The organism is Nocardioides proteolyticus (genome assembly GCF_051280635.3).
Classification (GTDB): domain Bacteria; phylum Actinomycetota; class Actinomycetes; order Propionibacteriales; family Nocardioidaceae; genus Nocardioides.
In genome coordinates this window covers 1-112,248 of sequence record NZ_JBNBPO030000007.1, presented here as the reverse complement: position 1 = coordinate 112,248, position 112,248 = coordinate 1, and the positions used below count along the sequence as shown (strand labels likewise).

Annotated in this window: 105 protein-coding genes, 1 other RNA gene, 1 pseudogene and 1 riboswitch (1 of these 108 only partly in view); of the genes and pseudogenes, 47 read left to right on the top strand and 60 right to left on the bottom strand. The window is 72.9% G+C overall.

Annotated elements, in window-relative coordinates; genetic code table 11:
* Positions 1–23, bottom strand: partial view of a hypothetical protein gene (locus tag ACPOLA_RS06215; protein WP_435769535.1) — the 5' portion only. The gene continues 607 nt to the left of window position 1, outside the view; the window shows 23 of its 630 coding nt (coding positions 1–23); its start codon is at positions 21–23; its stop codon lies beyond the left edge, outside the window.
* A gap of 71 nt (positions 24–94) precedes the next feature.
* Here ACPOLA_RS06215 and lipB point away from each other — a divergent pair, with 71 nt between their 5' ends.
* The 3 genes from lipB to ACPOLA_RS06200 are packed head-to-tail and all read left to right on the top strand — an operon-like array spanning position 95 to position 2,645.
* The gene (gene lipB, locus ACPOLA_RS06210) at positions 95–886 is read left to right on the top strand and encodes a lipoyl(octanoyl) transferase LipB (RefSeq protein ID WP_435769534.1); all 792 of its coding nucleotides are present in this window, start codon (positions 95–97) and stop codon (positions 884–886) included.
* 49 nt (positions 887–935) lie between these two features.
* Complete coding sequence (lipA, locus tag ACPOLA_RS06205; protein WP_435769533.1) at positions 936–1,904, top strand: lipoyl synthase; 969 nt, start codon at positions 936–938, stop codon at positions 1,902–1,904.
* Between the two features lie 57 nt (positions 1,905–1,961).
* Positions 1,962–2,645: a DUF4191 domain-containing protein gene (locus ACPOLA_RS06200; protein WP_435769532.1), complete on the top strand. Its 684-nt coding sequence runs from the start codon at positions 1,962–1,964 to the stop codon at positions 2,643–2,645.
* 7 nt (positions 2,646–2,652) lie between these two features.
* On the opposite strand, the gene ACPOLA_RS06195 is transcribed toward ACPOLA_RS06200, so the two are convergent.
* Positions 2,653–3,078, bottom strand: a complete 426-nt coding sequence (locus tag ACPOLA_RS06195; RefSeq protein WP_435769531.1) for an RDD family protein — start codon at positions 3,076–3,078, stop codon at positions 2,653–2,655.
* A gap of 234 nt (positions 3,079–3,312) precedes the next feature.
* Between ACPOLA_RS06195 and glnA (ACPOLA_RS06190) the strand changes: the two genes are divergently transcribed.
* Positions 3,313–4,731 (top strand): type I glutamate--ammonia ligase, encoded by a 1,419-nt coding sequence (gene glnA / locus ACPOLA_RS06190; protein ID WP_435769530.1) that lies wholly within the window; start codon positions 3,313–3,315, stop codon positions 4,729–4,731.
* Positions 4,732–4,828: 97 nt separating this feature from the next.
* On the opposite strand, the gene ACPOLA_RS06185 is transcribed toward glnA (ACPOLA_RS06190), so the two are convergent.
* Complete coding sequence (locus ACPOLA_RS06185; protein WP_435769529.1) at positions 4,829–5,362, bottom strand: hypothetical protein; 534 nt, start codon at positions 5,360–5,362, stop codon at positions 4,829–4,831.
* Between the two features lie 160 nt (positions 5,363–5,522).
* On the opposite strand from ACPOLA_RS06185, the gene ACPOLA_RS06180 reads away from it, so the two are divergent.
* Both ACPOLA_RS06180 and ACPOLA_RS06175 read left to right on the top strand, forming a co-directional pair.
* Entirely contained in the window at positions 5,523–5,879 is a 357-nt protein-coding gene (locus tag ACPOLA_RS06180; protein WP_435769528.1) for a nuclear transport factor 2 family protein, read from the top strand.
* A gap of 160 nt (positions 5,880–6,039) precedes the next feature.
* The gene (locus ACPOLA_RS06175; RefSeq protein ID WP_435769527.1) at positions 6,040–8,616 is read left to right on the top strand and encodes a putative bifunctional diguanylate cyclase/phosphodiesterase; all 2,577 of its coding nucleotides are present in this window, start codon (positions 6,040–6,042) and stop codon (positions 8,614–8,616) included.
* On the opposite strand, the gene ACPOLA_RS06170 is transcribed toward ACPOLA_RS06175, so the two are convergent.
* The 4 genes from ACPOLA_RS06170 to ACPOLA_RS06155 form a co-directional block, all read right to left on the bottom strand.
* Positions 8,606–8,884, bottom strand: coding sequence for a hypothetical protein (locus tag ACPOLA_RS06170; RefSeq protein WP_435769526.1), 279 nt, complete (start codon positions 8,882–8,884; stop codon positions 8,606–8,608). The genes ACPOLA_RS06175 and ACPOLA_RS06170 overlap by 11 nt on opposite strands.
* 143 nt (positions 8,885–9,027) lie before the next feature.
* A complete protein-coding gene (locus ACPOLA_RS06165) occupies positions 9,028–10,104 on the bottom strand; it encodes a zinc metalloprotease (RefSeq protein WP_435769525.1) in 1,077 nt (358 codons plus the stop codon).
* 87 nt (positions 10,105–10,191) lie between these two features.
* A complete protein-coding gene (locus ACPOLA_RS06160) occupies positions 10,192–11,028 on the bottom strand; it encodes an SDR family oxidoreductase (RefSeq protein WP_435769524.1) in 837 nt (278 codons plus the stop codon).
* Positions 11,029–11,074: 46 nt separating this feature from the next.
* Complete coding sequence (locus ACPOLA_RS06155; RefSeq protein ID WP_435769523.1) at positions 11,075–11,428, bottom strand: VOC family protein; 354 nt, start codon at positions 11,426–11,428, stop codon at positions 11,075–11,077.
* 84 nt (positions 11,429–11,512) lie between these two features.
* Here ACPOLA_RS06155 and ACPOLA_RS06150 point away from each other — a divergent pair, with 84 nt between their 5' ends.
* Complete coding sequence (locus ACPOLA_RS06150; protein WP_435769522.1) at positions 11,513–11,965, top strand: MarR family winged helix-turn-helix transcriptional regulator; 453 nt, start codon at positions 11,513–11,515, stop codon at positions 11,963–11,965.
* A gap of 101 nt (positions 11,966–12,066) precedes the next feature.
* Here the strand turns inward: ACPOLA_RS06150 and ACPOLA_RS06145 are convergent, their stop codons facing one another.
* The 4 genes from ACPOLA_RS06145 to ACPOLA_RS06130 form a co-directional block, all read right to left on the bottom strand.
* Positions 12,067–13,326, bottom strand: coding sequence for an MFS transporter (locus ACPOLA_RS06145; protein WP_435769521.1), 1,260 nt, complete (start codon positions 13,324–13,326; stop codon positions 12,067–12,069).
* Positions 13,327–13,392: 66 nt separating this feature from the next.
* On the bottom strand, positions 13,393–14,310 hold the full coding sequence (locus ACPOLA_RS06140; RefSeq protein ID WP_435769520.1) for a mechanosensitive ion channel family protein: 918 nt from the start codon (positions 14,308–14,310) through the stop codon (positions 13,393–13,395).
* Positions 14,311–14,519: 209 nt separating this feature from the next.
* Positions 14,520–15,761, bottom strand: coding sequence for a DUF2254 domain-containing protein (locus tag ACPOLA_RS06135; RefSeq protein ID WP_435769519.1), 1,242 nt, complete (start codon positions 15,759–15,761; stop codon positions 14,520–14,522).
* A gap of 78 nt (positions 15,762–15,839) precedes the next feature.
* Positions 15,840–17,006, bottom strand: a complete 1,167-nt coding sequence (locus ACPOLA_RS06130) for an acyltransferase family protein (protein ID WP_435769518.1) — start codon at positions 17,004–17,006, stop codon at positions 15,840–15,842.
* 301 nt (positions 17,007–17,307) lie between these two features.
* Between ACPOLA_RS06130 and ACPOLA_RS06125 the strand changes: the two genes are divergently transcribed.
* Positions 17,308–17,883 (top strand): hypothetical protein, encoded by a 576-nt coding sequence (locus ACPOLA_RS06125; RefSeq protein ID WP_435769517.1) that lies wholly within the window; start codon positions 17,308–17,310, stop codon positions 17,881–17,883.
* Positions 17,884–17,964: 81 nt separating this feature from the next.
* Here ACPOLA_RS06125 and ACPOLA_RS06120 read toward each other — a convergent pair whose 3' ends face one another.
* Both ACPOLA_RS06120 and ACPOLA_RS06115 read right to left on the bottom strand, forming a co-directional pair.
* Positions 17,965–18,582, bottom strand: coding sequence for a GerMN domain-containing protein (locus ACPOLA_RS06120; protein WP_435769516.1), 618 nt, complete (start codon positions 18,580–18,582; stop codon positions 17,965–17,967).
* On the bottom strand, positions 18,576–19,970 hold the full coding sequence (locus tag ACPOLA_RS06115) for a HAMP domain-containing sensor histidine kinase (RefSeq protein WP_435769515.1): 1,395 nt from the start codon (positions 19,968–19,970) through the stop codon (positions 18,576–18,578). The genes ACPOLA_RS06120 and ACPOLA_RS06115 overlap by 7 nt, the downstream gene beginning before the upstream one ends.
* A gap of 145 nt (positions 19,971–20,115) precedes the next feature.
* Here ACPOLA_RS06115 and ACPOLA_RS06110 point away from each other — a divergent pair, with 145 nt between their 5' ends.
* Positions 20,116–20,841, top strand: a complete 726-nt coding sequence (locus ACPOLA_RS06110; protein ID WP_435769514.1) for a winged helix-turn-helix domain-containing protein — start codon at positions 20,116–20,118, stop codon at positions 20,839–20,841.
* Here the strand turns inward: ACPOLA_RS06110 and ACPOLA_RS06105 are convergent.
* Positions 20,775–21,419 carry a DUF2238 domain-containing protein gene (locus tag ACPOLA_RS06105; RefSeq protein ID WP_435769513.1) on the bottom strand — a complete coding sequence of 215 codons (645 nt, stop codon included), beginning with the start codon at positions 21,417–21,419 and terminating at the stop codon, positions 20,775–20,777. The genes ACPOLA_RS06110 and ACPOLA_RS06105 overlap by 67 nt on opposite strands.
* 225 nt (positions 21,420–21,644) lie before the next feature.
* Between ACPOLA_RS06105 and ACPOLA_RS06100 the strand changes: the two genes are divergently transcribed.
* Both ACPOLA_RS06100 and ACPOLA_RS06095 read left to right on the top strand, forming a co-directional pair.
* Positions 21,645–23,108, top strand: coding sequence for a phosphatase PAP2 family protein (locus ACPOLA_RS06100; RefSeq protein WP_435769512.1), 1,464 nt, complete (start codon positions 21,645–21,647; stop codon positions 23,106–23,108).
* On the top strand, positions 23,101–23,508 hold the full coding sequence (locus ACPOLA_RS06095; RefSeq protein WP_435769511.1) for a hypothetical protein: 408 nt from the start codon (positions 23,101–23,103) through the stop codon (positions 23,506–23,508). Before ACPOLA_RS06100 ends, ACPOLA_RS06095 begins: the two co-directional genes overlap by 8 nt.
* A 26-nt stretch (positions 23,509–23,534) precedes the next feature.
* Here the strand turns inward: ACPOLA_RS06095 and glgX are convergent, their stop codons facing one another.
* The 3 genes from glgX to ACPOLA_RS06080 form a co-directional block, all read right to left on the bottom strand.
* On the bottom strand, positions 23,535–25,706 hold the full coding sequence (glgX, locus tag ACPOLA_RS06090; RefSeq protein ID WP_435769565.1) for a glycogen debranching protein GlgX: 2,172 nt from the start codon (positions 25,704–25,706) through the stop codon (positions 23,535–23,537).
* An 81-nt stretch (positions 25,707–25,787) separates the two neighbouring features.
* Entirely contained in the window at positions 25,788–26,645 is an 858-nt protein-coding gene (locus tag ACPOLA_RS06085; RefSeq protein WP_435769510.1) for a glycosyltransferase family 2 protein, read from the bottom strand.
* Positions 26,642–27,421 carry a sulfotransferase family protein gene (locus ACPOLA_RS06080; protein ID WP_435769509.1) on the bottom strand — a complete coding sequence of 260 codons (780 nt, stop codon included), beginning with the start codon at positions 27,419–27,421 and terminating at the stop codon, positions 26,642–26,644. The genes ACPOLA_RS06085 and ACPOLA_RS06080 overlap by 4 nt, the downstream gene beginning before the upstream one ends.
* A gap of 121 nt (positions 27,422–27,542) precedes the next feature.
* Between ACPOLA_RS06080 and ACPOLA_RS06075 the strand changes: the two genes are divergently transcribed.
* Positions 27,543–28,697: an AI-2E family transporter gene (locus ACPOLA_RS06075; protein WP_435769508.1), complete on the top strand. Its 1,155-nt coding sequence runs from the start codon at positions 27,543–27,545 to the stop codon at positions 28,695–28,697.
* A 9-nt stretch (positions 28,698–28,706) separates the two neighbouring features.
* On the opposite strand, the gene ACPOLA_RS06070 is transcribed toward ACPOLA_RS06075, so the two are convergent.
* From ACPOLA_RS06070 to ACPOLA_RS06005, 14 genes are all read right to left on the bottom strand, one after another.
* A complete protein-coding gene (locus ACPOLA_RS06070; protein ID WP_435769507.1) occupies positions 28,707–29,213 on the bottom strand; it encodes a DUF421 domain-containing protein in 507 nt (168 codons plus the stop codon).
* A gap of 227 nt (positions 29,214–29,440) precedes the next feature.
* Positions 29,441–29,794 carry a PRC-barrel domain-containing protein gene (locus ACPOLA_RS06065; protein WP_435769506.1) on the bottom strand — a complete coding sequence of 118 codons (354 nt, stop codon included), beginning with the start codon at positions 29,792–29,794 and terminating at the stop codon, positions 29,441–29,443.
* Entirely contained in the window at positions 29,781–30,179 is a 399-nt protein-coding gene (locus ACPOLA_RS06060; protein WP_435769505.1) for a hypothetical protein, read from the bottom strand. Before ACPOLA_RS06060 ends, ACPOLA_RS06065 begins: the two co-directional genes overlap by 14 nt.
* Positions 30,180–30,208: 29 nt before the next feature.
* Complete coding sequence (locus ACPOLA_RS06055) at positions 30,209–31,444, bottom strand: NRAMP family divalent metal transporter (RefSeq protein WP_435769504.1); 1,236 nt, start codon at positions 31,442–31,444, stop codon at positions 30,209–30,211.
* Positions 31,441–31,938: a hypothetical protein gene (locus tag ACPOLA_RS06050; RefSeq protein WP_435769503.1), complete on the bottom strand. Its 498-nt coding sequence runs from the start codon at positions 31,936–31,938 to the stop codon at positions 31,441–31,443. Before ACPOLA_RS06050 ends, ACPOLA_RS06055 begins: the two co-directional genes overlap by 4 nt.
* On the bottom strand, positions 31,926–32,441 hold the full coding sequence (locus ACPOLA_RS06045) for a MarR family winged helix-turn-helix transcriptional regulator (RefSeq protein ID WP_435769502.1): 516 nt from the start codon (positions 32,439–32,441) through the stop codon (positions 31,926–31,928). The genes ACPOLA_RS06050 and ACPOLA_RS06045 overlap by 13 nt, the downstream gene beginning before the upstream one ends.
* 91 nt (positions 32,442–32,532) lie before the next feature.
* Complete coding sequence (locus ACPOLA_RS06040; protein WP_435769501.1) at positions 32,533–33,054, bottom strand: hypothetical protein; 522 nt, start codon at positions 33,052–33,054, stop codon at positions 32,533–32,535.
* The gene (locus tag ACPOLA_RS06035; RefSeq protein ID WP_435769500.1) at positions 33,051–35,513 is read right to left on the bottom strand and encodes a molybdopterin oxidoreductase family protein; all 2,463 of its coding nucleotides are present in this window, start codon (positions 35,511–35,513) and stop codon (positions 33,051–33,053) included. Before ACPOLA_RS06035 ends, ACPOLA_RS06040 begins: the two co-directional genes overlap by 4 nt.
* Positions 35,514–35,681: 168 nt before the next feature.
* A complete protein-coding gene (locus ACPOLA_RS06030; RefSeq protein WP_435769499.1) occupies positions 35,682–36,089 on the bottom strand; it encodes a four-helix bundle copper-binding protein in 408 nt (135 codons plus the stop codon).
* 78 nt (positions 36,090–36,167) lie between these two features.
* Positions 36,168–37,049: a GTP-binding protein LepA gene (locus tag ACPOLA_RS06025; RefSeq protein WP_435769498.1), complete on the bottom strand. Its 882-nt coding sequence runs from the start codon at positions 37,047–37,049 to the stop codon at positions 36,168–36,170.
* Between the two features lie 48 nt (positions 37,050–37,097).
* On the bottom strand, positions 37,098–37,589 hold the full coding sequence (locus ACPOLA_RS06020) for an arsenate-mycothiol transferase ArsC (protein ID WP_435769497.1): 492 nt from the start codon (positions 37,587–37,589) through the stop codon (positions 37,098–37,100).
* A complete protein-coding gene (gene arsB / locus ACPOLA_RS06015) occupies positions 37,586–38,701 on the bottom strand; it encodes an ACR3 family arsenite efflux transporter (RefSeq protein WP_435769496.1) in 1,116 nt (371 codons plus the stop codon). Before arsB ends, ACPOLA_RS06020 begins: the two co-directional genes overlap by 4 nt.
* Positions 38,698–39,084, bottom strand: coding sequence for a metalloregulator ArsR/SmtB family transcription factor (locus ACPOLA_RS06010; RefSeq protein ID WP_435769495.1), 387 nt, complete (start codon positions 39,082–39,084; stop codon positions 38,698–38,700). The genes arsB and ACPOLA_RS06010 overlap by 4 nt, the downstream gene beginning before the upstream one ends.
* 65 nt (positions 39,085–39,149) lie before the next feature.
* On the bottom strand, positions 39,150–40,034 hold the full coding sequence (locus ACPOLA_RS06005; protein ID WP_435769494.1) for a helix-turn-helix domain-containing GNAT family N-acetyltransferase: 885 nt from the start codon (positions 40,032–40,034) through the stop codon (positions 39,150–39,152).
* Between the two features lie 92 nt (positions 40,035–40,126).
* Between ACPOLA_RS06005 and ACPOLA_RS06000 the strand changes: the two genes are divergently transcribed.
* From ACPOLA_RS06000 to ACPOLA_RS05990, 3 genes are read left to right on the top strand one after another with little or no spacing between them, the layout of a single operon-like run.
* Positions 40,127–41,479 carry an NAD(P)-binding protein gene (locus ACPOLA_RS06000; RefSeq protein ID WP_435769493.1) on the top strand — a complete coding sequence of 451 codons (1,353 nt, stop codon included), beginning with the start codon at positions 40,127–40,129 and terminating at the stop codon, positions 41,477–41,479.
* Positions 41,476–42,543 (top strand): flavin-containing monooxygenase, encoded by a 1,068-nt coding sequence (locus ACPOLA_RS05995; protein ID WP_435769492.1) that lies wholly within the window; start codon positions 41,476–41,478, stop codon positions 42,541–42,543. Before ACPOLA_RS06000 ends, ACPOLA_RS05995 begins: the two co-directional genes overlap by 4 nt.
* Positions 42,544–42,598: 55 nt before the next feature.
* Positions 42,599–43,798, top strand: coding sequence for an MFS transporter (locus ACPOLA_RS05990; protein WP_435769491.1), 1,200 nt, complete (start codon positions 42,599–42,601; stop codon positions 43,796–43,798).
* Here the strand turns inward: ACPOLA_RS05990 and ACPOLA_RS05985 are convergent.
* A complete protein-coding gene (locus ACPOLA_RS05985; RefSeq protein WP_435769490.1) occupies positions 43,770–44,582 on the bottom strand; it encodes an isocitrate lyase/PEP mutase family protein in 813 nt (270 codons plus the stop codon). The genes ACPOLA_RS05990 and ACPOLA_RS05985 overlap by 29 nt on opposite strands.
* 96 nt (positions 44,583–44,678) lie before the next feature.
* Entirely contained in the window at positions 44,679–45,044 is a 366-nt protein-coding gene (locus ACPOLA_RS05980) for a DUF1330 domain-containing protein (protein ID WP_435769489.1), read from the bottom strand.
* Between the two features lie 87 nt (positions 45,045–45,131).
* On the opposite strand from ACPOLA_RS05980, the gene ACPOLA_RS05975 reads away from it, so the two are divergent.
* Positions 45,132–46,562, top strand: a complete 1,431-nt coding sequence (locus ACPOLA_RS05975; protein ID WP_435769488.1) for an HNH endonuclease signature motif containing protein — start codon at positions 45,132–45,134, stop codon at positions 46,560–46,562.
* 67 nt (positions 46,563–46,629) lie between these two features.
* Entirely contained in the window at positions 46,630–47,556 is a 927-nt protein-coding gene (locus tag ACPOLA_RS05970; protein WP_435769487.1) for a phosphodiesterase, read from the top strand.
* Between the two features lie 7 nt (positions 47,557–47,563).
* Here the strand turns inward: ACPOLA_RS05970 and ACPOLA_RS05965 are convergent, their stop codons facing one another.
* Positions 47,564–48,304 carry an endo alpha-1,4 polygalactosaminidase gene (locus ACPOLA_RS05965; protein ID WP_435769486.1) on the bottom strand — a complete coding sequence of 247 codons (741 nt, stop codon included), beginning with the start codon at positions 48,302–48,304 and terminating at the stop codon, positions 47,564–47,566.
* 54 nt (positions 48,305–48,358) lie between these two features.
* On the opposite strand from ACPOLA_RS05965, the gene ACPOLA_RS05960 reads away from it, so the two are divergent.
* From ACPOLA_RS05960 to ACPOLA_RS05945, 4 genes are all read left to right on the top strand, one after another.
* Entirely contained in the window at positions 48,359–49,366 is a 1,008-nt protein-coding gene (locus ACPOLA_RS05960) for a 5'-3' exonuclease (protein ID WP_435769485.1), read from the top strand.
* A gap of 7 nt (positions 49,367–49,373) precedes the next feature.
* On the top strand, positions 49,374–50,894 hold the full coding sequence (locus ACPOLA_RS05955) for an acyl-CoA carboxylase subunit beta (protein WP_435769484.1): 1,521 nt from the start codon (positions 49,374–49,376) through the stop codon (positions 50,892–50,894).
* Between the two features lie 77 nt (positions 50,895–50,971).
* Positions 50,972–51,319, top strand: a complete 348-nt coding sequence (locus ACPOLA_RS05950) for a DUF8129 domain-containing protein (RefSeq protein ID WP_435769483.1) — start codon at positions 50,972–50,974, stop codon at positions 51,317–51,319.
* Between the two features lie 33 nt (positions 51,320–51,352).
* Positions 51,353–52,543: a GNAT family N-acetyltransferase gene (locus ACPOLA_RS05945; RefSeq protein ID WP_435769482.1), complete on the top strand. Its 1,191-nt coding sequence runs from the start codon at positions 51,353–51,355 to the stop codon at positions 52,541–52,543.
* Between the two features lie 27 nt (positions 52,544–52,570).
* On the opposite strand, the gene ACPOLA_RS05940 is transcribed toward ACPOLA_RS05945, so the two are convergent.
* The gene (locus ACPOLA_RS05940) at positions 52,571–53,170 is read right to left on the bottom strand and encodes a TetR/AcrR family transcriptional regulator (RefSeq protein ID WP_435769481.1); all 600 of its coding nucleotides are present in this window, start codon (positions 53,168–53,170) and stop codon (positions 52,571–52,573) included.
* Between the two features lie 72 nt (positions 53,171–53,242).
* On the opposite strand from ACPOLA_RS05940, the gene ACPOLA_RS05935 reads away from it, so the two are divergent.
* The gene (locus ACPOLA_RS05935) at positions 53,243–54,109 is read left to right on the top strand and encodes an oxygenase MpaB family protein (protein WP_435769480.1); all 867 of its coding nucleotides are present in this window, start codon (positions 53,243–53,245) and stop codon (positions 54,107–54,109) included.
* A gap of 13 nt (positions 54,110–54,122) precedes the next feature.
* A complete protein-coding gene (locus tag ACPOLA_RS05930) occupies positions 54,123–55,334 on the top strand; it encodes an acyl-CoA dehydrogenase family protein (protein ID WP_435769479.1) in 1,212 nt (403 codons plus the stop codon).
* Positions 55,335–55,376: 42 nt separating this feature from the next.
* On the opposite strand, the gene ACPOLA_RS05925 is transcribed toward ACPOLA_RS05930, so the two are convergent.
* A complete protein-coding gene (locus ACPOLA_RS05925; RefSeq protein WP_435769478.1) occupies positions 55,377–56,891 on the bottom strand; it encodes an SDR family NAD(P)-dependent oxidoreductase in 1,515 nt (504 codons plus the stop codon).
* Between the two features lie 24 nt (positions 56,892–56,915).
* Between ACPOLA_RS05925 and ACPOLA_RS05920 the strand changes: the two genes are divergently transcribed.
* Positions 56,916–57,542 (top strand): DUF305 domain-containing protein, encoded by a 627-nt coding sequence (locus tag ACPOLA_RS05920; protein ID WP_435769477.1) that lies wholly within the window; start codon positions 56,916–56,918, stop codon positions 57,540–57,542.
* 16 nt (positions 57,543–57,558) lie between these two features.
* Here the strand turns inward: ACPOLA_RS05920 and ACPOLA_RS05915 are convergent, their stop codons facing one another.
* From ACPOLA_RS05915 to ACPOLA_RS05895, 5 genes are all read right to left on the bottom strand, one after another.
* Positions 57,559–59,604, bottom strand: coding sequence for a hypothetical protein (locus ACPOLA_RS05915; protein ID WP_435769476.1), 2,046 nt, complete (start codon positions 59,602–59,604; stop codon positions 57,559–57,561).
* A gap of 104 nt (positions 59,605–59,708) precedes the next feature.
* On the bottom strand, positions 59,709–60,257 hold the full coding sequence (locus ACPOLA_RS05910; protein ID WP_435769475.1) for a manganese efflux pump MntP: 549 nt from the start codon (positions 60,255–60,257) through the stop codon (positions 59,709–59,711).
* Positions 60,258–60,469: 212 nt separating this feature from the next.
* On the bottom strand, positions 60,470–63,460 hold the full coding sequence (locus tag ACPOLA_RS05905) for a bifunctional [glutamine synthetase] adenylyltransferase/[glutamine synthetase]-adenylyl-L-tyrosine phosphorylase (RefSeq protein ID WP_435769474.1): 2,991 nt from the start codon (positions 63,458–63,460) through the stop codon (positions 60,470–60,472).
* Positions 63,461–63,476: 16 nt separating this feature from the next.
* Entirely contained in the window at positions 63,477–64,817 is a 1,341-nt protein-coding gene (gene glnA / locus ACPOLA_RS05900) for a type I glutamate--ammonia ligase (RefSeq protein WP_435769473.1), read from the bottom strand.
* 35 nt (positions 64,818–64,852) lie between these two features.
* Positions 64,853–66,946 (bottom strand): NAD(+) synthase, encoded by a 2,094-nt coding sequence (locus ACPOLA_RS05895; RefSeq protein WP_435769472.1) that lies wholly within the window; start codon positions 66,944–66,946, stop codon positions 64,853–64,855.
* Between the two features lie 69 nt (positions 66,947–67,015).
* On the opposite strand from ACPOLA_RS05895, the gene ACPOLA_RS05890 reads away from it, so the two are divergent.
* The 3 genes from ACPOLA_RS05890 (at position 67,016) to ACPOLA_RS05880 (ending at position 69,730) form a co-directional block, all read left to right on the top strand.
* A complete protein-coding gene (locus ACPOLA_RS05890; protein ID WP_435769471.1) occupies positions 67,016–67,537 on the top strand; it encodes a VOC family protein in 522 nt (173 codons plus the stop codon).
* A 71-nt stretch (positions 67,538–67,608) separates the two neighbouring features.
* Positions 67,609–68,481 carry a 3-methyl-2-oxobutanoate hydroxymethyltransferase gene (gene panB / locus ACPOLA_RS05885; RefSeq protein ID WP_435769470.1) on the top strand — a complete coding sequence of 291 codons (873 nt, stop codon included), beginning with the start codon at positions 67,609–67,611 and terminating at the stop codon, positions 68,479–68,481.
* A gap of 76 nt (positions 68,482–68,557) precedes the next feature.
* Positions 68,558–69,730, top strand: coding sequence for a PQQ-dependent sugar dehydrogenase (locus tag ACPOLA_RS05880; RefSeq protein ID WP_435769469.1), 1,173 nt, complete (start codon positions 68,558–68,560; stop codon positions 69,728–69,730).
* A 13-nt stretch (positions 69,731–69,743) separates the two neighbouring features.
* Here the strand turns inward: ACPOLA_RS05880 and ACPOLA_RS05875 are convergent, their stop codons facing one another.
* Both ACPOLA_RS05875 and ACPOLA_RS05870 read right to left on the bottom strand, forming a co-directional pair.
* Complete coding sequence (locus ACPOLA_RS05875; protein ID WP_435769468.1) at positions 69,744–70,916, bottom strand: hydroxymethylglutaryl-CoA reductase; 1,173 nt, start codon at positions 70,914–70,916, stop codon at positions 69,744–69,746.
* Positions 70,917–70,932: 16 nt separating this feature from the next.
* Positions 70,933–72,291, bottom strand: a complete 1,359-nt coding sequence (locus ACPOLA_RS05870) for a lysozyme family protein (RefSeq protein ID WP_435769467.1) — start codon at positions 72,289–72,291, stop codon at positions 70,933–70,935.
* Positions 72,292–72,427: 136 nt separating this feature from the next.
* Here ACPOLA_RS05870 and ACPOLA_RS05865 point away from each other — a divergent pair, with 136 nt between their 5' ends.
* On the top strand, positions 72,428–73,132 hold the full coding sequence (locus tag ACPOLA_RS05865) for a thymidine kinase (protein ID WP_435769466.1): 705 nt from the start codon (positions 72,428–72,430) through the stop codon (positions 73,130–73,132).
* Positions 73,133–73,148: 16 nt separating this feature from the next.
* Here the strand turns inward: ACPOLA_RS05865 and ACPOLA_RS05860 are convergent, their stop codons facing one another.
* The 3 genes from ACPOLA_RS05860 to ACPOLA_RS05850 form a co-directional block, all read right to left on the bottom strand.
* Complete coding sequence (locus ACPOLA_RS05860) at positions 73,149–74,285, bottom strand: alkaline phosphatase family protein (RefSeq protein ID WP_435769465.1); 1,137 nt, start codon at positions 74,283–74,285, stop codon at positions 73,149–73,151.
* A gap of 3 nt (positions 74,286–74,288) precedes the next feature.
* The gene (locus ACPOLA_RS05855; protein WP_435769464.1) at positions 74,289–74,882 is read right to left on the bottom strand and encodes a DUF5998 family protein; all 594 of its coding nucleotides are present in this window, start codon (positions 74,880–74,882) and stop codon (positions 74,289–74,291) included.
* A gap of 63 nt (positions 74,883–74,945) precedes the next feature.
* Positions 74,946–77,669 (bottom strand): bifunctional acetate--CoA ligase family protein/GNAT family N-acetyltransferase, encoded by a 2,724-nt coding sequence (locus ACPOLA_RS05850; protein ID WP_435769463.1) that lies wholly within the window; start codon positions 77,667–77,669, stop codon positions 74,946–74,948.
* An 87-nt stretch (positions 77,670–77,756) separates the two neighbouring features.
* On the opposite strand from ACPOLA_RS05850, the gene ACPOLA_RS05845 reads away from it, so the two are divergent.
* Genes ACPOLA_RS05845 through ACPOLA_RS05825 form a run of 5 tightly spaced genes read left to right on the top strand, consistent with a single transcriptional unit; the run spans position 77,757 to position 83,794 of the window.
* Positions 77,757–80,231, top strand: a complete 2,475-nt coding sequence (locus tag ACPOLA_RS05845; RefSeq protein WP_435769462.1) for a DNA gyrase/topoisomerase IV subunit A — start codon at positions 77,757–77,759, stop codon at positions 80,229–80,231.
* 4 nt (positions 80,232–80,235) lie between these two features.
* Complete coding sequence (locus ACPOLA_RS05840; RefSeq protein WP_435769461.1) at positions 80,236–81,009, top strand: LppX_LprAFG lipoprotein; 774 nt, start codon at positions 80,236–80,238, stop codon at positions 81,007–81,009.
* 9 nt (positions 81,010–81,018) lie between these two features.
* Positions 81,019–82,728: an MFS transporter gene (locus tag ACPOLA_RS05835; protein WP_435769460.1), complete on the top strand. Its 1,710-nt coding sequence runs from the start codon at positions 81,019–81,021 to the stop codon at positions 82,726–82,728.
* An 11-nt stretch (positions 82,729–82,739) separates the two neighbouring features.
* Positions 82,740–83,243 (top strand): beta-class carbonic anhydrase, encoded by a 504-nt coding sequence (locus tag ACPOLA_RS05830; protein WP_435769459.1) that lies wholly within the window; start codon positions 82,740–82,742, stop codon positions 83,241–83,243.
* 50 nt (positions 83,244–83,293) lie between these two features.
* Positions 83,294–83,794, top strand: a complete 501-nt coding sequence (locus ACPOLA_RS05825) for a hypothetical protein (RefSeq protein ID WP_435769458.1) — start codon at positions 83,294–83,296, stop codon at positions 83,792–83,794.
* Positions 83,795–83,809: 15 nt separating this feature from the next.
* On the opposite strand, the gene ACPOLA_RS05820 is transcribed toward ACPOLA_RS05825, so the two are convergent.
* Both ACPOLA_RS05820 and ACPOLA_RS05815 read right to left on the bottom strand, forming a co-directional pair.
* Positions 83,810–84,181 carry a hypothetical protein gene (locus tag ACPOLA_RS05820; RefSeq protein WP_435769457.1) on the bottom strand — a complete coding sequence of 124 codons (372 nt, stop codon included), beginning with the start codon at positions 84,179–84,181 and terminating at the stop codon, positions 83,810–83,812.
* Between the two features lie 10 nt (positions 84,182–84,191).
* On the bottom strand, positions 84,192–86,258 hold the full coding sequence (locus tag ACPOLA_RS05815; protein ID WP_435769564.1) for a DNA gyrase/topoisomerase IV subunit B: 2,067 nt from the start codon (positions 86,256–86,258) through the stop codon (positions 84,192–84,194).
* Positions 86,259–86,594: 336 nt separating this feature from the next.
* Between ACPOLA_RS05815 and ACPOLA_RS05810 the strand changes: the two genes are divergently transcribed.
* Entirely contained in the window at positions 86,595–86,816 is a 222-nt protein-coding gene (locus tag ACPOLA_RS05810; RefSeq protein WP_435769456.1) for a DUF7455 domain-containing protein, read from the top strand.
* A gap of 286 nt (positions 86,817–87,102) precedes the next feature.
* Here the strand turns inward: ACPOLA_RS05810 and ACPOLA_RS05805 are convergent, their stop codons facing one another.
* The 5 genes from ACPOLA_RS05805 to ACPOLA_RS05785 all read right to left on the bottom strand — a co-directional run bounded on the left by ACPOLA_RS05805 (position 87,103) and on the right by ACPOLA_RS05785 (position 90,423).
* Complete coding sequence (locus ACPOLA_RS05805; RefSeq protein WP_435769563.1) at positions 87,103–88,641, bottom strand: RNA polymerase sigma factor; 1,539 nt, start codon at positions 88,639–88,641, stop codon at positions 87,103–87,105.
* Positions 88,642–88,847: 206 nt separating this feature from the next.
* On the bottom strand, positions 88,848–89,411 hold the full coding sequence (locus ACPOLA_RS05800) for an HhH-GPD-type base excision DNA repair protein (protein WP_435769455.1): 564 nt from the start codon (positions 89,409–89,411) through the stop codon (positions 88,848–88,850).
* A gap of 52 nt (positions 89,412–89,463) precedes the next feature.
* Entirely contained in the window at positions 89,464–89,772 is a 309-nt protein-coding gene (locus ACPOLA_RS05795; RefSeq protein WP_435769454.1) for a hypothetical protein, read from the bottom strand.
* Positions 89,773–89,775: 3 nt separating this feature from the next.
* Positions 89,776–89,961 carry a hypothetical protein gene (locus ACPOLA_RS05790; protein ID WP_435769453.1) on the bottom strand — a complete coding sequence of 62 codons (186 nt, stop codon included), beginning with the start codon at positions 89,959–89,961 and terminating at the stop codon, positions 89,776–89,778.
* A 21-nt stretch (positions 89,962–89,982) separates the two neighbouring features.
* Complete coding sequence (locus ACPOLA_RS05785; RefSeq protein WP_435769452.1) at positions 89,983–90,423, bottom strand: tetratricopeptide repeat protein; 441 nt, start codon at positions 90,421–90,423, stop codon at positions 89,983–89,985.
* A 51-nt stretch (positions 90,424–90,474) separates the two neighbouring features.
* On the opposite strand from ACPOLA_RS05785, the gene rnpB reads away from it, so the two are divergent.
* An RNA gene (rnpB, locus tag ACPOLA_RS05780) (RNase P RNA component class A) lies at positions 90,475–90,836 on the top strand.
* 14 nt (positions 90,837–90,850) lie between these two features.
* Here the strand turns inward: rnpB and ACPOLA_RS05775 are convergent.
* Positions 90,851–91,381 carry a 2'-5' RNA ligase family protein gene (locus tag ACPOLA_RS05775; protein ID WP_435769451.1) on the bottom strand — a complete coding sequence of 177 codons (531 nt, stop codon included), beginning with the start codon at positions 91,379–91,381 and terminating at the stop codon, positions 90,851–90,853.
* 298 nt (positions 91,382–91,679) lie between these two features.
* On the opposite strand from ACPOLA_RS05775, the gene cobT reads away from it, so the two are divergent.
* Both cobT and ACPOLA_RS05765 read left to right on the top strand, forming a co-directional pair.
* Positions 91,680–92,723: a nicotinate-nucleotide--dimethylbenzimidazole phosphoribosyltransferase gene (gene cobT, locus ACPOLA_RS05770; RefSeq protein ID WP_435769450.1), complete on the top strand. Its 1,044-nt coding sequence runs from the start codon at positions 91,680–91,682 to the stop codon at positions 92,721–92,723.
* Positions 92,720–93,496 carry an adenosylcobinamide-GDP ribazoletransferase gene (locus tag ACPOLA_RS05765; RefSeq protein WP_435769449.1) on the top strand — a complete coding sequence of 259 codons (777 nt, stop codon included), beginning with the start codon at positions 92,720–92,722 and terminating at the stop codon, positions 93,494–93,496. The genes cobT and ACPOLA_RS05765 overlap by 4 nt, the downstream gene beginning before the upstream one ends.
* Before the next feature lie 12 nt (positions 93,497–93,508).
* On the opposite strand, the gene ACPOLA_RS05760 is transcribed toward ACPOLA_RS05765, so the two are convergent.
* Both ACPOLA_RS05760 and ACPOLA_RS05755 read right to left on the bottom strand, forming a co-directional pair.
* On the bottom strand, positions 93,509–94,045 hold the full coding sequence (locus ACPOLA_RS05760; protein WP_435769448.1) for a bifunctional adenosylcobinamide kinase/adenosylcobinamide-phosphate guanylyltransferase: 537 nt from the start codon (positions 94,043–94,045) through the stop codon (positions 93,509–93,511).
* Complete coding sequence (locus ACPOLA_RS05755) at positions 94,045–95,475, bottom strand: RNB domain-containing ribonuclease (RefSeq protein WP_435769447.1); 1,431 nt, start codon at positions 95,473–95,475, stop codon at positions 94,045–94,047. The genes ACPOLA_RS05760 and ACPOLA_RS05755 overlap by 1 nt, the downstream gene beginning before the upstream one ends.
* Positions 95,476–95,498: 23 nt before the next feature.
* Between ACPOLA_RS05755 and yaaA the strand changes: the two genes are divergently transcribed.
* The gene (gene yaaA, locus ACPOLA_RS05750) at positions 95,499–96,278 is read left to right on the top strand and encodes a peroxide stress protein YaaA (RefSeq protein WP_435769446.1); all 780 of its coding nucleotides are present in this window, start codon (positions 95,499–95,501) and stop codon (positions 96,276–96,278) included.
* A gap of 21 nt (positions 96,279–96,299) precedes the next feature.
* On the opposite strand, the gene ACPOLA_RS05745 is transcribed toward yaaA, so the two are convergent.
* The 3 genes from ACPOLA_RS05745 to ACPOLA_RS05735 are packed head-to-tail and all read right to left on the bottom strand — an operon-like array spanning position 96,300 to position 99,365.
* A complete protein-coding gene (locus ACPOLA_RS05745) occupies positions 96,300–97,469 on the bottom strand; it encodes a bifunctional RNase H/acid phosphatase (RefSeq protein WP_435769445.1) in 1,170 nt (389 codons plus the stop codon).
* On the bottom strand, positions 97,469–98,212 hold the full coding sequence (locus ACPOLA_RS05740) for a zinc ribbon domain-containing protein (RefSeq protein ID WP_435769444.1): 744 nt from the start codon (positions 98,210–98,212) through the stop codon (positions 97,469–97,471). The genes ACPOLA_RS05745 and ACPOLA_RS05740 overlap by 1 nt, the downstream gene beginning before the upstream one ends.
* Before the next feature lie 31 nt (positions 98,213–98,243).
* Positions 98,244–99,365 (bottom strand): Nif3-like dinuclear metal center hexameric protein, encoded by a 1,122-nt coding sequence (locus tag ACPOLA_RS05735; protein WP_435769443.1) that lies wholly within the window; start codon positions 99,363–99,365, stop codon positions 98,244–98,246.
* 37 nt (positions 99,366–99,402) lie between these two features.
* A riboswitch (cobalamin riboswitch) is annotated at positions 99,403–99,605 on the top strand.
* Between the two features lie 112 nt (positions 99,606–99,717).
* On the opposite strand from ACPOLA_RS05735, the gene ACPOLA_RS05730 reads away from it, so the two are divergent.
* The 9 genes and pseudogenes from ACPOLA_RS05730 to cobBC all read left to right on the top strand — a co-directional run bounded on the left by ACPOLA_RS05730 (position 99,718) and on the right by cobBC (position 110,363).
* Complete coding sequence (locus tag ACPOLA_RS05730) at positions 99,718–100,530, top strand: ferredoxin-like domain-containing protein (RefSeq protein ID WP_435769442.1); 813 nt, start codon at positions 99,718–99,720, stop codon at positions 100,528–100,530.
* Positions 100,527–101,204: a precorrin-8X methylmutase gene (locus tag ACPOLA_RS05725; RefSeq protein WP_435769441.1), complete on the top strand. Its 678-nt coding sequence runs from the start codon at positions 100,527–100,529 to the stop codon at positions 101,202–101,204. The genes ACPOLA_RS05730 and ACPOLA_RS05725 overlap by 4 nt, the downstream gene beginning before the upstream one ends.
* Complete coding sequence (cobJ, locus tag ACPOLA_RS05720) at positions 101,201–102,763, top strand: precorrin-3B C(17)-methyltransferase (protein ID WP_435769440.1); 1,563 nt, start codon at positions 101,201–101,203, stop codon at positions 102,761–102,763. Before ACPOLA_RS05725 ends, cobJ begins: the two co-directional genes overlap by 4 nt.
* Positions 102,760–103,998: a precorrin-6y C5,15-methyltransferase (decarboxylating) subunit CbiE gene (gene cbiE, locus ACPOLA_RS05715; RefSeq protein WP_435769439.1), complete on the top strand. Its 1,239-nt coding sequence runs from the start codon at positions 102,760–102,762 to the stop codon at positions 103,996–103,998. Before cobJ ends, cbiE begins: the two co-directional genes overlap by 4 nt.
* Positions 103,995–104,762 (top strand): cobalt-precorrin-4/precorrin-4 C(11)-methyltransferase, encoded by a 768-nt coding sequence (locus tag ACPOLA_RS05710; protein ID WP_435769438.1) that lies wholly within the window; start codon positions 103,995–103,997, stop codon positions 104,760–104,762. The genes cbiE and ACPOLA_RS05710 overlap by 4 nt, the downstream gene beginning before the upstream one ends.
* Entirely contained in the window at positions 104,759–106,738 is a 1,980-nt protein-coding gene (locus ACPOLA_RS05705) for a VWA domain-containing protein (RefSeq protein ID WP_435769437.1), read from the top strand. Before ACPOLA_RS05710 ends, ACPOLA_RS05705 begins: the two co-directional genes overlap by 4 nt.
* On the top strand, positions 106,735–107,388 hold the full coding sequence (gene bluB, locus ACPOLA_RS05700; protein ID WP_435769436.1) for a 5,6-dimethylbenzimidazole synthase: 654 nt from the start codon (positions 106,735–106,737) through the stop codon (positions 107,386–107,388). Before ACPOLA_RS05705 ends, bluB begins: the two co-directional genes overlap by 4 nt.
* Positions 107,388–108,002, top strand: coding sequence for a cob(I)yrinic acid a,c-diamide adenosyltransferase (gene cobO, locus ACPOLA_RS05695; RefSeq protein ID WP_435769435.1), 615 nt, complete (start codon positions 107,388–107,390; stop codon positions 108,000–108,002). Before bluB ends, cobO begins: the two co-directional genes overlap by 1 nt.
* Positions 107,996–110,363, top strand: a pseudogene (gene cobBC, locus ACPOLA_RS05690) (bifunctional hydrogenobyrinic acid a,c-diamide synthase/histidinol phosphate aminotransferase CobBC). Before cobO ends, cobBC begins: the two are co-directional and overlap by 7 nt.
* A 49-nt stretch (positions 110,364–110,412) precedes the next feature.
* Here cobBC and ACPOLA_RS05685 read toward each other — a convergent pair.
* Positions 110,413–111,834 (bottom strand): HNH endonuclease signature motif containing protein, encoded by a 1,422-nt coding sequence (locus ACPOLA_RS05685; RefSeq protein WP_435769432.1) that lies wholly within the window; start codon positions 111,832–111,834, stop codon positions 110,413–110,415.
* Positions 111,835–112,248: the final 414 nt, after the last annotated feature.

Sequence of the window (112,248 nt, the reverse complement as noted above, 5' to 3'; positions counted from 1 at the left end):
CGGCGGCTGGACGAGGTCGGCATGCCTCGTTCCTACCCGCGTCGGGACGCCCGCGCATCCGCTCCTCCACAGGCCCCGGAGTACCCTCGACGTCGTGACCGCGCAGCCGTCCGCCCCCCACCGGCCCCCACGCCGGCTCGACTTCCGCGAGGCCGGGCTCGGCCGCGACGCGATCGACTACCTCGCCGCGTGGGAGCTGCAGCGACAGGTGCACGCGCAGGTCGCCACCGGCGACCTCCCGGACACGGTGCTGCTGCTCGAGCACCCCCCGGTGTTCACCGCCGGCAAGCGCACGCTCCCCCACGAGCGGCCCGTCGACACCGCCGGAGCCGCGGTGATCGATGTCGACCGCGGCGGCAAGATCACCTTCCACGGTCCCGGCCAGCTGGTCGGCTACCCGATCGTCCGGCTGCCCGACCACGTCAAGGTGGTCGACTACGTCCGGCGGGTGGAGGAGGCGCTGATCGGGGTCTGCGCCGACTTCGGCGTCACGACGGCGCGGGTCCCCGGCCGCAGCGGCGTCTGGCTGCGCGCCGACGCCCGCGGCCCCGAGCGCAAGATCGCAGCGCTCGGCATCCGGGTGAGCCAGGGCGTCACCATGCACGGCTTCGCTCTCAACTGCGACGTCGACCTCGGCTGGTACGACCGCTTCGTCCCCTGCGGCATCGCCGACGCCGGCGTGACCTCCCTCAGCCGGGAGCTCGGTCGCGACGTCGCGGTGACCGAGGTCCTCGACGCCGTACGACGCCACCTCGCCGACCTGCTCGCCTGGGCGCCGTACGAGGCGACGCCCGACTACGACCCGCGGCCGGACCCGGCGCGTGCGGGTGCCGCCGGTGCCTCCGTGCCCGTGCTCAGCTACGCCCCGCGCAGCCCTGCCGGCTGAGGGCGCCGGCGGACGAAGCCGCTGCAGGCCCCGGGAGTAGGCTGAACGGGTGAGCGCACCCGCCCCCGCCCCCAACCCGGACGGACGCAAGCTCCTCCGTCTGGAGGTCCGCAACTCGGAGACCCCGATCGAGCGGAAGCCGTCCTGGATCAAGACCCGGGCCAAGATGGGCCCGGAGTACACCGCCCTGCAGAAGCTGGTGAAGTCCGAGGGACTCCACACGGTCTGCCAGGAGGCCGGCTGTCCCAACATCTTCGAGTGCTGGGAGGACCGCGAGGCCACCTTCCTCATCGGCGGCGACCAGTGCACCCGCCGCTGCGACTTCTGCCAGATCGACACCGGCAAGCCGCAGCCGCTGGACCGTGACGAGCCGCGCCGGGTCGCGGAGTCGGTGCAGCAGATGGGGCTGCGCTACGCCACCATCACCGGCGTCGCGCGCGACGACCTCGCCGACGGCGGCGCCTGGCTGTACGCCGAGACGGTCCGCGCCATCCACGAGCTCAACCCCGACACGGGCGTGGAGAACCTGATCCCCGACTTCAACGGCCGGCCCGAGCTCCTGGCCGAGGTGTTCGAGTCGCGGCCCGAGGTGCTCGCCCACAACGTCGAGACCGTGCCGCGGATCTTCAAGCGGATCCGGCCGGCGTTCCGCTACGACCGCTCGCTCGACGTCCTCACCCAGGCCCGCGCGTTCGGCCTGGTCACCAAGTCCAACCTGATCCTCGGCATGGGCGAGACCCGCGAGGAGGTCAGCCAGGCGATGCGCGACCTCCACGACGCGGGCTGCGAGCTGCTGACCATCACGCAGTACCTGCGGCCCTCCGTGCGCCACCACCCGGTCGAGCGCTGGGTGAAGCCGGAGGAGTTCGTCGAGCTCGCTGCCGAGGCCGAGGAGATCGGGTTCGCGGGGGTCCTCTCAGGTCCGCTCGTCCGTTCGTCGTACCGCGCCGGTCGGCTGTACCGTCAGGCGATGTCCGCCCGCGAGGCAACCGCGGCGCGGGCCGAAGCAACCGCCTGAGACCGGCCGAGGAGACAGCAGCACCCCATGTCGAACACCCCTCTCGACCCTTCCAAGATGAGCCGGCGGAGGCAGGTCCTCGAGACCTACCGCATGTCCCGGGAGGTCGACCCGGCGATCCGCTGGTGGATGCTGGGCTCCTTCCTGCTCTTCGGCGGCCTCGGCTTCGCGCTCTTCTACTGGGTCCTCCCGGGCGACGGCACCTTCAGCCTGGTCATGGCGATCGTCGGCGCGCTGCTGATCGGCCTCCTCGCAGTGATGATCGTCTTCGGGCGGCGGGCGCAGAAGGCTGCGTTCAACCGGCTGGACGGCCAGGTCGGCGCCGCGGCCCGCGCGCTGACGATGCTGCGGCGCGGCTGGGTGCTGGAGGAGGTCGTCGGGTTCACCAAGCAGCAGGACATGGTGCACCGCCTCGTGGGACCTCCGGGCATCGTGCTCGTCGGCGAGGGCAACCCCGGTCGGCTGCGCCAACTGATGATCAGCGAGCGGCGCAAGCACGAGCGCGTCGCCGGCGACTACCCCGTCCACGAGGTCACCGTCGGCAAGGACGAGGGCCAGGTCCCGCTGCCCAAGCTGGTCAAGCACGTGCAGAAGCTGGGTCGCCAGGTGAAGCCGGCCGAGATCACCGAGATCCGGCAGCGCCTCAAGGCGCTCGACGCCCAGCGCGGCAAGATGCCGCTCCCCAAGGGCCCGATCCCCACCTCGATGAAGGGGATGCGCGGCAACCTGCGCGGCCGCTGAAGCCGGGCTACTTCGCCAGCGTCCGCAGCGTCGCGAAGGTCACCGTCGAGGTCCCCGCGAAGATGTCGTGCAGTCCGCGTCCGTCCGACCGGAACACCAGCGGCGGGATCACCAGCGCGACGAGCACCTGGCGTGCGAACGCCTTGACCGGGCTGAGCCGCCGGAGCCGTCCGTCGGCGGGTACGACGCACAGGCCGGTCAGCAGCTTGCCGACCGACCCGCCGGCGAGCCAGGTGAGCACCGCCGACTCGAGCACGAACACGCCGAGCACCGCCGCCGACGCGGTGGACCCCGGCTCGCCGTACTCCTCGACGCCGACGAACGCCAGCACCGCGAGCGTGCAGACCAGCCAGTCCACGAGGAGCGCGACGAACCGGCGGCCCCAGGATGCGGTCGGGATGGCTTCGCTGGTCACGTCGGCGGGTCCGGGCACCGCTCAAGGGTAGGTGCGCGCGGGGCTGAGACGGCCGCCACCCCTGACCGGCGACCTGTTTACATGGGCGAAACAATTCGGTGATGGGTGGGAAACTGCACCCCGGTTAAGTTGCTGGTGCGGTCGACGCATCGTGGCGTCCGGCGCCGCGACCGATCACCCGGCATCGATCGAAACCGATCGGCAACATCCTGACTGGTGGCTGAGCCGTGGGTCTCAGCCAAGGAGGAACGAATGTTCAACAACAGCGAAGAGCTGCTCAAGTTCATCAAGGACGAGGGTGTCGAGCAGGTCGACGTCCGCTTCTGCGACCTGCCCGGCATCATGCAGCACTTCACCGTGCCGGTGTCGTCGTTCGACCAGTCGGTGTTCGACGACGGCCTGGGCTTCGACGGCTCCTCGATCCGCGGCTTCCAGGCGATCAACGAGTCCGACATGGCGCTCTTCCCGGACCCGACGACCGCCTACGTCGACCCGTTCCGCGTGCAGAAGACGCTGGTCATCAACTTCTTCATCCACGACCCGATCACCGGCGAGCCCTACTCCCGCGACCCCCGCAACATCGCGAAGAAGGCGCTCGCCTACCTCGCCAGCACGGGCATCGCCGACACCGCGTTCTTCGCTCCCGAGGCGGAGTTCTACATCTTCGACTCCGTGCGCTACACGACGAGCGCCAACGAGGGCTTCTACCACATCGACTCCGTCGAGGGCTGGTGGAACTCCGGTGCCGAGGGCGACAACCGCGGCTACAAGACCCGCTTCAAGGGCGGCTACTTCCCCGTGGCGCCGTACGACCACTACGGCGACCTGCGCGACGAGATGGTGAAGAACCTCGAGGCCTGCGGCCTGCAGGTCGAGCGCGCCCACCACGAGGTCGGCACGGCCGGCCAGGCGGAGATCAACTACAAGTTCGACACGCTGCTCCGCGCCGCCGACGACGTGATGAAGTTCAAGTACATCATCAAGAACACGGCGTGGGAGAACAACAAGTCCGTCACCTTCATGCCGAAGCCGATCTTCGGCGACAACGGCTCGGGCATGCACGTGCACCAGTCGCTGTGGAAGGACGGGTCTCCCCTGTTCTACGACGAGACCGGCTACGGCGGGCTCTCCGACATGGCCCGCTGGTACATCGGCGGCATCCTCGAGCACGCTCCGGCCCTGCTGGCCTTCACCAACCCGACGGTGAACTCCTACCACCGCCTGGTGCCCGGCTACGAGGCCCCGATTTCGCTCGTCTACTCCTCGCGCAACCGCTCGGCGTCGGTCCGGATCCCGATCACCGGCACCAACCCGAAGGCCAAGCGCATCGAGACCCGGTTCCCCGACCCCTCGGCGAACCCCTACCTCGCGTTCTCGGCGCTCATGCTCGCCGGCCTCGACGGCATCCAGAACAAGATCGAGCCGGCCGCCCCGATCGACAAGGACATCTACGAGCTCCCGCCGGACGAGATGGCCGAGATCGCCCAGGTCCCCACGTCGCTCGGCGCCGTGCTCGACGCCCTCGAGGCCGACCACGAGTTCCTCACCGCCGGCGACGTCTTCACCCCGGACCTGATCGACACCTGGGTCTCCTACAAGCGGGAGCACGAGATCGCGCCGGTGCAGCTGCGGCCGCATCCGCACGAGTTCGAGCTGTACTACGACATCTGAGCCAGGTCGGACATCTGTCCGAGCTCCAGATCACGGAACAAGAGCGAAGGCCCCGGTCACCGAACCGGGGCCTTCGCCGTTGCCGATGCGACAGCTGCTACTCGCGGTCCTTCCGGTCGGCGACCCAGCTGCGAAAGCGGTCGACCTCGGTCTGGTAGGCGAGCGGCGGGTAGTCGCTCCAGCTCGGGTTGCCGGGCCACAGGAGCTCGACCTCGACCACGTTGTCGCGGACGGTGATCGAGTAGAGCTCCCTGGTGTCGCGGCGGGAGCCGACGACCATCCCGCTCAGGACGTGGTCACAGCTCACGCCGTCAATGCCCTCGGCGGTGGCCCCAGGCACGAGGAAGGTGGCCATCAGGAACTTGAGCCACGGCGCCATGTCGTTCGCCTTGTCACCGCCGTCGTAGCTCAGACAGCACCCTTGATCGCATGCGGTCCAGTTGGACCAGCCCCTTGGCGCGCCGCTCATGAGGTCGCGTACGACCTCGTCATCCTCGTCCGCCACGCGCAGTGAGCCGGCCGACTCCTGCAGGAAGAGCGAACCTGAGATCCGGTTGATGAACGACCGCTCACGAGGTCCGAGTGGAGGCTCGATCCGCAGGTAGCCGATGAAGTCTGTCTGATAGCCCACGGGAGCACAGCCTCCGCGTACTCGCGCGGGCTATCAACGCCTCGCAACTCGGCTGTGGATGAGCCCCCTCATCGCCGTGCTGCAGGGCCCGCCCCCACTGACGTACGTCGCCACGCCACCATCCCCGTTGGGCTCGGTGGAATCGGGCACCGCCACCGGTATGGGAACGCCACGCTCCACCGAAGAGGTCCTCGAGTCACACCTCCGCCGCCGACAGGCCGGAGACCTCGAGGGCGATCTGGCGACCAACTACGCCGACGACGTGATCCTGCTCTCCGCCGAGGGCGTTCACCGGGGGCACGACGGCGTGAGGGCGCTCGCCGACGTACTGCGCACCTACGTGGCCGACGGGACGTACCGCTACCTCCAGGTCCTCGTCGAGGGGGAGGTGGGGATGCTGCAGTGGACGGCCCGCGACCAGGACACCGTGATCCACGACGGGGCGGACAGCTACCTCGTCCGGGACGGGAGGATCCGAGTTCAGACCATCCACTACTCCGCGACGCGTCGCTCCTGACCGCCGTAGCACTCGGCTGCCGGCTCGAGCGCCGTCCACCGGCGAGGCGTCCCGGCCGGCCTGCGGTTGCTGCGGCCTCATCAAGGGCAGAATGATCGCCGCGCGAGGTCAGATGCAGACACCATGGCACCGCTGACCAGTCCTAGGGGGAAGTCTCGTCGTGTGGCCGGATCGGAACGCTGTCCAGACTCAGGTACGACGCCCGACCTGGCGGGACGCCGGGCCGTTCGTGTTCGTGGCGCTGCTGGGCGTCGGCACGTTGGCCGTTCCGCCGTACCGCGGGCCGAGCCTGAGCCTGTGGGTCCTGCTCGCGCTGGTGCCCGCCACGTTGCTGGTGCTCGGGTACGGACTGCGGCAGCCCGCCCGGACATGGCCCTCGATCACGGCGCCGATGCTGACCTTCGCCGCCATCGGCTTCGCGCGGGACGCCGGCGGCGGCTCCGCATCGAGCCTCGGCACGCTGGTGGTGCTCCCGCTCCTTTGGCAGGCCCTGACCGGCACCGCTCGGGACCTGGCGGTGGGTGCGGCCTGCACCGTGGGCGTGTTCGTGCTGCCGATGCTGCTGGTCGGCGCCCCGGAGTACCCGGTCGCGGACTGGCGCCGGGCGCTGCTGTGGGTCGCCTTCGCCCTGGTCATCGCCCCGCGGATCCAGGCGATGGTGCACGAGCTCGCCCGCGGCACGGCAGCGTTGGTCGCCGAGGAGGCGCGCTGGCGTGCGATCGTCGAGCACCTTCCGGACGTGTCCGTCACCGTCGTCGACCAGGACCTCAAGGTGCGGCAGGTTGCAGGGGCCGGCAGTGCCCCACACGGACTGATCGCCCACACCGAAGGACACCCGGCCGAGATCGCCGACCCTGCCGGCTCCGCGGTCGTCACCACGCTCCTCCAGGACGCCCTGGCGGGCGGCGGCGGTGACCGCGAGCTGACCGTGGGTCCCTCCGGCACCCAGTACGTCGTGACGGCGACCCCGCTGCCGGCCGAGGGGGACGGTCGACGTGCCCTCATGCTCACCCGCGACGTCAGCACGGAGCGGGAGCGCGAGCGCGCCCTGCTCGCCGCCACCCAGCGCACCGAGCGGCTGCTGGCCGACGCACCGCACGGTGTCATGGTGCTCGACCTCGAGGGCCGGATCAGCAGAGCAAACAACGGGCTCCGCCCCATCGTCGGGGCCGACCCCGAGGCCCTGGAGGGTCAGCACATCTCCGAGCTGGCACCGGCCGGCGACGACACTCTGCTCGCGTACTTCGATGAGGTGCTGCGCGTCGGCGGAGACCACACGACCACCGGGGACGCCGTGATCCGCAACGTCGCCGGGCAGACCGTCCAGGTCTCACTGAGCGGCCTGGTGCTCCACGACTACGACGGGACCGACGCGGTCGTCCTGCTCAACGTCGTCGACGTGTCCCAGCGGCGGAAGTACGAGCTGCGCCTCGCGCACCTCGCCGACCACGACGCACTCACCGGCCTGGTGAATCGCCGCCGGTTCGACATCGAGCTCCAGCGCCACCTCGACCGCTGCCGCCGGTACGGACCCACCGGCGCGCTGCTCCTGCTCGACCTCGACAACTTCAAGCAGGTCAACGACACCCTCGGCCACAACGTGGGCGACCAGCTGATCATCTCCACGGCAGAGCTGCTCTCCAGCGGGCTGCGCAGCACCGACACCGTGGCCCGTCTCGGTGGCGACGAGTTCGCGATCCTGCTCCCCCAGGCCGACCAGGCCGCGGCCGAGAAGGTCGCTGAGACCATCATCCGGCGGCTCCGCGACTACACCGCCACCCTCGACGGCACCCGCCGTCGCGTCACCGCCAGCCTGGGCGTCGTCACCTTCGCGGCCGCTCAGGCGTACCCGACCGACGTCCTCGCCCTCGCCGACATGACCATGTACGACGCCAAGGAGGCCGGCCGCAACCGGTACGCCGTCCTCGAGGAGGGCAGCGCCCATCCGTCCCGCACCGGCGCCCGCCTCCAGTGGCAGGAGAAGATCGAACGCGCGCTCGAGACGGACGGGTTCGCGCTCCTGTACCAGCCCATCCAGGACCTGCGGACCGGACACGTGACGGCCGCCGAGGTGCTGCTGCGGCTGGTCGACGGCGAGGAGCTGGTCTCCCCCTCGCGGTTCCTCTACATCGCCGAACGCGCAGGCCTGATGCCCCAGCTGGACTCCTGGGTGATGCAGCGCAGCATCGCCCGGCTCGCGGAGCTCAACGACCTCCGGCCCGGGTTCCAGCTGCACGCCAACCTCTCCGGCCACTCGCTCGGCAACCCCGAGGTGGAGGACGTCATCGCCCGCTCGCTCGCCCGCCATGCGATCGACCCCGGGACGCTGGTCCTGGAGGTCACCGAGACGGCCGCGATCGCCGACGTCGCCCTCGCCAAGGCCTTCGCGCAGCGCATCACCGAGCTGGGGTGCCTCTTCGCCCTCGACGACTTCGGGGCCGGGTTCGGCTCCTTCTACTACCTCAAGCACCTGCAGTTCGACTTCATCAAGATCGACGGCGAGTTCGTCTCGGCGGCGCCCCACTCCCCCATCGACCGCACCGTCATGCGGTCGATCGTCGGCATCGCCCACGAGCTCGGGAAGGAGACCATCGCCGAGTTCGTCTCGGACGAGGCGATACTCGCGGCGGCCTCAGAGGAGGGCGTCGACCACGCCCAGGGCTATCTCATCGGCGAGCCGGTGCCCTACGACCAGTTCGTCGACGTGCATCTCCGCCCTCGGCCGGTCAGCGGTTGACCAGCTTGAAGAACGTGCTGTCCTCGCCGCTGGCCTTCTCCTCCTGGTAGAGGAACGCCAGGCTCCGGCTCTCGAAGGTCTCGAACCAGTCGTCCCAGGAGATGTGCTCGAGCTGGTCCTCACCGGCTCCACCGGGGAAGTCGATCCGCAGCACTCCGGAGCCGTCGTCGCCCTCGGTGCCGGTCACCCGGGCCGGCACGCCGTCGTGCTCCTCGACCCAGTTGCGGATCTCGTCGTGGTCGGTCGTGGTGTGGCTCTTGGACGCCATCGCTCGCTCCTCACGGCGGCTTCGCTCCGCCTGTCGACAGATGCGCGACGGCGAGTCGCGCATCGACCCATCAACGTGGCGTTACCCGTGGTGCGATCGGCGCATACCGCGGCCTGCGGCCCCGCCTCGGTGCAGGGTGCCGGTCAGCGGGCGGGCGTGCCGTGCGGCGCGGCGGCGGGCATCGGACGCGCGCGGATCCCCGCGTCCTCGAAGCAGCCGGCCGACCGGCCCACGCGACGCAGACCGGTCAGGTCCCCCGCACCCCAGCGGTCCGACGCCTGGGTGGCGTAGTCCATCACTTGGCCGGTGCGGAACGCGTGCTCCAGACCGAGCGCGTGCCCGATCTCGTGCAGGAGCAGCTCACCGCGGGTGTAGCCCCGGCCGAAGCCGCCCTTGGCCCGCGCCGTGGAGTCCAGCACGACCATCGCGTCCAGCGTCCGCCGGAAGCCGTGATCGTCGGTGATGTCGCCCCACGACGGTCCCCCGAGGCCGACGACGTTGCCCTTCAGCCGCGGCACCTGACGGGGCGTCGCCCAGCCCAGCAGCAGGTCGGCGCCGCGGACCGTGTTGGTGCCCTTCGCCCACGGCACCTGGCTCGAGGTGCCGACGTACTTGAAGCGGATCCCCGTCGCCTGGCTCGCCATCGCGAGCGCCCGACGGAGGTCCTTGGCGGCACCCGAGGGCATCCGCCGGTCGTAGATCCGGTAGCTGACGACCTGGCACGGGTCGAAGCGCCACCTCATCAGGTTGTAGTGCTTGCGACTGCCCCGCGGCTTGTAGGAGGTGCTCACCGCCAGCGACTTGCTCGCGGCGCCGACGCCGGCGGCGTACCGGTCGGTCTCGGGCGCCCGGACGCGAAGGGCGTGCGCGGTGGTCCACGAGGTCGGGATGCGCACGGCGTAGGTCCCGTCGCTCCGGCTGTACCCGGAGCGGAGCTCCTGCCAGCCGGAGTTCGTCCGGTGCTCCAGTACGACGCGCCGCGCGCCGCCGTTCACGCGGCCGGTCACGGCCACCTTCTTCCCGCGGGTCACGGCACGGGCGCTGGGCCACGCCGCGGTGACGCTGGTGCTCATCGCGCGGGCCGAGGTGCGGGTCTCAGCGCCCTTCTCCGCCCCGGCCGGGGCCGTGAACGGCGCGCCGATGACTGCGCCGACCAGGACGGCGAGGACCGAGGTGACGAGGAGAAGGGTCCGCGGGAGCGGGACGGATGGGATCCACACGCAGACCGGATCGGCCGCTCTCGGCGAAGGTAAAGGAAATCAGACGTGAGCAACTCCATGCGCCGAACCGGTCAAGTGCGTTGCCGACTACGGAGCCGGGTAGTCCGCGGCCCACTCGTCGACGGACCGGGGCGCTCGCCCGGTGACGCGCTGCACGGTGTCGGTCACCGGCGCCGGCCGGTGCGTGTGCCGTTCCCAGGTCGCGAGGAGGAGGTCGATCGGCACGAACGGCCCCGCCATCGACCGCGCGGTCTCGGGGTCAACCTCCTGGAACGAGACGTCACGGCCGCGCGCAGACCCGATCAGCGCGACCTGCTCGCGGTGCGTGAGCGACCGAGGCCCGGTCACGTGGTGCACCGCCCCGGTGTGCCCAGCGTCGAGGAGGGCCGCCACCGCCACCGCGGCGAAGTCGGCGGGATGGATCGGCGAGCCGGCCGCGTCGCCGTACGGCGCCTTGACGACGTCGCCGGCCGACAGCTGGCCCGGCACGTCGAAGGCCCACTGCAGCGCGTCGGCGGAGGACACGTCGAGCCGCAGGAAGGTCCAGCCGAGGCCGGAGTCCCGGATCGCCTGCTCGACGTCGGCATGGAAGGCGGCGATGTCGTTGGGCTGCTCGGTGGCGCCGTCGACGACCTCGGCGGAGGACTGGAACACGATCCGCTCGACGCCGGCCTCGCGCGCCGCAGCGAGGAACGCGGACGCGAACCCGGGCACCACCGCGAGCAGGAAGACTGCGGTCACGTCGCGCATGGCGACCTCCAGGCTGTCGGGGTCGGTGAGGTCGCCCTCGACGAGCTCGGCCGCGGCCGGCAGGTCCGCCTCCTTCGCGTTGCGGGTGAGGGCACGGACCGGGTGACCGGCCGCGACCAGCTGCTCGACGATGGAGCGGCCGACGGGCGCGGTGGCGGCGGTGACGAGGATCATCAGGTTTCTTCCCTCCTGGGGGTGGCGGAGCGTCGGCGGGCCGCTGTCAGCCTGCGGCGATGCAGAAAGGGTGGCCGGCCGGGTCGAGGAGAACCGTCCACTCCGAGCCGCCGGGCTGGAACTCCGGCTTGGTGGCGCCGAGCTCGACCAGCCGGACCTCCGCCGCCGCGACGTCAGGCACGGAGAAGTCGAGGTGCGCCTGCTTGTCGCCGTCGGGCCAGCCCGCCGGCTGGAAGTCCTCGACCCTTTGGAGGGCGAGCTGGATCGGCCCGTCTCCCAGGTAGACGGCGTCGTCGGCCGCGCTGGTGATCGGCCATCCGGTGAGCTCTGCGTAGAACCGGCCGAGTGACGCCGGATCGGCGCAGTCCAGGCTGATGGCGGTGATGGCTGCGACGGACATGGGGCTCCTCCGTGGGTGAGACAACATTGTCAGGATGCTGACAATCTAGCAGCATGCAGCAGCCCTGTGGCAAGGTGTTTTCTCGTGGACGCTGCGACGGAGTACCGCCTGCTCATCGCCGACGTGTACGAGCTCGCCGCGGCGTCACGGCGCAGCGGCGAGGAGATCGCACGGCGGACGGGGCAGACGGCCGCGCGCTGGCACGTGCTGAGCGTGCTCTCCACGCAACCGCTCACGGTGTCGGCAGCCGCGCGTCGGCTGGGACTGGCGCGGCAGAGCGTGCACCGCGTGGTGCAGGAGCTGCTGGCCGAAGGCCTGCTCGCGGCCGAGCCGAACCCCGACCACAAGGGCGCACCCCTGATCTCGACCACGTCCACCGGGGACGAGGTCCTCGCCGAGCTGGTGCGCCTCGGTGACCTGGACCGTAGCGAGCGGCTGCGCCGCGTCGACCTCTCGGCCGACGAGCTCGCCCGGGCTCGCCGGGCGCTGCGGAGCATCCTGCGGGCCCTCGCCGAACCGCCCGGCGACCAGTCCTGACGGCATACGCGCCGCCCGGCCGAAGAGGTCGACGGAGCTGGCCGCCCGCCGGCCCGCGACCTGGCTGCTCCCCGTGCTGTGCTTCCTCGCGGCAGCCGCCTTCATCGCGTCGGGCGCGTTGACCGCCGGGGCGGTGTGCCTGGGACTGGGTGCGGTCGCGCTGGCCCTCCCGCACCGGTGACCCGCGGCCCCGCCCCGAGGGTCAGCGCCGTGGCGCCGAGGATCGCGGCGCACGCGGCGGTGGCGGCACCGGCCCAGCCGAGGTGCTCCGCAAGCGCCGCGCCGCATGCGGTGCCCAGGCTGCCACCGACGAAGTAGACGACCATGTAGGCGCTGTTGAACCGTGCCGGGCCGGTCGGGTCGATCGCCAGCACCACGCTCTGGTTCGCGACCTGAGCGGCGAACAGGCCGGCGTCGAAGAGGGCCAGGCACGCGAGCGTGACCGGCGTGCTGGGCAGCGCGAAGACCAGGACGGCACAGGACAGGGCTGCCCCGACCAGCCCGACGAGGACGACGGGACGTGGCCCCACCCGGTCGGTCCACACGCCGGCGACCCGCGTCGCTCCGATCCCGGCGACGCCGGCGAGCGCGTAGAGCCCGATCCGCTCCGCGGAGTAGGAGTACGGCGGCGCCGACAGCGCCACCGCGATGCCGGCCCACACGGCACAGAACGCGAAGAACCACAGCGAGCCGCGCAGGGAGGCCAGCCGCAGGGCCGGCGACGCACGGAACAGCGACGGAAGGGACACCAGGCTGGCGAGGTAGCCACGGTCCTGCGGCGCGCGGTCCACCGGAAGCAGCGCCAGGCCGGCGAGGGCGGTGAGCGCGCACGCCGCGGCGAACACGGCCGACGTCTCCCGCCAGCCGACCGCGTCCGACAGCCAGCCGCCGACGATCCGCCCGAGCAGGATGCCGGCCGAGATGCCGGCGGTCACCAGGCCCAGGTCGGTGGCGCGTCGGGACGCCGGGCTGAGCCGGCCCACCACGGAGCTGAGGCCGGCGCCCACGGAGGAGCCGGCGCCGACGACGACCATCACCAGCCCGAGGACCACCACGTCGTCGCTCAGGGCGCTCAGCGCCAGGGTCACGGCGAGCGCGGCGTACTGGCCGGACAGCACGACCCGGGGCGAGAACCGGTCGACCAGCGGGACCAGGAGCGCGAGGCCGATCAGGTACCCGAGAGGGCCGCCCGCCAGTGCGAGGCCCACCAGGCCGACCGAGGTGGACAAGGACTCCGACACCGTGGCGACGGCCGGTTGCAGCGGATAGATGGCCGCGGTGCCCAGGGCGGCGGCGAGGGACATGAACCAGACGATGCTCGCGCGCATCCGGTCTCGGTCGGGTCGGCGGATCGGGTCCATGCCCGGAACGTAGGAGCCCGACGACGCCAGGGCTGGCCGGAATCGGACGTGACCGTGACCGTCTGCTCAGTGCGAGGCGTCGTCCTCGTTGTCCTGGTCGTCGCTTCCTGCGACGGCTCGGAGGAGGCGCGGTCCGCCCTCGACCACCACGACGTCAGCACCCGTGGGCACGCCCTCGTCGTCGAGGGCCTTCAGCACCGCCCGGATCACCGCGTGCTGCGCGAGCCGGGTCTCCATCTGGCGGGCCCCGGACCAGAACCGGAGGTCCATGCGGACCGTCGCCGAGCCGACCTCCTGCAGCAGCGCCTGAGGCGCAGGCTCGGACAGCACCACCGGCACCGACGCCATCGCCCGCTCGGCGACAGCGACCGCGAGATCGAGGTCCGCGCTGTCGTCGAGATCGACGGACACCGTCGAGCGGACCTGCTCGAAGCCGGTCTGGATGGTGACGACCTCGGAGTGCACGACCGCGTTGGGGATGTGCACCAGCCTTCCGTCGAAGGTGCGCACGGTCGTGCTGGTCAGGGACACGCCGGTCACCGTGCCGGCGACGTCGCGTACGGCGATCTGGTCGTCGACCCGGTAAGTGTCCCGAGCGAGGATCACGATGCCCGCGAACATGTTCCCGAGCACGGTCTGGAACGCGATGCCCGCCGCGATGGAGAGGATCCCGATCCCGCCCAGCGCGTTCACGGGCCGGACGCTGGGGAACACGACCGTCGCGGCGGCGGCCAGGGCCAGCACGAGCACCAGCCATCGGACCAGCACGGAGAACATCGCGCTGGCACTGCGCGACCGCCCCCGCCACAGCAGCAGCCGCTCGAGGACCCAGCCGACCACACGACCGGTCAGGTAACCGCCCACGATCAGGCCGAGCCCGAGCGCCGTCGCCTCCCAGGTCACGTCGGGCAGGTCGAGGCCCTCGGCCGCGAGCACCGTGGGCACCGTGGGCTCCGTGAGCGCCGCGAGCACGGGTTGTCCCATCAGCCGCCTCCTCCTGTCACGGCACGGCCGGACCCGGCCCGCCGGGGCAGGTGCTGACGGCGCACCGGCTCAGCAGACGACCGGTCGCGAGTCGAGCACGAGCGCCCGGGCGCGCACCGCACGGAGAGTGAGCATTCCTTGTGGGTACCCGCGGCCGGCGCACGACATACGAGCCGCCGCCACGGCTCACCGTCCGACGGCGGCAGGGCTCACCGCAGCCCGGTGTCCGAGGCCGGCGGCGCGCCGGCCGGGCTCCCCGTCGAGGCCTCTCCACCCAGCGAGCCGAGGAGCGTGCTCACCGCCCCGCGGTGCTGGGGCGTCGCGGCCCGAAGGAGGTCGTCGAGCATGACGCGCAGGCGTCGCATCACCCGATCGGTGTCCGCCCCGAAGTGGGCGATCTCGTCCACCGCGAGACCGAGATAGTCCGCGAACGCCGGCTCGGGGACGTGCAGCAGCAGCCCGCCGTCGTCGGTCAGCTCCTGACGGGGCTGCAGCGACCGGGTGGCCAGGCGACGGAGGAGGTCGTGCAGCTGGTCGATCACCTGGACCGCCGTGGTCGGGTCGTTGATCCCCGGCGAGAGGGCCCGCTCCGCGATGTCGACGAGCTGGCGGATGCCGAAGCCGACGTCCTCGTCGAGGCTGCGCTCGTTGCCGAGGTGGATCGCGCCGCGCAGCTGGCTCGCGTCGGGCGGGTCGGCGCCGTGCGTCTCGAGCAGGTCACCACCCTCCGGCACGAACTCGCCCACCGAGCGCAGCAGCCGGATGGTGACCGAGTGCTCGGCGGCCAGCGCGGCGAGCCGCTCGTCGTCGACCCGCTGCACCACCCCGGGGCTCGCCGCGGCGACCCGTCGGCCGACCGAGTCGGGGACGGCGCGGAGGGCGCGGACGTCGTCGCCGGCCGGATGGCGTCGCTCGAGGAGCGCGCGAGTGTCGCTGCCGATCGAGGAGATGATCGTGGCGGCCCGGATCGACTGGGCGACGTGGTGGATGTAGGCGAGGAACACCAGCACGCTCGCGAGCACGAAGCCGAAGGCCACCGTGATGGAGAGCTGCGGCACGAACGGGTGGACCTGCGACGTGCCGCGGACCGCACGCAGCACGACCAGCGCGTAGACGAACGTCGCCACGAACACGCCGAGCGACAGCTGGTTGAACCAGTCGCGCAGGAACGTGCGCAGCACTCGCGGCGAGAACTGGCTGCTGGTCAGCTGCAGCACCACGATCGTGATCGAGAACACCAGGCCGGTGAACGAGATCATCGAGGTGATGATGGCCGAGAGGAGCGCCCGCGCGCTCTCCGGTCCCCCGGTGAACAGGAACGGCACCTTCAGCGACGTGTCGAGCCGGTCGTCGAGCGTAGTGAGCCCGAGGCCCAGGGCGACCGCCGACACCGTGCACACGAGGGGCAGCACCCAGAACCGCCCCCGCACCCGGTTCCACAGCCAGGTCATCGCACCACCCTCATCCGCTGCCCCCCTCGGACACGTGTTCGCGCCACTGCGTGGGCGCCACCCTATGCGGCACCGGCGTCATCCCTGGCCCATCCGGCTCCGGCGGGCCGGTGACCGGAGCCGCGCGGCGAGGCGGTGCGCGGCCGCCACCAGCGGCTCGACGGCGCGCGGCCGGAACACCCAGCCGAGCCCGCAGCGGTCCCCCACCCGCTGCACGGCGAGGCAGGCCAGGACCAGCACCACCGCCGCCGCGACGGGGTACGCCGCCAACGGGACGATCCACCAGCCATTCGACAGCGGCGGCAGCGGCCATCCGTCCACGACGCGGTGCAGCACGGCCAGCAGCGGCACGTGCAGCACGTAGATCGGCAGGCTGTGCCGCCCGACGTACGACGCCGCACGCCGCACCGGCCGCCAGCGGCTGATCGCGGCGGCACCGCGCAGTGCGCACGGCACCGCGAGGACGCTCACCAACACGTTGACCGACCGCAGCGGCATCGACGTGGACCACAAGCCGGCAGCCAGGGCGACCGTCGCGGCGGCGAGTGCTCCGGTCGTCCGCCAGGACAGGGCGGCCAGCCGCCCACCCACCGTGGGCAGGTAGGCACCCACCGCGAAGTACACGAAGTGCTGCACCACTGAGACACGGTTGGCGCCCTCGATGTCCAGCAGCGGGACGCCCACCGCGACGGCTCCGGCGAGCAGAAGCGTGGGCCACGGCCCCCACAAGCGATGGAGCCAGCGGGCGAGCACGCCGTACACCGCGAGCGCGTAGAGGTACCAGAGCCCGGTGGAGGCGAACACGAGATCGGCCAGGAGCTCCTCGCCGTTCCTGGTCCGGTTCATCGGCAGCTCCGTGGCCACCGAGAAGATCCCGGCGTGCAGCACCAGCCATCCGGCGTACAGCAGGTAGAGGCCGACCAGGCGCACCGTCTGCCTGCGGTCCCAGGGCCGACGGAGCGCCGAGGCCGCGAAGATGCCGGAGACCAGGAAGAACAGCGGCATCCGGATCGGTTTCAGCGCGTAGGTCAGGTGCCACCACGCGGCGGCCGCCCCGGGGAGGTCGTCGGGCACCACCTGGACGAAGTGCTTGCTGACGAGGTGGTGCAGCACCACCAGGAGGATGCACGCGCCCTTGGCGACGTCGGCCCAGACCAGACGCCCCGACGACGGACGCGTCGGGCGCTCCGTGGGACCTGCGGCCGCCCGCTCCAGCGCCGCTGCGTCCACCCGTGGCTGGGCCACTGTCGCTCACCTCCGTTCGGGTCGGGCCGATCCCCCGACGCGGGCAACCGGTGGATGCCCCGGTCCTGGAGTTCGGGTACCCGGACCCGAGGCGAGGTGGACCTGCCGTCACGAGATCGTCATGGGCCGGCGTCGACCGCTCGCCGTGCACCCCGTACGCGGTGGCGATTCCGACGGCCGCCCTGGGCGGCGCTGTTTACAGCCTGATGACGTTCGACCACCGCACCGCCTGCATGCGCCGACGGCGAGTACCGCCCAGGTGGTGACGGACTCGTCACCGACCAGACGAAGGGAGAACGACATGTCGCAGACCAAGACGAACAGCGCACGCCGGGGCATCCGGCTGGCCGGGGTATCGGCAGCTGCGGTGCTCTCGCTCGGCGGCCTTGCCGCCTGCGGTGACTCCGCCGGTCCGGAGTCGGGCGAAGTGACGACCGAGGACCTCCAGGAGGTCCAGGACGAGCTCTCCGCCCTGGAGGACCGGGTCGGCGGGCTCGAGGAGGACATGGGAGTCGACTCCGGGACCACCGACGGAGCGGGCGACGAGGCGATCATCGGCAAGGAGGTCACGGTCAGCGCCGAGATCTCGGAGCTGATCACGTCCAACGACTCCGGCACCGCCTTCCGCATCGGCGGTGAGAGTGGCGCCGAGGTGGCGGTGCTCGCGAGCACGCCTCCGGAGGGCCTGGACCAGGACGACGTCGTCCAGATCACCGGAACCGTCCACAAGGTCCAGCGCGACTCCTTCGAGGACGACTTCGGCGTGGCGGAGGACGACCTGTTCGACGACCCGGACGCGTTCTTCGAGGACGCCGAGGGCCAGCTGGCCATCGCCGCGACCAGCATCGAGGTGCTCGAGGAGCAGCCTGACGAATGACGACCTGGCGGACGAGGCAGCCGGGCGGTCCGGCGACGGTGCTCATCGGCGTTCGGACCGCCCGGCACCCGGTCCGGGGCCTCAGCCCGGCTCTGCGTCCTGATCGGCGTCCGGGTCCGCGGGCGCCACGCTTCGGTAGTCGGCTCGGGTCACGGACCTGCCGGTGAGGCCGCGGTCGGTGGGCAGCTCGATCGGCCGCCCGTCGGCCTCCATCCGCACCCGGGCCGACTCGCGCCAGGCGGTTACCGTCCAGACGACCTGGGCGGCGGCGAGCAGCTGCTCGTCGCCACCGGTCGCGAGGAACTGGGACGGCACGCTGACGACGACGACCACGGGTCCTCCGGGCCGTTGCGACCGCGCCAGACGGGCATCGAACCGCCCCGCGCCCAGGGCCGTGCTCAGGCCCTGCTCGCGCTCCTCGCGCGTCGGACCCGCCGCCAGGAGGTCCAGCACCGACCTGACCGAGCGGTCGTCGGTCTCCCGCACCACGGGGGCCAGCGCGTCGCCCGACACGAGGAAGACTCGCGCGGTGTAGGCGGCGCCCCCGGCATCCGTCTCCGGCTCGAGGTCGGCCGATCGCGTCGGCACCGGGTGCGGCTCGTCCTGCAGCGGCACCCCGCAGGCGCCGAGCAGCACGGTCGCCAGCACGGCGACCAGGACGCTGATCGGGACGGTGACCGGACCTCGGACGCTCAACACGGTGCCTCCTCGACGGCCCGCGACCCGCGCTCGACCGCGGGAAGCTCCACGACGAACTGCGCCCCGCCGCCGGCGCGGTTGCCGGCGGACACCCGGCCGCCCATGGTGGCGACGTGCCTGGCCACGATCGCCAGCCCGAGGCCGGCGCCCTCGGAGCGACCCCGCTCGCTGCCCTGTCCACGGGCGAACCGGTCGAACACGCGCTGCAGGTCGTCCGGCGCGAGGCCCGGCCCGCGGTCCTCGACGACCAGGCGCACGACCGGACCGTCCTCGCCGGTCGCACGGTGGACCAGCACCCCGGTCAGCCCGCCTCCGTGGCGCTGCGCGTTGTCGACGAGGTTCGAGAGCACGCGTTCGAGCCTCCGCTTGTCGCCGCGCACCACGGTGTCCTGCGCCTCGGGCGCGACCGTCACCGTTGCGCTGCGCTCGTCGCCGAGGACCTGCCGGACCAGCTCGGCCAGCGCGATCTCACCGGAGTCGGTGACCGCGCTCCCGGCGTCGGCCCTGGAGATCTCCAGCAGGTCCTCGACGAGGCGACCGAAGGCGTCGACCTCGCGCTGCAGGAGGCCGAGGGCCTTCCGCCCGTCTGACGGCAGGAGCGAGCGGTGCTCCTGCAGATGGGCGACCGTGGTCAGCATCGTGGTGAGCGGACTTCGCAGCTCGTGGCTCACGTCCGCAGCGAACTGTGCGTCCCGACGCACCCGCCGCTCGAGCGCTGCCGCGGTCGCGTTGAAGGACGAGGCGATCGACAACAGCGCGGGATCCGACCGGGGGTCCAACCGTGCCGAGAGGTCGCCGGCGGCCATCGCGGCGGCCGCCTCGGCGACCCGGTCCAGCGGGCGCAGGGCCGGTCTCATCGCCCACCAGCCGGCGGCGATGGTCAGCAGCGGCACCAGCACGCCACCCGCCAGGAGGACCAGTCCGAGGGCATGGAGGGTCTGGTCGAGCTCCTCGAGGCTGAACACCTCGAAGTAGGCGTTGTCACCGGGGAGCGGCTGGCCGACGATGAGCACCGGACGACCGTCGAGCTCGACGCGCTGCCCGACTGTCCGGCCTCGGCGGACCTGTTCGACGATGTCGGCGGGGATCGCGGACCGGGTGACTGCGAGATCGCTGGAGAACCACTCGCCGGCGTCGCTCCTCAGCAACGAGGTCGAGGCGAGCGTGCCGGGCAGCCGGGCGAGCAGCTCGCTCGAGGAGAGCCCGTCGGCGTCGACACGTGACTCGACCTGCGCCGCGTTCTCTCCGGCCTGGGTCACGGCCGCACGCTCGCGGTGGGTCAGCAGGTAGCCGCTGACCGAGAACCACACCGCGAAGCCGGAGACCATCGAGCCCACGAGGGCGACGGCGACCAGCACCATCGTGGTCCGGGCGCGCAGGCTTCGCATGCCGACCAGCCTGCCGACTGGGCCGTCCGGTTCGGTGCTCGACGTGGTCGCGGCCACCGTCCCAGTCTGCCCGCCACCGCGCACTCCCGTCCGCCGGCCCCGGCCTCGGCTACCCGGACGGCTGTGGCTACGGGACACTGTTCGCATGCCGCGCACCGTGCTGTTCATCGAGGACGACGAACGCATCCGCCAGGCCGTCGCACTGTCGTTGCGTGCCGAGGGCTTCGAGGTGGTGGAGGCGAGCACCGCGGCCGACGGTCTCTTCGCACTGGCCGAGGCAGCGGTCGACGTCGTCCTGCTCGACCTGATGCTTCCGGACCGCGACGGCTTCGACGTCTGCCGCGACATCAGGCAGCGGTCCCACGCGCCCGTGATCATCGTGACGGCGCGCTCCGACAGTCACGACGTGGTCGCCGGTCTCGAGGCGGGCGCGGACGACTACATCACAAAGCCGTTCGTCGGCAAGGAGCTCTCCGCCCGGATCCGTGCCCTCCTGCGGCGCACCTCCGGCTCGGGCGACACCGAGACCGTGGTGGTGGGACCGGTGGCGATCATGCCGCAGCGAGGCGTCGTCGAGCGTGACGGCCAACCGGTGCCGGTCACCCGCACGGAGTTCAAGCTGCTCTGCGAGCTCGCGGCCGATCCCGGTCGCGTCTTGACCCGGGAGGAGCTGCTGGAGCGGGTGTGGGGATACGACTACTTCGGCGACTCGCGGCTCGTCGACGTCCACGTGCGCCGGCTGCGCACCAAGATCGAGCCCGATCCGGCCCACCCCTCCGTGCTCGTGACGGTTCGTGGCCTCGGCTACCGGCTGCTGCCCGAGACCGACCCACGGGATGAGGCGTCCCCCGACGAGGTGACTCCCGCCTGATCGGACCGGCTCCACGCCAGCACCAGCACGCCGGCGACGACGGATCCCACGGTGCCGGCCGCCAGGTCGAGAACCGTGTCGGTGTATCCGACGATCATCCCCCGCGGACTGATCTGCTCCACGACCCACTCGTAGAACTCCCACAGCACCGCGGCCGTCACCCCCACGACGGCGACCCAGAGCACCGGGCTCCAGGACCGGAGGCGCCGCGTGCCGGTGCCCCACCCCGGCATCAGGTCGAAGTGGACGAGCACGAAGTACGCCGTCGCAGCGAGGCTTCCGGGCGTCAGCACGTGGACGACCTCGTCGGCCCAGGCGATGTCGCGGTACCAGTGGTGGACGGACGCCCAGGTGGCCAGCAGCATGAGCAGGACGAAGGCGGCGGTGAAGGTCGGCGGCACCTCGGCACGCCGGATCGCGAACAGCAGCACCGTCAGGAGCACGAACCGGACGCCCGGCTCCCCCTCTCCCATCACCAGGTGCCACACCGCGCTCGCGAGCGTCACGGCGGCCGCCACGGCCAGCATCCAGTGGCCGCTGGTGCTGCCCGCGGACCGAGCCTCTTGATCAGTCGTCATTCCCGTCGTCCTCCTCGGGGCCGTCCCGGTCGTGCCGGAGCTGTCACGACGGCTGTACCCCGGGGACGCCCGTCGAGGCTCGCCGCGGCGGATCGCAACAGGAATGTCATGTTCCGGCCCAGGGGCGCCCCTTCCGCGGCGGGCAACCAGGCCCGCCAGGTGACAGTCGCGTGGCGAACACCGCCGTCCACGCATCGGGCGGCCTGGCACGGGTAGCGCGACGGCATGGGCAAGCAGAGCTCGGCCATGGAACGGCGGCGGTCGCCGGACGGCGACGGCGTCGAGGACCAGCTGGCCACCGCTGGACGGTTCGGTGCCCGGTCGGTCGCCGGCTGGCTCGCCGTGGTGATGGCGGTGCTGCCGGTGCTGGTCCTGTGGCTGCTGATCCGTGACTCGGACTCGGGCGTGGTCCGGCTCGACCAGAGTGTCGTCGCGGACCTCAACGAGGCCGTGCACGACTCCGACCGCGCGATCCGGCTCCTGGAGACGGTGACCGATCTCGCCGGGACGTGGGTCTCGGTCCTCGTCTTCACCGCCACGACGCTGTTCCTGGCGCTCCGCCGACGACTTCGCCCAGCCCTCTTCGTCGCCGCCACCGCCATCGGGCTGGCCGTGCTGATCCCGGTGTCGAAGGCGATCGTCGGACGCGTCCGCCCCGTCGTCGAGAACCCGGTCACCGAGACCCCGGTCAACGACAGCTTCCCCAGCGGCCACGCGATGACGGCGGTGGTGCTGTGGGGCACGATCGCGGTGCTGACGGCGCCGGCACTGGGCCGCCGCGGCCGGGCGCTGCTGGGCCTCGGCTGGCTGGCCCTGGTCGGCCTGATCGGGTTCACGAGGCTGGCGCTCGGGGTGCACTTCCTCTCCGACGTGCTGGCCGGGTGGGCCCTCGGGCTGGCCTGGCTCGCCGCGATGGTCGTGGCCTTCGGCGCCTGGCCCGGCGCTCGTACCTCCCGGAACCGACCCGGAGGCACGGCGGGCGAGACGGTGGGCCGCCACCGGTCCGACGCCGGGCGCCGGGTCGCCGCGCTCGTCCTCGCAGCCGTGACGGTCGCCGGTGCACTGGTCGCGCTCGGCCAGCTGCTCGCCGGTCCCGGCGCGGACAGCGCGGTCGTCGGTTGGGACCGCGCAGTGGTCGACGCGCTCGTCGAGCGGCGCACGGACGCGCTGACCGCCGTCGCCGACGCGGCGCGCTCGGCGTCGTCGGCGGCCGCGGTGATCGCCGGGAGCATCACGGTGTGCTGCCTGGCCTTCGCGGCGACCCGGCGCTGGGACGCCGTGTGGTTCGTGCTCGCCGCCACGCTGGGTGAGACGGCGCTCTACTACGTCGTCTCCCGGACTGTCGGACGCGAGCGTCCCGAGGTGCCGGACCTGACCAGCGGCCTTCCCGACGCCGCCAGCTGGCCGTCGGGGCACGTCGCCGCCGCCGTCGCCCTGTACGGCGCCGCGGCGGTGCTCTGCGCGCGGCGCTGGTCGCCGACAGCCGGCCGCATCGGCTTCGTCCTCGCAGCCGTCATCGTGCTGGCTGTCGCGAGCAGCAGCATCTACGTCGGCGCGCACTACCCGACCGACGTCGTCGCCGGGCTCCTGCTCGGCTCGGCGTGGCTGCTCGCGTGCGAACGGCTCGCGCTCCAGTGCCCGCCCAGCTCTCGACCGTCAACGACCCCAAGGAGGAACGACCATGTCTGACCACGGGGCCCTGCATGGGCGCCGCACGCCCGAGACCGGCGACGCCACGGCGGCGACCCGCTCGACCGCCCGGAGGCCCGCCCTCGCCGTAGCCCTTCTCGCTCTCGCGGTATGGCTCATCGTCGGCCACATGATCATCGGATACCCGCCGCTGGAGAACGCCTATGACGCGGCCAACCGCGCGACCGGGGCCGGGATCGTGCTGTTCTGCACGGGTCTCTACCTGTTCCTCGTGAGGGTAGGCAGCGTGGCGCTCGGCATCAGCCTCGCCACCGGGCTCCTGCTCGGCATCTCGGCGGTGTTGCTGCCCACCGGCACCGAGGCGGCGCTGTGGCACCACCTGCTGTCGGCCGCCGCCGTGTGCGCGGTCGTGGTGACCATGATCCTCAGGAGGCGATGACCCGACCGCGAACCCTCACGCGGATCTCACTCGGCCGCCATCGCGGCAACGGACGCGGCCGGGGTGAGGTCGACCTCCGGCTCGGGGTCGTGCCACTGCTGGAGCACCACGACGCTGCGATGCGGCAGGGTGAACGTCGTGCCCGGCTCGAGCCGGCTCTCCGGGTCGCACTCCCCGGTGGTGTCGACCACGACCTGCCAGCCCGCGGCGAACTCCTCGTCCGGCACGGTGAACTCCGCACGGTCGCCACCGTTGAACAGGATCAGGAAGTGGTCGTCGCGGATCGGCTGCCCGTAGCGGTCCCGACCGGCGATCCCGTCGCCGTTGAGGTACATGCCGAGCGTCCGCAGGCCGCTGGTCCAGTCGCCGTCGTCCATCGGACGACCGTCGGGATGCAGCCAGACGATGTCGTTGAGCCGCTCGCCCTCCCCGACCCGCACCGTCGTGCCGGTGAAGAAGCGCTGCCGTCGCAGTGAGGGGTGCTCGCGGCGCAGCCGGCTGAGCTCGGTGGCGAACTCGAACAGCGGCCGGTCGACCCGGTCCCAGTCCACCCAGCTGATCGGTGAGTCCTGGGCGTAGGTGTTGTTGTTGCCCTCCTGGGTCCGGCCGACCTCGTCGCCGTGCAGGATCATCGGCACGCCCTGGCTCAGCAGCAGCGTCGCGAGCAGGTTGCGCTGGTCGCGCGCCCGCGCCTCGTTGACCTCCGCGCGGTCGGTCGGCCCCTCGACCCCGTGGTTCCAGGAGCGGTTGTCGTCGGCGCCGTCGCGTCCGTCCTCGCCGTTGGCCTCGTTGTGCTTCTGCTCGTAGGAGACCAGGTCGCGCAGCGTGAAGCCGTCGTGGGCGGTGACGAAGTTGATGCTCGCGACCGGTCGCCGGCCCGAGTGCTCGTAGAGGTCGGCCGAGCCCGCGAGCCGGCTGGCGAACTCGCCGAGGTTGGCCCCGCTCTGCCAGAAGTCGCGCACGGTGTCGCGGTAGGCGCCGTTCCACTCCGTCCACTGGGGCGGGAAGTTGCCGACCTGGTAGCCGCCCGGTCCGACGTCCCAGGGCTCGGCGATCAGCTTGACCTGGCTGACCACCGGGTCCTGCTGGACGAGCTCGAAGAAGGTGGCCAGGCGGTCGACGTCGTAGAACTCCCGCGCGAGCGCGGACGCGAGGTCGAACCGGAAGCCGTCGACGTGCATCTCGGTGACCCAGTAGCGCAGCGAGTCCATGATCAGCTGCAGCGAGTGGGGGTTGCCGGCGTTGAGGGAGTTGCCGGTGCCGGTGTAGTCCATGTAGTACTGCCGGTCGTCGTCGACCAGCCGGTAGTACGACGGGTTGTCGATCCCCTTGAAGCTGAGCGTGGGGCCGAGGTGGTTGCCCTCGGCGGTGTGGTTGTAGACCACGTCGAGGATGACCTCGATGCCGGCGTCGTGGAGCGACTTCACCATCGCCTTGAACTCCTGCACCTGGTGCCCCGCACCGGTCGCCGGGCCCGCGTAGTCGGCGTGCGGGGCGAAGAAGCCGATCGTGTTGTAGCCCCAGTAGTTGCGCAGCCCCCGCTGCAGCAGCACGTCGTCGTGCACGAACTGGTGGACGGGCATCAGCTCGATCGCCGTCACGCCCAGCCGCTGCAGGTGCTCGACCACCGACGGGTGTGCGAGCCCGGCGTACGTCCCACGAAGCGGCTCCGGGACGTCGGGGTGGGTCACGGTGAGGCCCTTGACGTGGGCCTCGTAGATCAGCGTCTCGGCGTACGGCGTCCGCGGCGGCCGGTCACCCTCCCAGTCGAAGTACGGCTGGATGACCACGCCCAGCATCATCCGGTCCAGGGAGTCCTCGTCGTTGCGGGTCTCCGGGTGGTCGAAGTCGTAGCCGAACAGCGACTGGTGCCAGTCGATGTCTCCGGTGGTCGCCTTGGCGTAGGGGTCGAGCAGGAGCTTGTTGGGGTTGCACCGAAGTCCCTGGGCGGGGTCCCACGGACCGTGGACCCGGTAGCCGTAGTGCTGTCCGGGCTGCACCTCGGGCAGGTAGGCGTGCCACACGTAGCCGTCCACCTCCGCGAGGTCGACGCGGGTCTCGGAGCGCCGCCCCGACTCGTCGACGTCGACGAGGCACAGCTCGACCCGCTCGGCGACCTCGCTGTAGATCGCGAAGTTGGTGCCGCTCCCGTCGAACGTCGCACCCAACGGGTAGGCCGCTCCCGGCCATGTCTCCACCACTCGAAGGCACCTCTCCAGATCGTTGCACTGACCGACCGCTCAGTACCCGAAGTCCGGCGGTTCACCGTGCGAGCGGGCTCACCCCGGCGCGTCGAGGAGACGACGTGAGGACTCGATGGCCGCGGGCAGGGGCCTGCGCGCCCGCAGCGCGCGGGGCACCGCCGGCAGGGCGCGGGCGATGCCCCTCTGCCCGCCGCGACCCTCGGTCGCCAGCGCGTACGCGGTCCGGGTGACGACCGGCCAGGGCCGGCGGAGCAGGGCGGTGAGCAGGCGATTGCGCGCGGCCCGTGCCCGCCGGTCCACCGAGTCGCGCACGGGAGACGGGTGGTGGTGCGCCACGACGTCCTCGGCGTAGGCCTGGCCCCAGCCGGCGGCCGCCAGGTCGAGGGCCAGCCGCTCCTCCTCGCCCATGAAGAACACCACGTCGTCGAAGCCGCCGGCTTCGAGGAACGCCTCGCGGCGCACGACGGCGCCACAGGCGAGGAAGCCCAGCACCGACGGCCCCGGCAGGTCCTCGTCCCGGCCCAGCGGCGACTCGGCCATCTCGGCGCAGATGCCGTCCTCGCGCTCCTCGGGTCCGATGAGCATCCGCCCGGCGACGACCCCGAGCCGGGGGTGCGTCTCGAAGAGCTCCGCCGCCTTCCGTAGCGAGCCGGGAGCCCACCAGGAGTCGTCGTCCGCGAACGCGACGTACGGCGTCCGGGCGCGCTGCACACCGATGTTGCGGGCGACCGCGCCCCGGTTGTCGCCGAGCTCCACCACGGTCACGTGCGGGAACCGTTCGCGGACGCGCTCCGGCGTGCCGTCCCGGGAGCCGTTGTCGACGAGGATCACCGGCGCCCGGTGCCGCGGCAGCGACTTCTCCAGGTCCGGCCACCGGTCGCGGGTCATCACCACGATCGTGACCTCGTCGGTCTCGACCCCTGCATCGCTCACTGGAGCCTCCACTCCTCGAGTCGGTCACCGAGCAGGTCGCGCAGCTCCTCGACGTCGTCTGCCACCTGCCTCGCGAACGCCGTGCGGACCTCCGCGCCGACCGGCGGCGCCGGGTCGCCGCGGTGGACGACCTTCCGGAACGCCTCGGCCCGCACGGCGCTCGGATCGACGCCGACATGCTCGAACACCCGCGCCATCTCCGGGCCGGGCCGCGTGAGCAGGCGCTCCTGGACCACGATGTGCACCTGCTCGGGACCGAAGACGTCGAGGAACGGACGGAGCCGTTCGACGTACCGGCTGCGGGCGACGTACTGGCTGGCCGGGTCGAGGAGTGCCTGGCCCGGCGGCCGCGGCTCGCTGCCGTCGCGCCGGTGATGTGCGTACTGGGAGAGCGCCCGAGCCAGCGGGTCGCGGACCAGGTAGACCAGGCGGACCCCCGGCAGCACGGCCGCCATCCGCTCGGCCACCTCCGGGTGGCTGGGCGAGGTGTAGCCGGGGGACGACTCGCCGCGCGCCGGCACCGTCGGGTCGAACTGCTCGGCGTACCAGCCCACGCCGCGGTGCCACTGCCCGTCCTGCCACCACCGGGCCGCGTCGTCGTGCGGCGGCCGCGTCGGGCCGTTGAAGAAGTTCAGCTCCTTGGGTCTCGACATCGCGACGTCGGGGTGCTCGTCGATGTGCTCGTGCAGCGCGCTGGTGCCGCCCTTCATGGCACCGACCACGACCACCGTCGGCAGGGCGCCGGCGACCTCGACTGCGCGTCCCCGAACTCCCATGTCCGTGCGGTACCACGACGACGGCGATGTATGCGGGAACGCAACTGATCGAGCCAGCCGCACCGACCCGGCACCGCGAGCCCTCCCTTGTGACGCGGTGGGAAGCGGGTACCTGACGACCATGCCTGACACCCCGAGTGCGCCGCCCCTCACGTCGTACGACGCCGGCCGCCCCGGGCGGGTCCGCGCCGAGCGCCTGTCCACCGGGCTGCGGTGGCTCGGCGCCTGGTCGTGGCGCTGGGTCGGGATCGCGTTGGCCGCCGCCCTGGTCGGCTGGTTGATCGGGGTCCTGTGGGTGGTGGTCCTTCCCGCGTTCCTGGCGGTCATCGTGGCCTCCGTCCTCCAGCCCGTGCACCAGCTCCTCGCCCGGCGCGCCAAGCTCCCGTCGGCGATCGCCGCCCTCCTCACCCTGCTCGGCGCGTGCGGACTCCTGGTGGGCGCCGTCGCGGCCCTCGCCCCCTCGGTGGCCGGACAGTGGGACGAGATCGTCTCCGACGCGGGTGAGGGGGTCCGGCAGCTCCAGACCTGGGCGGAGGAGCGTGGGCTGATCTCCCAGGAGCAGGTGGACGACGCCGTCGACCAGCTCCAGGACCGGCTGCGCGACAGCGCGGGCTCCATCGCCAGCGGCGTGCTGGTCGGGGTCAACGCCGTCTCGTCGGGGCTGCTGACCCTGGTGCTGACCCTCGTGCTCACCTTCCTCTACCTCAAGGACGGCGAGCGCTTCCGGCCCTGGGTGGCCAGGACCGTCGGCAGCAAGGCGGGCCCGCACGTGGATAAGGTGCTCGACCGGATCTGGCGCACGGTCGGCGGCTTCGTCCGAACCCAGGCCGTGGTGAGCCTCGTCGACGCCGTCCTGATCGGGATCGTGCTCGTCGTGGTGGGGGTCCCGCTGGCGATCCCGCTCGCCGTGCTCACGTTCATCGGCGGCTTCGTCCCGATCGCCGGCGCCTTCGTGGTGGGTGGCCTCGCCGTCCTCATCGCCCTGGTCTCCGTGGGCGTGCAGGGCGCGCTCATCGTGCTGGTCGCCATCATCGTGGTCCAGCAGGTGGAGGGGAACCTCCTGCAGCCGTGGCTGCAGTCCCGCGCCATGGACCTGCACGCAGGAGTGGTGGTGCTGGCGGTGACCGTCGGCTCGGTGCTCTTCGGCGTGGCCGGTGCGTTCCTCGCCGTGCCGGTCGCCGCGACGGGCGCCGTGGTCCTCCGGTACCTGTCGGCCCTGGCCGACCCCGCGTCGGTCGACGACCGCGACGACGGCGACGACGGCGACCCCGGCTGACCCCAACCCTCAGCGGGGCACGTCCTCCAGGGCGGACAGGTTGCCGCTGCGGGACCGGGGGATGACGCTCAGCGTCCCGTCGGTCTCGAGCACCACGGCGGCGACGTCGCCGAGGTCGCCGCTCCCGGTCGACCGCACCGCCTGGCGCAGCGCCTCCAGGCCGACCCTGTGCTTGGTGAGGGCGTCGGGCCGGGGGCGACCGTCCCACAGCAGCACGGACGGGCCGGCGGTCACAGCACGTCGGGCGGCACCCACGCGCGAGGTGACCAGGGCGACCACCAGCTGCAGGAGCACGAGGGTCGCCAGCGCCACCGCACCCTCCAGCCAGGCCACCCGGCTGTCGAGAAGGATCGAGGACAGCGTGGACCCGAGGGCGACGGTGACCACGAAGTCGAAGGCGTTGAGCTTCGCGAGCGTGCGCTTGCCGGTGATGCGCAGCAGCACCACCAACCAGGCGTAGGCGGCGCAGCCGACCACGAGGATGCGGAGGACATCGGACCAGGAGTCGAACCACATGCTCGTGGCAGTACCCCGAGAAGCCGCCTTCCCACGGTGCCGCTACGCGTCCGTCCCAGCGGAGGCCTCGCGCCGGTCTCCGTCGCCACCCTCGCGGCGGCCGGCCCCGTCCGTGCCTCCCGACCCGGCGTCACTCCCCCGGGCGCTGCTCCGCGCCGCCATGTGAAGCAGCACCAGACAGGCGACCGCGAGGATCGTCCACCCGAGCACCACGGCCTCGCCCGGCGTCATCGACCGCGCTCCCGCACCTGGATCCGCCCGCCGTCGTCCCACGCGACGACGTCGTCGACCGGCACCTCGCACGCCGCGCGCCACGCGCCACCCAGCACGGCGGCGAAGAGCAGCGGACCGCGCGTCCGATCCTGGCCGTACCCCCAGGCGAACGCCAGCCGGCACCGCCTCGTGCCGGGCCCCACCACCAGGCTGACCACGATCGGCACCTCGTGCGGTGGTGGGGGCGCATCGGGGTGGCGCGCCGGGAGGTCGCCGTCCGGCACTGCGACCCGCACGTCGTGCACGAGCCCGAGCTCCTCCCCACGGCCGTCGACGACCGCACGGCCCAGCAGCTCACTTGCCCTCATCGTCGGCTCCCGGCAGACGACGTACGACGTTCGCCCTCATCCACGTCTCGAGCCCGGCCGCGGGCAGCTCGTCCAGCTTCCGCCGCAGCCTCGGCATCTCGGTCCAGGTGCGGACCTCCGCGACGCCGAGGCGGCCTGCGTCGGAGTCGTGGGTCAACCGCTGCGTGAGAGCGGTGAGCAGGCGGCCGCTGACACCGCCCATCCTGGCGCCCAGGTGGCTCTGTCCGACCAGCAGCGCCGCGACCGCCAGCCCGGCGCCACCGTCCCCCGGCGCCAGCTCCAGGTCGTCGATCCTCCCCACGGGCTCGTCCTCGGCGTCGACGACCTGCTTGTCGAGCAGGTCCAGCCGCAGGCTCACCACCTTGCGGCCATTCTGGTCAGCCATGCCTGCCGTGCCTGCCATGCCCGTCATGATCACCCTCCTGCCCTGGTCCACACGAGGAGTGGGATCGCGATGACCGCGATCACCGAGCTGAACACCAGTGTGGCGGTGCCCAGCACGTTGGAGAGCCGTCCGTTCACCAGGTCGCCCATCAGCTCGCGGTCGTTGGCGACCAGGAGCACCGGCAGGAAGGCGAACGGCAGCAGGGCGGCGCTGCACACGACCGCGAAGATGGTCACCGTGATCGGGTTGACCGCGGTCAGCGCGAACGCGGTCGCGGCGAGCAGGATCAGCATCATCACGACCGTGAACCGGGCCGCCTTGACCGGCGGCTGGACCTCCCCGTAGGACCAGCCGAAGTACTGCGCGATGTCGTAGCCGGTGGCGAAGAGCGTCTCCAGCGTCGCGCCGAACGTCGCCGCGAAGACACCCACGATGGCGATCACCAGGCCGACCTTGCCGAGGGCGACGGCGACCGGGAGCACGGTCTGGCTCAGGTGCTCGACCTGGATGCCCGCCTCGTAGAAGACCAGGTAGGCGACAGCCTGGATGGCGATCGCGAGCAGGCCGCCGAGGGGGAATCCCACCAGCACGTTGACCCGCATCTCGGTCAGGTTCTTGCGCGTCCACCGGCTCTCGATGGCCCCGGAGGAGAAGAAGTACATCTCGTACGGCGTCATCTGGGCGCCGACGAGCGCGACGGCGTAGAAGGCGTAGACCGCCCACGTCTCCCCCGGCGTCGGCATCAGGGTGGTCGCCGACTGCGCGAGCTGGACCCAGTCGGGCCCGAGCTGCCACACCGCCACCACGTAGACGAGCATCGCCAGGCCGAGCAGGCCGTAGGCCTGCTCCATGTGCTCGAAGGAGATGGTCCACACCAGCACCGCGACCAGCACGGCGGCCACCGGCACCCACGCCAGGTAGTGCACGCTCGTGGCGATCTGGAGGGCGAGCCCGACGCCGGAGAGCTCCGCCATCACCAGCAGCACGGTGACCCCGAGCGAGCCGGCGAGACCGCCGAGGGCGTAGCGCGGCCCCAGGCGGGAGCGCATCGCGGAGAACGCCGGACTACGGGTGGCGATCGCGACCCGGCCGGCCATCTCCGAGAAGCACGCGATCCCGACCACCGCCACCCCGGTCACCCAGGCCAGCCGGAGGCCGAAGCGCGCGCCGACCTGGGCGTCGGTGACGAGGTCGCCGATGTCGATGAAGCCGCCGATCGCCGACAGCGTGCCGAGCGTGAAGCTGAGCAGCATCTTGGGGTTCACGGCGCCAGCTCCCGGTGCAGCGACCGGAGCTCCTTCAGGAGACTCCGCAGGGTCGTGCGGGCGGCCACGGCGTCCCGCCACCGACCGGCCTCGGCGGCGACGCGGATCGTGCCGAGCTCGGTGACGACGCGGTCAGCCAGGGCGGTGACCCGGACGCGGAGCTCGCGTGCCTGCGCACTCGGCGGCTGGTAGGAGGCGTAGGCGCTGGCCGCGTGGTCGGCGTCCGTCTCGGCCTCGCGCAGCGCCACCGACGCCGCCGGCGCGGTCACCCGGCCGTCGCCGAAGGAGCGCAGCCAGAGGTCCGCCGTACCGACGTGCGAGCGGAGCAGCTCCACCGTGCCGGCCGACTCCGATCGGTAGGCCTCCTCGGTGCGCGGCGGATGGATCCCCCACCACAGGCAGGCCGCAGCGACGAGCACCACGACCCAGGCCGCAGCGAGCCGCGTGCTGATCCAACGCGGCACACCGGTCCCCCGCGACCTCACAGCAGCCACGGGATGATCCGCTCGTCCGCGAGGCCCGTCGTGTCCTCCACCGGCGCGGCCGACACCGCCCGCGAGAAGGCGACGAGCCCCCGCTCCAGGAGGTCCTGTTCGTCGGCACTCATCCGCCGCACGAGGTCGTCGATGATCCGGCGCCGGGCGAGCATCAGGCCGTCGACCAGCCGCTCCCCCTCCGCGGTCAGGGAGAGCACCACGTTCCGGCGGTCGCCGGCGTCCTCCCCCCGCCGGATCCTGCCGCCCAGGACGAGGCGCTCGCAGGTCCGGCTCGCGTTCGACGGGTTGACGCCGAGCTGCTCCGCGACCGCGCTCAGGTTCAGCGGCCCGCGCGAGCTCAGCAGCACCAGCACCCGCAGCTGGGGGACGGTGATGTCGTCCTCCAGGTCGCTGAGGGTACGGGCGACGATCGCGGTCATGGTCCGCGAGACGGCCAGCACGGCATCGGTCGCCCGGTCCCGGCGCTCGGCGTCGGTCCGCTGGACCGCTTCCTCGTCCATCTCCGCTCCCCTCAGAGCTGGCGCCGGACGCCGGGGTGGGTGTGGTGGCCGCCGGAGGCCGCGGAGACGGAGCTGTTCATCCCGCCGCCCGTCAGCCGGTGACCATGACCTGGGCCGAGGCTTCCTTCACCTTGGCGTTGGCCCACCGCATCTGGCGCAGGGTCTCGGGGTGGCAGCTCTGCGTGACGGCCAGGAGCTCCCGGTCCTTCATCGCCTGGGCGGTCTGCGCCAGGACCTCCCAGTCCAGCGAGACGCCCGCCGCCATCCGGTGGATGTGGCGAAGGTCGGCGAGCAGCAGCAGCGTCGGCTCGTGGAACCGCCCGGCGAGCTCGGCTCCCTTCTGCTTGACGCGTGCCAACAGCGTGGCCTCGTCCTCCGGCTCGGGATCGAGCTGCAGCCCGTAGTCCGTGCCGATCTCGGCGAGCCGGCGCACGTGCTCCTGGGACCAGCGGGCGATGTCCCTGGCCACGTAGAAGACCTCGTGGTCGACCTTCTGCTGGTCGGAGAGGTTCAGCAGCGCGCCGGCGAGGTCGTTCTCCGACCGGTGCAGCTCCTCGATCGCCGCACCGACCTTGTTGCCGTGCAGCGAGCGCAGGGTGGCGGTGATGCTCATCGGCCCGCTCCCGTCGTCTCGAAGTCCTCGCTGGCCATGGCCGGTGGTCCACCGACCGTCGGGGGTACGGCGCCCGCCACCGGCCGGGAGGCGGTCGTGGTCGGCGCCGCCGACGGCGTACCGGACGACGTCTCGACGCGGCTGGCGGCCGCTGCCGCCGTCTTGTAGATCGGCTGCTTCGACGCCGGGTCCCAGTCGGTCAGGGTGAGCTCGTTGGCCGCTCGACGGTGTCCATCCGGCTCCGCCCCGTGGTCGGTGTCCCAGTAGCCGTAGTGGAAGGGCAGGAACAGGACGCCCTCCCGGATGCCGCTGACGCGAAGGCGCGCGGTGACCTCGCCGCGCGGGGTGGTCACCTGGATCAGGTCGCCCTCGGCCCATCCCTGCTCTGCGGCGTCGGCCGCCGACGCCTCGACCCAGACCTCGGGCGCCGCGCCCTGGAGCTGCGGCGCGCGGCCGGTCTTGGTGCGGGTGTGGAAGTGGTAGAGCGTCCGACCGGTGATCAGCTGGAAGGGATAGTCCTCCGACGGCATCTCGTGCGGCGGGAGGTACTCGGCGGCCTTGATCACCGCCTTGCCGTCGGGGTTGAGCGCCTTGTACTCGGTCGGCTCGACAGGCGCCCCGGTCACCAGGTCGCGTCCGTAGCTCTCGCAGTAGCCGGGGTCGGCCCAGAACTCGCCGTCGACGTAGATCCGCTCCGCGCCGTCGGGATGCTCGTCGTTGCAGGGCCACTGGATGCCGCTGCCGCCGCGGAGCTTGTCGTAGGTGATGCCGGTGTAGTCGCACGGCCGCCCGCGGGTGCACTCCTTCCAGCCCTCGAACGCCTCCTCGGGGGTGGACCACTTCACCAGCGGAGCGCCGTCCTTGTCGCGCAGGTCGAGGCGACGGGCGTAGTCCAGGAGGATGTCCAGGTCGCTCCGGGCCTCCCCCGGCGGATCCACCGCCTTCTCGGAGAGGTGCACCGTCCGGTCCACGTTGGTGAAGGTGCCCGTCTTCTCGCCCCACGTCGCCGCGGGCAGCACCACGTCGGCGAGCTGAGCGGTCTCGGAGAGGAAGATGTCCTGCACCACGAGGAACAGCCGCTCCTGGGACAGCAGGCTGCGGATCCGTTGCAGCTCGGGGAGCGACACCGCGGGGTTGGTGGCCGTCACGTAGAGGAACCGGATCGAGCCGTCCTCCACGTAGCGCATCATCTGCATCAGGTGCGTCGGCGAGGTGTAGTGCGGGATCTGCATCGGGTCGATATTCCAGACCCGGGCGAGGTCCTCGATGTGGGCGTCGTTGGACCAGTTGCGGAACGCGGGAAGGTCGCCGTCGGCTCCGCACTCGCGGGTGTTCTGCGCGGTCGGCTGGCCGTTCATCTGGAGGATGCCACAGCCCGGCTTGCCGAGCATGCCCCGGACGATGTGCACGTTGTTGACCTGTACGGCGGCCGCCGTCGCCTGGTGCGACTGGTAGAAGCCCTGCAGCACCGTCGACATCAGCCGCTCCGCGGTGCCGATGAGCCGCGCCGCCGTGCGCAGGTCCTCCGCCGGCACGCCGCAGACCTCCGCGGCCCGCTCGACGGAGTAGCCGTCGAGCATCTTCTGCAGCTCGTCGAAGCCGACGGCGTGCGCGTCGACGTACTCGTGATCGACCCAGTCGTTGCTCAGGATCTCGTGCAGCAGGGCGTTCATGAGCATCACGTTGGTGCCCGGCCGTGGTGCCAGGTGCACGGTGGCGGCGTCGGCGACCGGGGTCTGCCTCGGGTCGACACAGATCACCTTCGGAGGCTGGGGTCCGGCGAGCCGGTCGAGGATCCGCGACCACAGCACGGTCTGGGTCTCGGCCATGTTGTGGCCGTAGAGGCAGATGACGTCGGCGTGGTCGATGTCGGTGTAGGAGCCGGGCTGGCCGTCGCAGGCGAACGACTCCTTGAGCGCGGCGGCCGCCGTGGCCGTGCAGAGGCGGGTGTTGCCGTCGACGTGGTTGGTGCCGATGCCGCCGTGCGCGAGGAGGCCGAGCGTGTAGTACTCCTCGAGGAACAGCTGGCCCGTGGTGTAGAAGGCGATCGAGCTGGGTCCGCGCTCGGCGAGGAGCTCCGTCGTCCGGCCCGCGACGGCGTCCATCGCGGTGTCCCAGTCGGTCTCCACCAGCTCGCCGTCACGGCGGATCAGCGGCCTGGTGAGCCGGTCCGGCGAGCTGTTCGCCTGCCAGCCGTAGAGGTCCTTGGGGCCGAGCCGGCCGTGGTTGACCCGGTCCGCGGCCCTGCCCCGGACCCCCACGATCCGGTCGTCCTTCACCGCGATGTCGAGGCCGTCGCCGTTGGAGTGCAGGATCGAGGCGGACTGGACCCACCGGTCCACGTCCTCCACCGCGACGTCCTCATGCAGGTGGGTGTCGACGCGGACGGGCCACGGCTCGCCGGCGGTGTAGGGGGTGCGGGTGCCCCATGGCTCGGCCACCCGGTCGACGTCTCCCATGCCCACGCTCCTTCGTGCCGCTCCACGGAGGTGCCGCCGGTCGGATGGCACCGTCCCTTGGTCCGGCGGTACCACGTGCACCGATTTGTATGCGCCAGCGCAACGATTCCGGTGGCGCACGTTCTATTGCGCACCACCCGGAGCCGGTCGAGGCCGGCGCGCCGGTCCTCAGCCGAGCGCAGCGAGCACCCGGTTGCACGCCTCCTCGCACCGGCGGCAGGCCTCGGCGCAGATCCGGCAGTGCTCGTGCATGTCGGCGTGCTGCTCGCACTCGTCGGCGCACGACTTGCACGCCTGGGCGCAGGCCTCGAGGATCGCGCGGGTGATGTTGGCGTCGTAGCCGGTGTGCCGCGACAGGACCCGGCCGGTCGTCTCGCAGATGTCGGCGCAGTCGAGGTCGGTCCTGATGCACTTGCGCAGGTCGGCGACCATCTCCTCGCTCAAGCAGGCGTCGGCACAGGCGGTGCACGCCTGTGCGCACTCGACGCAGGCCGCCACACAGGCCGCGAGGAGCTCACGGTCGTTGTTGATCTCGGCAGGGTAGGTCTTCAGCATCTTCGTGATCGTGTCGGTCATCAGCAAGTTCCTTCCGTCAGCAGGCCCGTTCCCTGTCGCCGTACCCGCTGGCCCTGCCGGCACACGCCCCGCTGCTTGTCAGGCGGCGTCGCGCTGACCGGCCTCGGCGAGCGAGAGGCATCGTCGGAACGACTCCACGACGTACGACGGCGCACCGAGCCCCTCGTCCTGGGCGGCCAGCAGCTCCCGTTCCAGCCTGGTCACCGCGCCCGCGAACCGGACCACCTGCTGCGGTGTGCCGAGGTCGAAGGCCTGCATCATCTCCCCCACCTGCGCCAGCTGGGCGGTGGAGTCGGCGCCGACGGGTGCGAAGGAGACCGAGCGCAGCCGGCGGGTGAGCCACTGCTGCCAGGGCGACATCGTCCGCCACAGGTCGCGTGCCGACAGCTGGTAGTAGGCGTAGTGCCCGGGCTCCTGGCGGCGGATCGGCGCCACGGCCGTCTCCGCGACCGCCGTCTCGCCCATCTCGCGCAGCCCGTCGTGCAGGTGGTGGTAGGCCAGCAGCGCCGACCGCTCGGTCGTCGCGCCGGTCAGGTAGTAGAGCATCCGGACCACGTCCTGCACGGCCGGGAGGTGGGCGATGGCACCGAGGACCCGCAGCTTCACGGGGACGTCCGACATGTTGGGCTCCGACGGCTGCAGGCCGAGCTCGACCTGGAGGCGGTCCAGGATCAAGCCGTGCTGCAGCTCCTGCGGGCCCCACACGTCGCGGTAGAAGTGGCGGTCCAGCTCGGGCGGGTCGGGCAGCAGGACGTCGAGCTCGAGGACGTTGCGCTCGACCTCGAGCTCCGCCCGTGCCATGTAGTCGAGCACCCGCCCGTACCTCTCACGGACCGCCCGCGCGTCGCGGACGGTGAGGTCGACGCTGTTGCTGTCGAGCGGTGGGTGCTCCTGCTCGAGCCGGTCGACGTGGTCGCGCAGCCGCGCTGCGAAGCCGTGGTGGGTCGTCGCGGAGGTCACACCGGTGGTTCGGTGCGGCCGTCCCGCCGGATGGGCGCCGGTGCATTCTCAGGCGCGCTGCTCCAGCACCGACGGCGGCAGGTCGAGGTCAGGCACGAGGTCGGCGAGCATGCTCCGCACCCGGGCGTCGATGTCGGCGATGATGCCCCGCACCGTGGCCTCGTCCTGTCCGCCGGGATCCGCGACCGGCCAGTCGACGTACTTCACACCGGGCACGTAGGGGCACTCCTCGCCGCAGCCGAGTGTGATGGCGAGGTCGCTGGCCGCGACGGTCTCGTGGGTGAGCAGCTTCGGGTGCTCCGCCGAGGTGTCGAGGCCCAGCGCCGCCAGGGCCTGGGCGACCTCGGGGTGGATGTGCTCACCGGGCTGGGTGCCGGCGGACAGGGCGCGCACACGGTCGCCGGCGTAGTGCTCGGTCAGCACGCGGCCGATCACGGATCGGCCACCGTTGCGCACGCAGGCGAACACGACCTGCGGGACCTGGTCCGGGCTGCCGGGACCGGCGCCCTCGGGCTCGCTGTCGTGGGGCTTCGTGGTCATGGTCGTGCTCCTGTCGTCGAGGGTGACGTGCGAGTCTCCCGGAAGAAGCGGCGGGCCCAGAGGCTGACGTAGACCAGGCCCACCAGGACGGGCACCTCGATCAGCGGGCCCACGGCTCCGGCCAGCGCCTGGCCCGAGGCGACGCCGAAGACGCCGATGGCGACCGCGATCGCGAGCTCGAAGTTGTTGCCGGCGGCGGTGAACGAGACGGCGGTGGCGCGCTCGTAGTCCATGCCCATCGCCCGGGTGAGCAGCATCGAGCCGCCCCACATGAGCACGAAGTAGGCCAGCAGCGGCAGCGCGATCCGGGCGACGTCGAGCGGCCGGTCGGTGATCGTGTCGCCCTGCAGCGCGAACAGCAGGACGATCGTGAACAGAAGGCCGTACAGCGCGGCCGGCCCGATCCGCGGCAGGACGGTCGACTCGTACCATTCGCGCCCCCGGGCCCGCTCCCCCAGGGTGCGGGTCAGGTAGCCGGCGACCAGAGGGATGCCGAGGAAGATCAGGACGGATCTGGCGATCTCCCACATCGACACGTCCAGAGCCGCCTGGTCGAGGCCGAGCCAGCCGGGGAGGACCTCGAGGTAGAAGTAGCCGAGGACGGCGAAGGCGAGGATCTGGAACACCGCGTTGAGGGCGACCAGGATCGCCGCCGCCTCGCGGTCGCCGCACGCCAGGTCGTTCCAGATGAGCACCATCGCGATGCAGCGCGCCAGGCCGACGATGATCAGGCCGGTGCGGTACTCCGGGAGGTCCGGCAGCATGAGCCAGGCCAGGGCGAACATCAGCGCCGGGCCGAGGACCCAGTTGAGCGCGATCGACGCGCCGAGCATCCGCCGGTCGCCGGTGACGTGGCCCAGCTCGTCGTAGCGGACCTTGGCCAGCACCGGGTACATCATCACGAGGAGCCCGATCGCGATCGGCAGCGAGACCGACCCGAGCTCGACGGCCGCGAGGGCGTCGTCGAGGCCGTCGACACCACGGCCGAGGAGCAGGCCGACCAGCATGGCCACGCCGATCCAGACCGGCAGGAACCGGTCGAGGGTGGAGAGCCGCCGGAGGACCGGCTCCTCCGGTGGGGCGGTGGCGGCCTCGCGGACGAGATCGCTCATGCCCGCACTCCCTCGACGAGCTCGACGGTGAACAGGGAGGCGAGGGCCGCCATCGCCTCCGGCCGAGCCTTGTAGAACACCCAGCTCCCCCGCTTCTCGCGGTCCAGCAGTCCGCTCTCGTGGAGGATCTTCAGGTGGTGGCTGATGGTCGGCTGCGACAGGTCGAACGACGGCGACAGGTCGCACACACAGGCCTCACCCCCCTCGTGGGACAGCACGAGCGACAGCAGCCGGAGCCGCGCGGGGTCTGCGATCGCCTTGAGCAGGGGTACGACGCCCGCCGCCCGCTCGACGCTGAGCGGCTCCCTCGCCAGTGGCACGCAGCTCGCCAACGGGTCGTCCGCAAGGGGCAGCTGGCGGGTGGCGAGAGAAGACTTCGACATACGTCGATATTGACAGCCATCGAAGTCCGCGGTCAAGCCACGGCCGGGAGTGCCCCGCCGGCCGCTCAGCAGGCGGGGCTGCGGCGCTCGAGGAGGACGGTGTCGCGCCAGACCCCGTCGAGCTGGGCGATCCTGGTGCGCACCGCGAGCGTGCGGTAGCCGGCCGAGTGGTGCAGCGCGAGGCTCGCCCGGTTCTCCGGGAAGATCGACGTCTGCAGCGTCCACATCCCCGCCGCGTCGGCCTCGGTGACCTGGGTGAACAGCAGCGACTTGCCGACGCCGCGTCCCCGAGCGGCCTCGGCGACGTACACCGACGTCTCGCCGACGCCGCGGTAGCAGTCGCGGGTCGAGGTGGGCATCACCGCCGTCCACCCGGCGATCTCCCCGTCGACCTCGGCCACCCACGCGAGCCCGGGCAGCCACTTCGCCTGCATCTGCTCCGCCGTGGGCACCTCGGTCTCGAACGTGGCGTTGCGCGTCGCCAGGCCCTCCTCGTAGATGGCGAGCACCTGAGGCATGTCGTCGGGGACGACGGGCCGCGTGACCACATCGGCCGGCAGGTCCTCGGGACAGCACGGCGGCGAGGAGAGGGTGCCCATCACCACGTCGGCCGCGTGCGGCAGGCCGGTGCAGCAGGCCGCGTTGACCGAGACCATGCTCGAGGTGCCGACCTTGTCGACGACCACGAAGCCGACCTTCCGCAGCAGGTCGACGTGGTGGCTGCAGGTGCTCTGGCTGATCCCCAGGCTCCGGGCCAGGTCGCCGATGCGCAGGGCGCCGGAGCTCGACGTCGAGAGCTGGTGCAGCAGCCGCACCCGCGTGGGGTCCGCCAGCACCGCGAACCACTCGGCGTAGTGCTCGGCGTCGGCCTTGGAGAGCATCGTCGGCCGCCGCTCGTCCTCCAGGAGGGGCAGCTGCTGGCGCTGTTGACTCGTCGGCACGGGAGGCATGTCGGGCAGTCTATTGCATTCATCGACGTAGATCGATACTGTCCGCTTCATCGACGCCCGTCGATGAACATCCGGACCCTGAGGAGACCGCCGTGAACCACCCCCTCGCCATCATCGGAGCCGGCCCGGTCGGACTGGCCGCCGCTGCCAACGCCGCCGAGCGCGGCATCGACTTCGTCGTGCTCGAAGCCGGCCCGCACGCCGGTGCGGCCGTCGCGGAGTGGGCGCACGTGCGGCTCTTCTCCGCCTGGTCGGAGCTGGTCGACCCCGTCGCCCGCCGGCTGCTCGACGGCGCCGGCACCTGGACCGCACCGGACGAGACGGCGTACCCCACCGGAGCCGAGTGGCGCACGCAGTACCTCCAGCCGCTGGCCGACCTGCTCGACGCCACCGCCGGCGGATCCGTGCGCTACGGCTGCCGGGTCGTGGGCGTGGGCCGCGCCGGTCGCGACCTGATGGTCGACTCCGGTCGCGAGGACGACCCGTTCGCCCTCCACGTCGAGACACCGGCCGGCCGCGAGCGGCTGCTGGCCAGCGCCGTCATCGACGCCTCCGGCACCTGGACCAGCCCGAACCCGCTGGGCGCCGACGGCTACCCGGCCATCGGCGAGCGGGCGCACGCCGGCCGGATCAGCTACGGCATCCCCGACCTCACCGACGCCGCCACCGTCGAGCGCTACCGCGGCAAGCACGTGGTCGTGGCAGGCAGGGGTGCCTCGGCGCAGGGAGTGCTGGTCGGCCTGGGGCGGCTCGCCCAGCAGGAGCCGGAGACCCGCGTGTCGTGGCTGCTGCGACGACCGAGCGTCGGCGACGCCTTCGGCGGTGGCGACAACGACCAGCTCGTGGAGCGGGGCCGACTGGGCCAGGCGGCCCGCGCCGCGGCGTCCAGCGGCCGGGTCGCCGAGGTGACCCGGTTCCGGACCGCGTCGGTCCAGGCCCAGCCCGACGGCCGGCTGACGCTCACCTCGACCGACGGCCAGCGGGTGCAGGACGTCGACGAGGTCATCGTGGTCACCGGCTACCGTCCCGAGCTCGGCTTCCTCTCCGAGGTGCGCCTCGACCTCGACCCGGCCCTCGGCTCGGCGCGCTTCCTCGCGGCGCAGATCCACCCCGACCACCACTCCTGCGGCGACGTGGCCCCCCACGGTCACCGGGAGCTCGCCCAGCCGGAGCCGGGGCTGTTCCTGGTCGGCATGAAGTCCTACGGGCGGGCGCCGTCGTTCCTCGCGATGACCGGCTTCGAGCAGGTCCGTTCGGTGGTCGCCGCCCTCGACGGCGACCTCGAGGCGGCGGACCGCGTCGAGCTGGTGCTGCCCGAGACCGGCGTCTGCAACGGCGCCGGCGCCTTCGACGACCCGCACGCCACCGCCTCGGTGGGCGGCGGCTGCTGCGGCGCGCCGGCCGAGCCGCAGGTGGTCGAGCTCGGCGGCGTCGGCGTCCGATGACCGGCTCGCGACTGCTGGTCGTCGGCGGCGGCCAGTCCGGGCTCGCCGCCGCCCGGGTCGCCCGCGACGTGGGGATGGAGCCCGTCGTGCTCGAGGCTGGGCCGGAGCCGGTCGGATCCTGGCCCGGCTACTACGACAGCCTGCGACTGTTCTCACCCAGCGAGTACAGCGGTTTCCCCGACTACGGGTTCCCCGGCCACCACGGTCGCTACCCGACCCGGGACGAGGTGGTCGAGTTCCTCCGGGGCTACGCGAACTGGCTCGCTGTCGACGTACGGACGGACGCCCGGGTCGACGACGTCACCCGCGACGGCGCCGGCCTCGTCGCGCACCTGCACGACGGGTCCGCGGTGGAGGGCGACGCGGTGGTCGCGGCGTCGGGGTCGTTCGCCAACCCGTACCGGCCCGCCGTTCCCGGCCAGGGCTCCTATCGCGGCCGGCTCCTGCACGTCGCCGCCTACCGCTCGCCGGCGACGTTCGCCGGGCAGCGGGTCGTCGTGGTCGGGGCGGGCAACTCCGCGATCCAGGTCGGCTACGAGCTCGCCGAGGTCGCGGAGACCACCCTCGCCGTGCGGTCCCCCGTCCAGTTCACCGCCCAGGTGCGCGGCGGCCGCGACATCCACTACTGGCTGGACCGGCTGCAGCTGGACAGGCTGCCACCTGCGGTCCTCTCCCGGCTCCTGACCGGAACACTCGTCATCGACACCGGCCGCTACCAGGCCGCGGTGGCCTCGGGGCGGCTGCCGCAACGGCAGATGTTCACGTCCTTCACCGACGAGGGGGTCGTGTGGGCCGACGGGGACCACGAGCGGGTGGACGCCGTGATCCTGGCGACCGGCTACCGGCCACACCTGCCCTACCTGGCCGGCCTGGGGGCCCTCGGCCCCGACGGCGCGCCCCGCCACGTCCGGGGGCTCTCCACCACCGAGCCGCGACTGGCCTACCTCGGCCTGGAGTTCCAGCGCTCGTTCTCCTCCAACACCCTGCGCGGCGTCCACCGTGACGCGTCGTACGTCGTCACGGCCCTCGCCTCCCGTCGACGCCGGTCACTGGTCCGTGGATGACCGCGCCGCAGCGTCGACGCCGCCTGCGGACACCGCGCGGCCGGCCCTGCACGCGGTGCTCGCAGGCCTCTGCCTGACCGAGGTCGTCAGCTGGGGGGTCCTGTACTACGCGTTCCCGGTGCTCGCCCCTGGGATCGCCGCCGAGACGGGATGGTCCCTGTCGGCGACCAGCGCGGCGTTCTCCGCGGGGCTGGTGACGTCGGCGGTCGTCGGCATCCCGGTCGGGCGGGTCCTGGACCGCAACGGCCCCTGGGCGGTGATGACGGCCGGCTCGGTCCTCGCGGGGCTCGCCGTGGGGCTGATCGCGTGGTCGCCGAACCTGGCGGTCTTCGCGCTGGCGTGGGCGGTGGCGGGGGTGGCCATGGCGGGCGTGCTCTACCAGCCCGCCTTCGCCGCACTCACCCGGTGGTACGGCCCGCGCCACCTCCCGGCGCTCGCCACGCTGACCCTGGTGGCGGGCCTGGCCAGCACCGTGTTCGCGCCGGTGACGGCCGCGCTGGACGCCCGGCTCGGCTGGCGCGAGGTCTACCTCGTCCTCGGGCTCGCGCTCCTGGTGATCACGGTGCCCGCCCACGCCCTCGCCCTCCGCCGGCCGTGGCCCGCAGACCCGGTGCGGCACGACGACGCGCAGGACGCCGGCGAGTACGCCGCGACGGTGCGCTCGGACGCACGGTTCCGCCTGCTGGTCCTGGGCCTGACCACCGCCTCGCTGGCCATGTACGCGGCGCTGATCAGCCTGGTGCCGCTCCTGCTCGAGCGCGGCATCTCCGCGCCGGTCGCCGCATGGGCGTTGGGACTCGGCGGCGTGGGGCAGGTCGTCGGGCGGATCGGCTACACGGTCACCGCCCACCGGGTCGGCCTCCGCTTACGCACGGGGCTGGTCTTCACCCTGTCCGCGGCGAGCATCGCGGCCCTCGCCATCGCGCCGGGCGACCCCGCCGTGCTGATCGCGCTGGCCATGGTCGCCGGCGTGGCCCGGGGCATCGCCACGCTGCTGCACGCCACCGCGATCACGGACCGATGGGGACCGCGGGCCTACGCGCGACTGTCCGGCCTCCTCAGCGCCCCGGTCGTCCTCGCGTCCGCGCTGGCGCCGTGGGCGGGCGCCGCCGTCGCGGACCTCACCGGCAGCTACGCCACGACGTACGGGCTGCTGGCGGCGATCGCAACCGTCGGCGCGGCGCTGATGATCGCGAGCACCCGGGCACCCGCGTCCGCCGAGGCGGTCACGCCGGGCCGCCGAGCAGGGCGTTGACGTCGGGCAGGTCGACCAGCCGGGACACCGTGCCGTCCTCGGCGAGCTCCCGCGCCGCGGCGAGGAAGCCGCCCCAGGCAGCCCGGGCGAGCGCGCCGCCCACGCTGATCCGGCGTACGCCGAGGGCCGCAGCCTCCGCGACGGTGATGAACGGCGAGCTCACGAGCAGGTTGACCGGCTTCGGAGCCACCGCCTCGACGACCGCGGCGATCTGCTCGCGCGAGCGGATCCCCGGCGCGTAGAGGCAGTCGGCGCCGGCGTCCGCGTAGGCGCGCAGCCGCCGGATCGTCTCGTCGAGGTCCGGGCGGTCCCAGATGAAGCCCTCCGACCGGCCGGTCAGCAGCACACCGGTGCCGGCCGCGTCGATCGCCTCCCGCGCCGCGCGCACCCGCTCGACGGCGAGGTCGCGCGCGAAGAGCGGCGCCTCCGGGTCGCCGGTCGAGTCCTCGATCGACAGACCGGCGACGCCCGTGGCGGCCGCGCGCGCCACGTTGCCGGACACCCGCTCGGGGTCCGTCGCGAAGCCGCCCTCGAAGTCGGCGTTCACCGGCACCGCCACGGCGCCAGCGACGGCCGTGAGGTGCTGGAGGGCGGTCTCGAGGGTGATCGTGTTGTCCGGTCGCCCCGTCGACCACGCCGCGCCCGAGCTCGTGGTGGCCAGCGCCGGGAAGCCCAGCTGCTCCAGCGCGCGGGCGCTGCCGGCGTCCCAGGGGTTCGGCATCACGAAGCAGCCCTCCGCGTGCAGCGCGCGGAAGCGCGTCACCCGCTCGTCCGGCCCGTCCATCGTCCACCTACCTCCTGCGTGATCCGGTGGTCGACGCTAGCCGCGACCGCGGACAGCCGCCGTCACCGCCCTGCTCCCCGCCGGGTCACCACCGGGTCACCCCCAGGGGACGGTCGCCTGAAGGACCGCTTCGCTGAGCGCCTGCGTGCGAAGAGCGGTGACCTCCTGGTAGTCGGGGTCCGCCACCATCTGGCTGAACGCCGCACGCGAGGGATAGCGCACGATGATCACGGCGTCCCAGTCCTGCCCGTCCTCGGCCACCAGCGTCGTCGAGCCGTCGCCGGCGTAGAGCACCTCGCCGCCGTACTTCGGGAGGAAGGTGTCGGTGAGCGCCGCGGCGTACTTCGCGTACGACTCGCGGCCGCCCTCGACGAAGCGGAGGAGGTTGAGCATCACCACCGGCCCGCCGGGGTCCTCCTCGAGGTAGCGCTTGATGTCCCTGCCACGTGGATCGATCGCCATGGCCCGATCGTTCCATGAGCAGGAGCCGACGCACGTCCGGCCCTGTTCTGCGTTGTAATCGACTGTGTGTTCGATTACAATGGCGCCATGTCGTCGGTCCCCGTGCTCCACCCGCTCACCGCCGTGGTCGAGCGCGCGGCGGGGCTGGCAGATGTCGACTGGGACGGCGTGGAGCCGAGCGCTCTGCCCGAGTGCGCCGTCGCCCTGGCCCGCACGAAGGCGATGCTCGATGCAGCGCTCCTCGAGGTCGCCGACCGCCTCCAGTCGAGCGGCGCCGTGACCGAGCAGGGCTGGGCCTCGGCCAAGGACTTCCTCACCCACGTCACCGGAGGGCGCAAGGGGGCGGGCGGCAGCTTGGTGAGGGCCGCCGAGCAGACGCGCGAGCTGCCCGAGGTCAGGGACGCGGCGCGGTCAGGAGCGGTGTCCCAGGCACAGGCCCGGGTGATCGCCGGCCGGGTGGCGACCCTCCCCCGGGTGCCGGAGCTGCGCAGTGCCGCGGCCAGCCGCATGCTCGACCTGGTGGCGACCCATCGCTACGACGCCAGTGACCTCGAGCGGTCCTTCGGTGCGGTCGTGCGGGAGCTCGACCCCGACGGCACGCTGCTCGGCGACGACCGCGACCGGCCCCTCCGAGAGAGGGGTGCCCACGGCGCCAGGTTCCTCTCGTTCGCCGAGGACACCGTGGGAGGCGTCCGGGTCCGAGGCTATGCCTCCCTGGAGGAGGCGGAGTGGGTGAAGACCTGCCTGATGCCGCTCGCCGCGCCTCGGACCACCGCGCCAGGGGCGTGCGGGGGTGAGCCAGGGACCGTCGGTGAGCGCGACGACCAGGGTCGACGCGTCTCCCGCGGATGTCCCGACCCGGTGTGCGCTCACGACGGCAAGGACCCTCGTGACGCCGGCGCGCGGATGTGGGATGCGCTGGTCGACGCCTGCGACCGGCTCAGTGCCACCGACTCACTCCCCCACGTCCACGGCTCCCGTGCGCGCGTCATGGTCACCATGGACCTCGACCGCCTCCGGGCCCAGGTCGACGACGCCCAGCGGGCGGGGCTCGCCCGGCCCGCGGACGGACACCTCGGCTCGGGCGCACCACTGTCGGCCACCGCGGTCCGTCGGCTGGCCTGCGACGCGGAGGTGATCCCGGCGGTCCTCGGGACCGCGGGTCAGGTGCTCGACGTCGGGCGGAGCCGGCGACTGGTCACGTCCGCGATCTTCCTCGCCCTGGTGCTGCGCGACCGGCACTGCGCCTTCCCCGGCTGCGAACGCCTGCCGATCGCCTGCGACGCCCACCACGTCGTGCACTGGGCCGACGGTGGACCGACCGCGGTCGACAACCTGGTGCTCCTCTGCCGCCGGCACCACACCCTGGTCCACCAGTCACCGTGGACGGTCGCCATCGACCCCGACACGCGCCGCCCGGTCTGGCACCCACCGCCTCCCGTCGACGACCGTGACCGGTTCACCTTCCTGCCGCGCTCACGGCCCCCCGACCCACCGCGCCACCCGCTCGTGGCCTGACGCGCCGGCACCGGCGGGCTTCGGCGACCGCCAGCGCGCCGGGCACCCGACGACCTACCCTCTCGTCGTGGAGCCCCTCGGTCAGTACCCCGACCCCTCGCACGTCGTCGCCCACCTCAGCGACCCGCACCTGCTCGCCGACTCGCTGCAGTACGGCGCCGTGGACACCGCCGAGCGCCTCGAGCGGGCGCTGGCCCGGCTCGGGCGGCTCCCCACGCCGCCGCAGGCGCTGGTGTTCACCGGCGACCTGGCGGACCGGGCCGAGCCGGCCGCCTACGCGAGGCTGCGCGAGATCGTCGAGCCGGCGGCCGCCGCGCTCGGCGCCGAGGTGGTCTGGGTGATGGGCAACCACGACGAGCGTCGCGAGTTCTCCCGCGGCCTCTTCGGCGTGGAGAGCGAGGCGCCGCAGGACCGCGTCCACGACGTCGCCGGCCTGCGCATCGTCGCGCTGGACACGAGCGTGCCCGGCTGGCACCACGGCGAGCTCACCGACGACCAGCTCGACTGGCTCCGTGACGTGCTCGCCGAGCCGGCGCCGTACGGCACGCTGCTCGCTCTGCACCACCCGCCGATCCCGGTGCCGATGCTGCGCCTGGCCGAGCTGATCGAGCTCCACGACCAGCCGCGGCTGGCGGAGGTGGTGGCGGGGACGGACGTGCGGGGCATCCTCGGCGGCCACTTCCACTTCACGTCGTACTCGACCTTCGCCGGCGTGCCGGTCTCGGTCGCCTCGGCGACCTGCTACAGCTCCGAGCTGGCGCCCGACCAGCGGCTCCTCTCGGCGGTCGACGCCCACCAGAGCTTCACCATGCTGCACCTGTACGACGACCGGGTGGTCCACTCCGTCGTCCCGACCGCCGACGCGGCCGAGGTCGACGGCTACGGCCTGGAGATGCTCGAGCCGTTCCGGTCGCTCACGCCGCGGGAGCGCTTCGAGATGGTCGCGAGCAAGGACTCCCCGCTCAACCGGCCGCCCGACCCGATCGCTCTCTGAGCCGCGCTCAGCACCAGTCGCGCAGACCGTCGCGCCGCAGCGCCCGGTCGCGGAGCACGATGCCGAGCCGGTCGCCGTAGGCGTCGCACGCCTTGCGGAAGTCGGCGCGGCGGTACTCCACGACCAGGACCCGCGAGCCGTAGGTCGCGACGTACTCCCCGCACTCGGCGTAGCGGCCGCACTCCTCGGCGACGGCGAAGTCGAACCCCAGCCGCCGCCCGTCGAGCTCGGCCCAGTTCTTCTGGCCCACGGCGAGACCCGCGCGGTGGGCGCGCCGGACCAGGTGGCGGGCGAACGCCCGCGCCTCGGCCCGGGTGATCAGGCCCCGGCTCCGCGAGAAGGAGTCGAGGTTGTCGAGCTCGACCGCGTCGAACCCGTCGCGAGCACAGCCGTCGATCCACCGGCCGACGATCCGGGTCAGCGCGACCCGCTTACGAGGCGTGCGGATGTCGAGCAGCCACTCGCCCCACGCCTCGTCGACCACCGGCCGGCCGCCGCGCTTGAGCACGAGGTGCCACCGCTTGCGCCAGAACCGCCGCTCGTCCGGTTGGGTCTGGAAGCCGTTGACGTAGCAGACGTTGTAGCGGCCACCGGCCGGGGCGGCGCTGCGGTCACGCACCACCACCTCGACGTTGTCGGCGGGCCGGCTGGCGCCACCGAGCTGGTAGTCGAGGTCGGCTCCGCCGGGCGGCGGCGTGACCGCCGGGGCCAGTGCGAGGGCGACGGCGAGGGCGAGCGCGGCGATCACCGGGCCAGTGTGCCAGCGGCGGCCGGCCGCCGCCGAGGACCTACGATCACGGGCGTGGAAGCCACCGACCGCCGGCGCCGGCTGCTGCTGGCGGTCGACGCGCCGTCGCTCCTGCACCGGCACCACCACGCGAGGGCGCACACCCGGCTGCGGGACCGCACCGGGCGGCCGGCCTGGGCGCTGCACGGCATGCTCCGCCAGATCCTGGAGGCGATCGACGCCTTCGCGCCGGATGCGGTCGTCTTCGGCCTCGACGACCGGACCGCGTCGCACCGCCGCGACCTCTACCCCGACTACAAGGCCGGCCGGGCCCCGAAGGACGCCGACCTGGTCGACCAGCTCGACCGAGCCGGCGCCCTCCTCGACGCGCTCGGCCTCGCCACCGTGACGCCGCCCGGCCTCGAGGCCGACGACGTGAACGCCTCGGCGGCCACCTGGGCGGGTGCGCACGGGTGGGACTGCGTGGTGATCACCTCCGACCGCGACTCCTTCGCGCACATCAGCGAGCACACGCAGGTGCTGCGCCTGATCGACGGCGGGATCAACGGCTCGCCTCTGCTCAACCCGGCCCGCCTCGAGGCGATGTACGGCGTCCCGGCCGACCGCTACCTCGAGTTCGCCGCCGTGCGGGGCGACGCCAGCGACAACCTGCCGGGCATCCGGGGCATCGGGGAGAAGACCGCCGCGGTGCTGCTCCGCCGGCTGGGTTCCATGCGTGCGGTGTGGGCGGACATCGAGCACGACGCCGGCCGCTCCGTGGTCGCCGCACTCGACTCCTGGTGCGCGGAGACCGGCGCGCGACGCATCGGCGGCGGCGTGGTCAGGCGGCTCTCCGCCGCCGACGCCCGCGAGCGCTACGAGTTCAACCTGCGGCTGATGCGCGCCCGCACCGACCTCGACCTCGGCCTCACCCCGGACGTGCCCGGCACTCCCGGTCTGCTCCCGCTCGACCTCGACCGGGTGACCCGCGTGGTCGGCCACCTCGACGTCGAGGCCACCACCGCACTCGCGGTCCGGGTGCTCACCGGCACCCCGAGCTCGGCCCGGGTGCCTGCGCCATGATGAGCCGGTGACCGACGACGCACCGGCCCAGGGACTCACCGAGCTGCTCGCCCGGCGCTTCCTGACCACCGACGAGGCCCGTCCGGAGAAGGTCGAGCGCTGGCACGCCCGTGGGCGTCGTACCGCCCGGGAGAACATCGCCGACCTGGTCGACCCGGGCTCGTTCGTGGAGTACGGCCGGTTCGTGACCGCCGCCCAGGAGCAGCGCCGCGACCTCGCCGAGCTCGTCGTGGAGACTCCCGCCGACGGCATCGTCGGCGGCACCGCGACGGTCGGCGGCAGGCCGTGCGCGGTGCTCTCCTACGACTACCTGGTGCTCGCCGGCACGCAGGGCATGCGCGGCCACCGCAAGTCCGACCGCCTGATCGAGCTGGTCGCGCGGATGCGGCTGCCCGCCGTGTTCTTCACCGAGGGCGGCGGCGGCCGTCCGGGCGACACCGACTTCCCGATCGTCTCCGCCCTCGACGTCGGCTCCTTCGCGCTGTGGGGCGAGCTGGAGGGCGTGGTCCCGCGGATCGCCGTCGTGTCCGGGCGCTGCTTCGCGGGCAATGCCGTGCTGGCCGGCTGCGCCGACCTCCGTGTCGCCACCCCCGGCGCCAACCTCGGCATGGCCGGCCCGGCGATGATCGCCGGTGGCGGCCTCGGCCAGCACGCCCCGGAGGAGATCGGTCCGGTCTCCGAGCAGGCCGCCAACGGCGTGCTCGACGTGGTGGCGGAGGACGAGGCCGACGCCGTCGCCGTCGTACGACGCCTGCTCTCCTATCTCGACCCGGCGCCCCCGGCGGGCCCGCAGGCGGAAGCCGCCGACCAGGCCGCGCTGCGGTCGATGCTGCCCGAGAACGACCGTGAGGCCTTCGACGTCCGGCCGGTCGTCGAGGCGCTCGCCGACGTCGACAGCGTGACGTGGCTGCGGGAGGGATGGGCCGCGGAGCTGGTGACCGCGTTCGCCAGGATCGACGGCATCGCCGTCGGCGTCCTGGCCAACCAGTCGACGGCGCTGGCCGGGGCCCTGACCTCGGAGGCGTCGGCCAAGGCCGCCGACTTCCTCGACCTCTGCGAGCGGTGGCGGCTGCCCGTGGTCTCGCTCGTCGACACCCCCGGCTTCATGGTGGGTCCCGAGGCGGAGCGCACCGGGCTGGTGCGGCACGCGTCGCGGATGGTCACCGCCGGAGCGCGGCTCAACGTGCCCCTGGTCGGGGTGGTGCTGCGGCGCGGCTACGGCCTGGGCGCGCAGGCGATGCTCGGCGGGAGCACGCACCGGCCGCTGCTCACCGTGGCCTGGCCCGGCGCGCACCTGGGTCCGATGGGCCTGGAGGGCGCGGTGCGCCTGGCGCTGGCCAAGGAGCTGGCGGCGATGCCCGAGGCGGAGCGCGAGGCGGCGGTGGCACAGCACACCGCCGAGTACCGCAAGCACGCGAGCGCCCTCAACGCCGCCCGGGTCTTCGAGATCGACGACGTGATCGACCCCGCTGAGACCCGGTCCGTGGTCGCGGCGACGCTGCGGGCCGCCGCCGCCGAGCGCCGCTGATCGGGCGGACGGCCGCCCGTTTCCACCGGACTTCCCCGGGTAACGCCTCGCTTGAGACGAGAGCAGAGGAGAGACTGGTGAGCGACACCGAACGCGACGCACTGCCGATCCCCGACTACGACCACCTGCCCACCGGGTCGCTGGGGTCCCGGATCCGCAGCCTCGACAAGGCCGGCCTGGAGGCGCTGATCGGCTACGAGCAGTCCCACGGCGACCGCGCACCCGTCCTGCAGGTGCTCCGCCAACGGCTCGAGGAGCTGGAGTCCGGCGCCGAGCCGACCGGCGGCGACCCGGAGGGCGACACCCTCCACGACGTGCGCGACGACGCCAGCCCGGAGCCGAAGGCACGCCCGGAGACCACCGGTCCGCCGATCAACCCACCGTCGCAGGGCGTGCCGACGAACCCGGCCCAGCCGCGTCGCTGAGCGAAGCAGGTGACGGGCCGCCATAGTGTGGCCATGACCCTTACGACCCGGCAGCTCGGGGCCGACGACCTCGGCGCCATGATGACCCTCTCGGCGGAGGCCTTCGGGGCACAGCCGCCCGGCACGCCCCTTCCCACCTGGCCGCGGCCGGGGCGCTCGTGCTGGGGCACCTTCGACGGCGACCAGCTCGTGGCCCAGGTCGTCGGCCGGGCGTTCCACTCCTGGTGGCGCGGCCGCGAGGTGCCCACCAACGGGATCGCGGCGGTCGCCGTCCGCACCGAGCACCGGGGCGCCGGGCTGCTGGCCGACCTGTTCCGCGAGGTGCTGGCGCAGGGGCGGGCCGAGCGCGCCGAGGTGATCTCGACCCTGTTCCCCACCGCCCCCGGCATCTACCGTGGGCTCGGCTACGAGCTGGTGGGCGCGCTCGACACCGTGGAGGTGCCCACCGCGGCGCTGGCCGCCGTGCGACCGGCCGAGGGCCTCGCCGTACGACGCGCGCAGCCGTCCGACATGGCAGCGATCCGCGCGGTGTACGACGCGTGGGCCGCCGCCCAGGACGGTCCGCTGACCCGCCGCGGGCCGTCGTTCCCGGAGACCGACGAGGAGATCGTCGGCGAGTTCAGCGGGATCAGCCTCGCCGTGACGGACGAGGGGCGCGTGGTCGGCTACTGCTCGTGGGAGCGCGGCACCGGCTACGACGAGACGCGGTCCGCGATCGAGGTGACCGACCTGCTGGCCGTCGAGCCGGGGGCTGTGCCCACGCTGTGGCGGATGCTGGGCACGTTCTCGTCGGTGGCGGGCCGGGTGCGGCTGCAGACCAGCGGCGCCGACCTCGCCCGCACCTTCCTCCCGACGCTGGCCTGGAAGGTCGTCGACAGCCATCCCTACATGCTCCGCGTCGACGACGTCGCCGGTGCCGTCTCGGCCGTCACGCGCTCCGACGCACCCTGCGCCTTCTCCGTCGCCGGCGACCGGCTGGGCGTGATGGACGGCGACTACACCGTCGACGAGGCCGGGCGGTGCGCGGCCGTCGCACCCAGTGAGACCGGCTCCCCCGGCGAGCGCCCGACCTACCACCCCCGCGGCCTGGCGCTCGCGTGGTCGGGCACGCAGGGCTCCGCCGCGCTGCGGCTGGCGGGACTGCTGACCGGGCCCGCGACGTACGACGACGCCCTCGACGCGACCTTCGCCGGACGGCCGCTGCACATCCGCGACTACTTCTGAGCCACCCGGATCCGACCGGAGGAGGCCTCAGAGCCGGGGCAGCACGTCGTCCACGATCGCCAGCAGCGCCTCGCGCAGCAGGAGGTGGGCCTGGTCGCGGGTGAGCGTCCCGTCGCGCGACCACTCGCGGATCGCTCCGCGCGCCAGCTCGCCGAAGGCACGCACCACGGCGCGCGCCGCCTCGTCGTCCGGGTCACCGCCCACCATCTCCAGGACCCGGCGGGCGGCGAGGTCGTGCGCGCCGTCGAGGATGGCGCGCACCTCCGCGTCCTCGCCCACCCCCTCGGCGGCGCGGACGGTGAGGTAGGTCGCGCGCTGCGGGGTGATCGAGCCGAGGAACCAGGTCACCGCCTCCTCCACCCGCTCCGCCAGCGAGCCCGTCGGCAGCGGGACGTCCTCGAGGCCCTCCAGGAGCGCGGCCCGGCGCACGACCTCGAGGTAGAGCGCGCGCTTGTCGCCGAAGTAGTGGTTGAGCAGCCCGCGGGCCACGCCGGCCGCCCGGGCGAGCTCGGTCGTCGAGACGTCGGCGTAGGGCCGCTCGGCGAAGAGCCGCTCGGCCGCCGTCAGGATCTGCTCGCGCCGCTCGTCGGGCGGGAGCCGGCGCCGCTGCGCCACCACGGAGGACATGGCGCGATCCTACTATTGGCAGGCTGCCAACAACAGACTAGCCTGGGTGCAGACCTGCGAAAGGACCTCCCCATGACCGCCACCGCTGACGCCGCTCCCCGGTCCCGGCAGCGTGACCTTCCCGTGCCCGAGGGCTTCGACATGGGCCGCTACGTCTCCGGCATCGGCGCCCATCTCGCCGGCCCGGCCAACGTGATCATGCAGCTGAGCTGGCCGGGGGTCGGCTACGGCGTGATGAACAGCCGGGTCCAGTCCGGCTCCGCCATGCGGCACCCGTTCAAGCGGGCCCGGACCACGTTCACCTATCTGGCCGTCGCGCTGCTCGGCACCGACGACGACCGCACCGCCTTCCGCAGGGCGGTCAACGTGCAGCACGCGCAGGTCTACTCCCGACCCGGCGAGCAGGTGCAGTACCGCGCGATGGATCCCCGGCTGCAGACCTGGGTCGCGGCCTGCCTCTACTACGGCACCGTGGACATGATCGAGCGGATGCACGGGCCCCTGCCCGACGACGAGGCGGACGCCCTCTACGCCCACTGCGCGCGGTTCGGCACCACCCTGCAGATGCCCGCCGACGCCTGGCCGGCGGACCGCGCGGCGTTCGACCGCTACTGGGAGGACTCGATGGCCGAGGTCGACATCGACCCGCACGTCGCCGACTTCCTCATGCAGCTCACCACGCTGCAGAACTTCCCCCGGCTCCTCCAGCGCACCATGGCCGGCTTCGTGGTCTTCGTGACGACCGGGTTCCTGCCGCCGCCCTTCCGCGAGGCCATGAGCCTCCCGTGGAACGCCCGCAAGCAGCGTCGGTTCGACCGGCTGCTGCGGGTCCTCGGGGCCGTCGAGCGCCGGATGCCCCGGGTGCTGCGGACCTTCCCCTTCAACTTCTACCTGCGCGACATGCGCCTGCGGCGGCGGCTCGGCCGGCCGCTCGTCTGAGGAAGGGACACCGATGGACTTCGACCTGCCGGAGACCGCGCTCGCCGTCCGCGACGGCGTCGCGGCCGTGGCCGCGAAGTACGACCACGGCTACTGGTCGCGCTGCGAGGAGGAGCACCGCTTTCCGCAGGAGGTGTTCGACGACCTCGGCGCCGGCGGCTGGTTCGGCCTGTGCGTCCCCGAGGAGTACGGCGGCGGCGGGCAGGGCCTGCTCGAGCTGGCCGTCGCGAACATGACTTTGTGCGCCTCGGGCGGCGTGGCCGGCACGTTCTTCTACGTCACCACCCCCGGCTTCGGGGCGATGACCCTGACCCGGCACGGCACCGAGGAGCAGAAACAGCGGATCCTGCCGGGCCTCGCCGAGGGTCGTCTCCAGTTCTGCCTGGCCCTGACCGAGCCCGACGCCGGCAGCAACGCCATCGAGATCAAGACCGCCGCCCGCCGCGACCCCGCGGCAGGCGCCGACGAGTCGGCGGACTTCCTGATCAGGGGCCAGAAGGTCTGGATCTCCAACGTCGAGAACGCCGACTGGATGGTCGCCGTCACCCGCACCATCCCCGCCCACGAGACGAGGGAGCGGGGCCTCCCCCGCACGGCGGGCTTCACCCTGTTCCTGGTCGACGTCAAGCAGGCGCTCGCCGACGGGACGCTCTCCTACACGCCGATCCCGAAGATGGGCAGCAACATCCTCCACTCCAGCCAGGTCTACTTCGACGACGTGCGGGTGCCGGCCGGCAACGTGATCGGCCGGGTCGACGAGGGCTTCGGCGTGCTGTGGGACGTGCTCAACCCCGAGCGGATCCTCGCCGCGTCCGGCGGCGTCGGCACCGCCGACGCCGCGCTGAAGGTCGCCTGCGACTACGCCCGCGAGCGGGAGGTGTTCGGCCGCCCGATCGGTGCCAACCAGGGCCTGCAGTTCCCGCTCGCCCAGCTCAAGGCGAAGACCGAGCTCGGCCGGCTGATGACCTACAAGGCCGCCTGGCTCTTCGACCGGGGCAGGCCCTGCGGCAACGAGGCCAACGTCGCCAAGCTCACCGGGGCGCAGGTCGGGTGGGAGGCCGCCAACCAGGCGTTCCAGACCCTCGGCGGGATGGCCTACTCCAAGGAGTACCCGATCGAGCGGATCTTCCGGGACGCCCGGATCGCCAAGAACATCCCGGTGGCCGAGGAGCTGGTGCTCGCCCACATCGGCACGCAGATGCTGGGCCTGCCGAAGAGCTACTGAGTGCGGGGCCCTGCCAGCGCACTGCCAGGGCACACCAAGGCGCTACCAGGGGGACGGCTCGTAGTCCTTCACGAAGCACCCGTAGAGGTCCTCACCGGCCTCGCCGCGCACGATCGGGTCGTAGACCCGGGCGGCGCCGTCGACGAGGTCCAGCGGCGCGTGCCAGCCCTCGGCCGCGATCCGCAGCTTCTCGTGGTGCGGGCGCTCGTCGGTGATCCAGCCGGTGTCGACGGCGGTCATCAGGATCCGGTCGGTCTCGAACAGCTCCCCCGCGCTGGTCCGGGTCATCATGTTGAGCGCCGCCTTGGCCATGTTGGTGTGGGGGTGGCCGGGGCCCTTGTAGCGCCGGGAGAACTGTCCCTCCATCGCGCTGACGTTGACCACGTAGGCCCGGCGCGCTCCTGCCTGCACGGCGGCGCGCATCGCCGGCCGCAGCCGCGACACCAGCAGGAACGGGGCGATCGAGTTGCAGAACTGCACCTCGAGCAGCTCCAGCGGGTCCACCTCGTCCACGACCTGCGTCCACGAGTTGTTGGTCTGTACGTCGGGCAGCAGCCCGCCCGCGTCGACGGCGGTGCCGGCGAGGTGAGCCTCCAGCGAGGCGTTCCCTGCCCGGAGCGCCAGAGCGGTCAGCGAGGCCGCGTTGTGGGCGGCCCGCGCCAGCTCCGGGGACTCGCCCTCGTGGTGGGCGACGGCGTTGGCCTCCAGCGCGCCGGCGATCGCAGCCGGGTGCGCCTCGGAGATCCGGTCGAAGGTGACCATCTCCGGCAGCTCGAGCTCGGCCGGGTGCGGCTCCAGCGGCGCGGACTCCATCTCGATCAGCTGGGCGTAGGCGCCCGGCGAGCGTCGTACGGTCTGGCAGGCGTTGTTGACCAGGATGTCGAGCGGGCCGTCCGCGGCCACGTCGTCGGCGAGGGAGATCACCTGGGTGGGGTCGCGCAGGTCGATGCCGACGATCCTGAGCCGGTGGAGCCAGTCGGCCGCGTCCTCCATCGCGGAGAACCGGCGGACCGCGTCCTTGGGGAACCGGGTGGTGATGGTGGTGTGCGCGCCGTCGCGGAGCAGGCGCAGCGCGATGTACATCCCGATCTTGGCGCGGCCGCCGGTGAGCAGCGCCCGCTTGCCGGTGAGGTCGGTGCGCTGGTCGCGCTTGGCGTGGCTTCTCGCCGCGCAGCGCGGGCAGAGCCAGTGGTAGAACGCGTCGACGAGGGTGAAGTCCTCCTTGCAGATGTAGCAGCCGCGAGGGGTGATCAGCTCCCCGGCGAAGGCACCCTGCGCGGTGGAGACGAGCGGGATGCCCGCGGTCTCGTCGTCGATCCGCAGCGGCGACCCAGTCGCCGTGGCCTCGATGATCTGCTGGTCGTGGCGCTGACGCGCCTCGCGGATCTCGGCGCGGCGCTGCTTCTTGATCAGCTTGTACATGTACGACGCCGCGCGCTTCATGGTGCGGACGTCGTCGTGCTCGGGGTGGAGGCGCGGGATCTCGCGCAGCACCTCGAGGGCGATGGCGAGCTTCTCCGGGTCGATCCGCTCGAGCCGGTCGTCGGGGCTGTGCACCGGCCGATCCTAGGCGCAGGGATCATGGGAAGCATGTTCCGCGCGACCGTGACCCTGGTGACCCTGCTCCTCGCGGTGACCGCCTGCGGCGGCGGGGACGGCGACGGTGGCGAGGGGGCGGTGGCGGTCGAGACGGCTCGCAACGGCGACGTCTTCAGCTCGGCGGACGTGGACTTCGCCACGACGATGATCCCGCTGCACGCCGAGGCGCTGGCGATGGTCGACGTCGCGACCGGCAAGCAGCTCTCCCCCGAGGCGCGTGCCCTCGCCGAGGAGATCCAGCTCTCGTCGACGCCCGAGGTGCAGGACATGACGACGTGGCTCACCAGCTGGGACCGCCCGATCCCGGAGACCGTCCGCGACCACGCCAACGCCGGTCACGGTGGCGAGGACGGTGACGAGCAGACCGACGAGCACGGCGACGAGCACGAGGCAGCCAGCGAGGAGCTGGCTGCACTGGAGGCGGCGGAGGGCGGCGCGTTCGAGCCGCTCTGGGTCGACCTCATGACCGACAACCACGAGGAGGCGCTCGCCGCAGCCGAGGCCGAGCGAGAGGAGGGCACCTTCGGCCCCGCCGTCGAGCTGGCCGAGTCGATCGCGACCGGCCACGCCGAGCGGCTGGAGACGCTCGCCGCGCTCGGCGACGGGTGACGCGAAGCCGGGCCGGCTACCCGGCCGGCGTCGACGTGGCCGCCCGGCTCGACGAGCCGGCGCCGCGCGCCGCTGCCGAGAACAGCCAGCCGTAGAAGGCCAGCAGCGCGAGCCAGGAGGCGATGACCAGCGCGTAGGCCACCGACCACAGCCACGCCGGCACGTCCGGCTTGCGCTCGCGCTGGAGCAGGAACGGCTCGTGCACGAAGGCGACGTCCGCACCGTCCTCGACCTGCACCAGGCCCGAGCTCGGCCCGTCGATCGCGGGGTCCTCCGGCATGTGCAGCGGGATCGACACCATCGTGGTCGGCGCCGTGTGCAGCCGCAGCAGCACCTTCCACTCGCCGTACAGCGGCAGCGGGTCGGCGCTGCGGAACTCGCCGGGACGCCCGGTCGGCTCCATCGCCGTGGTCAGGATGCCGGTCGGCAGCCGCTCGTCGTCGGTGTGCGCGCCCTGGTAGGCGATCGCCGAGATCCACACGGCGTCGTCGGCGGCGTCGACGGGGTCGAGCGTCACCGTCGGCGTCGCGTGGCAGTCCTCGGTGCCGATGCAGGCGCTGTCGTAGTCGACGCTGCCCATGATCACGTCGGTCCCCGGCTTCGGGACGTACGACGTCCGGCAGCCGTCGTCGTCGCACTCCTTGACCACCTCGACCTCGCCGGCCGAGGCGGGCGGCGCGAAGACCCCCATCAGCACGACGAAGAGGGAGACGCCGACGGTGCCGAGCCAGCGACCGCGGCCGGAGCCCTCCGGGCGCAGCGGCGCGGAGGCGGCGGGCAGGTCGGCGATCCGCTCGAGATGACGGCTCGTCGACCAGCCGAGGAGCCCGCCGCCCACGCCGGCGACGCCGCCGACGGCGAGCATCAGCGGGATCTGCTCCGCCTGGGGCGGGAGCGGGTAGGGCAGGAACAGGTCCATCCACCACCACTCGGTGGCGAGCCCGACCGTCCCGGCGAGCAGCCCGGCGACCGCGGCGAACACCGGCCCGCGGTTGCGGACGAGGAGCGCGAGCAGCTCGATGGACAGGGCCGCGCCGAGGAAGAGCAGCCACCGGGCCCGCTCGATGTCCGGGACGGGCAGCGTCATCGCGAAGATCAGCACCCGGATGACGACGTAGGTGATCCAGGCGACCAGCGCGCCACCGGGACCGAAGAAGAGGCGCCCGGCCACGAAGATCCACCCGGTGAGGAACCCGGAGATGATGAACATCGTCGCGGCCGGGAACTGCGGCACGCCGAGGTCGAACTCCATCAGGAAGGCCATCGGGACGATGCACATGCCGATCGCGATGGTCAGCAGCAGCCGGGTGGCCCAGGCGCTGCGGTCGGCCGTCACGGAGGCGGGCGCCTCACGTCGTACGGGCGGCAGGATCCGGCCGAAGGCCCGCAGGCCGCCGGTGGCGAGCCCGCCGAAGCGCTCGAGGGTGCGGGCGGGCGCACGACCCACCTGCGCGGACTCCGCGAGCAGGAGCGGGAGGGCCAGCATCACGGTGACGGCGCCGCCGATCATCATCACGTGCGTGGGGCCCCACTCGGTGACGTCCTGGCCGAAGAGGCGGTGCCAGACGTCGTCGGCCGGGAACCCGGTCGCCGCGATCGCACCGGCGCCCAGCATCACCAGCGTCCCCATCGGGACGTGCCATCCCTGCGAGAACCGGACGGTCCGCCGCGGCAACGGGTCGCGCGCCAGCCCGGCCGAGATCACGCCGGCCGCCAGGAACCCGAAGATGCCGAACATGATCGGGAAGTGGGACGGGTTGGCCAGCGGCCCCTCGTCGCGGCCGTTCTGCATGTGGATCGGCACGTCCCAGTAGACGCCGAACGCACACGCGAGGAGCGAGATCACCATCAGGTAGAGCGGGAGGCCGGCCCACCGCGGCAGACCGTCCTTGGTGGAGACCCAGTCGGCGAGCCGCCCGATGAGGGTCACCTTGCCGTCCCGCTCCCTCAGCAGGAAGATCCCGAGCGGGACGTAGATCGCGGCGAAGGCGGCCGCGGCGAGCATCACCTGGTCGAGTGCGGCGCCACCGGCCGGCGGGGACTGTTCTGCTGCGAGCAACACTGAAGGACCTCCGTCTCTCGGATGCCAAGGTACCCGTGACACGAGGTAACAGCGACAGTGTGTATCAGGTTTTTCGCGGGATCTGCGCCACACCCCGACTGCAGTCAGCCGAGCAGGATGCGCACGCCGATGCCGATCAGGATGAGACCGCCGGCGAGGGTCGCCCACCGGCCCAGCCGCTCGCCCACGCGGCTGCCGGCGAAGACCGCGACGATCGAGAGCGCGAAGGTGACCACGCCGATGAGCGCCACCGCGGGCGCGACGTCGACCTCCAGGACCCCGAAGGTCACGCCGACCGCCGCCGCGTCGATGGATGTGGCGATCGCCAGCGGCGTCACCGACCGGACGGTCACCACCGGGGCGGCGTGGTCCTCCGGCTCGCCCTCGAACGACTCCCACAGCATCTTCGCGCCGATCAGGGTGAGCAGGCCGAAGGCGATCCACGGCGTCGCGGCGCTGACCTCGTCGGCGAACCAGAACGCCAGCACCCAGCCGAGCACCGGCATCAGCGCCTGGAACAGTCCGAACATCGCCGCGACCAGGAGGGCGTCGCGCCACGACGGCCGCCGCAGCCGCAGACCTTGGGCCAGCGACACGGCCACCGCGTCCATCGCCAGGGCGAAGGCCAGCACCAGGAGGTCGAGAGGCGTCACGGACGACGATCCTCCCGTACGGCGACGCGCGAGCCGCCGCGGGGCGGGGGATCTGCCGGCATCGCCAGATCGACCGGGGAACCGACGAACCGGGAAAACGGGTGTCGGGCCGCGGCCTCTGGGGGGGTCGGCCGCGGCCCGACGTACCACATCATGACATACCGATGCCGGGTTGGGACCAATCGGGTCAGGTCTGGCTCACCTAAAACGGGTCACTCCCAGAAAACCCGGTCGACCACCGCCCGGGCTCGCCGCGTCGCGCGCAGGTAGTCGTCGAGGAGGCGGTCGGTCTCGACCAGCTGGTAGCCCATGATCCCGGCCACCGAGCGGCGCTCGAGGGTGGCCCGCGGGAACTGATCCCCCGGCCGGCCGCGCGCGAGCAGGAGCGCGTTGCGCACCCGCGTCGCCATCCGCCAGGCCGTGCCCAGCGTCTCCGCATCGTCGGCCGTCATCAGGCCGGCCTCCGCCGCGGCGGTGAGCGCGGCCAGCGTCTGCGCGGTCCGCAGCCCGGGCACCCGAGCCCCGTGCCGCAGCTGCAGCAGCTGGATCGTCCACTCGATGTCGGTGAGCCCACCGCGCCCGAGCTTGAGGTGCAGAGTGGGGTCGGCACCCCGCGGCAGTCGCTCGCGGTCCACCCGCGCCTTGATCCGCCGCACCTCCAGGATGTCGTCGTCGCTGAGCCCCTGCTCGGGGTAGCGCAGCGGGTCGATCAGCTCGGTGAACCGTCGCCGCAGCTCGGGATCGCCGACGACCGCGTCGGCACGGAGCAGGGCCTGCGCCTCCCACATCTTCGACCACTTGGCGTAGTAGGCGGCGTAGGCGTCGAGGGTCCGCACCAGCGGTCCCTGGCGCCCCTCCGGCCGCAGGTCGGCGTCCACCACGAGCGCGGGGTCCGGCCCCGGGGCGCCGAGCGCGCGTCGTACCTCCTCGGCGACGGCGCGCGCGAACGACGCCGCCTCCTGCGGGTCCGCGCCGTCGACCGGGTCGTGCACGAACAGCACGTCGGCGTCGCTGCCGTAGGAAAGCTCGAAGCCGCCGTACCGCCCCATCGCCACGATCGCGAACCGGGTCGGCGGCTCCGCCAGGCCGCGCTCGGCGCAGACCGCGTCGCAGGTGGCTCCCAGCGTCGCCTCCAGCGTCGCGTCCGTGAGCCGAGTGAGGGCGAAGCCGACGTCTGCCACGTCGATGAGCCCGAGCAGGTCGCCGGCGGCGATCCGCAGCAGCTCGCGCCGCCGTACGGCGCGGATGGCGCGGATCGCCTTGGGGTGGCTCTCCTGGCGGCGGGCGGTCGCCACCATCTCCTCGGTGAGCGCGTCGACGCCGAGCGGCTGGAGGTCGCCGGCCAGCAGCCGGACGCCGGCCGGCTCACCCTCGAGTAGGCCGGTGCAGTAGCGAGAGGTCGCCAGCAGGTGCGCGAGCCGCTCCGCGACCTGCCCCTCGTCGCGGAGCATCGAGAGGTACCAGGGCGTGCGGCCCAGGGCCTCGCTGATCCGCCGGAAGCCGAACAGACCCCCGTCGGGGTCCGGGCACTCGGCGAACCACTGCAGCATCGCGGGGAGCAGCGTGCGCTGGATCGCGGCGGTCCGGGTGACGCCGGCCGTCAGCGCCTCGAGGTTGCGCAGCGCCGCCTTCGGGTCGGCGTACCCCAGGGCGGACAGCCGGGCGCGGGCCGCCTCCGAGGACAGCCGCACCTCGTCGGCGCCGATGCGCGCCACCGCCGTGAGCAACGGACGGTAGAACAGCTTCTGGTGGAGCCTGCTGACCTCGCGCCGGTGGTGCTCCCACGTCTCGTCGAGCCGCTTCACCGGCTCCTTGAGGAAGCCCAGGCTGCGGCCCAGCCGCCGCAGCGACGGCTCGTCGGACGGCACGACATGGGTGCGCTGGAGCCGGTGGAGCTGGATCCGGTGCTCCAGCTGGCGCAGGAAGGAGTAGGCGCGGTGCAGCGCCTCCCCGTCCTCGCGACCGACGTAGCCCCGGCGGGTCAGCTCGGCGAGCGCGCTCAGCGTCGTGGGCAATCGGATGCGCTCGTCCGCCCGCCCGTGCACCAGCTGCAGGAGCTGCACCGCGAACTCGACGTCCCGAAGCCCGCCGGTGCCGAGCTTGAGCTGGCGATCGGCCTCCTTGACGGGGATGTGCTCGAGCACCCTGCGCCGCATCGCCCGCGCGGAGTCGACGAAGCCCTCCCGGTCCGCGGCCGTCCAGACCATCGGCGAGACGACCTCGACGAACTCCCGGCCGAGCCGGAGGTCGCCCGCGACCGCGCGAGCCTTGAGCAGCGCCTGGAACTCCCAGGGCTCCGCCCAGCGCTCGTAGTAGCTCTGGTGGCTGGCCACGGTCCGGCTCAGCGGCCCCGCCTTGCCCTCGGGACGGAGCGCCGCGTCGACCGGCCAGATGGTCCCCTCCGCGGTGTGGGCCGAGCAGACCAGCATCATCTGCGACGCCAGCTTGCCGGCGACCCGGCCGGCCGCTGCGGCGGCGGCCGGGTCGTCGAGGTCGTCGGGGCCGGCGGCCTCGTGGACGAACAGCACGTCGACGTCGGAGACGTAGTTGAGCTCGTGGCCGCCGCACTTGCCCATCGCGATCACGGCCAGCCGCACGCCCGCGGCCTCCTCGCCCACCCGCTGCCGGGCGACGGCGAGGGCCGCGTCGAGGGTGCCGGCCGCAAGGTCGGCGAGCTCGGCGGCAGCGTCGTCGACACCGACGTGGTGGGCCAGGTCGCGGGCCGCCAGGCGCAGCAGCAGCCGGCGGTACTCGACCCGCAGCGCGTCGACCGCGCGGAGGTCGTCGACGGTCGCGACCGGCTCGTCAGCCGCCGGGTCGGCGCCGACGGCCGCCATCAGCTCCGCCCGCAGCGCCCACGCCGGCGGGCGGGTCGACCCGAGGGTGGGGTCGGTCAGCTCCCGCCACTGCTCCGGGTGCGCGACCAGGTGGTCGGCGAGGGCGGAGCTGGCGCCGAGCACCGAGAGCAGCCGCATCGCCGTGCCCTCGTCGCTGCACAGCGCCTCCATCAGCTCGTCGCGGTCGGCGACCGCCTCGGCCAGCCGGCAGAGTCCGTGCAGCGCCCCGTCGGGGTCGGCGGTCCCGCCGAGCATGCCGATCAGCTCGACGGCGGGAGGGCCGAGCTCCTCGAGCCAGGCTTGCACCCGCTCGCTGTCGACGAAGCCCAGCCGCAGCAGCTCGGTGCGCTGGGAGGAGCGCGTCATCGCGGCCGCCGGGACGTCACAGCACCGGGAGCATCCGGTCCCGCTCGAACGCCGAGACCTGCCCGCGGTACTCGTCCCACTCGGCGCGCTTGTTGCGGAGGAAGAAGTCGAAGACCTGCTCGCCCAGCGTCTCCGCGAGGAGCTCGGACCGCTCCGCGATCTCGATGGCCTCGTTGAGGTTCTTGGGCAGCGGCTGGATGCCGAGGCTCTGCCGCTCACGCTCGCTGAGGGCCCACACGTCGTCCTCGGCCTCGCGCGGGAGCTCGTAGTCCTGCTCGATGCCCTTCAGCCCCGCGGCGAGGACGGCGGCGAACGCCAGGTAGGGGTTGCACGCCGAGTCGATGGTGCGCAGCTCGACCCGGGTGGACTGGCCCTTGAGCGGCTTGTACATCGGCACCCGGACCATCGCCGAGCGGTTGTTGTGGCCCCAGCAGATGTAGGACGGCGCCTCGCCGCCGAACATCATCCGCTTGTAGGAGTTGACCCACTGGTTGGTCACCACGCTGATCTCGCTGGCGTGCCGCAGCACGCCGGCGATGAACTGGCGCCCGGTCCGGGAGAGCTGGTACTCCGCCCCCGCCTCGTAGAAGGCGTTCTGGTCGCCCTCGAACAGCGAGACGTGGGTGTGCATGCCGGAGCCGGGGTGCTCCGTGAAGGGCTTGGGCATGAACGTCGCCCAGACCCCCTGGCTCAGCGCGACCTCGCGGATGACGGTGCGGAACGTCATGATGTTGTCGGCCGTGGTGAGTGCGTCGGCGTAGCGCAGGTCGATCTCCTGCTGCCCCGGCCCGCCCTCGTGGTGGCTGAACTCGACCGAGATGCCCATCGCCTCGAGCATCGTGATCGCCTCGCGACGGAAGTCCGAGCCGAACGAGTGGGCGGTGTGGTCGAAGTAGCCGCTGCGGTCGACGGGGACCGGCTCGACACCGGGCTCGGGGTCGTTCTTGAAGAGGTAGAACTCGATCTCGGGGTGCGTGTAGAAGGTGAAGCCCTGCTCGGCGGCCTTGCCCAGGGTCCGCTTGAGCACGTTGCGCGGATCGGCGTACGACGCCGAGCCGTCCGGCATCACGATGTCGCAGAACATCCGCGCGGTCGACGGGCCGTCGGTGTTGCGCCACGGCAGGATCTGGAACGTGGTCGGGTCGGGCATGGCGAGCATGTCGGCCTCGTAGACCCGCGCGAACCCCTCGATGGCGGAGCCGTCGAAGCCGATCCCCTCCGAGAACGCGCCCTCGAGCTCCGCCGGAGCCACGGCCACCGACTTCAAGAACCCCAGCACGTCGGTGAACCACAGCCGGACGAACCGGACGTCACGCTCCTCGAGAGCGCGGAGAACGAAGTCTTCCTGCTTGCCCATGGCGTCAGCCTAGGGGTACCGCCACCGTGTGGCCCTCAGCCCCGGGGCACCCGCTCCAGCTCCGCCAGCCACGCCGCCGCGCTGGCGTCGGACGGCATCCGCCAGTCACCGCGCGGCGACATCGTCCCGCCAGGGCTGACCTTGGGCCCGTTCGGCAGCGCGGACCGCTTGAACTGGTTGGCGAAGAACCGCCGGATGAAGACCTCCAGCCACGCCCGGATCGTCGCCAGGTCGTAGGCGTTGCGGCTCTCCTCAGGGAAGCCCGGCGGCCAGTCGCCGACGGCCTCGTCGCGCCAGGCGTGCCAGGACAGGAAAGCGATCTTGCTGGGCCGGAAGCCGCGCCGGATCACGTGGTAGAGGGTGAAGTCCTGCAGCGCGTACGGGCCGACCGACTCCTCGGTGGCCTGCGGCTTCTCGTCCGACTCCGCGGGGATCAGCTCCGGCGTGATCTCCTGCTCGAGGATCTCGCGGAGCACGGCGTAGGACTCTTCGGTCGCGCCCTCGGGGGAGCCGCCGCGGAGCTGCTCGCTGTCGATGACCCAGCGGATGAGGTGCTGGATGAGGGTCTTCGGCACGCCGGCGTTGACGTTGTAGTGCGACATCTGGTCGCCGACGCCGTAGGTGCACCAGCCGAGGGCGAGCTCCGAGAGGTCCCCGGTGCCGAGCACGATGCCGCCGCGGTGGTTGGCGATCCGGAAGAGGTAGTCGGTGCGCAGCCCGGCCTGCACGTTCTCGAAGGTGACGTCGTAGACCGGCTCGCCCTTCGCGAAGGGATGCCCGAGGCCCTCCAGCATGGTGCGGGCCGTGTCGGTGATGTCCAGCTCCTCGAAGGTGCACCCCAGGGCCTGCGAGAGCCGCGTCGCGTAGGACTTGGTGCGCTCCCCCGTCGCGAACCCCGGCATCGTGAACGCGTGGATGTCGCTGCGCGGGCGGCCGAGCCGGTCCATCGCCTTCGCGGCGACGATGAGGGCGTGGGTCGAGTCGAGGCCGCCGCTGACCCCGATGATCACCTTGGGCTGCCCGATCGCGTTGAGCCGCTGCTCGAGCCCGGAGACCTGGATGTTGTACGCCTCGTAGCAGTCCAGTGCCAGCCGCGCCGGGTCGTCGGGCACGAACGGGTAGCGGTCCACCTTGCGCCGCAGGCCGATGTCGCCGGTGGGCGGGTCCAGCTGGAAGCCGATCCACCGGAAGTCGGGGCTCGACCATCCGGTGCGCCCCTCCCGACCGGTCCGGCCGGCGAACGAGCGCCGGTTGTCGTCGACGGTCCCCTGCCGCAGCCGCTCCTGCCGGATCCGGTCGAGGTCGACGTCGACGACCGTGCGCCGCGGCCCCTCGGGGAACCGCTCGCTCTCGCCGAGCAGCTCGCCGCACTCGTAGACCATGGTCTGCCCGTCCCAGGACAGGTCGGTCGTCGACTCGCCCTGCCCGGCCGCGGCGTACAGGTAGGCGGCGCTGCAGCGGGCGCTGGCGCTCCGGGCCAGCAGGTGGCGGTCCTCCGCGCGGGCCACCGTGATCGGGCTGCCCGACAGGTTGGCCAGCACCGTGGCTCCGGCGAGGGACGCCTCCGCGCTCGGCGGGATCGGCACCCACATGTCCTCGCAGATCTCGACGTGCAGGTGCAGGCCCGGCACGTCGGTCGCGGTGAAGATGAGGTCCGGGCCGAGCGGCACGGTGGCCCCGGCGACCGTGATCTGCTCGCCCCACAGCTCGTCGCCCGGGGCGAACCAACGGCGCTCGTAGAACTCACGGTAGGTCGGCAGGTAGGACTTCGGCGCGACGCCGAGGATCCGGCCACCGTGGATCACGACGGCGCAGTTGAGCACCCGGTTGCCCCGGGGCAGCGGCGCCCCCACCACGAGCACGGGCCGCAGGTCGGTCGAGGCCGCGACGATCTCGGCGACGGCCGCCTGGACCGCCTCCAGCAGCGTGTCCTGCAGGAACAGGTCGTCGACCGAGTAGCCGGTGAGCCCGAGCTCCGGGAAGATCGCCACGGCGACCCCCTCGTCGTGGCAGGCCCTCGCCTGCTCGAGCGTCGCGGCTGCGTTGGCGGCCGGGTCGGCGACGGTGACCGGCAGCGTCACCGCGGCGACGCGGGCGAACCCATGGGCGTAGGCGGAGTAGAAGTCCACGGGGCCGAGTGTAGGGAGGCGCGGGTCAGCCGCCGATGAGTCCGGCAGCGGCGGCCGGTCGACTCCTCCATGAGCATCCAGACCTGTCGGATCCAGCCTTGCCTGTGGTTCGACGACAACCTGGAGGAGGCCGCGCACTTCTACACCGGCATCTTCCCGAACTCCTCGATCGGCCACCTGAGCCGCTACACCGAGGCCGGCCCCGGCGATCCGGGAGCCGTGATGGCCGGTGAGTTCACCCTCGACGGGATGAGCTTCCGCGGGATCAACGGCGGTCCGGCCTTCCCGTTCACGGAGGCGATCTCGCTGTCGGTCACCTGCCGCGACCAGTCGGAGGTCGACTACTACTGGGACTCGCTCGTCGATGGCGGGGAGGAGTCGGTGTGCGGGTGGCTCAAGGACCGGTTCGGGCTGTCCTGGCAGATCGTCCCCGAACGGCTCTACGAGCTGGTGTCCGACCCGGACCCGCTGCGGGCGCAGGCGGCGGCCGAGGCGATGCTCGGCATGCGCCGGATCGTGGTCGCCGAGCTGGAGGCCGCGGTCGCGGCCGTGACCCAACACACAGCGCGGCCGGGCGGTGCCCGGGACTAGCCTCGTCGTTGTTCCTGACGATCCGTGGACTCCACCAGGGAGCCGCGAGATGAGAAGAACGGAGCTCGACGATGAGCAACGCCCCCGAGGAGACCGCTCCCTACGGCGGAGGCCCCGCCGGTCCGCCGGCCGACCCGGCGCCGGCCCCGCCCAAGCGGATCCGCACCCACCACCTGCGCCAGATGAAGGAGCGCGGCGAGCGCTTCTCGATGCTCACCAGCTATGACCAGCTGACCGCGCAGGTCTTCGACGAGGCCGGGATCGAGGTGCTGCTCGTCGGCGACAGCGCGTCGAACAACGTGCTCGGCAACACCACGTCGCTGCCCATCACGGTCGACGAGCTGATCCCGATGACGCGGGCGGTCAGCCGCTCGGTGTCGCGGGCGCTCGTCGTCGGCGACCTGCCGTTCGGGTCCTACCAGGCCTCGCCCGAGCAGGGCTACCTGACCGCGGCCCGCTTCATGAAGGAGGGCGGCGCCCACTGCGTGAAGCTCGAGGGCGGCGTCGAGATGGCGCCCCAGATCGAGCGGATGACCCGCGGGGGGATCCCGGTGATGGCGCACATCGGCTTCACGCCGCAGTCCGAGCACGCGCTCGGCGGCTACCGCGTGCAGGGCCGCGGCGCCACGGCCGACCGGGTGCTGCGCGACGCCGAGGCGGTCCAGGAGGCGGGCGCCTTCGCGGTGGTGATGGAGATGGTGCCGGGCGACGTGGCCGCCGACGTGACCGCCAAGCTCGAGATCCCCACGATCGGCATCGGCGCGGGCAACCGGTGCGACGGTCAGGTGCTGGTGTGGCAGGACGCCTTCGGTCTCCGCACCGGCCGGCTCCCCCGCTTCGTCAAGCAGTACGCCGACCTCCGGTCGGTGCTGCTCGACGCGGCGCGCGCCTACGACGCCGAGGTCAAGGACGGCAGCTTCCCGTCGGCGGAGCACACCTTCTGACCCATCCGTGACCGGACGGAGACGGATGCCGATGCACCGCACCGTTGAGACGGCCCGCGGTGGGTACCGCGCGCGCATGCGCCCGCGCGTCGCCGTACTCACCGCCGTCGTCGTCCTCCTCGCCGCCCTGCTCGCGATCGCCCCGCCCGGCGGGACGGCGGCCGCTCCCGTCGCTGCCTCGTCGGCCCCGGTGACCGGCTTCCGGGTCGACGTCATCGCCACGGGCCTCGACCACCCGTGGGAGGTCCAGCAGCTCCCGAGCAACCACCTCCTGGTCACCCAGCGGAACCGTCGCGAGCTGACCCTCATCGACGTCCGCACGGGCAGCAAGCGCAACCTCGAGTTCCCCAGCAGCCGGATCTGGTCGGTGGGCGAGACCGGGCTGCTCGGTCTCGAGGTCGACCCGGGGTTCCGCCAGAACCGGCGGATCTACACCTGCTCGGGCTGGCGCAAGGCCGACGGCTCCAGCGACATCCGGGTGGTCGCGTGGCGGATCGACCCGGGCCTCACCCGGGCGGTGCTGGACGAGGTGCTGCTCGCGGGGCTCCCTACCAGCTCGACCGGTCGGCACGGCGGCTGCCGGCTGCTGATCGCCGCCAACGGCTCGCTGATGATCGGCACCGGCGACGCCTCCGCGGGCCGCAAGCCGCAGAGCCTGGGGTCCTTCGGCGGCAAGGTGCTGCGGATCAACCGCTTCACGGGCAGGCCGGCGTCGTACAACCGCTGGTACGACCGGAAGGGCGCGCGGCGCTACATCGTGACCTACGGCCACCGGAACATCCAGGGCCTCGCGCAGCGCCGCGACGGCACCGTGTGGTCGGTGGAGCACGGCTCCTACCGCGACGACGAGATCAACATCGTGGTGAGCGGCCGGAACTTCGGCTGGCACCCGGTGCCCGGCTACAACGAGAGCCGCCCGATGACCGACCACGGCCTTCCCGGCAAGCAGTACGGCGCCCGCTGGCGCTCGGGCAACCCGACGATCGCGCCGTCGGGTGCCGACTTCGTCAAGGGGACCGCGTGGGGGCAGTACCGCGACAGCCTCGCCGTCGCGGTGCTGAAGGAGCAGCGGCTGATGTTCGTGAAGCTGAACTGGGACAACCGGCTGGTGTGGACCGACGCCCCCGCGGAGCTGCGTCGCTACGGGCGGCTCCGCGACGTGACCACCACCGCGGCGGGGTCGCTGCTCGTCACCACCGACAACGGCGGCGGCAACGACCGCGTGCTCCGGGTGCGTCCGCGGTCCTGAGGCGTCCGGCGGCTCAGGGCCGGTTGCGGCCGAGGTCGTCGTGGGCCTGCACCCACTCCTCGGCCACGACGGCCGAGCCCAGTGACAGCTCGCCCGCGAGGACGGTCGCCGCGATGATCTCGGCCAGCCGCCCGACCCCGCCCGAGCCGTAGCACCCCAGCAGCTCCAGGCACTCCCGCTGCGTCGCGAGCCCGGTGCCGCCGCCGTACGTCGCGACGATCAGCGACGGCAGGGTCACCGAGGCGTAGAAGTCGCCGTTGGGCAGCAGCTCGGAGAAGCCGTAGAGGGCGGAGCTCTCCGCGACGTTGGCGACGTCCTGGCCGGTGGCGATGAACAGCGCGGTGATGCCGTTGGCGGAGTGGTTGCCGTTGTTGTTGGTCACCGACATGAAGGCACCGAGCTGGCCCTTCATCCGGGCGCTGAAGAGCTTGTCGGTGCTGACGTGCATCTGCTCCTCCACCAGCGCGGCGGGCAGCGTGATCTCGGCGACGACCCGCTTGCCGCGGGTGTGCAGCATGTTGACGACCGAGGTCTTCTTGTCCGTCGCGAACTGGCCCTCGAGCAGGAAGTGCAGCTCGCCCGGATAGTTCTGCTTGATCCACGAGCACGCAGCGAAGGTCGCCTTGCCGGTCATGTTCTGACCGGCAGCGTCACCGGTGGTGTAGTTGAACCGGGTGTAGAGCAGCTTGGACACCGGGAACTTCTGGATCCCGATCAGCCTGCCCGACGTCGTGGTGGCCTCCGCGGCGGCCGCGATCTCGGGGAGGTGCTCGTCCAGCCAGGCGCTGAAGTCGCGCGCCTCCCGCGCGCTCGGGAAGGTGAACACCGGCGCGCGCTGCATCTTGTCGTCGACGACCGTGGTGGTGATGCCGCCCGCCTCGCGACACAGCTTCATCCCGCGGTTGTACGACGCCACCAGGGTGCCCTCGGTCGTGGCCAGCGGCACGAAGAACTCGCCCTGCGCGTGCTCGCCGTTGACCAGCAGCGGGCCCGCGAGCCCGATGGGGACCTGCGCGACGCCGATGAAGGACTCGATGTTGCCGGGCAGCGTGCCGGGGTCGAGGGAGTAGCTGCCGACGTGCTCCAGCGGGCTGGCGGTGTGCTCGCGCACGAACTCCTGGCGCCGCTTGATGACGTCGTGGCCGTAGTCGTTCTCGCGGTCGCGGGGGATCCTCCGGTCGGTCATGGGCCTGAGTGTGGCATCACTCCGGTGGCGTCGCGGGCAGCACCTCGTCGGCCGGATCGATCTCCTCGCAGGTCGGGTCCGGGTCCTCCTCGAGCGGCGTCGCGGGCTGCTCCTCGGCGACGGGCACGTCGACCTGCTCCTCGCCGGACGGCGTGCCGGTCGCGGGGTCGCAGCTGGGCGGCCCGTCCTCGTCCTGCCTGCCGTCCGGGGGCTGAGGTCCGCCGGGCACGGGCGGCTCGCCTCCCTCGCCGCCCGCACCGTCCGGCGCGGGCGTCGGTCCGGCCGGCTTGCCGGTCGGCGGGGAGTCCGAGCCGGTCGGCTCCTGCTCACCGTTCGGCTGCTGGGCGACCGGCGGCCGCTGCAGCCTCTTGTCCCCCTTCTTGTTCCCAGCCGCGGCCCGGACCGGGACCAGCCGGCGGTCGTCCGGCGCGCCCGCCGCCGCCACGACGAGGGTCTTGGCCCGGCGGCCGTCGCACGCGCAGACGTCGGGCATGTCGGGCAGCTCGACGGTGCGAGGCGGTGCGTGGTCGGGGACCTCCGCGAGCTGTCCCTGGTAGCGCTCGACCAGGGCGAGCACGGCCGCCACGAACCCGGGCGCCTGGTGGTACTCCGCCAGCGCGCGACGAAGGGCGGCGGTGCGGGACATGTCGCCCTTCCCGGCGCAGAGCACCACCGCCGCGCCGAGCGCGGCATCGTCGACGTCGTGGGGATCGCGGCGGTCGTCCCCGTCCGCGTCGACGGCGACCTGTGCCCACGTCGCGGGCAGCAGCCCGAACGCACCGACCGGTGCGTCCCAGCGCGCGTCGGCGTCGAGGTCGCCGCCGTCGGTGTCGTGGACCCGACCGGTGTCCTGCCTGCCGTCGAGCGGCTCGCCGACGAGGGCCGGCTTCACCCTGCCCTGGCGGCCGACCCGGTGGCCGCCCTCGAGGCCGCGGCCGTGGTCGGACTCGACGCGGGCGATCGCGGCCAGCACCACCCAGTCGAGGCCGCACTCCACCGTGGCGTTGATGATCGAGGCGGCGCGCTGGTAGGCCGCGACCGCCGGAGCGGGCGCCGCCGTGATCGGGCCGGCGTGGCTGCCGGCGACGGCCGCTCGTCGTACCGACAGCGCCGGCACCGCGGCCGGCGGCGCCACCGGCTGGGCCAGCGCGCCAGAGGCGGCCGGGCCGGCGTACCCGACCGGCACCCGCTGCTCGACCTGGGAGATGACCGGCGCCGCGGCGTCCGGGGCTGACTGGGGGCCCAGCCCGGTGACGAGGAGCGCACCCGCGCTCATCGTCACACAGAGCGCGACCGCGCGCCGCAGGCGCTGCTGGAGAACGTCGGGCACCCCCATGCCGACCTCCCGCTTCTCGTTCGACAGGCCCTCAGTCAACGCCCGATCGAGCGATTTCGGGAGTGGAATCCCGAGATCTGCCCCAAAGTGCCGAAATCGTCGTCCCTTCGTCATCCGGGTGACACCGTCCGTTCCGGAGGCGGTCCGGGCAGCCGGGCGGTGAGCGGGTGAGAGGATGCCGCCCGTGGCCGAGCTGACCTTCCGCACCGGGACGATGGACGCCGGCAAGTCGACCCTGGCGCTGCAGACCAACCACAACCATGCCGCCCGGGGACGGATCGGCCGGCTCTTCACCTCGCACGACCGGGCGGGTGCCGCGAAGGTCTCGTCCCGGCTCGGCCTCACCGCCGACGCGATCGAGGTGACGGTCGAGTTCGACTTCTGGCGCTACACCGTCGACGCGCTCACCCGGGGCGCGCGGATCGACTATCTGATCTGCGACGAGGCGCAGTTCTACACCGCCGCGCAGGTCGACCAGCTCGCCAAGGTCGTCGACGAGCTGCAGATCGACGTCTTCTGCTTCGGCATCCTCACCGACTTCCGGACCCGGCTGTTCCCGGGCTCCGCCCGGCTGGTCGAGCTCGCCGACCGCACCGAAGTCCTCCAGGTCGAGGCGCTGTGCTGGTGCGGCAAGCGGGCGACCCACAACGCGCGCACCGAGGACGGCGTGATGGTCACCGAGGGCGAGGTGATCGTGGTGGGCGACGTCGACCCGGACGCCGAGGAGGGGACCGACGCTCCCGGTGCCGCGGCCTCCCGCGACCGGTGGGTGCCCGAGGTCGCCTACGAGGTGCTGTGCCGCCAGCACCACCGGCGTGGCCTCACCGCCGCGCGGGCGCGCGCGGTCAGCCTCTCCCCCGAGCCGCTGCCGTTCGACTGACCGACCCCCGGCGGCGTCAGTCCAGCAGCACCGGGATCAGGATCTCTTCGGCGGTCAACGAGCCGTGCATGCCGATCAGGTGTGCCTCGTAGGGGAACCCGTCGGTCGACAGCACCGCGAAGTCGTCCCGACACGCGACCACGACGTCGCCGATCCGGGGCAGCACCGTCGGGTCCACCGCGCCGAACCAGCCCCGACCGATGGCCTCGCTGCGGGTCAGCACGTCGGCGCAGTCGCCGAGGACCGCCGCCCAGGTCGCCGCCACGTCGGCCACCGCCCCGCCGCGGCAGTAGAGGTGCCGGAAGCGCGCCTCACCACCGACCAGAGCGACGCCCGCCTGGAGCTCGTCGTGGGCCGCGACGTCGATGCGGGAGCCCTCCGGCACGTCGACCATCCCGTGGTCCGCGACGACCACGAGCCGGCGGTCGGCGGGCAGCGCCTCGCGCAGCTGCTCGGCCTCGTGGTCGATCATCGCGAGCTGCTGGAGCCAGTGACTCGACGCCACGCCCCAGCGGTGGCCCGTCCAGTCCAGGTCGCCGTCGTAGACGTAGGTCAGCGCCGGCTGCCGCGTTGCGGGCGTCGAGGCGGCGACCACCGCGGCGATCCGCTCCCCCACGCGGTCCACACCGACGTAGTCGGCGCCCCGGTGGGCGGCGACGGTGAGCCCGCTGCCGTTGAACTCGCGCTTGTTCACCACCGTCACCCGCACCCCGGCCGCCTGCAGGGAGGAGAACGCCGTCTGGTGCGGCTGCCACTGGGTGGGGTCGACGTCGCCGTCCCACAGCAGCGCGTTGAGCAGCTCCTCCGTGCCGGGGATCCGGGTGGTGAACCCCACCAGCCCGTGCGCGCCCGGGGCGAGCCCGGTGCCGAGCGAGGTGAGCGAGGTGGACGTCGTCGACGGCACGCCCGCGGTGGCGGGCTCGGACCCGACCAGCAGCGACGACAGGTACGGCGCCGCGTCGGCGTACCTCTCCAGCAGCCGGGCGCCGAGACCGTCGATCAGGAAGACGACGTAGGACGCCGCGTCGGGGAGGGTCAGCCCTGCCGGAGCCGGGCCCAGCGGGCTGCCGAGCCCGTGCGCGACCGCGGGGACGACGTCGCCGAGCGAGCGGACGCCGTAGGCCGGCTCGCAGAACGGCTCGAGGTCGACCACCGATCAGCCCCGGGTCAGCGCGGACAGCGAGGCCGCGAAGGACAGCAGCCCGGTCACGGCGTCCGCGCCGTCGGCGGCCGCGGAGACCCGCAGCGAGAAGTCGTCGGAGGAGAGGGTGCCGGTGTAGCCGTGGTCGGCCTCGCACTGCGGGTCGTTGCAGCCGGCGGGCTCGAGGTCCATCCGGCTGACGGCGCCCCAGCCGATGGTCAGCACGGCCTCCGCCGGGGGCCGCGGGCCGGCGGTCGGGTTGGTCGTCATCCGGGTGACCACGACCGAGGCGACCGCGCGGAGGCTGACCGCCTCCGTCGAGGTGGAGGTGTACGGCTCGGGGAGCAGGTCGTCGCCCGCGTGCTCGTCGGTGTGGGCCAGGATCAGCCGGGTCGGCGTGAGCACCACCACCGTCTGGTGCCGCCGGACCTCGTCCCGCTCGAAGGTCGGCTCGTGGTGCACGTAGAAGGACACGACCGGCTCGCCGCCCAATGCGCCGGAGACCGCGTCGGCGACCACCTCGGGGTAGTAGCCCGTCCGGTCGATCGCGGCGTGCAGCTCGGCGATCCGGTCCCGGTCGTCGGCGGCGCGGGCACGTGCGTTCGGCATGCCCGCATACTCTCACCCTCCAGCCGTTCGCCGTGGCGGAGGTGCGCGCGGGACGCGGCTGCGCTAATCCGGGATGGTGGTCACCAGGTCGGGCATCCGGCGGACGTAGGAGTCGGGCCGCGGATCCTTCACCGCCGCCACCCGCGCCGACGCGGTGAGCACGTGGGCCCCGTCGACGCCGGCGAGGACCAGGGCGAGCTCCAGCGAGCTCACCTGCGGGAGCTCGTTCTGCAGCTCGGCGACCCGGGTGATCAGGTCCTCGATGGCCTCGACGTTCACGGCCTCGGCGCCGCGGTAGCCGAACAGGAGCGGTGAGCTCTTCACCTCCCGCACCATCGAGGCCACGTCGTGCTCGCCGAGCGGCGGGATCCGGTAGGACCAGTCACCGAGCAGCTCGATCACCGGTCCGGAGATGCCGAAGGACACCACCGGGCCGAACAGCGGGTCCTCGAACGACCGGACGGCGATCGGCACGCCCGGCGGTGCGTTGCGCTGCACCACGAACCTGCCGCCGGCCGGGTCGATCGTGCGGGTCAGCGTCTCCCACGCCTCCGCCATGTCCAGCGGCCCGGAGATGTTGCGCCAGACGTGGGCCTGGTCGGGGCGCTCCCGCATCGACTCCAGCGTCGACTTCAGCACCACGTCGCCCTCGAGCCGCTCCGCGGCCGCCTGGGCCTCCGCCAGGGTGGAGACCGGGACCGTCGGCCACAGCTCGATCCCGTAGCAGGCCAGCAGCGCGGTGAGCTGGTCCTGGGTGAGATCCACCTCACGGTCGTGCTCGGCCACGTCCGGATCGGCGAGGATCCGCTCGACCAGGCTCCTCGCCGCGAGGGTGTCGACCTCCCCCGGGTCGGCCGGCACGCCGTCGGGCGAGTGCAGCCACACGGCGTACTCGACCACGCGCGCGAGCGAGCGGACTGCCGCCTCCACCGCGGGGTACGACGGCACGGAGCCGCGTCCGGCCGAGGAGCCCGCCACGTCGGGCACCCGGAGCAGCTCCGGGATTCCCTCGGCGCCGAGGAAGGAGGAGACGAGCGGCTTGTCGCTCTGCTCCCCCACGGCGGCCAGGACGTTGGCGACCTCGTCGCCGGAGACGTCGAGCGGGGGGATGTAGACGGCGATCACCGAGTCGACGTCGGGGTCGTCGATGGCGTCGTCGAGCGCGTCCTCGAAGTCGTCGGCCGCCGCGTCCGCGCCCAGGGCGACGGACTTGTTCACGACGAGGCCGACGGCCGACGCCGCGTCGGCGGCGAGCAGCCCGAGGGCGTCGGAGTTGCCGACGATCGCCACCCGGCGCCCGCGGGGCAGCGGCTGGTGCGCGAGCAGCTGGGCGACGTCGAACATGTCGTCGAGGGTGTCGACCTGGATCACGCCGGCCTGGCGGAACATCGCGTCGACCGCGGCCGGGGGCGCGCTGATCCGTCGGACCGTGTGGCCCATCGGCACACCCTGGGTGGTGCGGCCCGAGCGGACGGCGACGATCGGCTTGCGCTGGGAGACCCGGCGCGCGATCCGGGAGAACTTGCGCGGGTTTCCGATCGACTCCAGGTACATCATCACGACCTCGGTCGAGTCGTCCTCCTCCCAGTACTGCAGGAGGTCGTTGCCCGAGACGTCCGCGCGGTTGCCGGCGCTCACGAACGTCGAGATGCCGAGGCCGCGGTTCTTCACCTTCTCCAGGATCGCCGACCCCAGCGCACCGGACTGGCAGAAGAACCCGGCCCGGCCGCGTGCCGGCATCACCGACGACAGGGACGCGTTGATCTGCACGCTCGGCTGGGTGTTGATGATGCCGAGGCAGTTGGGACCGATCAGGCGGAGGCCGTAGGAGCGGCACAGACCCGCGAGGTGCCGCTGGCGCCGGCGGCCCTCCTCGCCGGTCTCGGCGAAGCCCGACGAGATCACGATCAGCCCGTGGACGCCCTTGTTGGCGCAGTCGAGCACCACGTCGGTGACCGCGTCGGCCGGGACCGCGACGATCGCCACGTCGACCTCGTCGGGGATGTCGCTGACGCTCTTGTAGGCCGGCATGCCGGAGACCGCGCCGGCGCTGGGGTTGACGACGTAGACCCGGCCGGCGAAGTCGCCGGTGACCAGGTTGCGCACCAGCACCTGGCCGATCGTGTCCTGCCGCCGGCTGGCGCCGATGATCGCGACCGACCTGGGGTGGAAGAACCGTTGGATCGACGCCGCCTCGGCGGCGTGCTCGCGGTCGCGCATCACGCCGATCGCGGTGTCGGTGGGGTCGATCGGGAACTCCAGGGTGATCACGCCGTCGTGGTAGCCGCTGGCGACGCGGTAGCCGGCGTCCCGGAAGGTCTGGATCATCCGGTGGTTGTCCGGCAGCACCTCCGCCGTGAACCGCTCGACGCCCCGCTCGCGGGCCGCCTGGGCGAGGTGCTCGAGGAGCAGCTGCGCGATGCCGCGACCCTGGTGCTCGTCCTCCACGAGGAAGGCGACCTCCGCCTCGCGGGCCTCGACGACGTCGTACCTCCCGACGGCGATCATCCGCTCCTGGAGGATCAGCACCAGCGCCACCCGGTCGCGGTGGTCGACGTGGGTGAACCGCCGGACGTCCCGCTCGGAGAGGGTCGGCATCGGCGAGAAGAAGCGGTAGTACTTCGACTCGTCGGAGACCCGGGCGTAGAACTCGACCAGGAGCTGGTCGTCCTCGGCACGGATCGGGCGGATGTGCGCTGTCCGCCCGTCGCGGAGGAGGACGTCGCCCTCCCAGTGCGCGGGCGGAGCCTCGATCTCGTCCGTGGGGGTCGGGTCGGCGGGGCTCACACGAGAAATCTATCCGCCCGCACCCCATCCCGGTCGCCACCTGCGGGTCGGCGCCGATCCGCCGGGGCCGCCGGGGAGAATGGGCGCATGGCACGCCGCACCAAGCAGGACCCCCTCCCGGAGGACTTCGAGGAGCACATCCTCGACACCGACATCCGTGACGAGATGCAGTCGTCGTTCCTGGAGTACGCCTACTCGGTCATCTACTCCCGGGCGCTGCCGGACGCCCGCGACGGCCTGAAGCCGGTCCAGCGTCGGATCCTCTACACGATGAACGAGATGGGCCTGCGCCCCGACCGCGGCCACGTGAAGTCGGCTCGCGTCGTCGGCGAGGTGATGGGTCGCCTGCACCCCCACGGCGACGGAGCGATCTACGACGCCATGGTCCGGATGGCGCAGCCCTGGTCCATGCGGCTGCCCTTCATCGACGGCCACGGCAACTTCGGCTCGCCCGACGACCCGCCCGCCGCCATGCGCTACACCGAGGCCCGGATGGCGCCGCCGGCGACCGCGATGACCGACTCCATCGACGAGGACACCGTCGACTTCAAGCCCAACTACGACAGCCGGGAGTACGAGCCGACGGTCCTGCCGTCCGCGATCCCCAACCTCGTCGTGAACGGCACCACCGGCATCGCGGTCGGCATGGCGACCAACATGGCGCCCCACAACCTGGTCGAGGTGGTGCAGGCGCTGCGCCACCTGATCAACCACCCGAAGACCGACGTCGACGGGCTGATGCGGTTCATCCCCGGTCCCGACCTGCCCGGCGGCGGCAAGATCGTGGGGCTCGAGGGCATCCGCGACGCCTACGAGACGGGCCGCGGCTCCTTCAAGATGCGCGCGACCGCGCGGATCGAGACGATCGGGCGCCGGAAGGGCGTCGTGGTCACCGAGCTGCCCTACGGCGTCGGGACCGAGAAGGTCGTCGAGCGGATCAAGACGCTGGTGCAGGGCAAGAAGCTCCAGGGCATCGCCGACATCAAGGACCTTACCGACCGCGACAACGGGCTGCGGCTCGTCATCGAGGTGAAGAACGGCTTCGTGCCCGAGGCGATCCTCGAGCAGCTCTACAAGCTGACGCCGATGGAGGACTCCTTCGGCATCAACAACGTCGCGCTGGTCGACGGGCAGCCCCGGACCCTCGGCCTCAAGCAGATGCTGGAGGTCTTCCTGGGCCACCGCTACGACGTCGTACGCCGGCGGTCGCAGTTCCGCCGCTCGAAGAAGGCCGACCGCCTCCACCTCGTCGACGGGCTGCTGATCGCGCTCCTCGACATCGACGAGGTGATCCAGGTGATCCGCACCAGCGACGACTCCGCGACCGCGAAGGAGCGGCTGATCAGCGTCTTCGACCTGTCCACCACGCAGGCGGAGTACATCCTGGAGATGCAGCTGCGCCGGCTGACCCGCTTCTCGCGGATCGAGCTGGAGAAGGAGCAGGAGACGCTCCGGCGAGAGATCGAGGAGCTGGACGCCATCCTCGCCGACGAGGGACTGCTGCGGAAGGTCGTCTCCGGCGAGCTCGCCGACGTCGCCAAGACCTACGGCACCCCGCGGCGCACCGTGCTGCTGGAGTCCGCGGGCACCACCGCGGTCGCCGCCGCCGCGGCTCCGATCGAGGTGCCCGACGACCCGTGCTTCGCACTCCTCTCCTCCTCCGGGCTCCTGGCCCGCACCACCAACGCCGAGGAGATCGGGACCGGTGGCGGCCGCGCCAACCACGACGTGGTGGTGTCCGCGGTGCGCACCACGGCCCGGGCCGACATCGGCGTGCTGACCTCGGCCGGGCGGGTGCTGCGGCTCAACGTCCTCGACCTCCCGGCCATCCCTCCCTCGGCCAACGAGCCGAACCTCCAGGGCGGCCTGCCGCTGACCGAGGTGCTCAGCCTGGCGGCCGGTGAGCGGGCGCTCGCGCTCTCCACGCTGCCGACCGACGGTCCGGGCCTCGCCCTCGGCACCCGCCAGGGGGTGGTGAAGCGGGTCAACCCCGAGGTGATCGGCAAGGACGAGTGGGAGGTGATCCGGCTCAACGACGGCGACGAGGTCGTCGGTGCGGTCGAGCTCCGCACGGGCCGGGAGGAGCTCTGCTTCGTCACCTCCGACGCCCAGCTGCTCCACTACTCCGCGGAGGGGGTCCGACCGCAGGGCCGCTCCGGCGGCGGCATCGCCGGCGTGCGCGTCGCGCCCGGAGAGCGGGTCGTCTGGTTCGGTGTCCTCGACCTCGCCGTTCCGTCGGTCCTCGTCACGTCGTCCGGTGCGTCGAGCGCGCTGCCCGGCACCGAGGCCGGCTCCGTCAAGGTGACCGACTTCGCCGAGTACCCCGCCAAGGGCCGGGCCACCGGCGGGGTGCGCTGCCACCGCTTCCTCAAGGGCGAGGACACCCTGGTGTTCGCGTGGGCCGGCCCCGCCCCTGCTCGCGCCGCAGCGCCGAGCGGCGCGCCGGTGGATCTCCCCGACGCCACCGGCCGCCGCGACGGATCCGGTGTCCCCGGCAGCCAGCCGATCGCCGCGGCCGCGGGTCCGCTCGCCGCAGCGCTGACCTCCGATGTGTCAGGGTGAGGCCATGACGACCACGACGGGACTTCCTCGCCGCCGTACCGCCCGGCTGGCCGCCGGCGTCCTCACCGGGATGCTCGCCGTCACCGGCCTGGCCGCCTGCTCCGGAGGATCCGACGACACCGTCACGAACAACCAGGAGCTCGACGCCGACGACGACGGAGAGGTCACGCCGGCCGAGGTCATGGCCGGCGCCAAGGAGCACCTCGACGAGACCAGCGGCGTCGAGGTCGAGCTGAGCACCGGCGACGACCCGGGCGTCGACTACCTCTCGGCCGCCAGCGGGACCATCGTCGCCGAGCCGCCCGCCTTCGAGGGCACCGTCGACGGCCGCGTGAGCGGGTTCGACGCCAGCAGCATCAACGTGATCTCCGTCGACGGCACCCTGTGGGTGGAGGCCCCCGTGATCGGGTGGACCGACCAGTACCAGCCGGCCGAGCTGTGCGCCCCCGACCCGGCACTGCTGCTCGACCCGGAGACGGGCGTCGGCAACGTGCTCACCAGCAGCGAGGACCTCGAGGAGGGCGACACCGAGCGCGGCGGCCAGGACAACAAGGAGGTGCTGACCACCTTCTCGGGCACCGCGCCGGGCGACGCGGTCCGCGAGGTGCTCCCCTGCGCCGAGGACGACTCCTACGACGTCACCTACCGGGTCGACGGCGACGGCAGGCTGCAGTCGATGGACATGACCGGCACCTTCTTCCCCGACTCCGAGCCGGTCACCTACGTCATCGAGGTGACGGCGTACGACGTCGACAAGGACATCAGCGCGCCCCGCTGACCTCCTGCGATGACGCGTGACCGGCTGCTGCTGACCTTCTGCGCGGTCGCGGTCGCCTTCGCCGCGATCGACACCTATGTCGTCGTGCTGGCACTGCCGGACATGATGGCGGGCGTCGGGATCCCCGTGGACCAGCTCCAGCGCGCGGCGCCCATCGTCTCGGGGTTCCTGCTCGGCTACGTCGCGATGCTGCCCCTCATCGGCCGGATCGCCGACCTGCGCGGGCAAGTGCCGGTGCTCGGGATGTCGCTGGTGCTGTTCGCGCTCGGCTCCCTGGTCACCGCCGTCTCCTACGACCTCCCCACCATGGTCGCCGGACGGTTCCTCCAGGGCGTCGGCGGCGGCGGCCTGGTGCCGGCCACGATGTCGCTCGTGGCGCTGCTCTACCCCGTCGAGCGTCGCGGCCTCCCGCTCGGGGTGGTCTCGGCGGTCCAGGAGTTCGGAAGCGTCCTGGGGCCTTTGTTCGGCGCGCTCGTCCTCTCCTTCACCACCTGGCGCGGGATCTTCGCGATCAACCTCGCCGGCGGCGTGCTGCTCGCCGTCGCCGTCGCCGCCCTGGGCCGCCGCGGCCCAGGCACCACCGCAGCTGCCGGCGCGCCGCGGCGCCCCGACCTGATCGGCCTCCTCGCCCTCCTCGTCACCCTCGCCGGCGGCCTGGTCACCTTCGTCCAGCCCGGCAGCGTGCAGCGTGACCTGACCTGGGGTCGGCTGTTCATCCCCTACGTCGAGGGAGGCAGCCGGTGGGTCACCCCGATCGGACTGGTGACGATCGCGGCGTTCGCCGTCCTCGTCCTGCGCTGCTGGCACGCCCGCAGGCCCCTGGTCGACCTTCGCGGGTGGCTGCGCCACCTCCTGGCGGCGGACCTCTTGGGGGCGCTGTTCCTGGCCGTCGCGCTGGGCGGCGTGGTGCTCGCCTTCGCCACCGCCGACCCCGAGGTCGCGGTCTTCTCGCCGCAAGGCCCGTGGTTCCTGCTCGGCTCGGCGGTGGCCCTGGTGCTGCTGCTGGTGCACCTCCGGCGTGCCGACGCGCCCATCGTCCCGCGCAGGGCGTTGCGGCCCACCCCAGCGTGGGGAGCGCTCCTCGTCAGCTTCCTGGCGGGCTGGGCGCTGATCGCGGCCCTGGTCGACATCCCGCTCTTCGCACGCACGACGACCGAGCGGGAGTCCCAGCTGGGCGCGGCGCTGGTCCTGCTCCGGTTCCTCGCGGCCCTGCCGGTGGGTGCGGTGGTGGGCGGGTGGCTGTTGCGGCGGGTCAATGCGGGCGTCCTGACGGCGGCCGGGATGGTCGCGGCCGGCGTGGCCTTCCTCGCCATGGGCCAGTGGGATGCCGACAGCCTCTCCTCGGCCTGGTCCAACGTCCCGCTCGTGCTCGGCGGGCTCGGCTTCGGCCTGGCCCTCGCTCCGGTCAACGCGGCGATCCTCGCCACCACCGACGACGACACGCACGGCATCGCCAGCGCCCTCGTCGTGGTCGCCCGGATGGTCGGCATGCTCGTCGGCATCTCGGCGTTGACGACGATCGGCCTGCGCCGGCTCTACGCCGCGCAGGAGGAGGATCCCAGCCTCAGCATCACCGAGCTCGGCATCCTGCAGGAGCAGGCCGTGTTCGACGGCGCCGCGGCGGCGGCGTTCGTCGCGGCAGCGCTCGCGGCCGCCCTGCTCTCGCGCGCCCGCACCCGCGAGGTGGACACGGCCGACGCCCTCCGCGCCGTCGGATAATCTCAGCGCCCATGGGTGCATCCACGGACTTCGACGACCTGCTCAAGGCGAACCGCGCGTTCGCCGACGACTTCGACCTCGGCGGGTTCGACGGCAAGGCGCACGCCGGCGTCGCCATCGTGACCTGCATGGACTCCCGCATCGACCCGCTGCGGATGCTCGGCCTGAAGCACGGCGACGCGAAGATCTTCCGCAACCCCGGCGGCCGCGTCACGACCGCCGCGCTGGAGGCGCTGGTGCTCGGCGTCCACCTGCTCAACGTGGACCGCGTCCTGGTGATCCCCCACACGCGCTGCGCGATGACCGCCAACACCGAGGACGAGCTGCGCGAGAAGGTCGGCCAGTCGGCCGGTGCCGACGCCACCTGGCAGCCCTTCCACGTCATCCCGGACCAGCAGGCCGCGCTCCGCGAGGACGTGCAGAAGGTCCGCTCGCACCCGCTGATCCCCGAGTCCGTCAAGGTGGGCGGCTTCGTGTACGACGTGGACACCGGGCTGCTCACCCAGCACGCCTGACCCTCGACCCGGCCGCCCGCCGGGAGGCGCACCCGACCTATGGTGTCGGTGTGAAGCGTCTTCGTGCAGCCGTGGTGACCGCCGTCGTCCTGCTCGCCGCCGGTTGCGGCGACGACGGCTCCGGCGACTCCGGGCCGGAGGCGACACCCAGCAGCACCGGCTCGACGGCCTCCCCGAGCCCCGGCGACGAGACGGGAGTGGTCACCTCCACCGCCACCAGCGAGACGCCCGAGGTTCCGGAGGACGCCACGACCGCGCTGACCGACGAGGGCACGCCCGACCCCACGCGGGTCGAGCAGGTGGCGGCGATCCTCGAGTGCGAGCTGAGCGACGGCAAGCAGGCCGTCGACGGCGAGACGGAGTACCGCTGCGGCGAGTTCCTCATCGTCGACTGGGGCACCGCCGGCGTGACCGAGGAGGAGATGTGGGCGCACGTCGACGCCTGGGTCGACGAGCAGCGGCCGACCTACGTGCCGGCCGACCAGTTCATCCTGGTCTACGGCACCGACGAGGCGCTGGCGCCCTACAGCGAGGAGCTGCTCGAGGGCTGACGGCGGCCCGCCGGCTCAGAGCAGGTCGCGCAGCGCCCGGTCGACCAGTGCGCCCGGCAACTCGTCCAGGCGTCTCCCGAGGGTCCGCAGGTCCCCGATCCCGGTGACGAGGTCGAGCGCACGCTCGGTCTCCGCGACCGGGTCGGCGCCGAGCGGCACCTCGACGAGCAGCGGGCAGTCGACCGCACCGCCCTCGGGCTCCGGCAGCGGCGGGGTCCAGCAGCCGACCTCCAGCCGGAGCGCCGCCCGCGGACCGACGCCGTCGGCACGCACGTCGACGTACCAGTAGAGGTCGCCGACCGCCAGCCGCAGGTGGCCCCGCCGAGGCCGCGCACCCCGCGCCTTGAGCGCCTTGACCACCGCCGCTCGGTCGGAGCTCACCGTCATCGGCCGATCGTCACGCGTCGAGGGTCTCCATGTCGACCTCGTAGGCGCCCTGGACGATGAAGTCCTTGCGCGGCGCGACCTCCGATCCCATCAACAGCTCGAAGACGTGCATCGCCTCCTCGGCGTCGTCGACCGTCAGCCGCCGGAGCGTGCGCCGCCGCGGATCCATGGTCGTCTCCGCGAGCTGGTCGGCGTCCATCTCGCCGAGCCCCTTGTAGCGCTGGACGGGGTCCTTCCACCGCACGTTCTTCTTCTTCAGCTCGGCGAGCTTCCGCTGGAGCTCGTCGTCGGAGTAGGTGTAGACGTACTTGTCCTGCCCCTTGCGCGGGTTGGAGATCTCGATCCGGTGCAGCGGTGGCACGGCGGAGTAGACGCGGCCGTCCGCGATGAGGTCGGGCATGTACTTGAAGAACAGCGTGGCGAGCAGGCACCGGATGTGGGCGCCGTCGGAGTCGGCGTCGGCCATGAAGATGATCCGCCCGTAGCGCCGCGCGTCGAGCTCGAAGGTGCGGCCGGACCCGGCGCCGACGACCTGGATGATCGACGCGCACTCGGCGTTCTTGAGCATGTCGCCCACGGACGCCTTCTGGACGTTGAGGATCTTGCCGCGGATCGGCAGCAGCGCCTGGAACTCGGCGTTGCGGGCGAGCTTCGCGGTGCCGAGCGCCGAGTCGCCCTCGACGATGAAGAGCTCGGTGCGCTCGTTGTCGGTCGCCCGGCAGTCGGCGAGCTTGGCGGGCAGGGTCGAGGACTCCAGTGCGTTCTTCCGGCGCTGGGTCTCCTTGTGCTGGCGGGCCGCGATCCGCGTCTTGGAGGCCGCGACCACCTTCTCCATCAGGAGCTTGGCCTGCGCCTTCTCGGCCCGCTTGGTCGAGGTCAGGAACTCCTTGAGCTGCTGGGCCACGACCTTGCGGACCACGCCGCGCGCGGCCGGCGTGCCGAGGATCTCCTTGGTCTGTCCCTCGAACTGCGGCTCCGCGAGGCGGACCGTCACCACCGCGGTGAGGCCCTCCAGGATGTCGTCCTTGATCACGTCGTCGTCGTTGACCTTCAGCGCCTTGGTGGCCCGCATCGCGTCGTTGAAGGTCTTGGTCAGCGCCGCCTCGAAGCCGGCCACGTGGGTGCCGCCCTTGGGCGTGGCGATCACGTTGACGAAGGAGCGGAGCTCGGTGTCGTAGCCCGTGCCCCAGCGCACCGCCACGTCGACGGTGAGCTCGCGCTCGACGTCCTGGGGCGTCATGTGGCCCTGCTCGTCGAGCAGCGGCACGGTCTCGGTGAAGGTGTCGCTGCCCTGCAGGCGCAGGACGTCGGTCAGCGGCTCGTCGTGCGCGAGGAAGTCGCAGAACTCGGTGATGCCGCCGTCGTGGCGGAACTTCTCCTCCGTCGGCTCCGGGCCACGAAGGTCGCGGATCACCAGCTCCAGGCCCGGCACGATGAACGACGTCTGCCGAGCCCGGCCGATGAGCCCCTCGAGGACGAAGTCGGCGTCCTTGGTGAAGATCTGGCGGTCCGGCCAGAACCGGATCCGGGTGCCGCTGCGGCCCTTCGCGACCCGGCCGCCCTTCCGCGTGAGCCCGGAGGCCGGCCGGAACGGTGCATCCGGGCCGTCGCCGTCGAAGACGCCCGGCAGGCCCCGCTGGAAGCTGAGCCCCTGCACCGCCGGGGAGCGCTCGACGTCGATGTCCATCCGGCTGGAGAGCGCGTTGACCACGGACAGCCCGACGCCGTGGAGCCCGCCCGTGGCGACGTACGAGCCGCCGCCGAACTTGCCGCCGGCGTGGAGCTTGGTCGCCACGACCTCGACGCCGGGCAGCCCGGTCTTCGGCTCCTTGTCCGTCGGGATGCCGCGGCCGTCGTCGTGGACCTCGACGGAGTCGTCGGGGTGGAGGGTCACCTCCACCCGCCGCGCGTGCCCGCCGAGCGCCTCGTCCACACCGTTGTCGATGATCTCCCAGAGGCAGTGCATCAGGCCCCGGGTGTCGGTGGAGCCGATGTACATCCCCGGACGCTTCCGCACCGCCTCGAGGCCCTCCAGGACCAGGAGGTGGGCTGCGTTGTAGGTGTTGTCGGCGATGATCGGCTCCTCGGAGGATCGGGTTCGTCACCGGACGGCGACTCGGTCGTTGGCAGGGTCTGAATCTACCTGCGACACGCCGGGCATCAGTGCAGGCGCACGGGGTACCTACAGGTACACGATGGCTCAGCCGGGCTCGGGACCGGTCGGACCGGAGACGCCGATGGCTCGGATGGTCACAGGGAGGTTTCAGGCCTTGGAAAATCGGACATCCCCAGTTCCTCAGGTGGTTGGATGAACGTGCCGTTGACCACACGGGGACGGGAATCTTTGACCCAGTCGCTACGTTGATCCCGGCATCACCCGATATGGGTGTTGACGACGAAAGAGAGGCCGCAAGTGACAACTACTGTTGCTCCCAGCGCTCCGCTGACCGCCGAGGACCGTTGCGACCGTTGCGGTGCCCAGGCCTACCTCCGCGTCGAGCTCGCCTCCGGTGGCGAGCTTCTCTTCTGCGCCCACCACGCCCGCGAGCACGGTGACCGGCTCAAGGAGATCGCGGTGACGGTGCAGGACGAGACCCACAAGCTGACCGAGAAGCCGAGCCCGGCCGCCGACTGAGTCGGACACCCGGCCCGACGCGGCCGGACCCGGCGACGCGACGTCGAGGAGCCCCGAGGCACTGCCTCGGGGCTCCTCGCATTCTCCGCGCCGGCGCCAGTCGGCGACGCGAGGGCCGGACGGGGACGGACGGGCTGCTCAGAGGATCAGCATCAGGAGGGCGATCAGCACCAGGCTCCCGATCAGGGAGACGGCGATCGATCCGGCGCAGCCGAGCTTGTTGCTGAAGAAGAAGAACATGGTGTCCCGGCGGTGCCCCGCCGGGACCGACCCATACCCCGGCCGCTCAGTCCAGGTAGTCGCGCAGCACCTGCGACCGCGAGGGGTGGCGCAGCTTCGACATGGTCTTCGACTCGATCTGCCGGATCCGCTCGCGCGTGACGCCGTAGACCTTGCCGATCTCGTCGAGCGTCTTGGGCTGACCGTCGGTGAGGCCGAACCGCATCGACACGACCCCCGCCTCACGCTCGGAGAGGGTGTCGAGGACGGCGTGCAGCTGCTCCTGCAGCAGCGTGAAGCTCACCGCGTCGGCCGGGACGATCGCCTCGGAGTCCTCGATCAGGTCACCGAACTCGGAGTCGCCGTCCTCGCCGAGCGGGGTGTGCAGCGAGATCGGCTCGCGGCCGTACTTCTGGACCTCGACGACCTTTTCCGGAGTCATGTCGAGCTCCTTCGCGAGCTCCTCCGGCGTGGGCTCCCGACCGAGGTCCTGGAGCATCTGGCGCTGCACGCGGGCCAGCTTGTTGATGACCTCGACCATGTGCACCGGGATCCGGATGGTGCGGGCCTGGTCGGCCATCGCGCGGGTGATCGCCTGGCGGATCCACCACGTCGCGTACGTGGAGAACTTGTAGCCCTTGGTGTAGTCGAACTTCTCGACCGCACGGATCAGGCCGAGGTTGCCCTCCTGGATCAGGTCGAGGAAGAGCATGCCGCGGCCGGTGTAGCGCTTGGCCAGCGAGACCACGAGGCGCAGGTTGGCCTCGAGGAGGTGGTTCTTGGCGCGGCGGCCGTCCTCGGCGATCCACTCGAGCTCCTCCTCGAGCTTGGCCGAGATCTTGCCGCCCTTGGCCAGCTTCTCCTCCGCGAAGAGGCCGGCCTCGATCCGCTTGGCGAGCTCGACCTCCATCTCGGCGTTGAGCAGCGGGACCTTGCCGATCTGCTTGAGGTAGTCCTTGACCGGGTCGGCGGTCGCGCCCGCGACCATGACCTGCTGCTCGGGCTCGTCGGTGTCGTCGGCGGTGGAGACGACGAAGGAGGCCTCCTTCTCGTCCTCCTTGATCGTCGGGTCGGTCGCGACGTCCTTCTCGAACTGCTCGTCCGGCAGGTCGGGAAGGACCTTCTTGCCGTCGGGGCCGACGACCGGCGCCTCCACCTCGAGCTCGACCTCCACCTCGAGGTCGGCGAGGTCGACGGTCTCGAGCTCGGCCTCGTCGGGAGCCACCTCGTCGGCCGGCGCGTCGCCCTTGGCCGGCGCCGCCTTCTTCGCCGGCGCCGCGGCCTTCTTGGCGGGGGCCTTCTTGGCCGGAGCGGCCGCCTTCTTCGCCGTCGACTTCTTGGCGGTGGTGGCGGTGGTCGTCTTGCGCGCCGAGGACGCGGCCACGGCGCGCTGCTCCTGGGGGCTGCCGAGCTCCACCGAGATACCGAGGCCGGTCAGGTGGGCCATCAGCGGCTTCAGGTGCGCCGGGGCGACCTCGGCCGCGGCGAAGGCCTGCCGGAGGTCCTCCGCAGCGACGCTGCCGGCCGGAGCGGCCCGGTCGATCAGCGCGACGATGGAGGGGTGCGTGAGCACGGCGGGCGGGACCGGACGATGGTTCGAGGACACGAACACCTCTCGATACTGGCGACATCCAGCGGGGCGCTGGACCGGTCAGGCTGGTACGGCTTTGTGGTCTTGGGCGCGGCGAAGCCCGGAGGCGTCAAGACCGCCCAGCCATTCTGCCACGCTGCCCGAAGGAGGCCGACATTCGGCCCGCCGCCGGCCCGCCCCCCGGCCCGCCGCCGGCTCTGTCGCGGGCGAGATCCGCAGGGTCACTCCGCCTTGGCGGCGGCCTTCTTGGCCTTCTTGTAGTCCCGGACCTTCTGGAGCGACGCCGGGTCCACCACGTCGGCGACCGACCGGTGGCCGTCCAGCGCGTAGTCACCGGCCACCTTCTCCCAGCCCTCCGGTCGTACGTCGAGCTGCTTGGCCAGGAGCGCGACGAAGATCCGCACCTTCTGCGCGCCGAAGCCCGGCAGGGACTGCAGCCGCCGCGCGAGCTCCTTGGCATCCGCGGCACCGGTCCAGATCCGCGCCGCGTCGCCGTCGTACTCCTCGGTGACGATCCGGGCCAGCTCCTGGAGCCGGGCGGCCATCGAGCCCGGGAACCGGTGGATCGCCGGCGTGGTCGAGCACAGCGCGACGAACTCCTCCGGATCCGCGGCGGCGATCTTCTCCGGGTCGAAGCTGCCGAAGCGGGAGACCACCTTCTGCGGGCCGAGGAAGGCGTGCTCCATGGGGTACTGCTGGTCCAGCATCATCCCGACCAGGAGCGCGAACGGGTTCGTGGAGAGCAGCTCGTCGGCCGCGGGGTCGTCGGTGATGTGGATGGCCATGGCCCAAGGATGCCGCAGCGCGGGCGCCGTGCCGAGCGTGGGCCGAGGGTGGTCAGGCGGTCCAGTCGAGGAGCACCCCGCCGGCGGTGATCGCCGCGAACCACCACACGAAGGACAGCACGCCCAGCGCCATCACCCGCCGCGGTCGCGACCACCACACGAAGCAGAGCGCGAACATCACGACCCAGGTGAGCAGCAGCACCACCACCGCCCACGTCGGGGCGAGCAGCCCTGCGGCGGCGTACAGAAAGAACGACGAGACGACCAGCACGAGCCCGACGAACGGCCACGGCGAGATGGTCCGTCCCGTGGCGGGGTCGACGGCCACCGGGCGCACCCGGCGGCGACGCGACAGCGGCACCGGCTACCGGTCCTCGACGGGGTCGTCGTTCCAGACCGGGTCCTCGTCCCAGGCCTCGGTGCGCTCGGCGGCCTTCTCGAGGGCGCGAGCCGCCTCGGCCTCGGTCTCGTAGGGACCGAGCCGGTCCTTGCTCGGGCAACCTGCGTCGCCCTCGACCGCGTGGTGCTTGAGGCAGAACCAGAACGCCATGCCCCTCAACCTACTCGCTGGCTACTCGCCCGCGGGCTGGATCTTCCCGGCCAGCCGCTCGACGCGCAGCACGTCGACCTCGTGCTCGGGGTCGCCGGTCATCGCAGCCGCGAGCCGGAGGTGCGGCAGCGCCTCGTCCAGTCGCGACTGTCGCTCCAGCGCACGGCCCAGCGCGTGCCGGGCCCAGGAGTCCGACGGGTCGTCGGCGACGAGCTCGGTCAGCTCGTCGGTCGCCCGCTGCAGCTGGGCGCGCATCAGGTAGGCCCACGCGCGCAGGGTGCGCAGGCCACGGTTATGTGGCTCCTCCTCGAGCGCGGGCTCGATCACCTCCAGCGCCTCGCGCGGCGCGCGGCGGCTCAGCAGGTCGTGGGCGGTGCGGAAGGCGGTCTCGTGGCGGGTCGTCGCGCCGGGGAAGACGATCGCCGGGGCCTGGATGCTCAGCTCGGGTTCGGGCTCGGTCATGGTCCCTCCACTATCCCCCGGAGGCGGTTGTTCCTCTACCCTTGAGGCGGACGGGCTGGCCGGGCGACCGCGTGACCACCGCCGCGAGGCGAGGTCCCGAGGAAAGTCCGGGCTCCGCAGAGCAGGGTGGTGGGTAACGCCCACCCGGGGTGACCCGCGGGACAGTGCCACAGAGAACAGACCGCCTCCGCTCTCCGGAGCGGCGGCAAGGGTGAAACGGTGGGGCAAGAGCCCACCAGTGCACCGGGCGACCGGTGCAGCTAGGCAAACCCCACCCGGAGCAAGGCCAGACAGCACGCGCCCGAGGGCTGCTCGCCCGAGCGTGCGGGTAGGCCGCTGGAGGCTGTCGGCAACGGCAGCCCTAGATGGATGGTCGCCCTCGACAGAACCCGGCTTACAGGCCAGCCCGTCCACCAGCCCAGCCGGTTCAGCCCCGCAAGGGCCAGCTCTCCATCACGTGGCAGTCGCCGGCGGCGTACCAGTGGAGCTCGAGGCGCTCGGCGCGGGTGGTCAGCGGCAGCAGGTCGGCCAGCTCGCGTCGTACCGACTCCGGGGTCACGCCGGGTCCGACGCGGTCCACGGTGAGGTGCGGTACGACGTCGGCGAACTCCCCCGCGTACGGCGGGCAGGCCGGGAACTCCGCCCAGAGCCGGGCGGTGAGCGTCGCGAACGGCGCCGCGGGGTCGGGCAGCAGGTGGAGGGTCCCGTCGGCGAAGCGGCCGAGTCGCTCGAGGGTGAACCCGAAGGCGGGCGTCGTCGCCGCGACGGCCGCGACCCGGGCCAGGTCCGCGACGGACGGACGGGACAGGAACGGGGCGAGGGCGGTGACGTGCGCGTGGGTGAACGCCGGGTCCGATGAGACCCACGTCGCGTCGTAGTGCTGCCAGCGGCCCCGGATGCAGGCCTCCAGGGCGGGTACCGGAACAACCAGCACGGAGTGGCCGGCCGCCTCGGACATGGCGGCAGCCTGGCACAGCCGGACGGTCACCGCGTGACGGGAGTCGGGGCGATGGGGCCCCGCCCCGACGGGATCGACACAACCGAGAGCGGACCGGCACCTGGGGAAGAGGGGCCGTCGCTGGTCATCGGAGATGGGGGAATCACATGACGACGAACATTCCTGAGGTGGAGGACCATACCGAGGTGTCCGAGCTCTCGGGCATCCTGCTCGTGCTCGGGCTGCTGCTGGTCTTCGCAGTGCTGGTGGCGCTGACCGTCTGACGCTCGGGGCGGCCTGCTGGCGATAGGTTCCCCCCATGGACCACCCTCTCGCCTGCACTCCCCCGGACCCCGAGGTCACCGCGGCGGCCACCGAGCGCCTGGGCGGGCTCGCGACGCCGGCCGGTGCGCTGGGCCGCCTCGGCGAGCTCGCCGTGTGGCTGTGCGCGACCCAGGGACGCGTCCCGCCGGACCAGCTGCGCAACGTGCGGCTGGTGATCTTCGCCGGCGACCACGGTGTGGCGGCCCACGGCGTCTCGGCCTACCCCCCGGCCATCACGCCCGCGATGGTCCGCACCTTCGTCGCCGGGCGTGCCGGCGTCTCCGCCCTGGCCGCCGCCCACGGCGTACAGGTGCGGGTGCTCGACCTCGGCGTGGACGACGAGCTCGACGGGGTGCCGCCCGACGTCCAGGCGTGGAAGGTGCGGCGCGGGAGTGGCGCCATCCACCTGGAGGACGCCCTCACGGCCGAGGAGACGACGCGGGCGCTGGATGCCGGACGTGCCGTGGCCCGCGAGGAGATCGACGCCGGTGCGCAGCTCCTGCTCTCCGGTGACATGGGCATCGGCAACACCACGCCGGCGGCCGCGCTGGTCGCCGCCGCGCTGGGCCTGCCCGCCGTCGAGGTGACCGGCCGCGGCACCGGCGTCGACGACGCCGTGCTGGCCCACAAGCAGGACGTCGTCCAGCAGGCGCTGGACCGCGCGGGCTCCCGCCTCGGCGATCCCGTGGAGACGCTGACGGCCGTGGGCAGCGCCGACCTCGCCGCCACCGTCGGCTACCTGGTGGAGGCGGCCCAGCGCGGCGTGCCGGTCCTCCTGGACGGGCTGATGTCCGTGGCCTGTGCCCTCACCGCGGAACGGTTGGCGCCCGGCGCCCGGGCCTGGTTCGCCGCCGGTCACCGCTCGACCGAGCCCGCCCAGTCCCTGGCCCTGGACAAGCTCGGCATCGAGCCGGTCCTCGACCTGGGGCTGCGCCTGGGCGAGGGCTCCGGCGCGGTGGCCGCCGTGCCCGTGCTGCGCTCGGCGGTCGCCCTGCTCCGCGACGTCGCGCTGCTCTCCGAGCTGATGCCGCCGTCGTGACGCTCGCACACGTCGGGCGGAGCCTGCGCCTCGCGGTGGGCATGCTCACCGCGGTCCGCGTGCCCCCGGTCCTGACGGTGACACCCGGTACGGCGACCGGCGCGCTGCTGCTCGCTCCCCTGGCCGTGCTGCCGCTGGGCGTCGTCGTCGCGGTGATCTGCTGGCTCGGCGGCCGGCTGGACGTCCCCTCGCTCGCCGTCGCCTTCGTCGCGCTCGGGGCGCTCGCCGTCGGCAGCCGGGCGCTCCACCTCGACGGCCTCTCCGACACCGCCGACGGCCTGACGTCGTCCTACGACCGGGAGCGTTCGCTGGCGGTGATGAGGAGCGGCACCGCCGGACCGGCCGGCGTCGTGGCGCTCGTCGTGGTGCTCGGCGCCCAGGCGGCCGGGCTGATGTGGTTCGCCGGCTGGACCGACGGCGTGCGCGGCCCGGTCGTGGCCGGCGCCCTGGTGTGCGGGTCCAGGGCCGCCCTCTGGATCACGTGCAGCTCGGTGGTGCCGCCGGCGCGGGCCGGCGGCCTAGGGGTGACCTTCGCCCGCCGGGTGCCCGTCGCCGCCGCGGCAGCCGGCTGGGCGGCGCTGGCCGGGCTGGCGGCGCTCGTCGACCCGGTGCGCGGGCCGGTGACCGTCGCCGTCGCGGCCCTGGCCGTCGTCGCGCTGACCGTGCACGCCGTCCGCCGCTTCGGGGGTGTGACCGGCGACGTCTTCGGCGCCGCGATCGAGGTCACCCTGGCCGTCCTGCTCCTCGGCCTCGCCGCGTCGACCTGGTCCTGAGGGCCGGTACGCCTAGAGCCGGAGCACCCGGCCGGCGACCACGAGGTGCACCTCGTCGCAGGCCGCGGCCACACGCTGGTTGACGCCGCCGAGCAGGTCGCGGAAGAGCCGACCGCTGCGGTGCTCGGGCACCACGCCCAGGCCGACCTCGTTGGTGACCACCACCACCGGTGCCGTGGCCGCCTCGAGCGCGACGACCGCGTCGGCGGCCAGGCCGAGCACGTGGGCCTCCGCCTCCTCGACCGGGGCCTCCCACAGGCCTGCCTCGTCGATCGCGGCCGTCAGCCAGGTGCCGAGGCAGTCGACGAGGACCGGACCGCGAACCCGGCGGAGGGCGTCGGCGAGGTCGTGCGTCTCCAGCGTCGACCAGGTGTCCGGTCGGCGGGCACGGTGAGCGGCCACCCGCACGGCCCAGTCGGCGTCGTCGTACTGAGGTCCTGCGGCGACGTAGGTGACCGGTCCGACGTCGGCGAGGAGCGCCTCGGCGTGGCGCGACTTGCCGGACCGCACGCCGCCGGTGACCAGGACCCTGCCGATCGCGCCGCCCATCAGACCGAGAACGCGACCTTGCGGGCGGCGACGTCGGCCGTGACCAGCCGGGCACGGACCGGCTCCCCCAGCGGCAGCGGGCGCTCCGAGGTCACCGGCGCCTCGACGCCGACCTCGGCGAGCAGCACCACGCCCGCCTGCGGGTCGCGCTCGCGGACGCTGGTGACGACGCCGTCGAACTCCTCGCCGACGCGGCCGGCCAGCACCGCCGCCTCAAGCAGGTCGAGCACGGCGCGCTCGTAGGAGCCGGCGCGCCGAGCGGACTCCTGCAGCTCACCGGGGAGGTTGGGCAGCACGGTCCGGACCCACTCAGGCACCGGCTCGCCGGCGCACACCGCGAGGCAGACCTCGCCCGCGTAGCGGTCGCCCAGCCGGCGCAGCGGCGCCGTGACGTGGCCGTACTCGGCGGCGATCGCGGCGTGCCGGGTCTGCTCCGGCAGGCCGCCGTCGAAGGCGGCGTAGCCGCTGCCGCGGAGCAGGCGGGTGCACGCGACGACCATGGCCTGGTGGGCCGGGTCGGCCGGGTCCAGCGAGCGCACCAGCTCCGGGTAGTCGAGGCGCTCCGGCCACGCGATGCCCAGCGCTCGCGCGACACGGCGCAGCTGGGTCACGTCGCGCGGGTCGGCCGGGGGAAGGGTGCGGAGGATGCCGATCCGCGCCCGCACCATCAGCGACGCCGCCGCCATGCCGGTCATCAGCGAGACCTGCGCGTTCCACTGCTCGACCGGGAGCTGCTCACGGAAGGTCAGGGTGAAGCCGCCGCCGCTCTCCTCGACCTCCTGCTCGGGCAGCGGCAGGGAGACGCCTCCTCGCGCGCGCTCCTGGGCCAGGCGCAGCGGGCCCAGCTCGGCGAGCAGCCCGACCACGTCACCGGCGGTGGCGCCGTCCACCTGGCGCTGCGCGTCGACGTACGACAGCCGCTCGACGGAGCGCACCATCGCCCGCTCCACGTGCACCCCGGTGCAGTCGCCGTCCGCGGCGACGGTGAGGGTCCACAGCAGCGCCGGCCGCACCTGGTCGGGCAGCAGCGACGCGGCGCCCTCGGAGAGGACCGGCGGATGCAGCGGCACCCGCTCGCCCGCGCCGTACAGGGTCTCCCCACGCCGGTGCGCCTCGCGGTCCACGGGGTCGCCGGGGCGCACGAACGCGGCGACGTCGGCGATGGCGTAGTGGACCCGGAAGCCGTCGCCGGCGCGCTCGATGTGCAGCGCCTGGTCGAGATCCATCGAGCCCTCCGGGTCGATGGTGACGAACGGGATGTCGGTGCGGTCCAGGTCATGGCGTACGACGCTCGCGGCCGCCTCCTCCGCCGCCGCGGTCACCTCCGGCGGGAACCCCGACGGGAGCTCCAGCTCGGCGGCGATCGCCGCCAGCCCCTCCTGCAGCGCCGGGGAGGTCGCGCGGACCCGGACCACGACGTTGCTCGGCATGCGGCCGACCCTATCGTTGGGCCGTGCTCATCCTGCTGCCGCCGAGCGAGGGGAAGACGGCGCCGGCGCGCGGGCGCCCGCTCGACCTGGCCGCCCTGTCCCTGCCCGCCCTCACCGACACCCGCCGGACGGTGCTGGAGTCACTGGTCGCCCTCTGCCGGGGCGACCGGGACGAGGCGGCCGCCGTCCTGGGCCTGTCCGCCGGTCAGCGGGAGCTGGTCGAGCGCAACGCCGCGCTGCCGGACGCACCGACCGCGCGGGCCGACCGGGTCTACACCGGCGTGCTCTACGACGCACTCGACATCGCGACGCTGTCCCCGTCGGGGAAGCGGCGCGCCGCGGCCCGCGTCGCGGTCACCTCGGCCCTCTTCGGACTGGTCCGGCCCGGTGACCGGATCCCGGCCTACCGGCTCTCCGGCGACGCGTCCCTCCCGGGGCTCGGTGCGGTGGCCGGCGTCTGGCGCGCGGCGCTCGACCCGGTGCTGCCCGAGCAGCTGGGCCGCGGCCTCCTCGTCGACCTGAGGTCCGGCACCTACGGCGGGTTCTGGCGGCCGGGTCCGGAGCTCGCGCCGCAGGTCGCCACCGTGCGCGTGCTCCACGAGCACGACGGCACTCGCAAGGTGGTCAGCCACTTCAACAAGGCCACGAAGGGCCGGATCGTCCGCGCCCTCCTGGAGGACGGTGCCGACCCCAGCACGCCGGCCGGCCTGGCGGGCGCCCTCGAGCGGCTCGGCTGGGCGGTGGAGGTCGGGCAGCCCACCGGCAGGGGCACCCGGCTCGACGTGGTGGTCAGCGAGCTCTGAGCCCGGCCCGCCGCCGCGGCCTCACCAGCGGCCGGTGTCGAGCAGGGTCCTGCGGCCCGGGGCCAGCGTGTTGTAGAGCCGGAGCGAGCCCTTCCAGCCTCCGGTGGCCACGTCGGGGTGGAACGAGACGACCGAGAGCGACGCCGGCGCCAGCTCCATCCGGAACAGCGCGTCGAGCGGCGCCGCGACGGCGTGCGCGACCAGGGTCTTGATCGGCGTCACGTGGCTCACGACCACCACGGTGCGCCCCGGGTGGGTGGCGAGCAGACGGTCGAGCCCGGCGAGCACCCGCTCCTGCACCGCGAGGAACGACTCGCCGCCGGGCGGAGCGGTGGCGAGGTCGGCGAACCAGGCGTCGAGGCCGGCCTGGTCGCGCTCCGCGACCTCGGCGAAGGTCAGCCCGTCCCAGTCGCCGAACTCCATCTCGGCGAAGCCCGGCTCCTCCTCCAGCGGCAGCCCCAGCTCGGCGGCGATGACCTCGGCCGACTCGCGGGTGCGTCGTACGGGCGAGCAGACGACGGCGTCGATGCGGTCCCGGAGCTCACGCAGCCAGGCGGCGGCCTCCGCGATCTGTGCCCGGCCCTCGTCCGAGAGGCCGGGGTTGTCGCCGCCCAGTCCCCCGGAGAACCGCCGTGCCGAGGTGTGGGCGGTGACGCCGTGGCGGACCAGCACCACCGTGGTCGGCGCGCCGGGCCGGGCCGACGGGCTCTCCGCCTCCTCGACCAGCGACTCGGGCTCGTCGGGCAGCCCGTCGCCGGGCAGGCTGACGCCGCTGCGCGTGCCGTCGAGGGCCTCGTTGGCGAGCCGGTCGGCGTGGGCGTTCTGTGCCCGCGGGACCCAGGTGTAGGTCGTGCCCTCCGGCGCCAGCCGCCGGGCCTCCTCCGCCAGGGGCACCATCGACGGGTGCTTGATCCGCCACCGCCCGCTCATCTGCTCCACCACGAGCTTGGAGTCCATCCGCACCTCGACGGTCGCGCCGGGGGCGTGCTCGGTGGCCAGCTTGAGGCCGGCGATCAGGCCGGAGTACTCCGCGACGTTGTTGGAGGCGACGCCGATCGTCGAGCCGTCCTCGGCGATCACCTCGCCCGTGGCGGCGTCCTTGAGGACCGCGCCGTAGGCAGCCGGTCCCGGGTTGCCGCGCGACCCGCCGTCGGCCTCGACGAGGACCGTACGACGACCCGGCTGCGCCACTAGAGGCCGCTCTCCGACGTCCGCACCAGGATCCGCTGGCACTCCTCGCAGCGGACGACCTCGTCCTCGGGGAGGGTCCGGATCCGCGCGATCTCGGCGGGGTCGAGGCTGAGCCGGCAGCCGCCGCACTGGCGGGCCCGCAGCTCGGCCGCGCCGACCCCGCCCTTGCTGGCGCGCAGCCGCTCGTAGAGGGCGAGCAGGTCGTCAGGGAGGTCGGCGACCAGTGCGCCGCGCCCGGCGGAGACCGAGGCTGCCTCCGCGTCCAGGGCACCGACCTTCTCGTCGCGGGCGCCGGTCAGCTCGCCGAGCCGGGAGTCGATCTGGTCGAGGGCGGTGGTCAGCTCGGCCAGGGCGGACTGCGCCTCCTCCAGCTGCTCCATCACCTCGAGCTCCTCGTCCTCCAGGGCCGAGATCCGGCGCTCGAGGGTCTGCAGCTCGTGCTGCATCCGCTCGAGGTCCTTGGGGTTGGCGATCGCACCGGAGTCCATCCGGTCCTGGTCGCGCTTGCGCCGCGCCTTCACCTGCTCGACGTCGGCGTCCGCCTTCGCCTGCGCCGCGGCGAGGTCGTCGACGACGATCCGCTGGTCGCGGAGCCGTCCGTCCACGTCGGCGCGCCTGCCGAGCAGCTCGGCGATCTCCGCGGCCTCGGGCGGGTTGGCCCGCTGGTGGCGCAGGTGGTCGACCTGGGCGTCGAGCGCCTGCAGGTCCAGCAGCCGCAGCTGCGCCGCGGGGTCGGCCTTCATCGGGTCTCCACGCGTTCTGCCACCGGTGCCTTCACAGGGTCATTGTCCAGGGGTCCGTCGGAGTCGTGCTCACCCGGGTCTCCACGGCGTCACCCAGGGCCTGCTTCAGGCGCTGCTCGACGACGGGGAGCCAGGTCCACTCCGCGGCCCAGTGTGCGACGTCGACCAGGGCCGGACCGCCCCTCTCGACGAACTCCGCCGCCGGGTGGTGGCGCAGGTCGCTGGTCAGGTAGGCGTCGACGTCCAGGCCGGCCACCCGGTCGAGGAGGAAGTCGCCGGCGCCTCCGCACACGGCCACCCGCTTGACCATCCGGTCGGGGTCGCCCGCCACCCGGACGCCGTGCGCGGTCGTCGGCAGGACGGCCGCCACGTTCTCGGCGAACTCCCTCAGCGTCGCCGGGGCGACGGCACCGACCCGGCCCGTGCCGGTGGTGAGCACGCCGGGGTCCGCGAGCTCCACGACGTCGTAGGCCGGCTCCTCGTAGGGATGCGCGGCGAGCATCGCGCGCACCACCGGGCCCCGCAGGTGGCGCGCGAGCACGACCTCGACCCGCACCTCCTCCACGGTCTCCAGCTCCCCCACGGTGCCGATCATCGGGTTGGCGCCGTCGAGGGGGCGGAACCGTCCCTCGCCGGGCGCGCTGGTGAACGACGCGAAGTCGTAGTCGCCGATCCGGCCCGCGCCGGCTTCGGCCATCGCGGCCCGCACGGGCGCGGCCGCGTCGCGAGGGACGAAGACGGTGAGCTTGTCGACCGCCTCCCCCGCCGCCGGGATGATCGGCGCGAGGTCGATGAGCCCCAGCGCCTGCGCCAGCGCCTCCGAGACCCCGCCGGTGGCGGCGTCGGCGTTGGTGTGGGCGGTCAGCAGGGCGCACCCCGACCCGGCGAGCGTGGCCAGCGTCCGGCCCTTCGGCGTGGTCGCGGGGAAGCCGTGCACGGGCTTGAGGAAGAGGGGGTGGTGCACCAGCAGCAGGTCGGCCTTCCAGTCGGCCGCCTCCGCGGCGACCGCCGGGGCGGGGTCGACGGCGAGGAGCACCTTGCGCACCTGCTGCTCCGGGTCGCCGTGCACGAGGCCGACGGCGTCCCAGTCCTCGGCGGTCTCCGGTGGGTACCAGGCGTGGATCAGGTCGAGGACGTCCTTGAGGGCCGGCATGGCCGTCAGGCTACTGGTGCCCGGTCCCGGCCCCGCTTGGTACGCTGCCCGCGCCAGTCGACCTCCAGAAGTTGGTGGTCAGGGAACCCGGTGCGAATCCGGGACTGACGCGCAGCGGTGTGGGTGACGGGCGGAGCAACGCGATCGATGCAGTCACTGGGTCCCGCCCGCGGGACCTGGGAAGGCGCTCCGCACCGGATGATCCCGAGTCCGAAGACCTGCTGGCCCTTGCGGCACCCGCCGTGAGGTCAAGAGAGGGCAACGCGCCGAGCCCCGACCTCGAAGGACAGCGATGACCCCGGCATCCGGCGTTCGCGCCGCCCGGAACCGACCCGACCGGTGCCCCGGTGTCGTGCACCCCTGGCCCGCCGACGACGGTGGCCTGGTGCGGGTGCGGCTGCCCGGCGGCCGGATCGCCACCGGCTCCCTCCAGGCGCTGGTCGCCGTCGCCGAGCGGTACGGCGACGGGCGGGTGCGGGTCACCGGCCGCGCCAACCTCCAGCTGCGCGGCATGCCTCTGGACGCCGACCGGCTCGCCCAGCCGGCCCTGGCCGCGGTGGAGGCGACCGGCGTGCTGCCGTCCCGGTCCCACGACCGTGCCCGCAACGTGCTCTGCTCCCCGCAGACCGGGATCGCCGGCGGCCGTGCGGACCTGCGTCCGGTGGTCGGCGAGCTCGACCGGCTGCTGCTGGCCGACGACGAGCTCGCCGGCCTGCCGGGCCGGTTCCTCTTCACCCTCGACGACGGGCGCGGCGACCTCGCCGACCGGCACCGCGACCTCGGCCTGGTCGCGCTCGACCGCCACGCCGCCCAGCTGGTGATCGGTGCTGGGCACGGGCCGGTCGTCCCCCTCGCCGCCGCCGCGGAGGCGCTGGCCGGCCTGGCGCGCCGCTTCCTCGCGGTCCGCGGCGACGGTCCGGGCGCACCGTGGCACGTCGACGAGCTCGCGGAGCCGCTGACCCCGGTGACGCGCGCCGCGCCCGCGGCGGAGGTCTCCACCCCGGCGCTCCCGCACGGCCCCGTGGCCGGCGGGGAGCACGTGGCCGTCGGCGACGGCGGCATCGACGCGGCACTCGCGGCGCACTGGGCGTCGCGCGCACCCGAGGTGGTGGTCACGCCGTGGCACGGCGTGCTGGTGCCCGAGGAGAGGAAGGTGGTCCGGTGACCGAGCGGCTCCAGGACCCGACCCGGCCACCGCGCCGCTTCGACTACATCGCCGACGGGCCGGCGATCTACGTCGACTCGTTCGCCACCATCCGCCGGGAGGCGGACCTCAGCCGGGTGCCCGCCGACGCCGAGAAGGTCGCCGTACGGATGGTGCACGGCAGCGGCCAGACCGACCTGGTCGACGACATCGTGATCCACCCGCGCCTGGTGTCCGCCGCGCGCGACGCCCTGTCCTCCGGCGCACCGATCCTCTGCGACGCCCGGATGGTGGCCATGGGCATCACGGCCGCCCGGCTGCCCGCGGACAACGAGGTCCGCTGCTTCCTGACCGACGACCGGACCCCCGCGCTCGCCCGCGACTGGGGCACCACCCGGTCGGCGGCGGCCGTGTCGCTGTGGGAGCCGCATCTCGACGGCGCTGTGGTCGCCATCGGCAACGCGCCCACCGCGCTGTTCCACCTGCTCGAGATGCTCCTCGCCGGTGCTCCGCGCCCGGCGGCGATCGTCGGCTGCCCGGTCGGGTTCATCGGGGCCGCCGAGTCCAAGGAGGCACTCGCAGCCTTCGCCGACGAGCACGGCATCGACGTGCCGTTCCTGACGGTCCGCGGTCGGCGCGGTGGCTCCGCGATCGTCTCCTCCGCCGTCAACGCACTCGCCCAGGAGGCCGAATGAGCAGCGAGAGCCTCCGTCGCACCGGGCGTTTCCGGGTGGTGGGCATCGGTCCCGGCGACCCCGAGCTGATCACCCGCAAGGCCGAGCGCCTGATCGGCGCGGCCGAGGTCGTCGCCTACCACGCCGGCGTCCGCAAGCAGTCCCACGCCCGGCGCATCGCAGCCGACCTGATCCCGGCCGCGGCGGTCGAGGAGGAGCTCCGCTACCCGGTCACGACCGGAGCGACCGACCACCCCGGCGGCTACGTCGGCGCGCTCGCCGACTTCTACGAGGAGTGCGAGGGCCGGCTGGCGGCGCACCTGGACGCCGGCCGCGACGTCGTGCTCCTCGCCGAGGGCGACCCGCTGTTCTACGGGTCCTCCATGTACCTCCTCGACCGGTTCCGCGAGCGGTTCGAGACCGAGGTGGTGCCCGGGGTCCCCGCGTTCAGCGCCGCGACCGCCGCTCTCTCCCTGCCCCTCGTGCGGCAGACCGACGTGCTCACCGTGCTCACCGGGACCCTGCCGGAGGCGGAGCTCGCCCGGCGCCTGGCCGACACCGACGGCGCGGTGATCATGAAGCTCGGCCGCACCTTCCCCGCCGTCCGCTCCGCGCTCGCCCAGGCCGGCCGCCTCCAGGACGCCTGGTACGTCGAGCGGGCGTCGCAGGCCGACGAGCGCTGGCTGCCCGTGGCCGACGTCGACGCCGACTCGGTCCCCTACTTCTCGCTCATCGTCGTCCCGGGCGACACCGCCAAGCGGCCCGACGCCGCCCGCCTCCGCACGGCCACGCCGTCGTCCTCACCCGCCGTGGAGCCCACACAGAGCCGGTCACCCGGCCCCGCCGAGCTCCTCGTCGTCGGCCTCGGTCCCGGACCGGACGCCTGGCTCACCCCCGAGGCGTCCACCGCGCTCGCGGAGGTCGACCACGTCGTCGGCTACGCGCCGTACGTCAACCGGGTCCCGCAGCGCGCCGGGCTCCAGCGGCACGCGTCGGGCAACACCGTCGAGCTCGACCGCGCCCGGCTCGCCCTGGACCTGGCCCTCTCCGGTGAGCGCGTCGCCGTGGTCTCCGGCGGTGACGCCGGCGTCTTCGGGATGGCGGCCGCCGTCTACGAGGCCGCGGCGGACCCAGCGCGGCCCGAGCACGCCCGGGTGCCGATCCGGGTGCTGCCGGGGGTCAGCGCGGTGCAGGCGGTCGCGGCCCGGGCCGGCGCCCCCATCGGGGCGGACTTCGCCGTGGTCAGCCTCTCCGACCGGCTCAAGCCGTGGTCGGTGGTGGAGCGGCGGCTGCGGGCGATCGCCGAGGCCGACCTGGTCCTGGGCATCTACAACCCCGCGTCGCGGTCGCGTCGCGACCAGGTGGTCGACGCGCAGAAGATCCTGCTCGAGCACCGCTCCCCCGACACCGTCGTCGTCGTCGGACGCGACGTCGGCCGCGCCGAGGAGTCGCTGACGGTCACCACGCTCGGCGCGCTCGACACCGACCGGGTCGACATGAAGTGCCTGCTGATCATCGGCGCGTCCGCGACCCGGGTGGAGCCCGGCGGCAGCGTCTGGACGCCCCGGTGGGTGCAGTGACGACGACACCGGTGGTGGTCGTCGGCATCGGCGCCGACGGCTGGCCCGGGTTGGCGCCGGCCGCGCGGGAGCACGTGCTCAGGGCCGAGGTGCTGCTCGGAGGCGAGCGGCACCTGGACCTGGTGCCCCCCGTGGCAGGTCAGGTACGACGACCCTGGCCGCGGCCGCTCGACGGCCTGCCCGAGCTGCTCGGCGAGTGTGCGGGCCGCCGGGTGGTGGCGCTGGCCTCGGGCGACCCGCTGGTCTCCGGCATCGGCACCACCCTGGTCCGGCTGCTCGGCCGCGAGGCGGTCACCGTCGTACCGGCGGTCTCCTCGGTGGCCCTCGCCCGCGCCCGGATGGGCTGGTCGGCCGAGGAGTCGACCGTGATCTCGCTGGTCGGTCGCGACGTCGCCGCGCTGCGCCGGGAGCTGGCCGCGGGCCAGCGGGTCCTGGTGCTGTCGGCCGACGAGACCACCCCCGCGGCGGTGGCCGGGCTGCTGGAGGCCGACGGGTTCGCCGGCACCGCGATGACCGTCCTCGGCGACCTCGGCGCAGCCGAGGAGTCCCGGCACGTCGGCACGAGCAGCGAGCGTGCGCGGTGGTCCGGACCGCTCCCGCGACTGCACGTCCTCGCCCTCGAGGTGGCGGCTCCCACCGAGGAGGCCAGCAGCTGGGCGACCGGCCTGCGCGACGACCGGTTCGAGCACGACGGCCAGCTCACCAAGCGCGATGTCCGGGCCAGCGCACTGGCCCGGCTGGAGCCGCGTCCGGGGGCGCTACTGTGGGACGTCGGCGCCGGAGCCGGCTCCATCGGCATCGAGTGGCTCCGCACCCACCCGCGCACGGAGGCGGTGGCGGTCGAGTCCGACGCCGGCCGTGCGGAACGGATCACCCGCAACGCCGCGGCACTGGGCGTGCCCCGCCTGCACGTCGTGGAGGGTCGAGCGCCCGAGGTGCTGCGCGACCTGCCGCGGCCGGACGCCGTGTTCGTCGGAGGCGGCGCCACCGCGCCCGGCCTGCTCGACCGCTGCCGCGAGGCGCTGCGTCCCGGCGGCCGGCTCGTCGCCCACGCCGTGACCCTGGAGACCGAGCAGGTGCTCCTGGCGGCGTACGCCGAGCACGGCGGCGAGCTCACCCGGCTGTCGGTCGAGCACGTCGCACCGATCGGCGGCCGGTTCACCGGCTGGACGCCGTCCCGGGCCGTCACCCAGTGGGCGTGGCGCAAGCCGGCCGGAAGCTCGGTGGTGGCATGACCGTCCACTTCGTCGGCGCCGGCCCCGGCGCGGCCGACCTGATCACGCTCCGGGCCGCGCGCCTGCTGGGCGCGGCGGGCGTCGTGCTCTACCCGGGCACGTACGTCGACCGCGAGGTCCTGGGTCACTGCCGGCCCGACGCCCGGCTCGTGGACACCCAGGACCTCCACCTCGACCGGATCACCGCCGAGCTGGTCGACGCCCACGCCGCCGGCCACGACGTCGTCCGCCTCACGTCGGGTGACCCGTCGCTCTACTCCGCGCTCCACGAGCAGACCCGCCGGCTCGACGCCGTGGGCGTGCCGTGGGCGGTCACGCCGGGGGTGCCCGCCTACGCGGCGGCCGCCGCCATCGTCGGCAAGGAGCTGACCGTGCCCCTGGTCGCGCAGTCGGTCGTGCTCACCCGCGCGCAGGCCCGCTCGACCGCGATGCCCGACGGCGAGTCGCTCGCCGCCTTCGCCGCCACCGGCGCCACCCTCGTGCTGCACCTCGCGATCACGCGCACGCGTGAGCTGATGACCCGGCTGGAGCCGTTCTACGGCCCCGACTGCCCGGTGGCCGTGGTCGCCCGGGCGAGCCAGCCGGAGGAGGTGGTGCTGCGCGGCACCGTCGCCGGCGCCCGGCCCGTCGCCGACCTCGTCGAGGCGGCCGGGCTGCGGCAGGCGGCCGTCATCCTCGTCGGGCCGGCGCTCGCCGAGCGGCCCGACGGCGGCGAGTCGTGGCTCTACTCCACCGCACGCATCGAGCAGAAGGGTCGTCCATGACCGAGCACTATCCCTTCACCGCCGTCGTCGGCGCAGACGTCGACGGACCCGAGGGCCTGGACCCGATGCCGCTGGCCCTCGTCCTCACCACCATCGCGCCCGAGGTGGGCGGGGTGCTGGTCCGCGGGGAGAAGGGCACGGCGAAGTCGACGATCGTCCGCGGCCTCGCCGCGGTGCTGCCGCCGGTCGACGGCGCGCCGGTGCCGCTGGTGGAGCTGCCCATCGGGGCGACCGAGGACCGGGTGACCGGCTCGATCAACATCGAGAGCGCCCTGGCCGAGGGCAAGGCGGAGTACGAGCCGGGCCTGCTCGCCAAGGCCCACCGCGGCATCCTCTACGTCGACGAGGTCAACCTGCTCCACGACCACCTGGTGGACCTGCTGCTCGACGCCGCGGCGATGGGCCGGGCCACCGTCGAGCGCGACGGCGTGTCGATGACCCACGAGGCGCGGTTCGTGCTGGTCGGGACGATGAACCCCGAGGAGGGCGAGCTGCGTCCGCAGCTGCTCGACCGGTTCGGCCTCACCGTCGAGGTCGCGGCGCCACGCGACCCCGCCGTCCGGGCGGAGGTGGTCCGCCGCCGGATGGCCTACGACGCCGACCCCGCGTCGTTCGCCGCCGGGTGCGCCGCGGCGGAGCAGGCGCTGCGCGAGCGGATCGCCCGCGCGCAGCGGCTGGTGCCCGTCGTACGCCTCTCGGACCCGGCACTGCTGAAGATCGCGGAGGTGTGTGCGGCCTTCGACGTCGACGGGCTGCGCGCGGACATCGTCACCGCCCGCACCGCCGTCGCACACGCCGCCTGGTGCGGCCGCGACGTCGTCACGCGGGAGGACATCCGGGTCGCCGCGACGCTCGCGCTGCCCCACCGCCGGCGGCGCAAGCCGTTCGACGCGCCCGGGCTGGACGAGGACGTGCTGGACCAGGTGCTCGGCGAGGACGAGCCGCCGCTCGACGGCCCGGATCCGGACGGCCCGGATCCGGACGGCCCAGAGCCGGACGGCCCCGAGCCGGACGGCCCGCAGCCGGATGGTCCGGGCGGCGCCGACGACACCGGTGCCGGGGACACGGGTGCCGAGGACACGGGTGCCGAGGACACGGGACCGGCGGAGCCCGGCCCGCCGGCGGCGCCCCCGGCCGGCCAGGACGGAAGCACCACGACCTCCACCGCGTCGGCCGCCGAGCCCTACCGCGCTCGGCTGCTGGCGGTGCGCGGCGTCGGCAGCGGTACGGCGGGCCGCCGGAGCCGGGCCCGGACGAGCAACGGGCGGCGGATCGGCGCCACCGTCCCCACGGTCCGCGGCGGCGCGATCCACCTGGTCGAGACGCTGCGGGCCGCCGTACCCCACCAGCACGCCCGCGGGCGGACGGCCGGCCCCCTGGTGCTGCAGCCGGACGACCTCCGGGTCGCCGTGCGGGAGGGGCGGGAGTCCAACCTCGTGCTGTTCTGTGTCGACGCGTCCGGGTCGATGGCGGCGCGTCGCCGGATGGAGCAGGTCAAGACCGCCGTGCTGAGCCTGCTGCTCGACGCCTACCAGCGCCGCGACAAGGTCGGGCTGGTCACCTTCCGGGCGACCGGCGCCGAGGTCGCGCTCCCGCCGACGCACTCGGTCGACGCCGCCGCCACCCGGCTCGCGGAGCTGCCCGCCGGCGGTCGCACCCCGCTCGCCGAGGGCCTGGTCCAGGCGGCGCAGCTGCTCTGCGTCGAGCGCACCCGCGACCCGCACCGCCGGCCGCTCCTGGTGGTCGTGACCGACGGCCGCGCGACGGCCGGACCGGACGCCGTACGACGCTCGCGTGAGGCCGCTGCGGGGCTGGCCGCCGCGGGGGTGACGAGCGTGGTGGTCGACTGCGAGACCGGCCCGATGCGGATGGGGCTCGCCCGCACCCTCGCGGAGCACCTCGGCGCCGAGCACGTGCCGATCGGCGAGGTCAGCGCCGAGGCGCTGGTGGACGCGGCGCGGGGCCGCGCGGCATGACCGCCGCGCTGTACGACGTGATCGCCCGCCGGCGGGACGTGCGGGCGGAGTTCACCGGCGAGCCGGTCGCAGACGACGTGCTGCTGCGGGTGCTGGGGGCCGCGCACCGGGCGCCGAGCGTCGGGATGAGCCAGCCGTGGGACTTCGTGGTCGTGCGTGACCCCGGACTCCGGGAGCGGTTCCGCTCGCACGTCGCCGAGGAGCGCGAGACGTTCGCCGCGGAGCTGCCGGCTGACCGCCGGACGACCTTCGACCGGATCAAGGTGGAGGGGATCCGCGAGGCCTCGCTGGGGATCGTGGTGACCCACGACCAGAGCCGCGGCGGGCCGCACGTGCTCGGCCGGCACGCCATCGCGGACGCCGGGCTCTACTCCACCGTCCTCGCCATCCAGAACCTGTGGCTCGCCGCGACCGCGGAGGGACTCGGCGTCGGCTGGGTCTCCTTCTATCGCGAGCCCTTCCTGCGCGACCTGCTCGGCATCCCCGCCCACGTCCGACCGGTGGCGTGGCTCTGCGTCGGCACCGTCAGCCACCTCGAGCAGGTCCCGGACCTCGAGCGGCACGGCTGGCGCTCGCGCCGTCCGCTCGAGGACGCGATCCACCACGACACCTGGCAGCGCCGCGAGCAACGCCACGAGAGGGAGGCCTGATGCCCGAGGGCAAGCCGCTCGTCGTACCCGACGACGGGCTCACCACCCGCCAGCGCCGGCAGCGCCCGCTGCTGATGGTGCACACCGGCGACGGCAAGGGGAAGTCGACGGCCGCCTTCGGGCTGGCGCTGCGCGGCTGGAACGCCGGCTGGCGGATCGGCGTCTTCCAGTTCGTGAAGTCCGCGAAGTGGCGCATCGGCGAGCAGAACGTGCTCGAGCGCCTCGCGCGGCTGCACGAGGAGACCGGCGAGGGCGGTCCCATCGAGTGGCACAAGATGGGCTCGGGCTGGTCGTGGCGGCGCAAGGAGGGCAACGTCGAGGACCACGCCGCGGAGGCGGCCGAGGGCTGGCAGGAGATCAAGCGCCGGCTCGCCGCCCAGACCCACGACCTCCTGGTGCTCGACGAGTTCACCTATCCGATGCAGTGGGGCTGGGTGGACGTCGACGACGTGGTCGCCACGCTGCGCGACCGTCCCGGGCGACAGCACGTGGTGATCACCGGCCGGCGCGCCGACCCGCGGCTGGTGGAGGTCGCCGACCTGGTCACCGAGATGGGCAAGGTCAAGCACCCGATGGACGTGGGCCAGAAGGGCCAGCGCGGGATCGAGTGGTGACCCCGCTCCCCCGGCTCGTCCTCGCCGCACCTGCGACCGGTCAGGGCAAGACGACCGTCGCGACCGGGCTGATGGCTGCCCTGCGGCAGGCCGGCCACACGGTGAGCGGCCACAAGGTCGGCCCCGACTACATCGACCCCGGCTACCACGCCCTCGCCTGCGGGCGTCCCGGTCGCAACCTCGACCCGCACCTGGTCGGCGAGTCCCGGGTGGCGCCGCTGCTGCTGCACGGCGCGCGCGGCGCCGACGTCGCGGTGGTGGAGGGCGTGATGGGCCTGTACGACGGACGGGTCGGCGGCGCCGGCTTCTCCTCCACCGCGCACGTGGCCGCGCTGACCCGCACGCCTGTCGTGCTCGTCGTCGACATCTCCCGCTCGTCCCGGTCGATCGGGGCCGTCGTGCACGGCATGGCGACCTGGGACGACACCATCGAGGTCGCCGGCGTCATCCTCAACCAGGCGGGCTCCCCGCGGCACGCGGAGGAGGTGCGCTCCTCGATCTCCCTGCCGGTGCTCGGCGTGGTGCCGCGCGACGCCGACATCGCGACACCCTCGCGCCACCTCGGCCTGGTGACGGCCGCCGAGCGGGACGAGTCGGCCGCCGTCGTGCGCCGGCTCGCCGAGGTCGTCGCCGAGCACGTGGACCTCGACGCCGTGCTCCAGCTCGCGCGCGCCGCTCCCCCGCTCGCCGAGGAGCCGTGGGACCCGGTGCACGCGATGGGTGCGGAGCCGGCGAGTGTCACGGAGGTCACCGAGCGTCCGGTGGTCGCCGTCGCGGCCGGCCGCGCGTTCACCTTCCGCTACGCCGAGACGGCGGAGCTGCTGGAGGCCGCGGGCTGCACCGTTGTCGAGCTCGACCCCGCGCACGACGACCGGCTGCCCGACGGCACGGCAGGCCTCTACCTCGGCGGCGGGTTCCCCGAGGTCCACGCGGCCGAGCTCGCCGGCAACGCCGCGCTTCGAGCGGAGATCCGGGCTGCGGTCGAGGACGGCCTGCCGACGGTCGCCGAGTGCGCCGGCCTGCTCTACCTGTGCCGCAGCCTGGACGGCGCGCCGATGGCCGGCGTGCTGCCCGCCGACGCCGCGATGACGGAGCGCCTGACTCTGCGGTACCCCGTCGCGGAGTCGCCGGCGGACACGCTGCTGACCCGCGCGGGGGAGCAGGTGTCCGGGCACGAGTTCCACCGGACCGCGGTGCTGCCCGGGGCCGGTGCCACGCCGGCCTGGACGGTCGACGGCGTGCCGGTCGGCTTCGCGTCGGCGAGCCTGCACGCGTCGTACCTCCACACGCACTGGGCCGGGCACCCCCGGCTCGCGCGACGGTTCACCGACGCCGTCCACCGACGGGCGCGCCGTGCCTGACCGCCACCCGGACCCGCTGCGCCACCACGGCGACCGCGAGGCGACCGCCGGCCACCTCGACTTCGCGGTCAACGTCCACAGCGGTCCGCGTCCGGCGTGGCTCGACGCCGCACTGCGCGCGTCGCTCGACGACGTCGGCGCCTATCCGTCCGCCGATGCCGCCACCGCTGCCGTCGCGGCGCGCCACGGCCGCCCCCACCACGAGGTGCTCGTCACCGCGGGGGCCGCCGAGGCGTTCACGCTCGTGGCCCGGCTGCGCGACTGGCGCCGACCGGTCGTCGTCCACCCCCAGTTCACCGAGCCGCACGCCGCGCTGGAGCAGGCGGGCCACGCCGTCGACGCGGTGGTGCTGGCGGAGCCGTTCACGTTGGACCCCGCACGCGTGCCGGAAGCCGCGGACCTGGTCGTCGTCGGCAACCCCACCAACCCGACCGGCGCGCTGCATCCTGCCGACGCGGTCCGCACGTTGCTCCGCCCCGGCCGGCTGGTAGTCGTGGACGAGGCGTTCATGGACTGTGTACCCGGCGAGGCCGAGTCGCTCGCCGGTGAGCGGCTCGGCGGGCTGCTGGTGATCCGCTCGCTGACCAAGCACTGGGGGATCCCCGGCATCCGCGCCGGCTACGTCGTCGGCGACCCCGCCGCCGTCGCCGGCATGGCCCGCGGCCAGGTCCCCTGGTCCGTCGGTACGACGGCCGCCGCCGCCGTCGTCGCCTGCACCTCGCCAGCGGCGGCCGAGGAGGCGCGCCGCCGGGCCGAGGAGATCGACGGCTGGCGCAAGCACCTCGAGCACGGCCTCACCACCCTCGCGCTCCACCACCTGCCCTCGACCGCGTCCTTCGTGCTCGCACGGGTGGGCGTCGGCGTGCACGACCGGCTGCGAGGGGCCGGCATCGCCGTACGCCGCGCCGACACGTTCCCCGGGCTGGACGCGTCATGGATCAGGATCGCGGTGCGACCTCCGGACCTGACCGACCGGCTGCTCGCCGCGCTCGGCGAGTAGGCGCGCATGCCGCTGGCCCCACCTGGCGGTGGGGTGCGGGGCGTGGTCCCTAGCCGGGGCAGGGTGGGCCGGTCTGGATGGGCCAGGGCCGGGTGTCGTGGTCGGGCGGCGGCCCGTGCACGGTCTGGTCGACGTGGACGGGTGGGTCGAGGGTGCGGGTGCCGGTGTGGTCGACCAGGAAGTGTCGCCCGTTGGGTGTGATCCACAGGTAGGTGCCGGGTTGGACGATGACGTAGCGCCAGGTGGAGAACGTCTTCGCCCGATGATGGGCGCGGCAGGCGGGGACGAGGTTGCACGGACACGTCACCCCGCCCCGGTTGTGGGGTCGGGCGTGGTCGAGGTCGCAGCGACTTGCGCGGCGGCCACACCAGGGGAACGCACAGTGGTGGTCGCGCAGCTCGACGTGTTGGCGGTGGCGGTCGGGGATCTCGTAGGAGTCCACCGGGACATGTCCGGCGAGGTCGATCACCGGACGGACGACCACCGTCGTCCCAGAACTGCCGAGCCACTCCTTGATCTGTGCGACGGTGATCGGGCGTTGCTGGTCCTCCCACCGCCCCACCGGCGCAGCGGGCTCATCGCCACCGCTGGTCGTGCCGCCGGTGATGGCGGTGTCGGAGACGTGCACGTTGAGCACCGCTCGCCGGCCAGGCGATGCGGTGGTGACCTCACCGGTGGACTCGTCGACGGTCTCGAGGTCGAGGGTGAGGTCGTTGCGGGCCAGGTCACCGACCGCGACCGCACGCCGAACATCGAGTGACCCGTCGTGCCCGAGCTTCCCGAGGAGCACGGCGCGGCGGTTGACGGCGGTGTCGAGGTCGGCACCGTCCGCGGCGTCCAGGACCCCGTCGACGTGGACCACGCCGTCGGTGAGATGGTCGAGGTGGACGTCGAACCGGCGGGAGTCCGACGACTCCTCACGCCGCTGCTCGGCGGCCGCCGGGTCGTACAGGGTGATGGCTTCGTCGATGAGGTGCTCGACCTCCCGCCACGAACACGACCGAATGTGCGGGGCCAGCCTGCGGTCGACGTGCGCAGCCGCCTCAAGGCTGAGGTCGTGGGTGAGCTCGGCGACCCGCTCGGCCTTCCACGGCAAACAGCGCCCGGCCAGCACCGCGGCGTAGATCCGCTTGAGCCGCCACGCACACCCGATCACCCGACCCACATACGCCCGGCCACCGTCGGGGGTGCGCTCCAACGTCGCGACCAGCTCCATCAACGCGAACTCCGACACCAACGGCGCACCCGGACCCGCGATCGGGACCCCGGTGTCCACATACCCCTCGACCAGCGTCGCGGCACCCTCCTCGCAGTCCACGACGTTCTGGTCGGCCCAGGCGGTGATCACCTGCCACTCCCGGACCAGCGAGGCGCGTCGGGACCGGACCTCACTCGCCGCGTGGGCGAGCAGCTCCGCGGTCGAGCAGCCGTCGTACTGCCCTCCCGCGTCGGTGCCGATCCGGTGTTCCATGACACCCATCCAAGCACCAGCCACCGACACAACCCCGAGCTCGAAGCCCGCCTGGGGACAGGCGATTCCCCATCCAGCGCTGTGGACGGAAAGTGGCGCAAACCGGGTAGCCGCAGCAGCGATCGCGACCTACGGAACCCGCCTCATCGCCTACGGAAGGCGACCCGGCAACGCGACCCAGCCCCACCGCGAAGCCTCCCGCCGTAAAAGCCCTTACGGCCCCTGTACCGCTTCGAAACCGCAGCCAGCGGACAGTCGCCCCACGACGTCCCCGACGTCGGAACCGAGAGCCTCTGTCACCCACCCCACCCCATGCCCTAGGCTGACCAGCGCAGGCACGAGGAAGCCGGTGGGAGTCCGGCACAGTCGCGCTACTGTGACACCGCTCCAGCGATGGGGTGGTGAAGTCAGACA

What these genes read in the sequence shown, in the direction of transcription:
- ACPOLA_RS06200 (WP_435769532.1), top strand. Translation starts at nt 1,962, where the DNA reads ATGAGCCGGCGGAGGCAGGTCCTCGAGACCTACCGCATGTCCCGGGAG.
- glnA (WP_435769530.1), top strand. Translation starts at nt 3,313, where the DNA reads ATGTTCAACAACAGCGAAGAGCTGCTCAAGTTCATCAAGGACGAGGGT.
- ACPOLA_RS06180 (WP_435769528.1), top strand. Translation starts at nt 5,523, where the DNA reads ATGGGAACGCCACGCTCCACCGAAGAGGTCCTCGAGTCACACCTCCGC.
- ACPOLA_RS06170 (WP_435769526.1), bottom strand. Translation starts at nt 8,884, where the DNA reads ATGGCGTCCAAGAGCCACACCACGACCGACCACGACGAGATCCGCAAC.
- ACPOLA_RS06160 (WP_435769524.1), bottom strand. Translation starts at nt 11,028, where the DNA reads ATGATCCTCGTCACCGCCGCCACCGCGCCCGTCGGCCGCTCCATCGTC.
- ACPOLA_RS06155 (WP_435769523.1), bottom strand. Translation starts at nt 11,428, where the DNA reads ATGTCCGTCGCAGCCATCACCGCCATCAGCCTGGACTGCGCCGATCCG.
- ACPOLA_RS06145 (WP_435769521.1), bottom strand. Translation starts at nt 13,326, where the DNA reads ATGGACCCGATCCGCCGACCCGACCGAGACCGGATGCGCGCGAGCATC.
- ACPOLA_RS06140 (WP_435769520.1), bottom strand. Translation starts at nt 14,310, where the DNA reads ATGGGACAACCCGTGCTCGCGGCGCTCACGGAGCCCACGGTGCCCACG.
- ACPOLA_RS06135 (WP_435769519.1), bottom strand. Translation starts at nt 15,761, where the DNA reads ATGACCTGGCTGTGGAACCGGGTGCGGGGGCGGTTCTGGGTGCTGCCC.
- ACPOLA_RS06125 (WP_435769517.1), top strand. Translation starts at nt 17,308, where the DNA reads ATGTCGCAGACCAAGACGAACAGCGCACGCCGGGGCATCCGGCTGGCC.
- ACPOLA_RS06115 (WP_435769515.1), bottom strand. Translation starts at nt 19,970, where the DNA reads ATGCGAAGCCTGCGCGCCCGGACCACGATGGTGCTGGTCGCCGTCGCC.
- ACPOLA_RS06110 (WP_435769514.1), top strand. Translation starts at nt 20,116, where the DNA reads ATGCCGCGCACCGTGCTGTTCATCGAGGACGACGAACGCATCCGCCAG.
- ACPOLA_RS06105 (WP_435769513.1), bottom strand. Translation starts at nt 21,419, where the DNA reads ATGACGACTGATCAAGAGGCTCGGTCCGCGGGCAGCACCAGCGGCCAC.
- ACPOLA_RS06100 (WP_435769512.1), top strand. Translation starts at nt 21,645, where the DNA reads ATGGGCAAGCAGAGCTCGGCCATGGAACGGCGGCGGTCGCCGGACGGC.
- ACPOLA_RS06095 (WP_435769511.1), top strand. Translation starts at nt 23,101, where the DNA reads ATGTCTGACCACGGGGCCCTGCATGGGCGCCGCACGCCCGAGACCGGC.
- ACPOLA_RS06080 (WP_435769509.1), bottom strand. Translation starts at nt 27,421, where the DNA reads ATGGGAGTTCGGGGACGCGCAGTCGAGGTCGCCGGCGCCCTGCCGACG.
- ACPOLA_RS06075 (WP_435769508.1), top strand. Translation starts at nt 27,543, where the DNA reads ATGCCTGACACCCCGAGTGCGCCGCCCCTCACGTCGTACGACGCCGGC.
- ACPOLA_RS06070 (WP_435769507.1), bottom strand. Translation starts at nt 29,213, where the DNA reads ATGTGGTTCGACTCCTGGTCCGATGTCCTCCGCATCCTCGTGGTCGGC.
- ACPOLA_RS06065 (WP_435769506.1), bottom strand. Translation starts at nt 29,794, where the DNA reads ATGAGGGCAAGTGAGCTGCTGGGCCGTGCGGTCGTCGACGGCCGTGGG.
- ACPOLA_RS06060 (WP_435769505.1), bottom strand. Translation starts at nt 30,179, where the DNA reads ATGGCTGACCAGAATGGCCGCAAGGTGGTGAGCCTGCGGCTGGACCTG.
- ACPOLA_RS06045 (WP_435769502.1), bottom strand. Translation starts at nt 32,441, where the DNA reads ATGGACGAGGAAGCGGTCCAGCGGACCGACGCCGAGCGCCGGGACCGG.
- ACPOLA_RS06040 (WP_435769501.1), bottom strand. Translation starts at nt 33,054, where the DNA reads ATGAGCATCACCGCCACCCTGCGCTCGCTGCACGGCAACAAGGTCGGT.
- ACPOLA_RS06035 (WP_435769500.1), bottom strand. Translation starts at nt 35,513, where the DNA reads ATGGGAGACGTCGACCGGGTGGCCGAGCCATGGGGCACCCGCACCCCC.
- ACPOLA_RS06030 (WP_435769499.1), bottom strand. Translation starts at nt 36,089, where the DNA reads ATGACCGACACGATCACGAAGATGCTGAAGACCTACCCTGCCGAGATC.
- ACPOLA_RS06020 (WP_435769497.1), bottom strand. Translation starts at nt 37,589, where the DNA reads ATGACCACGAAGCCCCACGACAGCGAGCCCGAGGGCGCCGGTCCCGGC.
- arsB (WP_435769496.1), bottom strand. Translation starts at nt 38,701, where the DNA reads ATGAGCGATCTCGTCCGCGAGGCCGCCACCGCCCCACCGGAGGAGCCG.
- ACPOLA_RS06010 (WP_435769495.1), bottom strand. Translation starts at nt 39,084, where the DNA reads ATGTCGAAGTCTTCTCTCGCCACCCGCCAGCTGCCCCTTGCGGACGAC.
- ACPOLA_RS06005 (WP_435769494.1), bottom strand. Translation starts at nt 40,034, where the DNA reads ATGCCTCCCGTGCCGACGAGTCAACAGCGCCAGCAGCTGCCCCTCCTG.
- ACPOLA_RS05995 (WP_435769492.1), top strand. Translation starts at nt 41,476, where the DNA reads ATGACCGGCTCGCGACTGCTGGTCGTCGGCGGCGGCCAGTCCGGGCTC.
- ACPOLA_RS05985 (WP_435769490.1), bottom strand. Translation starts at nt 44,582, where the DNA reads ATGGACGGGCCGGACGAGCGGGTGACGCGCTTCCGCGCGCTGCACGCG.
- ACPOLA_RS05980 (WP_435769489.1), bottom strand. Translation starts at nt 45,044, where the DNA reads ATGGCGATCGATCCACGTGGCAGGGACATCAAGCGCTACCTCGAGGAG.
- ACPOLA_RS05975 (WP_435769488.1), top strand. Translation starts at nt 45,132, where the DNA reads ATGTCGTCGGTCCCCGTGCTCCACCCGCTCACCGCCGTGGTCGAGCGC.
- ACPOLA_RS05945 (WP_435769482.1), top strand. Translation starts at nt 51,353, where the DNA reads ATGACCCTTACGACCCGGCAGCTCGGGGCCGACGACCTCGGCGCCATG.
- ACPOLA_RS05940 (WP_435769481.1), bottom strand. Translation starts at nt 53,170, where the DNA reads ATGTCCTCCGTGGTGGCGCAGCGGCGCCGGCTCCCGCCCGACGAGCGG.
- ACPOLA_RS05935 (WP_435769480.1), top strand. Translation starts at nt 53,243, where the DNA reads ATGACCGCCACCGCTGACGCCGCTCCCCGGTCCCGGCAGCGTGACCTT.
- ACPOLA_RS05930 (WP_435769479.1), top strand. Translation starts at nt 54,123, where the DNA reads ATGGACTTCGACCTGCCGGAGACCGCGCTCGCCGTCCGCGACGGCGTC.
- ACPOLA_RS05920 (WP_435769477.1), top strand. Translation starts at nt 56,916, where the DNA reads ATGGGAAGCATGTTCCGCGCGACCGTGACCCTGGTGACCCTGCTCCTC.
- ACPOLA_RS05905 (WP_435769474.1), bottom strand. Translation starts at nt 63,460, where the DNA reads ATGACGCGCTCCTCCCAGCGCACCGAGCTGCTGCGGCTGGGCTTCGTC.
- glnA (WP_435769473.1), bottom strand. Translation starts at nt 64,817, where the DNA reads ATGGGCAAGCAGGAAGACTTCGTTCTCCGCGCTCTCGAGGAGCGTGAC.
- ACPOLA_RS05890 (WP_435769471.1), top strand. Translation starts at nt 67,016, where the DNA reads ATGAGCATCCAGACCTGTCGGATCCAGCCTTGCCTGTGGTTCGACGAC.
- panB (WP_435769470.1), top strand. Translation starts at nt 67,609, where the DNA reads ATGAGCAACGCCCCCGAGGAGACCGCTCCCTACGGCGGAGGCCCCGCC.
- ACPOLA_RS05880 (WP_435769469.1), top strand. Translation starts at nt 68,558, where the DNA reads ATGCGCCCGCGCGTCGCCGTACTCACCGCCGTCGTCGTCCTCCTCGCC.
- ACPOLA_RS05875 (WP_435769468.1), bottom strand. Translation starts at nt 70,916, where the DNA reads ATGACCGACCGGAGGATCCCCCGCGACCGCGAGAACGACTACGGCCAC.
- ACPOLA_RS05865 (WP_435769466.1), top strand. Translation starts at nt 72,428, where the DNA reads ATGCCGCCCGTGGCCGAGCTGACCTTCCGCACCGGGACGATGGACGCC.
- ACPOLA_RS05855 (WP_435769464.1), bottom strand. Translation starts at nt 74,882, where the DNA reads ATGCCGAACGCACGTGCCCGCGCCGCCGACGACCGGGACCGGATCGCC.
- ACPOLA_RS05845 (WP_435769462.1), top strand. Translation starts at nt 77,757, where the DNA reads ATGGCACGCCGCACCAAGCAGGACCCCCTCCCGGAGGACTTCGAGGAG.
- ACPOLA_RS05840 (WP_435769461.1), top strand. Translation starts at nt 80,236, where the DNA reads ATGACGACCACGACGGGACTTCCTCGCCGCCGTACCGCCCGGCTGGCC.
- ACPOLA_RS05835 (WP_435769460.1), top strand. Translation starts at nt 81,019, where the DNA reads ATGACGCGTGACCGGCTGCTGCTGACCTTCTGCGCGGTCGCGGTCGCC.
- ACPOLA_RS05830 (WP_435769459.1), top strand. Translation starts at nt 82,740, where the DNA reads ATGGGTGCATCCACGGACTTCGACGACCTGCTCAAGGCGAACCGCGCG.
- ACPOLA_RS05820 (WP_435769457.1), bottom strand. Translation starts at nt 84,181, where the DNA reads ATGACGGTGAGCTCCGACCGAGCGGCGGTGGTCAAGGCGCTCAAGGCG.
- ACPOLA_RS05800 (WP_435769455.1), bottom strand. Translation starts at nt 89,411, where the DNA reads ATGGCCATCCACATCACCGACGACCCCGCGGCCGACGAGCTGCTCTCC.
- ACPOLA_RS05790 (WP_435769453.1), bottom strand. Translation starts at nt 89,961, where the DNA reads ATGGCGTTCTGGTTCTGCCTCAAGCACCACGCGGTCGAGGGCGACGCA.
- ACPOLA_RS05785 (WP_435769452.1), bottom strand. Translation starts at nt 90,423, where the DNA reads ATGACCGAGCCCGAACCCGAGCTGAGCATCCAGGCCCCGGCGATCGTC.
- ACPOLA_RS05775 (WP_435769451.1), bottom strand. Translation starts at nt 91,381, where the DNA reads ATGTCCGAGGCGGCCGGCCACTCCGTGCTGGTTGTTCCGGTACCCGCC.
- cobT (WP_435769450.1), top strand. Translation starts at nt 91,680, where the DNA reads ATGGACCACCCTCTCGCCTGCACTCCCCCGGACCCCGAGGTCACCGCG.
- ACPOLA_RS05760 (WP_435769448.1), bottom strand. Translation starts at nt 94,045, where the DNA reads ATGGGCGGCGCGATCGGCAGGGTCCTGGTCACCGGCGGCGTGCGGTCC.
- ACPOLA_RS05755 (WP_435769447.1), bottom strand. Translation starts at nt 95,475, where the DNA reads ATGCCGAGCAACGTCGTGGTCCGGGTCCGCGCGACCTCCCCGGCGCTG.
- ACPOLA_RS05740 (WP_435769444.1), bottom strand. Translation starts at nt 98,212, where the DNA reads ATGAAGGCCGACCCCGCGGCGCAGCTGCGGCTGCTGGACCTGCAGGCG.
- ACPOLA_RS05735 (WP_435769443.1), bottom strand. Translation starts at nt 99,365, where the DNA reads ATGCCGGCCCTCAAGGACGTCCTCGACCTGATCCACGCCTGGTACCCA.
- cobJ (WP_435769440.1), top strand. Translation starts at nt 101,201, where the DNA reads ATGAGCAGCGAGAGCCTCCGTCGCACCGGGCGTTTCCGGGTGGTGGGC.
- ACPOLA_RS05710 (WP_435769438.1), top strand. Translation starts at nt 103,995, where the DNA reads ATGACCGTCCACTTCGTCGGCGCCGGCCCCGGCGCGGCCGACCTGATC.
- ACPOLA_RS05705 (WP_435769437.1), top strand. Translation starts at nt 104,759, where the DNA reads ATGACCGAGCACTATCCCTTCACCGCCGTCGTCGGCGCAGACGTCGAC.
- bluB (WP_435769436.1), top strand. Translation starts at nt 106,735, where the DNA reads ATGACCGCCGCGCTGTACGACGTGATCGCCCGCCGGCGGGACGTGCGG.
- cobO (WP_435769435.1), top strand. Translation starts at nt 107,388, where the DNA reads ATGCCCGAGGGCAAGCCGCTCGTCGTACCCGACGACGGGCTCACCACC.
- ACPOLA_RS05685 (WP_435769432.1), bottom strand. Translation starts at nt 111,834, where the DNA reads ATGGAACACCGGATCGGCACCGACGCGGGAGGGCAGTACGACGGCTGC.